This window comes from Curvibacter sp. Hmag1.1 (genome assembly GCF_059769165.1).
The window spans coordinates 113,672-226,289 of sequence record NZ_JBMBGX010000002.1 but is presented as its reverse complement, the minus strand read 5'-3'; the positions used below and the strand labels follow the sequence as shown (position 1 = coordinate 226,289).

Annotated in this window: 105 protein-coding genes, 1 tRNA gene, 2 pseudogenes and 2 riboswitches (2 of these 110 cut by a window edge); of the genes and pseudogenes, 69 read left to right on the top strand and 39 right to left on the bottom strand. The window is 59.8% G+C overall.

The features are described from left to right. The 3 genes in view from ACOAP0_RS01450 to osmF are tightly spaced (at most 8 nt apart) and all read right to left on the bottom strand, a layout consistent with a single transcriptional unit that may run on beyond the window. Positions 1–223, bottom strand: partial view of an ABC transporter ATP-binding protein gene (locus tag ACOAP0_RS01450; RefSeq protein ID WP_313877844.1) — the 5' end (the start) only. Its footprint begins 716 nt before the window's first position; 223 of the gene's 939 nt are visible here — the first part of the coding sequence; the start codon lies at positions 221–223; its stop codon lies beyond the left edge, outside the window. Continuing rightward, positions 220–1,389 carry an ABC transporter permease gene (locus ACOAP0_RS01445; RefSeq protein WP_498375902.1) on the bottom strand — a complete coding sequence of 390 codons (1,170 nt, stop codon included), beginning with the start codon at positions 1,387–1,389 and terminating at the stop codon, positions 220–222. Before ACOAP0_RS01445 ends, ACOAP0_RS01450 begins: the two co-directional genes overlap by 4 nt. An 8-nt stretch (positions 1,390–1,397) precedes the next feature. Further along, on the bottom strand, positions 1,398–2,327 hold the full coding sequence (gene osmF, locus ACOAP0_RS01440) for a glycine betaine ABC transporter substrate-binding protein OsmF (RefSeq protein ID WP_313866745.1): 930 nt from the start codon (positions 2,325–2,327) through the stop codon (positions 1,398–1,400). A 114-nt stretch (positions 2,328–2,441) separates the two neighbouring features. On the opposite strand from osmF, the gene ACOAP0_RS01435 reads away from it, so the two are divergent. Further along, positions 2,442–2,723, top strand: coding sequence for a DUF427 domain-containing protein (locus ACOAP0_RS01435; RefSeq protein ID WP_087494170.1), 282 nt, complete (start codon positions 2,442–2,444; stop codon positions 2,721–2,723). A gap of 91 nt (positions 2,724–2,814) precedes the next feature. Here ACOAP0_RS01435 and ACOAP0_RS01430 read toward each other — a convergent pair whose 3' ends face one another. From ACOAP0_RS01430 to ACOAP0_RS01420, 3 genes are all read right to left on the bottom strand, one after another. After that, complete coding sequence (locus tag ACOAP0_RS01430) at positions 2,815–3,738, bottom strand: pyridoxal-phosphate dependent enzyme (RefSeq protein WP_498375904.1); 924 nt, start codon at positions 3,736–3,738, stop codon at positions 2,815–2,817. Between the two features lie 10 nt (positions 3,739–3,748). Beyond that, a complete protein-coding gene (locus tag ACOAP0_RS01425) occupies positions 3,749–4,240 on the bottom strand; it encodes a cupin domain-containing protein (RefSeq protein WP_498375905.1) in 492 nt (163 codons plus the stop codon). 63 nt (positions 4,241–4,303) lie between these two features. After that, positions 4,304–5,137 (bottom strand): AraC family transcriptional regulator, encoded by an 834-nt coding sequence (locus ACOAP0_RS01420; protein ID WP_498375906.1) that lies wholly within the window; start codon positions 5,135–5,137, stop codon positions 4,304–4,306. Positions 5,138–5,214: 77 nt separating this feature from the next. Here ACOAP0_RS01420 and ACOAP0_RS01415 point away from each other — a divergent pair, with 77 nt between their 5' ends. Further along, entirely contained in the window at positions 5,215–6,456 is a 1,242-nt protein-coding gene (locus tag ACOAP0_RS01415; protein WP_498375907.1) for an MFS transporter, read from the top strand. 12 nt (positions 6,457–6,468) lie between these two features. Here ACOAP0_RS01415 and ACOAP0_RS01410 read toward each other — a convergent pair whose 3' ends face one another. The 4 genes from ACOAP0_RS01410 to ACOAP0_RS01395 all read right to left on the bottom strand — a co-directional run bounded on the left by ACOAP0_RS01410 (position 6,469) and on the right by ACOAP0_RS01395 (position 9,187). Continuing rightward, a complete protein-coding gene (locus tag ACOAP0_RS01410) occupies positions 6,469–6,954 on the bottom strand; it encodes a DUF2059 domain-containing protein (RefSeq protein ID WP_498375908.1) in 486 nt (161 codons plus the stop codon). A gap of 82 nt (positions 6,955–7,036) precedes the next feature. Then, complete coding sequence (locus ACOAP0_RS01405; RefSeq protein ID WP_498375909.1) at positions 7,037–7,780, bottom strand: diguanylate cyclase domain-containing protein; 744 nt, start codon at positions 7,778–7,780, stop codon at positions 7,037–7,039. A 61-nt stretch (positions 7,781–7,841) separates the two neighbouring features. Continuing rightward, on the bottom strand, positions 7,842–8,561 hold the full coding sequence (locus ACOAP0_RS01400) for a Crp/Fnr family transcriptional regulator (RefSeq protein WP_313866738.1): 720 nt from the start codon (positions 8,559–8,561) through the stop codon (positions 7,842–7,844). 128 nt (positions 8,562–8,689) lie between these two features. After that, positions 8,690–9,187 (bottom strand): Lrp/AsnC family transcriptional regulator, encoded by a 498-nt coding sequence (locus tag ACOAP0_RS01395; RefSeq protein ID WP_498375910.1) that lies wholly within the window; start codon positions 9,185–9,187, stop codon positions 8,690–8,692. A 108-nt stretch (positions 9,188–9,295) separates the two neighbouring features. On the opposite strand from ACOAP0_RS01395, the gene hppD reads away from it, so the two are divergent. The 4 genes from hppD to phhA are packed head-to-tail and all read left to right on the top strand — an operon-like array spanning position 9,296 to position 13,104. After that, positions 9,296–10,384, top strand: coding sequence for a 4-hydroxyphenylpyruvate dioxygenase (gene hppD / locus ACOAP0_RS01390; protein ID WP_498375911.1), 1,089 nt, complete (start codon positions 9,296–9,298; stop codon positions 10,382–10,384). Between the two features lie 30 nt (positions 10,385–10,414). Next, positions 10,415–10,960, top strand: coding sequence for a VOC family protein (locus tag ACOAP0_RS01385; protein ID WP_498375912.1), 546 nt, complete (start codon positions 10,415–10,417; stop codon positions 10,958–10,960). Then, complete coding sequence (fahA, locus tag ACOAP0_RS01380) at positions 10,957–12,237, top strand: fumarylacetoacetase (protein WP_498375913.1); 1,281 nt, start codon at positions 10,957–10,959, stop codon at positions 12,235–12,237. The genes ACOAP0_RS01385 and fahA overlap by 4 nt, the downstream gene beginning before the upstream one ends. 12 nt (positions 12,238–12,249) lie before the next feature. Next, positions 12,250–13,104, top strand: coding sequence for a phenylalanine 4-monooxygenase (gene phhA, locus ACOAP0_RS01375; protein ID WP_498375914.1), 855 nt, complete (start codon positions 12,250–12,252; stop codon positions 13,102–13,104). Positions 13,105–13,156: 52 nt separating this feature from the next. Here the strand turns inward: phhA and ACOAP0_RS01370 are convergent, their stop codons facing one another. After that, positions 13,157–13,624: an Lrp/AsnC family transcriptional regulator gene (locus tag ACOAP0_RS01370; RefSeq protein ID WP_087494145.1), complete on the bottom strand. Its 468-nt coding sequence runs from the start codon at positions 13,622–13,624 to the stop codon at positions 13,157–13,159. Between the two features lie 128 nt (positions 13,625–13,752). Between ACOAP0_RS01370 and ACOAP0_RS01365 the strand changes: the two genes are divergently transcribed. Genes ACOAP0_RS01365 through gloA2 form a run of 3 tightly spaced genes read left to right on the top strand, consistent with a single transcriptional unit; the run spans position 13,753 to position 17,585 of the window. Then, positions 13,753–15,339, top strand: coding sequence for an aminotransferase class V-fold PLP-dependent enzyme (locus ACOAP0_RS01365; protein ID WP_498375915.1), 1,587 nt, complete (start codon positions 13,753–13,755; stop codon positions 15,337–15,339). A gap of 57 nt (positions 15,340–15,396) precedes the next feature. Beyond that, positions 15,397–17,187, top strand: coding sequence for a thiamine pyrophosphate-binding protein (locus ACOAP0_RS01360; protein ID WP_498375916.1), 1,791 nt, complete (start codon positions 15,397–15,399; stop codon positions 17,185–17,187). Then, positions 17,184–17,585, top strand: a complete 402-nt coding sequence (gloA2, locus tag ACOAP0_RS01355; RefSeq protein WP_498375917.1) for an SMU1112c/YaeR family gloxylase I-like metalloprotein — start codon at positions 17,184–17,186, stop codon at positions 17,583–17,585. Before ACOAP0_RS01360 ends, gloA2 begins: the two co-directional genes overlap by 4 nt. Positions 17,586–17,647: 62 nt before the next feature. Here the strand turns inward: gloA2 and ACOAP0_RS01350 are convergent, their stop codons facing one another. After that, positions 17,648–18,253 carry an SdiA-regulated/phytase-like domain-containing protein gene (locus tag ACOAP0_RS01350; protein WP_481873198.1) on the bottom strand — a complete coding sequence of 202 codons (606 nt, stop codon included), beginning with the start codon at positions 18,251–18,253 and terminating at the stop codon, positions 17,648–17,650. 137 nt (positions 18,254–18,390) lie between these two features. On the opposite strand from ACOAP0_RS01350, the gene ACOAP0_RS01345 reads away from it, so the two are divergent. After that, a complete protein-coding gene (locus ACOAP0_RS01345) occupies positions 18,391–19,971 on the top strand; it encodes a winged helix-turn-helix domain-containing protein (RefSeq protein ID WP_498375918.1) in 1,581 nt (526 codons plus the stop codon). A gap of 60 nt (positions 19,972–20,031) precedes the next feature. After that, positions 20,032–22,173, top strand: a complete 2,142-nt coding sequence (locus ACOAP0_RS01340; protein ID WP_498391291.1) for an NAD(P)-binding protein — start codon at positions 20,032–20,034, stop codon at positions 22,171–22,173. A gap of 123 nt (positions 22,174–22,296) precedes the next feature. On the opposite strand, the gene ACOAP0_RS01335 is transcribed toward ACOAP0_RS01340, so the two are convergent. The 6 genes from ACOAP0_RS01335 to ACOAP0_RS01310 form a co-directional block, all read right to left on the bottom strand. Further along, positions 22,297–23,925 (bottom strand): ABC transporter substrate-binding protein, encoded by a 1,629-nt coding sequence (locus ACOAP0_RS01335; protein ID WP_498375920.1) that lies wholly within the window; start codon positions 23,923–23,925, stop codon positions 22,297–22,299. 30 nt (positions 23,926–23,955) lie between these two features. After that, a complete protein-coding gene (locus ACOAP0_RS01330) occupies positions 23,956–24,957 on the bottom strand; it encodes a peptide ABC transporter ATP-binding protein (protein ID WP_313866725.1) in 1,002 nt (333 codons plus the stop codon). Continuing rightward, a complete protein-coding gene (locus ACOAP0_RS01325; protein WP_498375922.1) occupies positions 24,954–25,931 on the bottom strand; it encodes an ABC transporter ATP-binding protein in 978 nt (325 codons plus the stop codon). Before ACOAP0_RS01325 ends, ACOAP0_RS01330 begins: the two co-directional genes overlap by 4 nt. 18 nt (positions 25,932–25,949) lie before the next feature. Next, positions 25,950–26,849, bottom strand: coding sequence for an ABC transporter permease subunit (locus ACOAP0_RS01320; protein ID WP_498375923.1), 900 nt, complete (start codon positions 26,847–26,849; stop codon positions 25,950–25,952). Beyond that, on the bottom strand, positions 26,849–27,859 hold the full coding sequence (locus ACOAP0_RS01315) for an ABC transporter permease subunit (RefSeq protein ID WP_087494136.1): 1,011 nt from the start codon (positions 27,857–27,859) through the stop codon (positions 26,849–26,851). The genes ACOAP0_RS01320 and ACOAP0_RS01315 overlap by 1 nt, the downstream gene beginning before the upstream one ends. Positions 27,860–28,029: 170 nt before the next feature. Further along, positions 28,030–28,473 carry an SWIB/MDM2 domain-containing protein gene (locus ACOAP0_RS01310; protein WP_087494135.1) on the bottom strand — a complete coding sequence of 148 codons (444 nt, stop codon included), beginning with the start codon at positions 28,471–28,473 and terminating at the stop codon, positions 28,030–28,032. 177 nt (positions 28,474–28,650) lie between these two features. Here ACOAP0_RS01310 and rraA point away from each other — a divergent pair, with 177 nt between their 5' ends. After that, a complete protein-coding gene (rraA, locus tag ACOAP0_RS01305; protein WP_498375924.1) occupies positions 28,651–29,184 on the top strand; it encodes a ribonuclease E activity regulator RraA in 534 nt (177 codons plus the stop codon). On the opposite strand, the gene ACOAP0_RS01300 is transcribed toward rraA, so the two are convergent. Continuing rightward, the gene (locus ACOAP0_RS01300; protein ID WP_498375925.1) at positions 29,176–30,123 is read right to left on the bottom strand and encodes a DMT family transporter; all 948 of its coding nucleotides are present in this window, start codon (positions 30,121–30,123) and stop codon (positions 29,176–29,178) included. The two genes, rraA and ACOAP0_RS01300, sit on opposite strands and share 9 nt — an antisense overlap. 138 nt (positions 30,124–30,261) lie before the next feature. Here ACOAP0_RS01300 and speB point away from each other — a divergent pair, with 138 nt between their 5' ends. Next, complete coding sequence (gene speB, locus ACOAP0_RS01295; protein ID WP_498391290.1) at positions 30,262–31,185, top strand: agmatinase; 924 nt, start codon at positions 30,262–30,264, stop codon at positions 31,183–31,185. Between the two features lie 11 nt (positions 31,186–31,196). Next, positions 31,197–32,501, top strand: a complete 1,305-nt coding sequence (locus tag ACOAP0_RS01290) for an NAD(P)/FAD-dependent oxidoreductase (RefSeq protein ID WP_498375927.1) — start codon at positions 31,197–31,199, stop codon at positions 32,499–32,501. Here ACOAP0_RS01290 and pdxR read toward each other — a convergent pair. Further along, positions 32,485–33,945 carry a MocR-like pyridoxine biosynthesis transcription factor PdxR gene (gene pdxR, locus ACOAP0_RS01285; protein WP_498375928.1) on the bottom strand — a complete coding sequence of 487 codons (1,461 nt, stop codon included), beginning with the start codon at positions 33,943–33,945 and terminating at the stop codon, positions 32,485–32,487. The two genes, ACOAP0_RS01290 and pdxR, sit on opposite strands and share 17 nt — an antisense overlap. A 141-nt stretch (positions 33,946–34,086) precedes the next feature. On the opposite strand from pdxR, the gene ACOAP0_RS01280 reads away from it, so the two are divergent. From ACOAP0_RS01280 to ACOAP0_RS01200, 17 genes are all read left to right on the top strand, one after another. After that, positions 34,087–35,454 (top strand): glutamine synthetase family protein, encoded by a 1,368-nt coding sequence (locus ACOAP0_RS01280; RefSeq protein ID WP_087494129.1) that lies wholly within the window; start codon positions 34,087–34,089, stop codon positions 35,452–35,454. A 28-nt stretch (positions 35,455–35,482) separates the two neighbouring features. Beyond that, complete coding sequence (locus tag ACOAP0_RS01275; protein WP_498375929.1) at positions 35,483–36,877, top strand: aspartate aminotransferase family protein; 1,395 nt, start codon at positions 35,483–35,485, stop codon at positions 36,875–36,877. Positions 36,878–36,969: 92 nt separating this feature from the next. Continuing rightward, entirely contained in the window at positions 36,970–38,130 is a 1,161-nt protein-coding gene (locus tag ACOAP0_RS01270; protein ID WP_498375930.1) for an extracellular solute-binding protein, read from the top strand. An 88-nt stretch (positions 38,131–38,218) separates the two neighbouring features. After that, positions 38,219–39,319 (top strand): ABC transporter ATP-binding protein, encoded by a 1,101-nt coding sequence (locus ACOAP0_RS01265; protein ID WP_498375932.1) that lies wholly within the window; start codon positions 38,219–38,221, stop codon positions 39,317–39,319. Positions 39,320–39,327: 8 nt separating this feature from the next. Then, the gene (locus ACOAP0_RS01260) at positions 39,328–40,245 is read left to right on the top strand and encodes an ABC transporter permease (protein WP_087494125.1); all 918 of its coding nucleotides are present in this window, start codon (positions 39,328–39,330) and stop codon (positions 40,243–40,245) included. Positions 40,246–40,253: 8 nt separating this feature from the next. Further along, positions 40,254–41,114: an ABC transporter permease gene (locus ACOAP0_RS01255; protein ID WP_498375933.1), complete on the top strand. Its 861-nt coding sequence runs from the start codon at positions 40,254–40,256 to the stop codon at positions 41,112–41,114. 76 nt (positions 41,115–41,190) lie between these two features. Further along, the gene (gene glnT, locus ACOAP0_RS01250) at positions 41,191–42,519 is read left to right on the top strand and encodes a type III glutamate--ammonia ligase (protein WP_498375934.1); all 1,329 of its coding nucleotides are present in this window, start codon (positions 41,191–41,193) and stop codon (positions 42,517–42,519) included. Positions 42,520–42,766: 247 nt separating this feature from the next. Next, entirely contained in the window at positions 42,767–44,098 is a 1,332-nt protein-coding gene (gene aceA, locus ACOAP0_RS01245) for an isocitrate lyase (RefSeq protein WP_087494122.1), read from the top strand. Positions 44,099–44,368: 270 nt separating this feature from the next. Then, on the top strand, positions 44,369–46,303 hold the full coding sequence (gene thrS, locus ACOAP0_RS01240) for a threonine--tRNA ligase (protein ID WP_498375935.1): 1,935 nt from the start codon (positions 44,369–44,371) through the stop codon (positions 46,301–46,303). A gap of 88 nt (positions 46,304–46,391) precedes the next feature. Continuing rightward, a complete protein-coding gene (infC, locus tag ACOAP0_RS01235) occupies positions 46,392–46,982 on the top strand; it encodes a translation initiation factor IF-3 (protein WP_087494120.1) in 591 nt (196 codons plus the stop codon). Between the two features lie 165 nt (positions 46,983–47,147). After that, complete coding sequence (gene rpmI / locus ACOAP0_RS01230; protein ID WP_087497166.1) at positions 47,148–47,351, top strand: 50S ribosomal protein L35; 204 nt, start codon at positions 47,148–47,150, stop codon at positions 47,349–47,351. A gap of 25 nt (positions 47,352–47,376) precedes the next feature. Further along, positions 47,377–47,736: a 50S ribosomal protein L20 gene (gene rplT / locus ACOAP0_RS01225; RefSeq protein WP_087494119.1), complete on the top strand. Its 360-nt coding sequence runs from the start codon at positions 47,377–47,379 to the stop codon at positions 47,734–47,736. A gap of 113 nt (positions 47,737–47,849) precedes the next feature. Next, the gene (gene pheS / locus ACOAP0_RS01220) at positions 47,850–48,920 is read left to right on the top strand and encodes a phenylalanine--tRNA ligase subunit alpha (protein ID WP_498375936.1); all 1,071 of its coding nucleotides are present in this window, start codon (positions 47,850–47,852) and stop codon (positions 48,918–48,920) included. A gap of 33 nt (positions 48,921–48,953) precedes the next feature. Next, a complete protein-coding gene (gene pheT / locus ACOAP0_RS01215) occupies positions 48,954–51,389 on the top strand; it encodes a phenylalanine--tRNA ligase subunit beta (RefSeq protein ID WP_498375937.1) in 2,436 nt (811 codons plus the stop codon). Positions 51,390–51,415: 26 nt separating this feature from the next. After that, complete coding sequence (locus tag ACOAP0_RS01210) at positions 51,416–51,745, top strand: integration host factor subunit alpha (RefSeq protein WP_087497165.1); 330 nt, start codon at positions 51,416–51,418, stop codon at positions 51,743–51,745. Between the two features lie 109 nt (positions 51,746–51,854). Next, positions 51,855–52,304: a MerR family transcriptional regulator gene (locus ACOAP0_RS01205; RefSeq protein ID WP_481873217.1), complete on the top strand. Its 450-nt coding sequence runs from the start codon at positions 51,855–51,857 to the stop codon at positions 52,302–52,304. A 37-nt stretch (positions 52,305–52,341) separates the two neighbouring features. Further along, a tRNA-Pro gene (locus tag ACOAP0_RS01200) sits at positions 52,342–52,418 on the top strand. A 77-nt stretch (positions 52,419–52,495) separates the two neighbouring features. Here ACOAP0_RS01200 and ACOAP0_RS01195 read toward each other — a convergent pair. Genes ACOAP0_RS01195 through ACOAP0_RS01170 form a run of 6 tightly spaced genes read right to left on the bottom strand, consistent with a single transcriptional unit; the run spans position 52,496 to position 56,653 of the window. Continuing rightward, positions 52,496–53,068, bottom strand: coding sequence for a thymidine kinase (locus tag ACOAP0_RS01195; protein WP_498375938.1), 573 nt, complete (start codon positions 53,066–53,068; stop codon positions 52,496–52,498). Between the two features lie 34 nt (positions 53,069–53,102). Beyond that, positions 53,103–53,678: a hypothetical protein gene (locus tag ACOAP0_RS01190; RefSeq protein WP_498375939.1), complete on the bottom strand. Its 576-nt coding sequence runs from the start codon at positions 53,676–53,678 to the stop codon at positions 53,103–53,105. Beyond that, a complete protein-coding gene (locus ACOAP0_RS01185) occupies positions 53,662–55,095 on the bottom strand; it encodes an exonuclease domain-containing protein (protein ID WP_498375940.1) in 1,434 nt (477 codons plus the stop codon). Before ACOAP0_RS01185 ends, ACOAP0_RS01190 begins: the two co-directional genes overlap by 17 nt. After that, positions 55,092–55,637 carry an NUDIX hydrolase gene (locus ACOAP0_RS01180; RefSeq protein ID WP_498375941.1) on the bottom strand — a complete coding sequence of 182 codons (546 nt, stop codon included), beginning with the start codon at positions 55,635–55,637 and terminating at the stop codon, positions 55,092–55,094. The genes ACOAP0_RS01185 and ACOAP0_RS01180 overlap by 4 nt, the downstream gene beginning before the upstream one ends. A gap of 3 nt (positions 55,638–55,640) precedes the next feature. Beyond that, positions 55,641–56,336: a fumarylacetoacetate hydrolase family protein gene (locus ACOAP0_RS01175; RefSeq protein ID WP_498375942.1), complete on the bottom strand. Its 696-nt coding sequence runs from the start codon at positions 56,334–56,336 to the stop codon at positions 55,641–55,643. Between the two features lie 14 nt (positions 56,337–56,350). After that, complete coding sequence (locus ACOAP0_RS01170) at positions 56,351–56,653, bottom strand: antibiotic biosynthesis monooxygenase family protein (protein ID WP_498375943.1); 303 nt, start codon at positions 56,651–56,653, stop codon at positions 56,351–56,353. A gap of 60 nt (positions 56,654–56,713) precedes the next feature. On the opposite strand from ACOAP0_RS01170, the gene maiA reads away from it, so the two are divergent. Together maiA and pgeF are read left to right on the top strand one after the other, a co-directional pair. Then, complete coding sequence (gene maiA, locus ACOAP0_RS01165; protein ID WP_498375944.1) at positions 56,714–57,382, top strand: maleylacetoacetate isomerase; 669 nt, start codon at positions 56,714–56,716, stop codon at positions 57,380–57,382. A gap of 1 nt (position 57,383) precedes the next feature. Continuing rightward, complete coding sequence (gene pgeF / locus ACOAP0_RS01160) at positions 57,384–58,172, top strand: peptidoglycan editing factor PgeF (RefSeq protein ID WP_498375945.1); 789 nt, start codon at positions 57,384–57,386, stop codon at positions 58,170–58,172. Here pgeF and ACOAP0_RS01155 read toward each other — a convergent pair. Further along, positions 58,104–58,415, bottom strand: coding sequence for a hypothetical protein (locus tag ACOAP0_RS01155; RefSeq protein ID WP_498375946.1), 312 nt, complete (start codon positions 58,413–58,415; stop codon positions 58,104–58,106). The genes pgeF and ACOAP0_RS01155 overlap by 69 nt on opposite strands. Positions 58,416–58,534: 119 nt before the next feature. On the opposite strand from ACOAP0_RS01155, the gene ACOAP0_RS01150 reads away from it, so the two are divergent. From ACOAP0_RS01150 to ACOAP0_RS01135, 4 genes are all read left to right on the top strand, one after another. Then, a complete protein-coding gene (locus tag ACOAP0_RS01150; RefSeq protein ID WP_498376111.1) occupies positions 58,535–60,235 on the top strand; it encodes a PHA/PHB synthase family protein in 1,701 nt (566 codons plus the stop codon). A gap of 30 nt (positions 60,236–60,265) precedes the next feature. Next, positions 60,266–61,444, top strand: a complete 1,179-nt coding sequence (locus ACOAP0_RS01145; protein WP_498375947.1) for an acetyl-CoA C-acetyltransferase — start codon at positions 60,266–60,268, stop codon at positions 61,442–61,444. 89 nt (positions 61,445–61,533) lie between these two features. Next, positions 61,534–62,271, top strand: a complete 738-nt coding sequence (gene phbB, locus ACOAP0_RS01140; protein WP_087494043.1) for an acetoacetyl-CoA reductase — start codon at positions 61,534–61,536, stop codon at positions 62,269–62,271. Positions 62,272–62,482: 211 nt separating this feature from the next. Beyond that, a complete protein-coding gene (locus tag ACOAP0_RS01135) occupies positions 62,483–63,784 on the top strand; it encodes an HD-GYP domain-containing protein (protein ID WP_498375948.1) in 1,302 nt (433 codons plus the stop codon). A gap of 12 nt (positions 63,785–63,796) precedes the next feature. On the opposite strand, the gene ACOAP0_RS01130 is transcribed toward ACOAP0_RS01135, so the two are convergent. From ACOAP0_RS01130 to ACOAP0_RS01120, 3 genes are all read right to left on the bottom strand, one after another. Continuing rightward, complete coding sequence (locus ACOAP0_RS01130; RefSeq protein ID WP_498375949.1) at positions 63,797–64,612, bottom strand: sulfite exporter TauE/SafE family protein; 816 nt, start codon at positions 64,610–64,612, stop codon at positions 63,797–63,799. Between the two features lie 261 nt (positions 64,613–64,873). Continuing rightward, positions 64,874–65,209 (bottom strand): cell division protein ZapA, encoded by a 336-nt coding sequence (locus tag ACOAP0_RS01125; protein ID WP_498375950.1) that lies wholly within the window; start codon positions 65,207–65,209, stop codon positions 64,874–64,876. Beyond that, on the bottom strand, positions 65,206–65,430 hold the full coding sequence (locus ACOAP0_RS01120) for a DUF904 domain-containing protein (protein ID WP_087494039.1): 225 nt from the start codon (positions 65,428–65,430) through the stop codon (positions 65,206–65,208). Before ACOAP0_RS01120 ends, ACOAP0_RS01125 begins: the two co-directional genes overlap by 4 nt. A 37-nt stretch (positions 65,431–65,467) precedes the next feature. After that, positions 65,468–65,705, top strand: a riboswitch (cobalamin riboswitch). Positions 65,706–65,775: 70 nt separating this feature from the next. Between ACOAP0_RS01120 and ACOAP0_RS01115 the strand changes: the two genes are divergently transcribed. The 21 genes and pseudogenes from ACOAP0_RS01115 (at position 65,776) to ACOAP0_RS01015 (ending at position 89,011) form a co-directional block, all read left to right on the top strand. Continuing rightward, positions 65,776–67,620, top strand: coding sequence for a TonB-dependent receptor domain-containing protein (locus ACOAP0_RS01115; protein ID WP_498375951.1), 1,845 nt, complete (start codon positions 65,776–65,778; stop codon positions 67,618–67,620). Between the two features lie 4 nt (positions 67,621–67,624). Further along, on the top strand, positions 67,625–69,046 hold the full coding sequence (locus tag ACOAP0_RS01110) for a cobyrinic acid a,c-diamide synthase CobB (RefSeq protein ID WP_498375952.1): 1,422 nt from the start codon (positions 67,625–67,627) through the stop codon (positions 69,044–69,046). Next, complete coding sequence (locus ACOAP0_RS01105) at positions 69,043–69,894, top strand: ABC transporter substrate-binding protein (protein WP_498375954.1); 852 nt, start codon at positions 69,043–69,045, stop codon at positions 69,892–69,894. Before ACOAP0_RS01110 ends, ACOAP0_RS01105 begins: the two co-directional genes overlap by 4 nt. 5 nt (positions 69,895–69,899) lie before the next feature. Further along, positions 69,900–70,475 carry a bifunctional adenosylcobinamide kinase/adenosylcobinamide-phosphate guanylyltransferase gene (gene cobU / locus ACOAP0_RS01100; protein ID WP_498375955.1) on the top strand — a complete coding sequence of 192 codons (576 nt, stop codon included), beginning with the start codon at positions 69,900–69,902 and terminating at the stop codon, positions 70,473–70,475. 167 nt (positions 70,476–70,642) lie between these two features. Continuing rightward, a complete protein-coding gene (locus tag ACOAP0_RS01095; protein ID WP_498375956.1) occupies positions 70,643–71,584 on the top strand; it encodes an ABC transporter substrate-binding protein in 942 nt (313 codons plus the stop codon). Then, the gene (locus ACOAP0_RS01090; protein WP_498375957.1) at positions 71,581–72,669 is read left to right on the top strand and encodes a FecCD family ABC transporter permease; all 1,089 of its coding nucleotides are present in this window, start codon (positions 71,581–71,583) and stop codon (positions 72,667–72,669) included. The genes ACOAP0_RS01095 and ACOAP0_RS01090 overlap by 4 nt, the downstream gene beginning before the upstream one ends. After that, positions 72,666–73,499 (top strand): ABC transporter ATP-binding protein, encoded by an 834-nt coding sequence (locus ACOAP0_RS01085; protein WP_498375958.1) that lies wholly within the window; start codon positions 72,666–72,668, stop codon positions 73,497–73,499. Before ACOAP0_RS01090 ends, ACOAP0_RS01085 begins: the two co-directional genes overlap by 4 nt. 210 nt (positions 73,500–73,709) lie before the next feature. Beyond that, complete coding sequence (cobO, locus tag ACOAP0_RS01080) at positions 73,710–74,279, top strand: cob(I)yrinic acid a,c-diamide adenosyltransferase (protein ID WP_498375959.1); 570 nt, start codon at positions 73,710–73,712, stop codon at positions 74,277–74,279. Positions 74,280–74,285: 6 nt separating this feature from the next. Next, complete coding sequence (gene cbiB, locus ACOAP0_RS01075; protein WP_498375960.1) at positions 74,286–75,257, top strand: adenosylcobinamide-phosphate synthase CbiB; 972 nt, start codon at positions 74,286–74,288, stop codon at positions 75,255–75,257. Continuing rightward, positions 75,258–76,241 (top strand): aminotransferase class I/II-fold pyridoxal phosphate-dependent enzyme, encoded by a 984-nt coding sequence (locus ACOAP0_RS01070; RefSeq protein ID WP_498375961.1) that lies wholly within the window; start codon positions 75,258–75,260, stop codon positions 76,239–76,241. A gap of 2 nt (positions 76,242–76,243) precedes the next feature. Beyond that, the gene (locus ACOAP0_RS01065; protein WP_498375962.1) at positions 76,244–77,041 is read left to right on the top strand and encodes an alpha/beta hydrolase; all 798 of its coding nucleotides are present in this window, start codon (positions 76,244–76,246) and stop codon (positions 77,039–77,041) included. Then, positions 77,038–78,639, top strand: coding sequence for a cobyric acid synthase (locus ACOAP0_RS01060; protein WP_498375963.1), 1,602 nt, complete (start codon positions 77,038–77,040; stop codon positions 78,637–78,639). Before ACOAP0_RS01065 ends, ACOAP0_RS01060 begins: the two co-directional genes overlap by 4 nt. Positions 78,640–78,677: 38 nt before the next feature. After that, a riboswitch (cobalamin riboswitch) is annotated at positions 78,678–78,867 on the top strand. 45 nt (positions 78,868–78,912) lie between these two features. Then, positions 78,913–80,085 (top strand): nicotinate-nucleotide--dimethylbenzimidazole phosphoribosyltransferase, encoded by a 1,173-nt coding sequence (gene cobT, locus ACOAP0_RS01055; RefSeq protein WP_498375964.1) that lies wholly within the window; start codon positions 78,913–78,915, stop codon positions 80,083–80,085. Positions 80,086–80,103: 18 nt separating this feature from the next. Further along, a pseudogene (locus ACOAP0_RS01050) lies at positions 80,104–80,960 on the top strand (adenosylcobinamide-GDP ribazoletransferase). Then, complete coding sequence (locus ACOAP0_RS01045) at positions 80,957–81,499, top strand: histidine phosphatase family protein (RefSeq protein ID WP_498375966.1); 543 nt, start codon at positions 80,957–80,959, stop codon at positions 81,497–81,499. The pseudogene ACOAP0_RS01050 and the gene ACOAP0_RS01045 overlap by 4 nt, the downstream one beginning before the upstream one ends. 202 nt (positions 81,500–81,701) lie before the next feature. After that, a complete protein-coding gene (locus ACOAP0_RS01040; RefSeq protein ID WP_498391289.1) occupies positions 81,702–82,721 on the top strand; it encodes a substrate-binding domain-containing protein in 1,020 nt (339 codons plus the stop codon). A 105-nt stretch (positions 82,722–82,826) separates the two neighbouring features. Further along, entirely contained in the window at positions 82,827–84,017 is a 1,191-nt protein-coding gene (locus tag ACOAP0_RS01035) for a sugar ABC transporter permease (RefSeq protein WP_498375969.1), read from the top strand. An 8-nt stretch (positions 84,018–84,025) separates the two neighbouring features. Then, entirely contained in the window at positions 84,026–84,829 is an 804-nt protein-coding gene (locus tag ACOAP0_RS01030; protein WP_498375970.1) for an ATP-binding cassette domain-containing protein, read from the top strand. 41 nt (positions 84,830–84,870) lie between these two features. After that, a complete protein-coding gene (locus ACOAP0_RS01025) occupies positions 84,871–86,001 on the top strand; it encodes an ROK family protein (protein ID WP_498375971.1) in 1,131 nt (376 codons plus the stop codon). A 44-nt stretch (positions 86,002–86,045) separates the two neighbouring features. Then, positions 86,046–87,656: a CRTAC1 family protein gene (locus ACOAP0_RS01020; protein WP_498375973.1), complete on the top strand. Its 1,611-nt coding sequence runs from the start codon at positions 86,046–86,048 to the stop codon at positions 87,654–87,656. Then, complete coding sequence (locus ACOAP0_RS01015) at positions 87,653–89,011, top strand: vanadium-dependent haloperoxidase (RefSeq protein WP_498375974.1); 1,359 nt, start codon at positions 87,653–87,655, stop codon at positions 89,009–89,011. Before ACOAP0_RS01020 ends, ACOAP0_RS01015 begins: the two co-directional genes overlap by 4 nt. Before the next feature lie 83 nt (positions 89,012–89,094). Here ACOAP0_RS01015 and ACOAP0_RS01010 read toward each other — a convergent pair whose 3' ends face one another. The 3 genes from ACOAP0_RS01010 to ACOAP0_RS01000 are packed head-to-tail and all read right to left on the bottom strand — an operon-like array spanning position 89,095 to position 91,393. After that, positions 89,095–89,919 carry an HDOD domain-containing protein gene (locus ACOAP0_RS01010; protein ID WP_481873246.1) on the bottom strand — a complete coding sequence of 275 codons (825 nt, stop codon included), beginning with the start codon at positions 89,917–89,919 and terminating at the stop codon, positions 89,095–89,097. Positions 89,920–89,945: 26 nt separating this feature from the next. Next, positions 89,946–90,590 carry an endonuclease III gene (gene nth, locus ACOAP0_RS01005; RefSeq protein WP_498375975.1) on the bottom strand — a complete coding sequence of 215 codons (645 nt, stop codon included), beginning with the start codon at positions 90,588–90,590 and terminating at the stop codon, positions 89,946–89,948. Then, complete coding sequence (locus ACOAP0_RS01000) at positions 90,587–91,393, bottom strand: HDOD domain-containing protein (protein WP_481873248.1); 807 nt, start codon at positions 91,391–91,393, stop codon at positions 90,587–90,589. Before ACOAP0_RS01000 ends, nth begins: the two co-directional genes overlap by 4 nt. A 121-nt stretch (positions 91,394–91,514) precedes the next feature. Between ACOAP0_RS01000 and ACOAP0_RS00995 the strand changes: the two genes are divergently transcribed. Continuing rightward, positions 91,515–92,702 (top strand): aminotransferase-like domain-containing protein, encoded by a 1,188-nt coding sequence (locus ACOAP0_RS00995; RefSeq protein WP_498375976.1) that lies wholly within the window; start codon positions 91,515–91,517, stop codon positions 92,700–92,702. Positions 92,703–92,744: 42 nt separating this feature from the next. Here ACOAP0_RS00995 and ACOAP0_RS00990 read toward each other — a convergent pair whose 3' ends face one another. Beyond that, complete coding sequence (locus ACOAP0_RS00990) at positions 92,745–93,353, bottom strand: response regulator (protein ID WP_498375978.1); 609 nt, start codon at positions 93,351–93,353, stop codon at positions 92,745–92,747. A 103-nt stretch (positions 93,354–93,456) separates the two neighbouring features. Between ACOAP0_RS00990 and ACOAP0_RS00985 the strand changes: the two genes are divergently transcribed. From ACOAP0_RS00985 to ACOAP0_RS00975, 3 genes and pseudogenes are all read left to right on the top strand, one after another. Beyond that, entirely contained in the window at positions 93,457–94,101 is a 645-nt protein-coding gene (locus ACOAP0_RS00985; RefSeq protein ID WP_498375980.1) for a DsbA family oxidoreductase, read from the top strand. An 18-nt stretch (positions 94,102–94,119) separates the two neighbouring features. After that, positions 94,120–94,533: pseudogene (locus ACOAP0_RS00980) on the top strand (PhoD-like phosphatase N-terminal domain-containing protein); the annotation flags it as partial. Next, positions 94,522–95,715: an alkaline phosphatase D family protein gene (locus ACOAP0_RS00975; RefSeq protein ID WP_498376112.1), complete on the top strand. Its 1,194-nt coding sequence runs from the start codon at positions 94,522–94,524 to the stop codon at positions 95,713–95,715. The pseudogene ACOAP0_RS00980 and the gene ACOAP0_RS00975, both read left to right, overlap by 12 nt. Positions 95,716–95,765: 50 nt before the next feature. Here ACOAP0_RS00975 and serB read toward each other — a convergent pair whose 3' ends face one another. Further along, on the bottom strand, positions 95,766–96,479 hold the full coding sequence (gene serB, locus ACOAP0_RS00970) for a phosphoserine phosphatase SerB (RefSeq protein ID WP_498375981.1): 714 nt from the start codon (positions 96,477–96,479) through the stop codon (positions 95,766–95,768). Positions 96,480–96,547: 68 nt separating this feature from the next. Next, positions 96,548–100,027, bottom strand: a complete 3,480-nt coding sequence (gene mfd, locus ACOAP0_RS00965; protein WP_498375982.1) for a transcription-repair coupling factor — start codon at positions 100,025–100,027, stop codon at positions 96,548–96,550. A gap of 141 nt (positions 100,028–100,168) precedes the next feature. Here mfd and ispD point away from each other — a divergent pair, with 141 nt between their 5' ends. Together ispD and ispF are read left to right on the top strand one after the other, a co-directional pair. Continuing rightward, a complete protein-coding gene (gene ispD / locus ACOAP0_RS00960; protein ID WP_498375983.1) occupies positions 100,169–100,927 on the top strand; it encodes a 2-C-methyl-D-erythritol 4-phosphate cytidylyltransferase in 759 nt (252 codons plus the stop codon). Between the two features lie 91 nt (positions 100,928–101,018). Next, positions 101,019–101,498 (top strand): 2-C-methyl-D-erythritol 2,4-cyclodiphosphate synthase, encoded by a 480-nt coding sequence (gene ispF, locus ACOAP0_RS00955; protein WP_498375984.1) that lies wholly within the window; start codon positions 101,019–101,021, stop codon positions 101,496–101,498. A gap of 24 nt (positions 101,499–101,522) precedes the next feature. Here the strand turns inward: ispF and ACOAP0_RS00950 are convergent, their stop codons facing one another. Further along, positions 101,523–102,932 carry an ATP-binding protein gene (locus tag ACOAP0_RS00950; RefSeq protein ID WP_498375986.1) on the bottom strand — a complete coding sequence of 470 codons (1,410 nt, stop codon included), beginning with the start codon at positions 102,930–102,932 and terminating at the stop codon, positions 101,523–101,525. 17 nt (positions 102,933–102,949) lie between these two features. Beyond that, entirely contained in the window at positions 102,950–103,684 is a 735-nt protein-coding gene (ompR, locus tag ACOAP0_RS00945) for an osmolarity response regulator transcription factor OmpR (protein WP_087494014.1), read from the bottom strand. A 161-nt stretch (positions 103,685–103,845) separates the two neighbouring features. On the opposite strand from ompR, the gene ACOAP0_RS00940 reads away from it, so the two are divergent. The 4 genes from ACOAP0_RS00940 (at position 103,846) to ACOAP0_RS00925 (ending at position 111,114) form a co-directional block, all read left to right on the top strand. Further along, positions 103,846–104,097 carry a hypothetical protein gene (locus ACOAP0_RS00940; protein WP_498375988.1) on the top strand — a complete coding sequence of 84 codons (252 nt, stop codon included), beginning with the start codon at positions 103,846–103,848 and terminating at the stop codon, positions 104,095–104,097. A gap of 150 nt (positions 104,098–104,247) precedes the next feature. Further along, positions 104,248–107,274 (top strand): sensor domain-containing protein, encoded by a 3,027-nt coding sequence (locus tag ACOAP0_RS00935; protein WP_498375989.1) that lies wholly within the window; start codon positions 104,248–104,250, stop codon positions 107,272–107,274. Beyond that, positions 107,271–108,602, top strand: coding sequence for a putative bifunctional diguanylate cyclase/phosphodiesterase (locus ACOAP0_RS00930; RefSeq protein WP_498375990.1), 1,332 nt, complete (start codon positions 107,271–107,273; stop codon positions 108,600–108,602). The genes ACOAP0_RS00935 and ACOAP0_RS00930 overlap by 4 nt, the downstream gene beginning before the upstream one ends. 52 nt (positions 108,603–108,654) lie before the next feature. Further along, a complete protein-coding gene (locus ACOAP0_RS00925; RefSeq protein ID WP_498375991.1) occupies positions 108,655–111,114 on the top strand; it encodes a protein kinase domain-containing protein in 2,460 nt (819 codons plus the stop codon). A 115-nt stretch (positions 111,115–111,229) separates the two neighbouring features. Here the strand turns inward: ACOAP0_RS00925 and ACOAP0_RS00920 are convergent, their stop codons facing one another. After that, complete coding sequence (locus tag ACOAP0_RS00920) at positions 111,230–112,000, bottom strand: 3-hydroxybutyrate dehydrogenase (protein WP_498375992.1); 771 nt, start codon at positions 111,998–112,000, stop codon at positions 111,230–111,232. A 70-nt stretch (positions 112,001–112,070) separates the two neighbouring features. Between ACOAP0_RS00920 and ACOAP0_RS00915 the strand changes: the two genes are divergently transcribed. Next, positions 112,071–112,618, top strand: the 5' portion of a protein-coding gene (locus tag ACOAP0_RS00915) for an alpha/beta fold hydrolase (protein WP_498375993.1). It continues 340 nt past the right edge of the window; the window shows 548 of its 888 coding nt (coding positions 1–548); it begins with the start codon at positions 112,071–112,073; its stop codon lies beyond the right edge, outside the window.

Here is a 112,618-nt window from a genome sequence, read left to right as displayed (position 1 = left end):
GGCGCAAGTCCTGCACATTGAAGCTGTAAATTTCTTCACCATTGAGCAGAATGCGGCCGCCATCGTGATCGACCATGCGGTTGATCATCTTGAGGGCGGTGGATTTGCCAGAGCCCGAAGGCCCGAGCAACACCACCAGTTCGCCTTGGGCGATGTGCAGGTTCAGGTCGGTGATAGCGGGTGTGCCGTCATACGACTTGCAGGTGTGGTCAAAGGTGATCATGCGGCGGGCTTCTCCAGCAAGGTGCCAAGCATCTTGAAAAAACTGTCTGCCAGCACCGCCAACAGCACGATAGGAATCACACCCAGCATCACCAGCTCGTTGGCTGCGCTGAACAAGCCATCAAACATGATGCTGCCCAAACCACCTGCCCCAACCAGCGCTGTCACTGCGGCCAGGCCCGTGGTTTGCACGACCGCGGTGCGCAGCCCGATCAGCAGCACCGGCAAGGCCAGCGGTAGCTCGACATGCCACAGCACTTGCCGCGGCGTCATGCCCATGGCGCGCGCTGCGGTGACAGTAGCCTCCGGCACCTGCCCCAGCCCGGCCAACGCTGAGCGCACGATGGGCAGCAGTGCATACAGCAGCAGCGCCAGCACCGCAGGCGCCAGGCCCACCCCGCTAATGCCGAGCCGGCCCAGCGCAGGGGCTTGGGCCGCTAGCCACCCGAGCGGCGCCATCAGCAAGCCGAACAAGGCGATGGAGGGAATGGTTTGAATCACATTGAGCACCGGGAACAAGGTCTCACGCAGCCCCCGCGCGCGGCTCATGCGCCAGGCCAGCGGCACGCCGATGGTCACGGCCGGCGCAATAGCCAACAGCACGATTTGCAGGTGGCGCATGATGGCGGGGCCGAACACATCGCTGTGGTTGGCGTATTCCTTGGCGATGGACAAGTCCTGCCCCGCGCCCAGTGACAGCAACAGGGGCACGAACAAGGCACCTTGCATCACCAAGCGTGGCAGGGTGGCCAGTTGCAAACGGGTGACCGCGTCCAGCGCCGCCAACCAAGCCAGCGCTGCCAGCGTCCAGAAGCCCGCACCCAGCGCGGTACGGGTCAGAGGGTTATCGCCTTGGCTGGCCGTGCTGGCGTGCTGGCCAGCCAGCAGCCACAGGCCGGCCAGGCTCATGGCCATCAGCAGCGCAACGCTGGCCTGGGTGAACCGTTTGTGCGGCCGCGCGATGGCGAGGCACAGCCAAGCCACAAACAGCGCTGCGCCGGCCCAGCTCGTGTGGGTTGTGAGCAAGTCCGTGAGGAAAACCGGCTCGCCAGACAGCAGCCGGTTCGGTGCGACCCGTACAAAGGGCAGGGCCCACGCGGCCCCCAGCGCCAGCGCTACACACAGCGCCAGCACCGGGTTCCAGCGGTGGGCAGGCGCTTCTTCCACTCAGCGGCTTACTTCAAAAAGCCCTTGCTTTGCAGGTAGGCAGTAGCCACCTTGCGAGGGTCTTGGCCTTCCAGTTGAATGCGGGCATTCAGGGTTTGCAGGGTGGGGCCATCCAGCGACTTGAAGATGGGCGCCAGCACGGTGGCAATGGCGGGGTAGCGCTTGAGCACTTCTTCACGCACCAGCGGCGCCGGGGCATAGACCGGCTGCACGCCCTTGGGGTCTTCCATCACTACCAGGCCCAGCGCGGCCACCGGGCCGTCGGTGCCGTAGGCCATGGCAGCGTTCACGCCCGATGTTTTCTCGGCAGCTGCCTTGATGGTGGCAGCGGTGTCGCCACCGGCGAGCACCAATGCCTGGTCCGCACGCAGCTTGAATCCGTAGGCGGCCTGGAAGGCGGGCATGGCGTCAGCACGTTCCATGAACTCGGCGGAGGCGGCCAGCTTGAAGGCACCGCCCTTGGCGATGTACTGGCCCATGTCGTCCAGGGTGCGCAGCTTGTTGGCGGTGGCGATGTCTTTGCGTACCGCAATCGCCCAGGTGTTGTTGGCATTGGCGGGTTCCAGCCAGACGATTTTGTTTTTCTCAAAATCCATCTTCTTGGCCAGCTCGTAGCCAGCGCGCAGGTCTTTCCAGGCTTTGCTGTTTTCGTCGCCCAGCATGAAAGCGCCGTTGCCGGTGTACTCGGGGTAGAGATCAATTTCACCGGCCAGCAGGGCGGTGCGTACCACCTTGGTGTTGCCCAGCGAGACCTTGTTTTCCGTCTTGATGCCGTTGGCCTCCAAGGCCAGCACCACGATGTTGCCCAGCAACTTGCCCTCGGTGTCGATCTTGGAGCCCACCCGCACGGCGTTTTGGGCATGGGTAGACCCTATCGCGAAAAGGCCGGTGGCCAGCACCAGCAGTGTGCGGCGGAGGAGGGGAGTGGACAGTCGCATAAGAGGCCTTTCAAGTAGTGGCACAGGATAAGCGAAACCGATTGCCCCCGTGTGGCGCTCATGGCGGCCGCCTGTGTTGCAATGGCAAGCTCATTAGCCCCACCGGAGACCGCCATGAAAGCCATTTGGAACGGCACCGTGATTGCCCAGAGCGACGACACCGTGCTCGTCGAAGGCAACCACTACTTTCCCGCCAGCAGCCTGAACCGCGACTACGTGCAGTTCAGCAACCACAAAACCAGCTGCGCCTGGAAAGGCCAAGCCAGCTACTACTCGCTGATGGTGAACGGCGAAATGAACATCGACGCCGTCTGGTACTACGCAGACCCCAAGCCCGAAGCCGCCATGGTCCGCGACCGCGTAGCGTTCTGGAAAGGTGTGCAGGTCACTGCCTGAAGATATTCAGAGAAAGTTGGCTGCTAGCGCCCGTGGAATATCCGCGAGCAGCTACTGATTCGATAGCACATGCCTCTGGAGGCCTAAGGAATCAGACCTTCCGCCACTGGCGAATTTGGTCCACCGTGGCCGTGGCGCCGCCGCACACCACGAACAGCACATTGCGGTAGGGCGCCAGTACCGGGTGCGCTTCATAGGCCAGCGCAAGGCTCGCCCCACAGGCAGGCTCGACCAGCACACGGTGGTCATTCAAAAAGCGCTCGCAGGCTTCCAGCGCGCTCGCGTCGGATACCAACACGCTTTGCACCGGGCGCTGCTGCGTGTACTGCATCGCCTGCTCGCACACGCGCTTGGCACCCAGCGAGCTGGCAATGCTGGTGATGGCGTCCAGGGCCACGGTGTGCCCCGCCTGCATGGCGGCATGCAGCGAGGCGGCACCTTCTGTTTCCACCGCGATGATGGGCACGTGCCCCCAGCCATTGCGCGCCATGCCCTCCGCCACGCCTGACAGTAAACCGCCACCGCCTACCGACAACACCACCGCATCGGGCACCACGCCAGCGCGGGCCACTTCATCGATCATGCTGGCGTGGCCCGTCCACAGCAGCGGGTCGTCAAACGGGTGTAAAAACGCATCGTCCGGCCCCACCATGGAGAGCGCCTGTTCATTAGCCTCTTGCCATGACGCGCCATGCACGATCACTTGGGCGTTCTCCAGTCGCAGCAGTTCTTGCGCCCGGGCTGTGGTGGTCTGCGGTACCACCACCGTCACCGGAATGTTCAGCACCCGCCCGGCATAAGCCACGGCCATGCCCGCGTTGCCGCCGGACGACGACACAAAACGCTTGGCCCCGCGCTGCGCATGGATCTGGCAGGCATGGCCAATGCCACGAATCTTGAAGCTGCCGGGCGGCTGCAGCGCCTCCATCTTGAGCCAGACAGTGCGCTGTGCGGCGAGGCCGAGGGCGCGGGATTCGAGGAGCGGGGTTTGCAGGTGGAGCGGGGTAGCGTTCATCGCTGAAATATTACGGCGTTTTTGTGGATGGATATGGCGTTCCATCCTTGTGCATGAATACCCAAGCCCCGTCCCGCATCACGGCTTGCAGGTCGTCGTCGGGGTAGTGGCCTTCGTCACCGGGTGTTCGGTCGCCTACCTCCAGGTACACCACGTCATCCTCTGTCTGGTTCATTAGCTGGTGGCCGTTGCCGCTGCCGGCGACAAAGCCGGCGCACATGCCGGGCGCAAGTGCTGTGGCGCCTTCGTCGGTCAGCAGGGTGGGGTGGCCTTGCAGGATGTAGATGAACTCGTCCTGCTTGGTGTGGTGGTGGCGTAGGGCCGAGATGGCGCCGGGTGCTAGGCGGGTCTGGTTCACGCCGAAGTTGCGCAGCCCGAACACATCGCCTAGCGCGCGCTTTTCGCGCCCCGTCATGCGGGAGGCAAAGGGCTCGGGGTAGTTGGACGGCTTGGTGCGGGGCGCTGCGTCAGCTGCGCGGATGGCGATGGGGGGCTTGGACATGTGTTGGCTCCGGTTGTATATAAAAAGTGACTCTGGCGCTCATGGAATATGCGCAGGCAGCTCCTACTTTGATAGCGACTTGCTCTGGAAATAGCTGGGTGCCTGGCCCATGGCCTGTTTGAACATGGCAGAAAACGCGCTGTCGCTGGCGTAGCCGCTGGCCGCAGCGACCTGGGCAATGGGCATGCCGCGGGCGAGCTGGGGCAGGGCGTGCGCCAGCACCGCCTGGGTGCGCCACTGCTGGTAGCTGGTGCCCAGCTCTTCGCGGAACAGGCGGGCCACCGTGCGCTCGCTGGCGCCCACCTCGGCCACCCATTCGCGCAGCTGGTTTTTCTCGGCCGGGTCGCGCAGCACAGCTTCGCACAGGGCGCGCAGCCGCTTGTCGCCATGCACCGGGTGGGGCATGGGCACGCCAAGGTCCTGAATATCAGCGCGGCGGATTTCGTCCAGCGTGAGGGCCATGAGCGCGTTCTCCCGCTCACCGGCTTGGCTGCCCTGTAGCGCGCCAATCAGCTCACGCAGCAGGGTGCTCACCACCAGCACACGGCAATCGGTCCAGTCCGGCGGCAGAGCCCCGGGGGCGATGTCCACGGTACGCAGTTCGGCGCTCTCCAGCACCACCACGTTGTGTTGCACCTGCGGCGCGATCCACACCGCGCGGCTGGGCGGCACGATGAAGGTGGTTTCGCGCTCGCCCTGCGTCACGGTGACTTGCATCAGGCCGCTGGCGCAGTAGGTGAACTGCGACCACGCGTGTTGGTGCGGCTCGATGTGCGCGTGCATGGCCAGCGCGCGCCCGCGGCTGCGCACCGGTCGATCGCGCGTGGGTGGTCGGCTGGGCGATGCATCGCTGGGGACCGGTTGCAAGGCGTGGGGTGTGCGGTGGGGACGTCTCATGGCGGCTTGGCGGGTTTTCGATGATTATTGTCTTTTTGTCGCATTCCAGAAAACCCGTACGGTCGTACGATGGCTGCATGACCACCACCACCCTCCAAGCCCCAGCCGCTGTCGCAGCGCCTTTCAAACAAGATGCCACCGTGATCGGTCTGGTCGGCCTGGCCCATGCCAGCTCGCACTTCGGGCACTTGTTGTTGCCGTTGCTTTTTCCGGTATTCATGCAGGAGTTCGGCCTGAGCTATTCGCAGCTGGGCTTGCTGATGACGGTGTTTTTTGTGGTGTCCGGTGTGGGGCAGGCTTGTGCCGGCTTTGTGGTGGACCGGCTGGGTGCGCGGCCTTTGCTCTTTGTGGCGCTGGCCCTGTTTGCTGCCGCCTGCGTGGCGGCTTCCATGGTGACCGGCTATGCAGGCCTGTTCGCCGTGGCGGCTCTGGCCGGCCTGGGCAATGCCACCTTCCACCCTGTGGACTTCACCATCCTGAACCAGCGGGTGTCGGCCCCGCGTTTGGGCTATGCCTTCAGTGCCCATGGTTTGACCGGCAATCTGGGTTGGGCCCTGGCCCCGGTGTTTTTTGCGGGCTTGGGCGCACTCATTGGCTGGCGGCAGGCGTATCTGGCGGCAGCGGTGATGTACGTTGGAGTGATTGCCCTGTTGTTTGTTCAGCGTGCGCATTTGCACACTACGGTCGCCCGCAAGCCGGAGCAGGTGGCCGGTGCGGCTAAAGCCGAGCACGACATGGCCTTTATGAAACTGCCGGTGGTGTGGTGGTGCTTCGGTTTCTTTTTGCTCTCCACCATGACCCTGGCCGTGGTGCAGAGCTATGCGGTGTCCATCCTCAAAGCCATGCACGGGGTGAGTTTTGAGGCGGCCACGCTCACCATTTCGTCTTACATGCTGTGCGGCGCGGTGGGCATGTTCATTGGCGGGTTTGTGGCGGCCAAGTCGCGCCACTCTGACCGTGTGGTGGCGCTGGCCATGGCGGCTGGTGCGGTGCTGCTGGCACTGTGCGGCACCGGCCTGTTGGGGGCGACCGGCACCATGGTGGTGTTGGCCATTACCGGTTTTGCAGTGGGCATAGGCGGCCCCTCGCGCGACATGATGATCAAGAAGGCCACGCCCAAGGGCGCAACCGGCCGGGTCTACGGCTTGGTGTACTCGGGGCTAGACACAGGCTTTGCCATTTCTCCGCTGGTGTTCGGCATGTTCATGGACCGGGGCTGGTATGGCTCCACGCTGCTGGGCGCGGCACTGGTGTTGTTGCTGAGTGTGGGCGCGGCACTGGGCGTGGGCAAGCGCACGGGAGCGACTGCGTCGGCATAAGCCCTTGGCTGTTCAGCGGAACTGGCTGCAGGCTGCATCCAGTCCCGCCGTGTTCATGCCGACATTGAGCGCCCGCGCTCTGGCGCGACTACAAGCATCCAGAAAAATGGGCATCAAGTTGCGCGGTTCTTTCATTGACTGGCTCACGACGCGGAATTTCTTGCCGACAGGTGAGTTGGTGAACTCCAAGGCTTGCTGTAGTTCTTCGCGCGTCATATCGCGAGCCCATACCTCGGCAATCGCTTTGATGAAGTTTTCGCGATTGAAGGCGTTTTTCATTTCCTCAATGAAAATTTCCAGCGACCGGTCAGATTTGCCACTGCTGGCAGCATTGCGTTGGAGATTGTCGAAGGCGCCGTCCAGTACAGGTTTGAGACTCTTGAAGGAGTCATCCATCGATGTCTCCGCCAATTGGTAGGCCAGCTCGCGCGTGGTCTGTGCGGCCACAGGGCCAATGGCGGTAACGGTGAAAGCAATAGCCAGAATCCAATGGCGCATGGTACGAATTAAAGGTGGCGGGCGCTCCAGTGTAGGCCATGCATGGCAGGTCAACGGGCCTGACCTGAAGGGTGGAATCCACTCAAGCACAGGGTCCGCGAAGCTCGGCAAAGGCATAACCGGAGTTTGACCGCTTGGCCACGTACATTGCCTCGTCCGCCATGGCAAGTAAGTTGAGACTTTTTTTATGGTTCGGATGTGATACCGCAATACCAATGCTGATATGTACGTCAACCATTACTCCGTTCAAATTGCATGGCGTTGCAATGGAGGCAAGCAACTTGCGCGCAAGACGCGCGAGCTGCGACTTGTCCGACACACCAGGAAGCAGGCAAGCGAATTCGTCACCACCCAAGCGGCAGACCATGTCGTCCTTGCGCATGGCGCGGTGAAGACGGGTGGCCACAACTCTCAACAATGCGTCGCCTGCCGCGTGTCCGTAACGGTCGTTCACTTCTTTGAAGTGGTCAACATCCATAAAAAAGACTGCTAGTCGGTCGTCTTTGAGGCTCTGCTGCTTTATTCCGTCCTCCAGGCACGCTGCGAAGTGAGCGCGGTTGGGAAGTCCTGTGAGCTCGTCATGTCGAGCGGAATGTCGGATAACAGCCTCCTCTTCACGCAGACTGGCGATTTCTCTCTTTAGTGACTCGAGCTCTGCCCGCAGTCTGTCTGTCTCACCAGCCAGACGCTGGCCCTCCAGCATGGTGGGGCAGTGCGCAAACAGGAAATCGCTGCAGGTTTTGGTCACCGGTTTTTCGTCATGAATCAACGCAAGGTTTATACGTATCGCCATACGAGCCCTTTGATTCAAAGTAAAGTTGCCCACGCTTGGCCTGATGCTGTGTTTGTAAGCGCGATCTACTATCTCCGTCTGTACTTCAGCGCACTTAGCTGGCTATGGAGTGGGGGAGCAAGCGTTCGTACTCCTTTTTCACGACGTCATAGCATTCGCAGGTGCGTTGTTCCAGTCCGGGTCGGTTGAGCACACTGATATGGCCGCGTGCATAGCTGATTAACCCTGCCCGTTGAAGCTTGAGTGCTGCATCGGTGACTCCCTCACGCCGGACGCCAAGCATGTTGGCGATCAGTTCCTGCGTCATGACCAGTTCGCTGCCACTCAAGCGATCCAGGCTCAAAAGCAGCCAACGGCAGAGCTGTTGATCCAAGCTGTGGTGGCGGTTGCACACGGCTGTTTGGGACATTTGGGTTATCAACGCTTGGGTGTAGCGCAGCATCAGGTGCATCACAGGCCCAGACCGGTCAAATTCAGACTTCATGAACTCCGAACTCACTTGAAAGCCTTTGCCCGCGCTTTGCACCACTGCGCGACTAGGGGTGGAGCCGCCACCCATGAAGAGGGATATTCCCACAATACCCTCTTTGCCCACTACAGCAATTTCCGCAGACGCACCGTCTCCGAGCACATACAAAAGTGAGACGATGGCATTTGTGGGGAAATAGACCTGCTGCTGAATCACGCCAGACTCGTACAAGACTTTGCCCAGTGGCAGATCTATCAGCGTCAAGCAGGGTTGCCATCGTTTCCACTCCTGCTCGGGTAGGGAGGCTAGTAGCCCGTTCTCGCGCGGATCTAGTTCTGTCTTCATGGGGTTCCCTGAGTGAAAGGCCAGCCGCTTATGTGTTGTGACTTCGTCCTCTCAGTGTGTGGATGAGGGCACACGGCAGTCTGTGCGCTATCGCACATAGTGGACCGCCATGTCCAGCGGGCACGGACTTATCGCCCCAAGTGCCCCAGCGGCAATTCGGTGCTGCTCTTGATGCAGTTGAGCACGATGTTGGACCGTATGCTGCCCACACCCTGAATGCGGGTGATGCGGCGCAATACCTGCTCGGACAACACACTCAAATCTGCACAGACGATGTGCAGGATGTAGTCCGATTCTCCGGCCACCGAATAGCACTCCAGCACTTCGGGGATGGAGCCGATTTCGGTCTCGAATGCGGCGCCCTCATCACCCCCGTGGCGGGTCAGCGTGACATAGCTCATGGCACGCACGCCCAGGCCCAGTGCTTGGGGCTCCAGCAGGGCGACATAGCGCCGCACAAAGCCACCAGCCTGCAGGCGCTGCACCCGCCGGCTCACCTGTGAGGCCGACAGATGCACCTGCTCACCGATCTGTTGGTGGGTGGCATAGGCATCACGCTGCAGTGCAGCAAGAAGACTGATGTCATAGCTATCAAGCAGTGAATCTTCGGTATTTTTCAAATTCATGCATAAATTATGCATAAGGCGAGTGTTCGGTGCCAAACTTGCATACCCATTGCAGCGCCATGTGCCCACAATCAAGCTTTTCAAAACACGCTTTCGAGGAGCCTTGCCATGCGCACCACCACTACCGATTTGTTTGAGAACCCCATGGGCCTGATGGGTTTCGAGTTTGTGGAGTTTGCGTCGCCCATCGCGGGCGTGATCGAGCCCGTGTTTGAGCGCATGGGCTTCACGCTGGTGGCCAAGCACCGTTCCAAAGATGTGGTGTTGTACCGCCAGGGCGATATCAATTTCATCGTCAACCGCGAACCCAAGAGCGTGGCCGGCTATTTCGCCGCTGAGCACGGCCCCAGCGCCTGCGGCATGGCGTTCCGCGTGAAAGACTCCCACCACGCCTACAAGCGCGCGCTAGAACTGGGTGCCCAGCCTGTAGAGCTGCGCCCCGGCCCCATGGAGCTGAACCTGCCCGCCGTCAAAGGCATTGGCGGCGCGCCGCTGTATTTGATTGACCGTTATGAAGACGGCAAGTCGATTTACGACATCGACTTTGAATTCATCGAGGGTGTGGACCGCCACCCTGTGGGCCATGGCTTGAAGCTCATCGACCACTTGACCCACAACGTCTACCGTGGCCGCATGGCCTTTTGGGCCGACTTTTACGAGCGCTTGTTCAACTTCCGCGAAATCCGTTACTTCGACATCAAGGGCGAGTACACCGGTTTGACCTCAAAGGCCATGACCGCGCCGGACGGCAAGATCCGCATCCCCTTGAACGAAGAGTCCCGCCAGGGCGGAGGCCAGATCGAGGAATACCTGATGCAATTCAACGGCGAGGGCATTCAGCACATTGCCCTGATTTGTGACGACCTGGTGAGCACCGTGGACAAGCTGGCCATGGCGGGTGTGCCCTTGATGACCGCGCCCAACGACGTGTACTACGAAATGCTGGAAGGCCGACTGCCCGGGCACGGCCAGCCCGTGGCGGAGTTACAGAGCCGCGGCATCTTGCTGGATGGCAGCACAGAAGGCGGCCAGCCGCGCCTGCTGCTGCAAATCTTTTCGCAAACCCAGCTCGGCCCGGTTTTTTTTGAGTTCATCCAGCGCCGGGGCGATGAGGGCTTTGGTGAGGGTAACTTCAAGGCTCTGTTCGAATCGCTGGAGCGCGACCAGATGCGCCGTGGCGCACTCGAAGTGGCATAAGTTCGACAGCACGCGACCCGAGGAGACACCATGAAAATAGAACGCATCCACCACGTGGCCTACCGCTGCAAAGACGCCAAAGAAACCGTGCTCTGGTACCAGAAGATGCTGCACATGGACTTTGTGCTGGCCATTGCCGAAGACCTGGTGCCCAGTACCAAAGCGCCTGACCCGTACATGCACGTCTTTTTGGATGCAGGGCAGGGCAACGTACTGGCCTTCTTTGAGTTGCCCACCCAGCCGCCCATGGGGCGCGACCCCAACACGCCTGCTTGGGTGCAGCACATCGCCTTCAAGGTGAAAGACCGGGCGGAGCTGCTGGAGTTCAAAGCGCACCTCGAAGCGCAAGGTGTGGACGTGTTGGGCGTAACCGACCACGGCATGTTCCATAGCATTTACTTCTTTGACCCCAACGGCCACCGGCTGGAGTTGTCGTGCCCGGACCCCGACGAACAGGCCAAGCTGGCGCAAATGGATCAGGTGAAATGGGCCATGCTCGAAGAATGGAGCGTGACCAAGCGCGCGCCCAAACACGCCGCCTTTTTGCACGCCAACGAATTCGGAACGAAAGCATGAGCACAGTGCCCAACATCTTGGATGCCACCCACGCGCCCGACACGCAAAGCTGGGTCGAGTCCGCCAACGCGCCGGACACCGACTTCCCGATCCAGAACCTGCCCTTTGGCCGCTTCCGCCACAACGTGTTGGAGCCCTGGCACATCGGCGTGGCCATTGGCGACCGCGTGTTGGACTTGCACGCCACCGGCCTGATTGACCACAACGACATGCACCGTCTGATGGCCGCACCTGTGGCCCAGCGCCGCGCTTTGCGGCTGGCGATTTGGGAAGGTTTGCGCGAGGGCTCCGCCCTGCAAAAAGTCTGGGCCGATGCGTTGTTGCGCCAGACCGAAGTGGAGCTGGGCCTGCCCTGCGAAGTGGGGGACTACACCGACTTCTACACCGGCATCCACCACGCCACCACGGTGGGCAAGCTGTTCCGCCCGGACAACCCGCTGCTGCCCAACTACAAGTGGGTACCCATCGGCTACCACGGCCGGGCCAGCAGCATAGGCGCCAGTGGCCAGCAGTTTCACAGGCCTAAGGGGCAAACGCTCAAGCCGGGTGCCATGGTGCCGGATTTCGGGCCCAGTGCGCGGATCGACTATGAGCTCGAACTCGGTGCCTGGGTAGCAAGTGGCAATCGCATGGGCGAGCCTGTGGCGCTTGCCGACGCGGAAGATGCCATCTTCGGACTCACGCTGCTCAACGACTGGAGCGCACGCGATGTGCAGGCCTGGGAATACCAACCCCTGGGTCCGTTTTTGGCGAAAAACTTTGCCACCACGGTGTCCCCCTGGTTGGTGACCATGGAGGCACTGGCCCCGTTTCGCGCGCCCTTTGTGCGCGACGCCGCCGACCCGCAGCCCTTGCCTTACTTAGCCAGTGAGGCCAACCGTACGCGGGGTGCGCTGGATGTGCAGCTCGAAGTCTGGCTGCAAACGCCCGCCATGCGCGCTGCAGGCGATGGCGGCGTGCGCCTGTCGCGGTCCAACATGCGGGACGCGTACTGGACGCTGGCGCAGCTGGTCGCCCACCACACGGTCAACGGTTGCAACCTGCGCGCGGGTGACCTGCTGGGCACCGGCACCTTGTCCGGCCCGGCGCCGGAGCAGGGCGGCTCGCTGCTGGAGCTGACCCAGGGCGGCAAGCAGCCCATCACCTTGGCCAACGGCGAAGTGCGCACCTTCCTCCAGGATGGCGACACCATCATTCTGCGGGGTGCTTGCACAGCAGCGGGCGCGCGCCGCATCGGCTTTGGCGATTGCCGGGGCACGGTGCTGGCCGCACGTTGAGGGAGTGGCGCGGTGGACGACTACACCATCCCCCAGCACTGGGCGCACTACAGCGCCGCAGACCACGCTGTCTGGAAGACGCTGTTTGAGCGCCAAACCGCCCTGCTACCGCAACTGGCCTGCCGCGAGTTTGTGGAAGGCATGCACGCCTTGCCCTTGAGTGCAGACGCCATCCCCGACTTCGCCGCCCTGAACGATGTGTTAATGCCCCGCACCGGCTGGCAGTTAGTAGCCGTGCCGGGCCTGGTGCCGGATGAGGTGTTTTTTAATCACTTGGCCAACCGGCGCTTCCCCAGTGGCAACTTCATTCGCGGTGCGGACCAGCTGGACTACCTGCAAGAGCCCGACGTGTTTCACGACGTGTTCGGCCATGTTCCCATGCTGATGCACCCGGTGATGGCGGACTTCATCCAGCTCTATGGCCAGGCCGGCCTGCGCGCCCAGCGCATCGGCAAACTGACCGAGTTGGCACGGGTGTACTGGTACACGGTGGAGTTCGGTTTGGTCAAAGAACAGGTGCAGGGCGCAAGCGGCGCTGAGGAGGCTCTACGCATCTACGGCGCAGGCATTGCCTCGTCATTCACCGAGAGTGGCTTTGCGGTGCACAGCGCATCGCCCCACCGCATCGGCTTTGACTTGGAGCGGGTCATGCGCACCCGCTATCGGATTGACGATTTTCAGGAGTGCTACTTCGTGCTCGACAGCCTGAGCGACCTTCTGGAACTGGCCCGCATCGACTTTGACCCGGTCTACGAACGGCTGAACAGCGGGCCCTCGTTTGCGCCGGGGGATGTGTTGCCTTCAGACCGGGTGTTCCAACATGGGGATGGCAGCTACGCACGCAGTCGCGTTCCGCAACTGGCCTAGCTATTTGAACCCAATGCGCCCCTGGCGCCCGTGCAATATGCGCGAGGCGCTATCACAATGGTAGCGCTGTGGTGCTTTTGATCTGCTCCATCGAGAAGGCGGAAGACACACCCGCCAGCTGGGCCAGCTGGATCAGGCGTTTGTAGAAACGGTCGTAGCCCGCGATGTCGGCGGCCACGACCTTGAGCAGGTAGTCCACATCGCCGCTCATGCGGTGGAATTCCATCACTTCCGGCATGCCGGCCACGGCGGCGGCGAATTCGCGCAGCCACGCTTCGTCGTGCCGGTTGGTGCGCAGGCTCACGAACACAGTCACTGGCAGGCCGGCCTGTTCGCGATTGACGATGGCAACGCGCTTTTCGATCAGGCCCGACTCTTCCATGCTCTTCACCCGCTTCCAGCATGGAGTGGTGGACAGGCCCACCTTTTCACTGAGTTGGGCGACTGACAAGCTGCCGTCCTGTTGCAGCTCGCTCAGGATGGCGCGATCGGTTCGGTCCAGTTCTTTATAGGCTGCCATTGCTGTGTTCGTCTATTTAATGGAATGAATATTCTATGTTCTGACTAAATGCAGTAGGAAATGGAATGTTCGTTTGTGGCGAGGTGCCTACCATCGAGTGCTTCATTGCCACCTTTTTTGAGCCTGCCATGCACGCACCTGCCCACGAGATTTACCTGGACTGCAATGCCACCACCCCCGTGCTGCCAGCCGCTGCGGATGCGGCCCTGCGCATGCTCATGGGCCAGTTCGGCAACCCCAGCAGTAGCCACAGCACAGGTTTGCGCGCCAAGGCTTTGCTGGACGGCGTACGCGCCCGAGCCGCACGGGTGCTGGGCACGGGCAACGGGCAACTGCTGTTTGTGAGCGGCGCGACGGAAGGCATTCAAACCGCGGTGCTGTCCGCCCTGTGTGAGGTGCGGGCCCGACGCGATGCAGGCGAAGCGGTGGATGGGCCTATTCTGCTGGGCGCGACCGAACACAAGGCCGTGCCCCAAGCCGTGGCGCATTGGAACCGCCTGCTAGGGCTAAACCTGCCGGTGCTGACCGTGCCAGTCAACACGCAGGGCTTGCACGATCTTGCATATCTGCAACAGCACCTGCCGGGCGCGACCCTGCTGTGCACCATGGCGGCCAATAACGAAACGGGCGTGGTGTCGGACATCGCTGGCATTGAGGCCGTGTTGCAGACCAGCGCATCCCGCGCGCTGTGGCTGGTGGACTGTGTGCAGGCGCTGGGCAAGCTTAATTTGAACCTGGCGGCCACCCGCATTGACTACGCGCCGTTCTCCGGCCACAAGCTGTATGCGCCCAAGGGCATAGGCATGCTGTATGTGCGCGCTGGCAGCCCTTACACGGCGCTCATGGCCGGTGGCGGCCAAGAAGGCGGCAGCCGCGCCGGCACTGAAAACATGCCTGGCATTGCCGCGCTGGGTGCTGTGCTGGAAGTGCTGGAGCAGGGCGGGGAAGGGGTCTTCCGCTCCCACGAACAACTGGCCCGCGACCGGGCCCGCCTGGCGGATGCATTGCAAGCCGCCTTTCCTAACGTGGTGTTCAACATGCCCTTCGATGGCAGCTTGCCCACCACACTCAACTTTTCCGTTCCGGGCCTGTCCAGCAAGACCCTGCTCAACGTGTTTGATGCTGCAGGCATGCGCATCAGCGCGGGCAGCGCCTGCAGCGCGGCTAAGGCCGAGCCCAGCTATGTGTTGCAGGCCATGGGCTTGACTGAGTGGCAGACCCTGGGCGCGGTGCGCTTGTCCATAGGCGCGATCGTGGATGACGCTTTCATTGAAGAAACCTGCGCCCGCATCGCCCGCTGTGGTCAGGTATTGCGCGCCACGCCAGCGCAAGAGGTCGCGCAGATGAACTCTCCCGTTGGCCACAGCCTGACCGACGAAGCCGGTGAAGACGGCGCGCTGTCTTGCGAGGCGCTGTCGGCCTTTTTGCAGTTGTACCCGGATGCCCGGCTGGTCGATGTGCGTGATGTGGCAGAACATGAGGCCGGTCGCCATTTGCTGCCCGCATCGCTGTCGGCGAAAACTGCCACGCTCAACATGCCGCTCGAAACCCTGCGCCAGACCATGCCTGCAGAGATGTCTCAGGCCCTGGGGCCTTTGGTGATGTTCTGCCGCAGTGGTGCACGCAGCCGGCAGGCGGCGGCCTTGCTGCGGGAGCGTGGGCACACCCAAGTGTGGCATCTGGAAGGCGGCTTGGCGCTGGCCGAAATGGCATGAGAAAACCGGGGTAGGGCATGCGGGAAGCGCATGCCTTGGCGCGGCACAATGGCGGGCATGCAGACACCTCCTTCCCTCCCTGATTTGCCTTCCCCTGAACTCGCCGGCCACCTTCTGGTGCAGTGCCTGATCGCCCAAGGCGTGACCCATGCATTCGGCGTGCCCGGCGAGAGCTATCTCGCGGTGCTGGATGGGTTTCACCGCTATGGCGAGCACATCCGCTTCATTGTGAACCGGCAGGAGGGCGGCGCTGCCTTCATGGCTGAGGCCCATGGTAAGCTCACCGGGCGCCCCGGTATTTGCTTTGTGACCCGGGGACCGGGTGCGACGAATGCCAGCATCGGCGTGCACACGGCGTTTCAAGATTCCACCCCCATGGTGCTGTTTGTGGGCGATGTGGCCAGCGACCAGCGCGACCGCGAAGCCTTTCAGGAGATGGACTACCGCGTCATGTTCGGCCCCAGTGCTCTGGGCATGGCCAAGCGCGTGGAGCGGATAGACGATGCCGCGCGCATCCCTGAATACGTGGCCCGCGCATTTGCCACCGCCATGAATGGCCGCCCTGGCCCGGTGGTGCTGGTGTTGCCTGAGGACATGCTGACCCAGGCACTGGTGCCGGCGGCCAATGGAAAACTGCTACAGCCGCTGGCCCGCGTGGAGCCGGTAGAGGCTTGGAGTGACCCCGGCGCCTTGCGGGATCTGCGCCAGCTGCTCCTGAAAGCAGAGCGTCCCTTTGTTATCGCTGGTGGTGGCGGCTGGACGCCACGAGCCGCCCAGGCCCTGCAACGCTTTGCTGAAAACTGGCGCCTGCCGGTGGGCAATGCATTCCGATTCCAGGACACGTTTGACAACCATCATCCGCAGTACGCGGGCGATGTAGGCATAGGTATCAATCCCGCACTGGCCAAGCGTGTGCGAGAGAGTGACCTGATCATTGCCATCGGCCCGCGCTTGGGCGAGATGACGACCGGCGGCTACACGCTTCTGCAAGCGCCCAAGACGGCGCAAACGCTGGTGCACATCCACGCCAGCGCCGAGGAGCTCAATCGCGTGTACCAGGCCGACCTGGCCATCCATGCCAGCATGCGCGCCGCCGCCCGTTCGCTGGAGGTACTGACCGCTCCGGTGAATGTGCCGTGGGAAGCTTGGACGCAAGGCTGCAACGCTGACTATCAGGCCAATCTGGTGCCCAGCGTGATCAAAGACTTGCCCGCTGACAACGAGCGCGGTCTGGTGGATATGCCCTCGGTGATCGCGACCTTGCAAAAGCACTTGCCGGCAGATGCTGTGCTGACCAATGGCGCCGGCAACTTTGCCAGCTGGCTGCACCGCTTTTATCGCTACACCGGCCTTGCTGCGGGCTTCAAGACGCAACTGGCACCGACCAACGGCGCCATGGGCTATGGCGTGCCGGCGGGCATTGCCGCTGCCATCGTCAGCCAAGGTGCCGCAGGTCAAGCCGGCGCGGGCCGAGTGGCGTTCACCATTGCGGGTGATGGCGACTTTTTGATGAACGGGCAGGAGTTGGCCACAGCGGTGCAGTACGGCGCCAAGAGCATCATTCTGCTGCTTAACAATGGCATGTACGGCACCATCCGCATGCACCAAGAGCGCGAATACCCGCAACATGTGGCAGGCACGGCACTCGCCAACCCCGACTTTGCCGCATTGGCCCGTGCCTACGGCTATGCAGGTGTGACTATCCGAAAGAGCGCTGACTTCGAGGCCGAGTTGCTGGCGGCGCTTGCGCGGCCCAACGGCACAGTAATAGAGGTGGTGCTGGAGCCCGAGCTCATCAGCACCCGCGGCACCCTGAACGCCATGACCCAAGCTGCCCTCAAGCGATGAACCCGGCTGCCCTGGAGCTACGGGCAGTCCATCACGTGGCCATCATCGCCTCGGACTATGCGCGCTCCAAACATTTCTATGTGGAGTTGTTAGGCCTGAAAGTGCTAGCAGAAAACTACCGTGCCGCGCGGGACTCCTGGAAGCTGGACCTGGCGTTGCCAGACGGCACGCAACTGGAGTTGTTTTCTTTTCCACAGCCACCAGCACGGCCCTCCCGCCCGGAAGCCTGTGGCTTGCGACACCTGTGTTTCGCTGTGGCCGATGTGGAGCAAGCCAAGGTTGCGCTCGAAGCAAAGGGGGTAGCTGTGGAGCCTGTCCGGGTGGATGAGTACACCGGCAAGACTTTCACGTTCTTTGCCGATCCGGACGGCCTGCCCCTGGAGCTGTATCAGGCTTGAGGGTACTTTCTGCTACAAAATCAGGAGCTGCTGGCGCACATCTGACGAGCGCCAGCGCACTTTCAGGCTGCTTGAGCCGTACGAAACATGCGCACGCCCTGCGCCGGGGCGGGTTGCACAGGCGTTGCCTTTTTGGCACCCAGAGGCGGAAGCAGGATGAAAGGGCCCGGGCCGTTCTCAGTCCATTGGGAGCATGCCATGACGTAACTGGAGCCGTGTTCGGCGGTTTCGGTATCCACGATCAGGGCAATGCGCATGCCGCTGAAATCGTTCTGGGTGTACAAACGGCGTACACCCACTGCGCCAGCAATCACTGGCAATTGGACAGGTTTGGCGGGTGTCCAGCGGTGGCTGAGTCCGTCTGCCATGTCCAATGCGGTCAACGGGGTCTCCGTGCGGTACTGAAGGTGCAAGCCCTTGGCTGCGATGACGACCAAGGCACCTGCTGCATTGCGGCCGACCGTGACGAAATCGGCAGGCATACCGAGGTTTTCCAGGCGCTGGCCGGAGGCGTCAAAGCGACTGTCGCCGCTGTCTGCGATGAAGCTCCAGACATTTCCGTCAGGGCCGACACTGATGGCTTCTTCCTGGCCTTGCGCATTGCGCAGGACGGTGGTTTGTTTCCAAAGGCTGGTGTTGGTGTCGGCGGGGTGGAGGGGGTTAGGCATGATGTATGGTTTTGTAACAACGACTGGGACTGAGTTTGAAGACCTCCTCCCCAAAAGTCTTAAAGGACTCCTTAAAATTCCTGAATTCGCTGGCGCAACTCCTTGTCTGCCATCCTTAAAAACCAGAAAGCGCACCTTTGACCGTAAACACTATTTCCGCCGAATCAGACTCTGGAATCAGTGCGTTTGGTAATTTCGTTTTGCAAAGGCATGAGCGTCGCTTACTGTGCGATGGCCAGACGGTCATGGTGGGGGCCCGAGCCTTTGACGTGCTGTGTGTATTGGTCGATCACGCGGGCGAGCTGGTTACCAAGAAAAAGCTGTTTGATTTGGTGTGGCCCGGTCTGGTGGTCGAGGAAAACAACCTGCAGGTGCACGTATCCAGTTTGCGCCGCATCCTGGGTGCCGATGCCATCGCCACGGTCCCGGGGCGTGGCTATCGCTTTACCCTGCGCCTCGCTGCTGTTCCATCCGCTGTGGAGACAGCCCAGGCTTCCAAGGGCAAAGGACGCGCGTCCGACCAGCAGGCCTACCGGCGCACCATTGCTGTGTTGCCTTTTGTGAATCTGAATGCAGACCCGGAGCAGGAGTACTTCTCGGACGGTCTGGCTGAAGACATCATTAGTCACCTGACCAAATCCCCATGGTTGTTGGTTGTGTCCCGGAACTCGTCATTTGCCTACCGGAACACCAAAGAGAGCAACCAGGCGGTTGGGTCGGCGCTCAGGGCCCGCTATCTGGTGCTGGGTAGCGTGCGGCGTGCCGGAACCATGCTGCGCATGACGGCGGAGCTGGTCGACACATCCACAGGTGAGACCCTCTGGGCTGACCGCTTTGATCGACCCTTGAGTGACATGTTTGCGGTGCAGGCAGAGATATCCGGTCAGATCGTGAGTGCGATAGAGCCGGTTTACCTGCACAGTGAGGAGCGGGTTGCCAGTGAAGTGCCGAATCAGAATATGGAGCACTGGGATCTGCTCATGCGGGCGCGTTGGCATTTCTGGCGCACCACGCCCGAGCATGTGATGCAAGCGCAGTCACTGTTGACTCGCGCCTTGGAGATCAAACCCGGCGACTCGGCCAGTTTGTCCCTGATGTCTTTCACCCATATGGCCAAGCTGTGGGGCGCATGGGCGGAAGACCCACGGGCCGCTGTCGCCGAAGCCAACCGGTTGGCCCTGGTGGCCGTGCGCAATGATGAGCGTGATGCCTTTGCCCACTTCACCCTGGGCACGGCGTTGTCCTGTGCCGGACAGATGCAAGCGGCCATTGCAGAGCTGGAGTGCGCCCTCGGCCTGTACCCCCAGGCTGCGGCTGCGGCCGGAGAGCTGGGGCGCTTGCTGGTGTTTTCGGGCCGCACGGAAGAAGCGGAAGAGTTCATCCTGCAGGCGGTGGACGCCAGTCCGCATGACCCGCACCTGAGTCTCTGGATCCGTAGCCGTGCGATCGGTTGTTTCATTGACGGTCGCCATGCGGATGCTGTTCGTTATGCCCGTGAGGCAACTGCCAAGCGGGCGGACTGGTACTTCAATCACCTGTTGCTCGCGGCGTGCCTGTCGGCGGCCGGCGACATGGAGGCGGCACAAGCCAGCTTGCAACAAGCCATGAGCGGTCGGGGCTACAACATGCAGGCCATCATGTTCGGCCATCCGTTCGTCCATGAGCAGCATCGCAACAAGTTTTTGGACGTTCTCAAAGCGGCTGGCTGGCAGGCATAAACTTCGCGGTCGGTGGCCGCGCGGTGCGGTCACACTTACCTTGAAAGTCTGTCATGTCCGATGTGCTTGAACTCCGGGGCGGTGCGCCGGTCACCCGCAAAAAGGTTGCCATTCTGGGGGGGCGGTATTTCCGCTCTCACCACCGCATTCGAGTTGAGCAGCCAGCCGGACTGGCGGCAATCCATGGACATCACCATCTACCAGATGGGTTGGCGTCTGGGTGGCAAGTGCGCCACGGCACGTGGCGAGCACATGCGCATTGAGGAGCATGGCATTCATGGCTTTCTCGGTAGCTACTACAACGCACTGCCGATCATGCGTCAGTGCTACGAGGCACTGGGCCGCCAGCCCGGTCAGCCGCTGGCCACGTTTGAGGAGGCCTTCAAGCCCGAGAGCTTTGTGCTCATGTGGGAATACATCGATGGCAAGATGTCACGCTGGCCATTTACTTCCCCCCGCAATGACTTGATTCCCGGCGATCTGGAGTCACTAGCCAAGCTGCAAAAAGTGGAGCATTGGGTGGCGGCGACAGCTGATGTGCTGGACGCCTTGCTGGATCACCATGCAAGCAGCCACGACGAACTCAGCCTCGTGCAGACAGCAGAGTGGGCTTTGGGCCGTGGATTGGTGAAAGCCGTGGTGGCAGTGCTGCAGGCTGAGTCCGTGGTGCTGCATGGTGTGGACTCTGTGCTGTGGAAGGCGTTGGACGCCGCTTGGGATTGGGTGCGCAACGCAGCTGAGCGATTGGTGGAAGGCAACACCGAATTGCGGCGCCTGCTGATCGTTGCCGAGTTTCTGCTGGCCATTCTGCGTGGTTGCATCAAGGACGAAGTGGCCACGAAAGGATTTGACCAGCTGGACGACGAGAACTTCAGCGACTGGCTGATCCGGCATGGTGCATCGGTCATGGTGGCTTCCAGCCCGATGGCGTTGAACACGGTCAACCTGTCTTACCAATACCCCAAAGGCGACACGGCACGCACCGCCCTGATGGGGGCCGGCTGCTATCTGCACTGGACCCTGCGCAGCTTTGCCTATGCGGGGGCATTCGCCTGGTTGTTTGAAGCGGGTACGGGGGAAACCGTGATTGCGCCTTTATTCGAAGTGCTGAAAAAGCGTGGCGTGAAGTTCGAGTTCTTCCACAAGGTGGAGAGCCTGCACCTCAACGCAGAGGGCACTGCAGTGGAGTCGGTACGCTTCGGTGTGCAGGCCAAGCTCAAGAACCCTGCACGCGGCTATGACCCCCTCATCGACGTCAAGGGGCTGCCGGCCTGGCCCGGTCAACCCAAGTTTGATCAATTGGTGGAAGGTGATGCATTGCGCGAGGGCAAGGTCGATCTGGAGTCCTACTGGAATGGCTGGAAGCCAGTGGCGCAACGCGAGCTCCGGGCAGGGCGCGATTTCGACCATCTGGTGTTCGCCATCTCCATCGGTGCCGTACCGTACTTGTGCAAAGAGCTGTTGGAGGCGAATCCGGCTTGGAAGCACATGGTGGAGAAGGTCACAACCGTCCAGACCCAGACCATGCAACTTTGGATGAATCGCAGCACCACCGACATGGGTTGGGATATTGAGTTCAAGAACCCGACAGATACCGTGATCGGTGCCACTTATCTGAACCCCTTGGATGGGCAGGTGGACTTTACCCACCTGCTGAAGTGGGAGGATTGGCCGGCCGATTCGGCACCCCAATCTCTGTGGTACTTCAGCGGGGCAATGGCCGAGTACGAAGCGCCACCGCCCTTTGAGGACACGGCTTACCCGGCCCGTGCCTATGCGCGTGTGCAAGCCCAGTGTGTGCAGTATTTGCAGGCCAGCATGGGGCCTTTGCTGCCCAAGGCAACCACCAATGTCATCAGCCCACCCGGCGACCCCATGGGCCTGGATTTCAGCTTGCTGCGCACCGACCCCGCCCGGCCCGCCGAGGGCGTGCAGCGCTTCAACCAGCAGTTCTGGCGCGCCAATATCGATCCCACCGAGAGCTACGTGACCTCGCCCCCCGGCAGCACTGCCGCGCGCCTGAAGGCTTGGGGCACCGGTTTTGCGAACCTGTCGATTGCAGGGGATTGGATCTATACAGGGCTGAACGTTGGCAGTGTCGAGGGTGCGGTCATGGGCGGGCGGCTGGCGTCGTTCGCGGTCAGCGGCTATCCGGCCTTGACGGATATTGTGGGCTTCCCCGTCTCCCAAGGGCCTGTTTGACGGAGTTTGTGTTGCTCTGATATTGATAGCTGCTCGCGCATATTTGACGGGCGCTATCATTTGATTTGACATAAAAAAAGGGCCGGTGGATTCCGGCCCTTTTTGATGGCTGCAACTGCAGTCTTACTTCATGTCCACGCCGTAGAAGGTGTGGCGACCGAAGGGGCTCAGCTTGAAGTCCACCACTTCTTTGCGCACGGGCTTCAACTGCACTGCGTGGGCAATGGTGAACCAGGGAGCCTGTTCTTTGAAGATCACCTGGGCTTTTTCGTACAACTTGGTACGCTCTGCAGGGTTGGACACGACCTTGGCCTTCTGCACCAGGTCTTCAAACGGCTGGTAGCAGAACTTGGCCACGTTGGAGCCGTTTTGCTTGGCCGAGCTGCAACCCAACAAGGTGTTCAGGAAGTTGTCCGGGTCTCCGTTGTCACCGGTCCAACCCAGCATGCCCATCTGGTGTTCACCGGCTTGCATGCGCTTGCGGTACTCACCCCACTCGAAGCTCTTGATCTCGGCGGTCACACCTACCTTGGCCAGGTCGGCTTGCATCAACTCTGCAATGCGTTTGGCATTGGGGTTGTAGGGACGCTGCACGGGCATGGCCCACAGGTCGGTGGTGAAGCCGTTGGGGTAGCCGGCGGCTGCCAACAATTTCTTGGCCTGCTCAGGGTTGTACAGGTCGTCTTTCAGAGCCTTGTTGTAAGACCACTGGCCCGGAGGAATCGGGTTCACAGCGGCAACACCGGTGCTCAGGTACACGGCGGACACGATGGCTTTCTTGTCGATAGCCATGTTCAGCGCCTTGCGCACGCGCACGTCGTCAAAAGGCTTCTTGGTGGTGTTGTAGGCGAGGTATCCGATATTCAGGCCGGGCTGTTCCATCACGGTGACGTTGGGGTCCTTGCGGATAGCGTCGAGGTCAGCAGGGTTGGGGTAGGGCATGACATGGCACTCACCCTTTTGCAGCTTGGCCCAGCGCACGGAGGCGTCCGGGGTGATGGAGAAGATCAGGTCATCGATCTTGGCTTTGCCGGCCCAGTACTGGGGGTTGGCCTTGAAGCGGATGATGGAATCCTTCTGGTACTGCACCACCTGGTAGGGACCTGTGCCCAGCGGGTCCTGGTCGATCTTCTCGGGGCTGCCGGCTTTCAGCATGGCAATCGCGTATTCCTTGGACTGGATACCGGCGAATTGCATGGCCAGGTTGGCCAGGAAAGGTGCTTCAGGTTGATTCAGGGTGATCTTGACGGTGTACTCGTCTACCTTGTCCACGGACTTGAGCAGCTTGGGCATGCCCATGTCGCCGAAGTAAGCATGGTTGGGGCTGGTGACACGGAAGTACGGGTCGTTTTCTTTCCACTGGCGCTCGAACATGAACAACACGTCATCCGCGTTGAAATCGCGGCTTGGCTTGAAGTTTTTGTTGGACTGGAACTTCACGCCCTTGCGCAGCTTGAAGGTGTACTCCAGGCCGTCTTTGGAAATGGTCCAGCTCTCCGCCAGAGAGGGTTCAACCTTGGTGCCGCCACGCTCGAAGTGCACCAGGTTGTCGTAAATCTGTTCAGTCACGTCGAAGGACGTGCCGGTAGTGTTCACACCGGGGTAGAAGTTCTCAGGGCTGCCTTCCGAGCAGTACACCAGGGTCTTGGCGGCTACCGGCGAAAGTGCCAGAGCAGCGGGCAGGGCCAGAGCACACAACAATGCACTTTTGGTGCGTCGTGCAGCCGTGGCTTTCTTCAGGGTCAGGGTCATTGGAGATACTCCTCTGGGGGTTGATGCTGCCTATGCAGCGGGTTGGCTAAATGCAGAAGCTTCATGACAAGCAACTTGCCTGCCAGCCAAGGGCTGCAGGACAGGTCGCTCGGCGTGACAACGCTCGGTAGCGTGGGGGCAGCGCGTGGAAAACACGCAGCCCTTGGGCGGATTCAGTGGGGAGGGCAGCTCGCCCTTCAGTACGATGCGCTGGCTCTTGCCACCGGGTGCGTGCATGCCCGGTGTGGAGGCCATGAGTGCGCGCGTGTAAGGATGCAAGGGTTGCTCAAAAATGGTGGTCTTGTCGCCTTGCTCCACCACTTGCCCGAGGTACATCACCATCACGTCGTGGGCGATATGGCGGACCACACCCAGGTCGTGCGAGATGAAGAGATAGGCCAGGCCCAGCTCCTCCTGCAGGTCTGCCAGAAGGTTCAGCACCTGGGCCTGAATGGACACATCCAGGGCAGACACGGGTTCATCTGCCACCACCAGGGCCGGGTCCAGCATCAAGGCGCGGGCAATCGCTATACGCTGACGCTGCCCGCCGGAAAACATGTGCGGATAGCGGTCGTAGTGCTCGGGGCGCAAGCCCACTTTGGCCAGCATGGCGCGGGCTTTTTCCTGCCGCTGGGCAGCATTCAGGTCCGTGTTGATTTCCAGTGGGGCTTCCAGTATCTGGCCGATCCGCTTGCGCGGGTTCAATGATCCGTAGGGATTTTGAAATACCAGCTGCACCTTTTTGCGCAAGGCCGCTTTGGCGCTGCTATCTGCGCTGGTGGCGTCCACGCCTCCGAGTTGCAAGGTGCCTTCGGTGGGCGATTCGATGAGGGAGACCATGCGGGCCAGGGTGGACTTGCCACACCCGGACTCTCCCACCACCGCCAGTGTCCGTCCGGGCATGACCTGGAATGACACGCCGGCCACCGCTTGCAGATGATCAGGCGCGCGCAGGAAGCCGCGACGGATGGTGTAGACCTGCCGCAGACCACGGGCTTCGACAACCGGTGTCAAGGTGTTAGGGGTGCTCATGCCACCACCTCCTGTGCGCCCAACGCAAAGTGGCAACGCACACTACCGCCGCTCCACGGGGTGAGTGCCGGGCGCTGGTCGCACGCACCTTGGCGCGCATGGCTGCAGCGCGGTGCGAACAGGCAACCTTCCGGACGGTCGTACAGACCCGGCACCATGCCGGGAATCGTGTTCAAGCGGCTCTGGTGCATGCTGCGTTCGGGCATGGCAGAGAGCAATGCCTCGGTATAGGGGTGGGCGGGTGCGGCAAACAGGGCGTCTGCCTGGCGTTGCTCCATGACCTGACCCGCGTACATCACAGCCACGCGTTGGGCCATGTCGGACACTACCCCCATGTTGTGGGTGATCAGCACCAAGGCCATGCCACGGTCTTTTTGCAGGCTCTTGAGCAGGTCCAGAATCTGCGCCTGAATGGTTACATCCAATGCCGTTGTGGGTTCATCGGCAATCAACAGCTTGGGGTTGCAGGCAATCGCCATGGCAATCATCACGCGCTGGCTCATGCCACCGGAGAGCTGGTGCGGGTACACCTTGAGACGGCTCTCGGGGGCCGGAATGCCGACTTGCTCCAGCAGCTCGATGGAGCGCTTGTGCGCGGCTTTTTTGTCCAGGCCCAGATGCAGTTTCAGGGTTTCAGCCAGCTGGAAGCCCACGGTGAAGCAGGGGTTCAGGCTGGTGGTGGGGTCCTGAAAAATCATGGACATGTCTTTGCCGGTGAAGCGACGGCGTTCGCGGTCGCTCAGGCCCAGGAGGTCATTCCCATCGAAGCGCAGCTTTTTGGCTTGTACGCGACCGGGAAAAGCCACCAAGCCCATGAGCGCCATCATGGTGACGCTTTTGCCGGAGCCGGACTCGCCGACCACACCCAGTACTTCACCGGCCTCGAGTGAGAGGCTCACGTCCTGCACCGCATGCATCACGCCGTTGTGCGACGGGAACTCTACGGAGAGGTTTTCAATTTCTAGCAATGCCATATTGTTTTTCTCTTGGGCTTAGCGTTTGAGTTTGGGGTCCAGCGCGTCGCGCAGGCCATCGCCCAACAGGTTGAACGCCAAAACCGTGATCAGAATCGCCAGGCCGGGGAAGGTCACCACCCACCAGGCGCGCAGCACGAACTCACGCGCATCGGCCAGCATGGTTCCCCACTCCGGTGAGGGAGGTTGTGCGCCCAGGCCCAGAAAGCCCAGTGCGGCGGCATCCAGAATGGCGGTGGAGATACCCAGAGACGCTTGCACGATGAGCGGTGCGGTGCAGTTGGGTAGCACCTCGCTGAACATCAGACGGATATGACCGGCACCTGTCATGCGGGCAGCAGTCACATAGTCGCGCGAGGTCTCGGCAATCACGGCTGCACGGGTAATGCGCACATAGTGTGGAAGCACCACAATCGCTACCGCCAACATGGCGTTCACCAGGCCCGGGCCGAGGATGGCCACAATCACGATAGCCAGCAGAAGACTGGGCAGCGTGAGGATGATGTCCATCATCCTCATGATGGCGATTTCCAGAATGCCTTTGAAATACCCTGCGACCAGTCCCAACACAGTGCCGACCACGACCGACAAGGTCACCACGGCAATGCCGATGACCAGTGAGAGACGTGCGCCGTGCATGAGACGCGACAGAATGTCGCGGCCGATGGCATCGGTTCCCAGCAAGTAGGCGCGAGAGCCGCCTTCCTGCCATGCGGGAGGCTTTAAAAATGCCGCATTGTTGGTGAGGTCGGGCGGGTAAGGTGCAATCCAGGGCGCAAATAAGGCCATGAGTAGAACCAAGACCACAATTGCCAAGCCGGCCAGAGCGCCCTTGTTGCCTTTGAAATAGCGCCAGAATTCCTGGAAGGGATGCGTCGGTTGTGACGCCACCGCAGCGTTCATCGTGGAAGTGCTCATTATTTCTGGTGGCGGATGCGTGGGTTGATGATGCCGTAGGTGATATCCACCAACAGGTTGACCGTCATGACCATGAGGCCCAGCAGCAGCATGCCGCCTTGCAGGACCGGGTAGTCACGCCGGCTGATGGCTTCGATCAGCCATTTCCCCACACCCGGCCACGAGAAGATGGTTTCGGTCAGGATGGCCCCGGTGAACAACACGCCCACCTGAAGTCCGATCACCGTAATCACGGGAATCATGGCATTGCGCAGCGCATGGACTGCGACCACCCGCAGCCCGGTCAGGCCTTTGGCTCTTGCGGTGCGGATGTAGTCTTCCCCCATCACCTCCAGCATGGCCGAGCGTGTCATGCGCGCGATCACAGCCAGCGGGTTGGTGCCCAAAACGATGGTGGGCAATATCAGGTGAGAGGCTGCGGACCAGAAGGCGGCAGTCTCGCCTGCCAACAAGGTATCAATGAGCAGGAAGCCGGTGACCGGTTCAATGAAGTGCTGCACCGCGATCCGGCCGGACACCGGCGTCAGATCCAGCTGCACGGAAAACAGAAGAATCAGCAGCAAGCCCCACCAGAAAATCGGCATGGAGTAGCCGGTGAGCGATACGCCCATCACGCCATGGTCCAGGAACGAATTGCGCTTAACAGCCGCAATGATGCCGGCGGGTATGCCGATCAACAAGGCAAAAATGATTGCGCACACTGCCAACTCGATGGTGGCAGGGAACAGGGTGGCGAATTCACTCAGGACGGGTTCCTGGGTGATGATCGATTTGCCCAAGTCGCCTTTGAGTACTTTGGCAATGTAGATGCCGTACTGCACCATGACAGGCTGGTCCAGACCGTACTCCTTGAGGAGCACTGCATGGCGTGCCGCGTCAATGCCGCGTTCGCCGGCCAGGGTTTCGATGGGATCACCGGGGACCAACCGGATCAGGAAGAATGCGAGCAATGTCATGCCGAAGAATGTCGGAATGATCAGGCTCAGTCGTGTGAAGATGAATCGCAGCATGAGGGGGTGGATTCTAGGCACGCAGTAGGGCGCAGATTCGTTATCTGCACCAATAACGACTAGCGACTTTCCCTTATGAGGATTGGCACCAGTCACCCATGTGACAAATGGATAGAAACAAAAAAAGGCCGGGTCACTCCGGCCTCTTTTGGGATGTGCGCTTGCGCGTCTTACTTCAGGTGCTTGCCGATCAAGCCAGCCAACTCAAACATGGTCACTTGGGCCTTGCCGAAGATTTCCTTGAGCTTGGCATCAGCGTTGATGTTGCGCTTGTTGACTGCGTCTTGCAGGCCATTCTTCTTGATGTAAGCCCACAGCTTGCTGACGACTTCAGTACGTGGCAGAGCAGCTGCACCCACCACAGCAGCCAATGCGGCGCTAGGTGTCAAAGCCTTCATGAATGCAGCGTTCACGGTGCGCTTCTTGGCAGGAGCCTTCTTCGCAGCTACTTTCTTCGCAGGGGCTGCAGCTTTCTTGGCTGGAGCCGCGGCCTTCTTGGCGGGGGCTGCCTTAGCGGCTACTTTCTTTGCGGGAGCTGCAGCTTTGGTAGCGGGAGCAGCCTTCTTTGCTGGAGCAGCGGCTTTCTTTGCCGGTGCTTTTTTCGCAGTTGCCATGATTGATTGTCCTTTTAGAAGTTGATTTACCGCCAGCAAAAAACAGCTTCTTCACTGGTAGCGCACATGCTAATGGCAAAAAAGCGTGAATCCAAGGGCGCTACGTCAATTTTCCTAGGGGAATGTTGTTTTTTTCATTGGAGAATTGCCTGAAACCACACACCAAGGAGTCCCCACGTGTCTACCCCGGCCCATGCACCATTTTCGACCTGTGATTTTTGCGATGTTCACAAGAACGATCAGAGTGGCGATTTCCGTGTCCTTCCGCCCGTATTCAAGGACTTCGGCGGATTGAAAACCTTCATGGGGCCGGTCTATACGGTTCAATGTTTTGAAGACAACACCTTCGTCAAGCAGGCGGTGGACTCGCAGGGCTGGATCGATACGCCCATCGGCCGGGTTGCGCAGGTTCTGGTCGTGGACGGTGGTGCTTCTCTGCGCCGCGCCTTATTGGGTGGCAATCTGGCCGCAGCGGCAGCCCGCAATGGTTGGGCCGGTGTGTTGATTGACGGTTGTGTACGGGATCTGGCTGAGCTGGAGCAACAACAGGTGGGTATCCTTGCGCTGGCCCCCATGCCATTGCCCACAGAAAAACGTCAGCAGGGATTGGTGCAGCTGCCTGTGCGCATTCAGGGCGTGTGGGTGCGCCCCGGTGAGTGGCTCTATGCGGACCGCGACGGAGTGGTGGTCAGCAGCAAGCCATTAATGTGAGCCTGTGCTGTCCTTGCCAGGCAGGGTAGCCAGCACCACGCTGAGCAGCGCTATGCCGAAAGCAAGAAGCTGCAAGCCGCCTAGTGGCTCGCCCAAGACCACCACGCCGACAACGGCGGCAGAGATCGGCAACATTACGGTGAAAACACCTGCCCGGGATGCGGGTACGTTTTTGAGTCCGCTCATCCACAGCCATACTGTCCACACGCTGGCGGCCAACGCGTAAAACACCAGCAATAGCCACGACCCCGGCGATACAGCAGCGAAGTTGAACGACCACGCCATGTAGAGGCCGAAGGGGGTCATCAGCGCAAAGCCCCACAAGTTGATCAAGGCGGTAATCCGTCGGGGGCTGAGGGCGCCCGTCAGCTTCTTGGCGATCACGGCATACGCAGCTTCACACAACACGGCAGCAAAGACCAGCGCGTTCCCGAGCAAAGGGTTATGCAAGGTTGAATTGGCCTCTGGCGCCGATGGAGTATGCGCGTGCAGCTCATTTTTTGATAGCGCAAGCAAACCGATGCCCAACGCACTGCAGACAACTGCAGCCCAGGTGCGGGTGTTGATTTTTTCTTTCAGAAATACCCAGCTCATCAGCGCCACCACCGCCGGGATGGCCGCCATGATCACGCCTGCAGAGACTGCCGTGGTCATGCTGACACCGAAAAGCATGCAGATCGAGAAAAGGAAATTGCCGAAAAAAGATTCCAGAAAGAGATATTTCCGGGTGGCGGGTGACATGGGCAACTCATCTGCCGGGCGCTTGAGCCAATGCAAGGTGGCCAAGCCTCCGATGCCGAACCGCAACCACGCCAACAAAAATACCGGCAGCACCAGCACCAAGGGCTTGGACAGTGCTACATAGCTACCCACCAGAGCCATGCTCATGGCCAGAAGGGCGTAGGAAAACAAGCGGGGGCGGGCGTTGTTGGAATGCATGGGGCGTTATATCGCGCGGCGGATGCCGCAAAGTGCGGGAGCCTACACCAATCAGCGCGCGCGAAGTGGCACCAGTCCGCAAGAGGCGATCAGTTAACTTCGTTCTTCAATCAAATAACTCTTTCTTGGATAACGACCATGGGTATCGGCCAATTCGCTTACGCCAGCAACAGCAACCGTTTTCTCGCCAGTCAGGCGCTCGCCGGACAGGCCTATGCCCTGGCGGGCATTCCATTTGACGGTGCGGTTACCAACCGGCCGGGCGCCCGCTTCGGTCCCCAGGAGATCCGTCGCGCGTCCTTAATGCTGTGTGACGGACTGCATCCCGTGTTTGAAGTGTCTCCATTGGCTCACCTGGGTGACGCCGGTGATATGGCGTTGCCGAACGCCTCTCCACTGACGGTGGTGCGTGAGGCTATCGAGACACAAGCGGCGCTATTGATGGACAAGCACCATTGCGTTTTTCTGGGGGGCGACCATTCGGTGACATTGCCTTTGCTGCGTGCCCTCAAGCGCCGGCATGGCCAGGTGGCATTGATTCATTTTGATGCACATTGCGACACATGGGAAGACCATTTTGGTGAACCCTCGGGCCACGGCACCTGGACGTATGAGGCCATTCAGGAAGGACTGGTCGTTCCTGAGAAAACAGTTCAAATCGGACTGCGTTCCAGCGGTGAGCGTGCTGCCCGCGAATATGTGAAAGATCAAGGCGGTCTGATATTCACTGCACGAGATTTGCGTGGGCGAGATGGTGCTGGGTTAGCGGGTGTGATCACCCAGATTCGGGAGCGCTTGGGTGATACCCCTTGTTATCTGACTCTGGATATCGATTGCCTGGACCCTGCCTTTGCGCCCGGGACCGGCACTCCAGAGCCGGGCGGAATGACCAGTTCCCAAGTTTTGACTCTGCTCGAAGAACTGGCCCCACTGCATTTCGTCGGGATGGACTGTGTGGAGGTTGCACCCGCCTATGACCACGCCGAACTCACCAGTAACGCAGCTGCCACTTTCGTCTGGACCTATTTGAGCGGTCAAATCGCCAAAGCTTCCAAGGCGTAAGGCCGCGCACCATGTCCTTGCTCCAGTCCGACACCCAGCTCAACCGCCATAGCTACTACGAGGCCAGTGTGCAGCGTCCGCAGCCCTGTGCGCCCTTGCAGGGAGACGTGACCGTAGATGTGGTCGTGGTCGGGGGCGGTTTTGCGGGCTTGTGTGCTGCCTTGGACTTGCGGGCTGCGGGCTACACGGTGGCGCTGCTGGAGGCCGACCGCATTTGCAGTGGCGCTTCGGGTCGCAATGGTGGACAGTTCATCGTCGGGCTGGCCAGCGGACAGGGGCCCTACGAGGAGCAGGCCGGTGCATCGGCGGCGAGGCAGGTCTGGGACATGTCGCTGGAGGCGGTTGCATTGTTGCAAGAGCGCGTGGCCCAGCATGGCATTGAATGCGACTTGGTCAAAGGCTACCTGACGGTGGCCGACAGCCCGCGCAAAGCGAAAGCCCTGCGTGAAGACGCGGAGACGCTGGAGCGCGACTACGGATTCGCGACCGAGTGGCTGACCGGCGATGCACTTGAGCAGCACATTCGCAGCCCACGATACTGCGCAGCAACGTGGGAAGGGCAGTCAGGACATCTGCATCCCCTGAAATACGGTTTGGGCTTGGCACGTGCCGCTCTGGCCGCAGGCGTTCAGGTTTTTGAATACTCAGCAGTGACCGGGCTGCACAGAGGCCCCACGGTTCGGGCGTCGACTGCATGCGGTTCTGTAAGTGCCCAATTTGCGGTGCTAGCCGGTAACTGTGCCCTGCCGGAAATCGGCCCCGATCTGGCTCCGGAAATCAGTGCACGCATCATGCCCGTCGGCACTTACGTCATCGGCACAGAGCCCTTGGGGGAATCTGCCGCTCGGGCCTTGCTGCCGGGCAATGCCGCTGTTTGCGACAACAATTTTGCGGTCGACTATTTCCGTTTCAGTGCAGACCACCGCATGCTGTTCGGTGGTGGCGTTAGCTATTCCACAGCTACCCCCGCCAATCTCAAAGCAAAAATGGCCAAGCGAATGGCGGCTGCTTTTCCGGAGCTGAAAGACGTTGCGGTGGACCATGTGTGGGGCGGTTTCGTCGACATCAGCATGAGCAGAGCACCGGATTTCGGCCGGCTGGACTCCAACATCTATTACCTGCAGGGTTTCAGTGGCCATGGGGTCGCGCTCACGGGTTTGGCTGGCCGCTTGGTGGCACAAGCAATCGACGGTCAGGCAAAACGCCTGGATGTGTTTGCCCGCATCCAGCACCGTCGCTTCCCCGGCGGGCGTTTGCTGCGCATGCCCAGCTTGGTGCTGGGCATGGCGTATCACCAGCTCAAAGACCTTCTATAGCGTTGGAGACCAGCCGCGCCAATACTGGGCCCCAATGAGCGATGTCACCCAGTGTGGCGTAGCCGTAGCCGATGACCAGCCCCTTGGCGTCTTGGCGCTGCAGGCAATAAGCAGATAGCGGTCGCACCACCATCCCCGCCTGACCGATGCGCCGCGCCAGGGCTTCATCGTCCACTTCTGTAGGCAGTTGCAGGCAAAGATGCAGGCCTTGCTCCGCACCACTGATGCTTGCGCGGTTGCCCAATACCGGTTGCAACGCATCCAGCAGGCATTTGCGCCGCTGGGCGTAGCTCTGGCGGGCTTTGCGCAGTGCCGCGGCGAAGTGTCCCAGCTCGATGAACTCTGCCAGGGCCGCTTGCAAAGGGAGTTGTCCCGGCCGGTTCAGGTCATAGTGCGCTTGTTTGAATGCAGCAGCCAGACTCTTGGGTACGACGAGGTAGCCCAGCTTCAAGCCCGGATACAGCACCTTGGAAAATGACCCGAGGTACAAAACCCTGCTGTCGGTATCCAACCCTGCCAGCGATGACAGGGGAGGCCCGCTGAAACGGAATTCGCTGTCGTAGTCATCCTCCAGAATCCACGCGTTGTGCTGTTGCCCCAGCGCCAACAGCTGCTGACGCCTTGCCAGGGACATGACAGCACCCGTGGGATATTGGTGAGAAGGGGTTGTGTAAATCAGCCGCGGCGGGTGCTTTTCATCGACGGCAGAAGGCGCCATGCCCTGGGGGTCCACCGCCACAGCGTGGAGCTTCAAGCCTGCTGCCGTGAATGCCTTGACTGCGCCCCAGTACGCAGGGTCTTCCATCCAGACAGTATCGCCATAGTCTGCCAACATGTGCGCGCACAGGTCCAGCGATTGTTGGGTACCGTTGGTGATGATGACTTGTTCTACTTCCACTGGAACACTGCGTGAGACCCGCAGGTAATCCGCGACTGCACGGCGCAAGGGGGTGTGGCCCCCGCCATAGGAGTAGTCCAGCATGTCCGGGTAGGTCATGCGCCAGTGTTTGTTCTGGAGGCGCTGCCACAGGGAGACCGGGAAGGCGCTGAAATCCGCAACGCCGGGGGTGAACGGTTGGACCTCCAATTGCGCAGATGTGAACTGGGTGGATACAGCCACACCCCGGTTAGACAGTCCGGTGTGGGTGTGTGCACGTGCCGGTCGAAGTCGTGTGATGGGGCGCGTTTGGTCGTTGACGTAGGTGCCGCTGCCTACACGGCTGACCAGATAGCCCTCCGTCACCAACTGGTTGACGGCGGCCACCACCGTGTTCCGGGAGAGGTCCAGATCTTGGGTGAGTTCCCGGCTGGAAGGAAGCTTGTCGCCGGCATGGAGCTTGCCTTCGAGGATGGCGCGCCTCATGGCCTCGTAAAGCTGGCGGTGCAGCGGCATGCCTTTGTCGGCCAGCTGGTGCATTTCACTCAGGATAAGTTCTGACAGCAATTCGGTTTTGTCCGGTTAAAGTGGCACCATGGAGGCCGTTTAAATGGCTCCGGTTTGAAGCCAATTCTGCACCAGAATGAATTTGTTGCAAGCGTTGTGCCAAGGACTTTCAAGGCCGGCAACGTTTCAAGGAGATGAAAAATGACTGAAAACAAAACGATGAATTTCAACGATCTGGAGCAATGGCTCAACGAGCGGCGTGTCACCGAAGTCGAATGTCTGGTGCCTGACTTGACGGGTGTGGCTCGCGGGAAAATTTTGCCCCGTGCCAAGTTCACAGAAGACCGTGGAATGCGTTTGCCCCAAGCCATTGTGGCCATGGGCGTGACGGGTGAGTTCCCCGAAAGCGGCCCCTACTATGACGTGATCGACCCCACCGACAAAGACATGCAATTGCGGCCGGACCCCTCGTCCGTGCGTATCGTTCCTTGGGCGGCTGATCCCACAGCCCAGGTGATTCACGATTGCTTTGACCATGAAGGAAAGCTGGTGCCCTTCGCCCCTCGAAGCGTACTGCGCCGCGTGTGCGACCTGTACGAGGCCGAAGGTCTGCAGCCCATCGTGGCGCCTGAGCTGGAGTTCTACCTGACAGCGCGCAACACCGATCCCAACACCTTGCTAAGGGCACCGGTAGGGCGCAGCGGCCGCGCTGAAACCTCCCGTCAGGCCTACAGCATTGATGCGGTGAACGAGTTCGATCCCTTGTTTGAAGAGATCTACGAGTATTCCGACAAGATGGAGCTGAACGTCGACACCTTGATCCACGAAGTGGGGGCAGGGCAGATGGAAATCAACTTCTTCCATAACAAGCCCCTGGGCCTGGCGGATGAAGTTTTCTTCTTCAAGCGGACCGTCCGTGAAGCAGCCATGCGGCACGACATGTATGCCACGTTCATGGCCAAGCCGATTGCCGGCGAGCCCGGCAGTGCCATGCACGTACACCAAAGCCTCGTGGACATTGCCTCCGGCAAGAACGTGTTCAGCAATGAGGACGGCACGCCGTCCGAAGCATTTATGCATTACATCGGCGGCTTGCAGCGCTATATCCCTGCAGCCATGGTGCTGGTGGCGCCCTACGTCAACAGCTACCGCCGTCTATCCCGCAACACGGCGGCGCCTATCAACATCGAGTGGGGTTATGACAACCGCACGGTAGGTATCCGTTCACCCATTTCTTCACCTGCGGCCCGCCGTGTGGAAAACCGCGTAATCGGTGCAGATGCCAACCCTTACGTGGCCATGGCCATGACGCTGGCTTGCGGATACCTGGGGCTCAAAAACAAGATCAAACCCAAGCCCGAAATGCGGGGTGATGCGTACCTGTCCCCCTATGCCTTGCCGCGTAGCCTGGGCGAAGCGCTGGACTGGCTGCGCAAGGAGTCCGATCTTCACGAGGTGCTGGGCAAAGAGTTCATTACGGTCTACTCTGAAATCAAGGAGCTGGAGTTTGATGAGTTCATGAAAGTCATCTCTCCGTGGGAACGTGAGCACCTCTTGCTCCACGTCTAAATTTGTTTTGCTTATTCACGAGCCTGCCATGAACACAGTCGTCGATACCGCCCTGATCCAGTCTTTGGACAGCGCCCATTTCCTTCATCCGTTTACTGATTTCAAGGACCTTAACGGCCGTGGTGCGCGGGTGATTACCCGTGCGGAAGGTGTGTACGTTTGGGACTCCGAAGGCCATCGCATTCTGGATTGCATGAGCGGATTATGGTGTGTCAACGCCGGCTACGGCCGCAAAGAGCTGGCAGATGCCGCCCATCAGCAAATGATGACGCTGCCTTACTACAACAGCTTTTTCCAAACTACCAATGTGCCGGCGGTTCAACTTGCTGCCAAATTGGCATCGCTGGCACCTGACGTGGGTGACCGCAGCTTCCAGCATGTGTTCTATTCCTCCAGCGGTAGCGAAAGCAACGATTCCAACGTGCGCATGGTGCGCCGCTACTGGGACTTGCTCGGGCAGCCGCAACGCAAGGTCATCATCAGCCGGAACAACGCCTACCACGGCAGCACCATGGCAGGTGCCTCGCTGGGGGGAATGAGTGGCATGCACGCACAGGGCGACCTGCCGATTCCCAATATCACCCATATTGAGCAACCTTACTATTTCGAGAATGGTTTGCCGGGCGAGACCGCCGACGAATTCGGTGTTCGCGCTGCAGGTTGGCTGGAGGAAAAAATCCTGGCAGTCGGGCCAGACAAGGTTGCGGCATTTATTGCTGAACCAGTGCAGGGCGCGGGGGGCGTGATTATCCCTCCTTCCACCTACTGGCCTGAAATCCAGCGCATCGTTGACAAGTACGGCATCTTGTTGATCAGTGATGAAGTCATTTGTGCCTTTGGTCGTCTGGGTCACTGGTTTGGCTATGAGAAGTTCGGCTACAAGCCCGACCTTGTGACCTTTGCCAAGGCAATCACCAGCGGCTACATCCCCTTGGGCGGCGTCATGGTGGGAAACCGCGTGGCGAAGGTGCTGATAGAGCAGGGCGGTGAGTTCAACCACGGCTATACCTACAGCGGTCACCCGGTCGCATGTGCGGTGGGCTTGGCCAATCTCGAGATCATGGAGCGTGAGCAGCTCCCTCAAAAGGTGCATGGCGAAATCGGTGCGTACTTTGCCCAGCGCTATGCCGAGCTGAACGACCACCCGCTGGTCGGCGTGGCGGAGACCTGTGGTTTCGTGGGTGGCTTGGTGTTGGTGAAAGACAAAGCCCGCAAGACACGTTTTCACGGCGATGACGGCGTCGGCATGATTTGTCGCGGCCATTGCTTTCAAAACGGCCTGATCATGCGTGCAGTCGGCGATCGGATGATCATTGCCCCCCCGTTGATCATGACGCGAGCTGACATCGACGAGATGATGCGCCTGATTTATCTGGCATTGGACCTCACTCAGTCCGAGTTGAAGGCCCGGGGCCTGCTATAGCACTTCTATAATCTTTTTTGGTCTGAATATTGCTTGAGTCAGGCTTGTAGTTCGTAGTCCCCCGAATCCATTTCTACGGAGATTTGCTCACCATGAATAAGTACCTTTGCACGTTTGCGCTCTCAGCGCTGGTCTTGGCCGCTTGCGGCAAAAAAGAAGAGGCGCCTGCAGCCGCAGCTGCGCCGGCAGCAGTTGCCAGCGCACCTGCAGCACCTGCCAATACCGAAGAGAAGGTACTGAACATCTACAACTGGCCTGACTACATTCCCGAAGGCATGATCGCCGCCTTCGAGAAAGAAACCGGCATCAAGGTCAATTACGACACGTTTGAAACCAACGAGGCTTTGCACGCCAAGCTGGTTGCCGGCAACACCGGTTACGACCTGGTGGTTCCCGGTACGGTGTTTGCCAAACCGCAAATCGAAGGCGGTCTGCTGCAGCCTCTGGACAAAGCCAAGATCAAGAATCTGGCGAATTTGGATCCAGCATTGATGGCCACCATGACCAAGGCGGACCCCGAAAACAAGCATCTGGTCCCATGGGCATGGAGCTTCACCACAGTAGGCATCAACAAGACCAAGGTTGAGAAGGCTTTGGGTGGCATGCCCATGCCTGAAAACGCTTGGGACCTGGTGTTCAACCCCAAGTACACCGCCAAGCTGAAGTCTTGCGGCATCGCTTACCTGGATTCCCCGACTGAAATTCTGCCCGTGGCTCTGCACTACATCGGCAAGGACGCTTACTCCAACAGCAGCGACGACTACAAGGAAGCCGCAGCCATGTTGGCCAAGGTTCGCAAGGATGTCCGTTTGTTCAGCTCCACCATGATCGATGACATCGCTGGCGGCAAAGCCTGCGCGGCTATCGGTTGGGCAGGTGATATCAACATTGCAGCCGGTCGTGCCAAAGAAAACGGCTCCAAGGATGTGATCGAGGCCTTGTTGCCCAGCACCGGTGCTCTGATCTTCATTGACTCCATTGGTCTGACCAAGGACGCCAAGCACCCCAACAACGCGCACGCGTTCATCGACTTCTATCTGCGCCCAGACAACGCAGCGCTGATGACCAATGAAATGAACTACAACACCGGCAACAAGGCCGCTGTGGACAAGATCAAGCCTGAAATCGCCAGCAACAAGAGCATCTTTGTGGATGCTGAGTACTTCGGCAAGATGATTCCTCCCAGCAGCTTCACCAACGAAGCGCGCGAGTCCATGGCTAACGCCTACAACGCATTCAAAAAAGGCAAGTAATTTCCTGATTTGAGTGCTTTCAAGGGCTGTTTGTACGCCGGTATGAACAGCCCTTTTTGCTTCTAGAGACATCATCAAAGGTCATCACATGGCAGTGCAACCCGACAAAATGGGATATCTGGTAACCGAAAAGCTGGTCAAGCGGTTTGACGAGGCCGTCGCCGTGGACGAGGTTTCACTGTCGATCGGGCAGGGCGAGATCTTTGCCTTGCTGGGCAGCTCTGGTTGTGGCAAATCCACTTTGCTGCGCATGTTGGCGGGCTTTGAGTCGCCGACCTCCGGTCGTATTTTGTTAGGTGGCCAGGACGTCGCCAAGCTGGCGCCGTATGACCGCCCCATCAACATGATGTTCCAGAGCTATGCGCTTTTCCCTCATCTGGACATTTGGGAAAACGTGGCATTCGGACTGAAGCGGGAAGGCCTGCCCAAAGACGAAATCAAGCAGCGTGTCGGTGAGATGCTGGATCTCGTGCAGCTTGGCGCCTATGCCAAACGCAAACCCCACCAATTGTCGGGCGGGCAACAGCAGCGTGTTGCGCTGGCCCGCAGTCTTGCTAAACGCCCCAAGTTGCTGCTGTTGGATGAACCTCTGGGTGCTTTGGACAAAAAGCTGCGTGAACAAACCCAGTTCGAGCTGGTGAACATCATTGAAAAGGTCGGCGTGACCTGTGTCATGGTGACCCACGACCAGGAAGAAGCCATGACGATGGCGAGCCGAATTGCGGTCATGAGCAAGGGCCGCGTGTTGCAGGTTGGCAGCCCCGAAGAGGTGTATGAGCACCCGGCCAACCGGTTCGTGGCGGACTTTATCGGGAATGTGAACATCTTCGAAGGCCGCCTCAGCGTGGACGAGGTAGACCGCTGTGCAGCGGTCACCGGTATCGGCGAAATTCAGGTGGGCCATGGCGTGAGTGGCACGCTTAATATGCCGGTCGGCATTGCAGTGCGCCCCGAGAAGATCGAAATCAGCAAGACGCGACCTGCAGCGGCGGTGAATGTCTTTACGGGCAAAGTCAAAGAGATTGCGTATTTCGGCTCTTACAACACCTACATCGTGGTGGCGACCGACGGCACCAAAGTAAAGATCACCGAGGCCAACACCTCCCGACAGGATTTGAGTGACATCACCTGGGAAGACAATGTGTTTTTCTGGTGGGGTGACCGCTCCGGCATCGTGCTGCGCGATTAAGGACTGCCATGGCCTCCACAAATCTATCGATGCCGGGTCGCCGTTTTGTGATCGGCGTGCCCTACGGTTGGCTGTTGATCTTTTTCCTGCTGCCTTTTTTGATCCTGCTCTACATCAGTTTTGTAGACATGGGCAACGACATCAACCCGTTCAAGCCGATCTGGGATGCGAGCACCGGTTTGCTCAAGTTGAAGTACGAAAACTATTGGTCCATCTTCCGCACCGGTGAAGGCGGCCCGCTGTTTCAGACCCTCTACATCGAAGCCTATCTGCGCTCCATCTGGTACGCCTTGTGCACGGCCGTTTTGTGTCTGCTGATCGGCTATCCCTTCGCCTATTTCATTGCCAGGTCCAAACCTAGCGTGCGGCCGGCATTGCTGATGATGGTGATGTTGCCGTTCTGGACCTCGTTTCTGCTGCGCGTCTATGCATGGAAAGGCATTCTGGCGGACCAGGGTGTGATCAATCAGTTCATGATGGCTGTCGGCCTCACCTCCGAGCCCGTACAAATGCTTTACACCAATGTGTCCATGCTGGTGGGCATGACCTATGTGTATTTGCCCTTCATGATTCTTCCCTTGTACGCCAACCTGGTGAAGATGGACTTCCGTTTGCTGGAAGCGGCTTACGACCTGGGTACTTCGCCATTCAAGGCCTTCTGGCTGATTACGGTGCCACTGTCCAAAGCGGGCATCGTCGCGGGTTTCATGCTGGTGTTTATTCCATCGGTCGGTGAATTCGTCATTCCCTCCCTGTTGGGTGGACCCGAAAACATCATGATCGGCCGCGTTGTCTGGGACGAAATGTTCACCAGCAACAACTGGCCCCGGGCGAGCGCCTTGGCGGTTGTCATGATCGGACTGATTGTGGTGCCCTTGGCCTTTTATTACCGCTACACCGGCGAAGCCGCTGAAGCCAAGCATTGAGGTGAATCATGAAAGCCTGGTTTGAAAAGCACTTCGGCAAGGCCTGGTTGGCCGTGGTGTACGCCTTCCTCTACATGCCACTTTTGTTCATGGTGGTGTTCTCGTTCAACAGCACCCGTCAGGATGCCAACTTCACCGGGTTTTCATTCCGTTGGTACGAGGCACTGACCAAAGACACCAAAATCGTGGAAGGCTTCTGGCTGTCAGTTCAGGTGGCCTTGGTTACAGGCGTGCTGTCTGCCGTGCTGGGTACCTTTGCGGCCTTTGTGCTGGTGCGCTACCGGCGCTTCCTCGGGCGTACTGCGTTTTCCGGCATGGTGAACGCACCCTTGGTGATGCCAGAGGTGGTGATTGGTCTGTCCCTTCTGCTGCTCATGGTAGGTGCTCAAAACGTGTTCGGTTGGCCTGAACGCGGCATGTTCACCATCATTCTGGGGCATACCTTGTTGGGCATGGCGTACGGTATGGTCGTTGTGCAATCCCGTCTTCTGGAGATGAACCGCTCCATCGAGGAGGCCGCGATGGACTTGGGCGCCCGCCCGCATGAGGTGTTCTTCCTGATTACCTTGCCGAACATTGCGCAGGGCATCCTGGCTGCGTTTCTCTTGAGTTTCACGCTGTCGTTTGACGATGTGGTGATCTCGGAGTTTCTGTCCGGCCCTGGCGTGAACACCTTGCCGCAAGTCATTTTTGGCTACGCGCGCCGTGGTATCAATCCGACCATCTATGCCGCTGCCACTTTGCTCATTTTGACGGTGACCATTGTGATCATCAGCTATAGCGTGTGGGTTGCCCGTCAGACACGCAAGAGGGAACGCGAAATTGCCGCCGCCACTCGCGCGGGTACGGCCGCCATCCAACCGGCCTGATCGTCCGGCAATGCTTGCTCCGCTATTGATTTCATAGCTCGTCGCGCAGGTGCGGCGGGCGCCATAGGCTATTTTTATGCATAACTATCCCGCCCTCATAGCCGCGCTCAAAGCGCAAGGTATTCATTCGCTGTTGCCGCAGTTCACCGATATCCACGGTGTGGCCAAGGGCAAATTGGTCCCCGTTGAGAACTTGCGCGAATGGGTGGAGGCAGGCGCTGGATTTGCCGGTCCCAGTATCTGGGGTACTGGCCTGCCGCGTTACGGGGCCCGCAGTGAGTATTACGGGCGTGTGGTGCCGGAAACCATTCGTGCGCTGCCCTTTATGCCGGGCGTGGCGCTTGCGGTCTGCGACGGATTTGCCGGAGGGGAGCCTCTGGAAACCTGCTCGCGCCAGTTGCTGCAAAAAGCGATTCAGAAATTGAAAGAGCGGGGCTGGACGTTGTGGGTGGGTATCGAGCCGGAATACTTTCTGCTCAACAAGCGCGACGGCCGTTGGCAAGTGGCGGACGTGCAAGATGGTTTGGATAAGCCTTCGTACGATTTGAAGTCCATCCATCGCAATGCGGCTTACCTGGACGACATGCGGCAGACGCTCACCAGTCTGGGCTTTGAATTGCAGCAGATGGACCATGAAGATGCCACCGGTCAGTACGAGATCAACTATCGCTTTGACCATGCATTGGCCGCGGCAGATCGCTTCATGCTGTTCAAACTGGCAGCACACGCAGTGGCTGAACGTCACGGCATGGTGTTTAGCTGCATGCCAAAGCCACTGGCGCAGGCTCCCGGCAGCGGGCTGCATTTCCATTTAAGCATCACGGATGCCGAAGGTGTGCCGGTGTTTTCTGATGTGTCCGGCAGCTTGGGTTTGAGCCGAGTAGGGCACGCATTTGCAGCTGGCCTATTGGCGCACGCGGATGCATTGGCTGCCATTTGTGCTCCCACAGTGAACAGCTACAAGCGTTTGGCCAGCAGTGCCAGTGCGTCTGGTACTACGTGGTCGCCTGTGTGGAAGGCCTACGGAGATAACAACCGGACTTGTGTGGTGCGCACGGTGGCAGGTCGCATGGAATGGCGTTTGCCAGACCCGTCATGTAACGTGTACGCCGCTTTGGCCGGCACCTTGCTCGCGGGCCTCGATGGCGTAGACCGTGGCATGGTTCCACCTCAGCCTTGTGAGCAAGACCTCTATGCGGTAGCGGCAGCTGGTGAGGCCTTGCCTGCTCAACTGCCCCGGAGCTTGCAGGAGGCATTGGACGCTTTGGCAGCGGATGGTGCTTTGACTGCGTCCATGGGGCAAGCTTTTGTGGACCAGTTTTTGGCTATCAAGCGTGCTGAGTGGGACGCTTTTCACCAGCAGGTCAGTGCGTGGGAGATGGAGCGTTACGCTGCGTTCTATTGATTTTTTACTAGGCGCTTTTTCATTTCGTATTGTGAATTAAGTGGGTCTGGATTTCGCGGCCGCCATATCGTATGGAGTTTATTGATTTTGCATTGAGAAATAGATTCTCTAAGTGCTTGATTTGATTGATGAAAATTTATGTCTTATATAAGACATAAGATTGAACATGTGTCTTATATAAGACTTAGAATTCAGTCATCGGCAATCGAAATTGGCCGAATCAATCAACCAACCTAGGAGTGTTCTCATGCCGCAATCCATCAAAGAGCAATTGAGCCGCGAACAACAAATCGCAGCCTTGGAAAAAGACTGGGCGACCAACCCCCGTTGGAAGCTGGTCAAGCGTGGTTACAGCGCCGCCGACGTCGTGCGTCTGCGCGGTAGCCTGCAGCCTGAGTACACCCTGGCACAGCGCGGTGCTGAGAAGCTGTGGGAAAAAGTGAACGGCGGCGCCAAGAAGGGTTACGTCAACGCATTCGGTGCGATCTCTGCAGGCCAAGCCATGCAGCAAGCCAAGGCTGGCTTGGAAGCGGTGTACCTGTCCGGCTGGCAAGTGGCTGCAGACGGCAACACCTCTGAGACCATGTACCCCGACCAGTCTTTGTACGCCTACGACTCGGTGCCCACCATGGTTCGCCGCATCAACAACACGTTCAAGCGTGCTGACGAAATCCAGTGGTCCCGCGGTATCAACCCGGGCGATAAAGAATTCATCGACTACTTCCTGCCCATCGTGGCTGACGCAGAAGCCGGCTTCGGCGGCGTGCTGAATGCGTTTGAACTGATGAAGAACATGATTCAAAGCGGCGCTGCAGGTGTTCACTTTGAAGACCAGTTGGCAGCCGTGAAAAAGTGCGGCCACATGGGTGGCAAGGTTCTCGTTCCTACCCAGGAAGCTGTTGAAAAGCTGATCTCTGCGCGCTTTGCTGCTGACGTCATGGGCGTGCCCACCATCGTGCTGGCCCGTACCGATGCAGAAGCTGCCAACCTCATCACTTCCGACCACGATGCCAACGACAAACCTTTCTTGACTGGCGAGCGCACACAAGAAGGCTTCTACCGTGTCAAAAACGGTCTGGAACAAGCCATCAGCCGCGGTGTGGCATACGCACCTTATGCGGACTTAGTGTGGTGCGAAACAGGCGTGCCGGATATCGGCTTTGCCCGTGAGTTCGCCCAAGCGGTGCACGCTGCTTGTCCCGGCAAGTTGCTGTCCTACAACTGCTCACCTTCCTTCAACTGGAAGAAGAACCTCAACGACAGCCAGATCGCATCCTTCCAGGAAGACCTGTCTGCGCTGGGTTACAAATACCAGTTCATCACCTTGGCAGGTATCCACATCAACTGGTTCAACACCTTCCAGTTCGCACACGCATACGCCCAAGGCGAAGGCATGAAGCACTACACCAACATGGTGCAGGAGCCCGAATTCGCAGCCCGCGAAAAGGGTTACACCTTCGTGTCCCACCAGCAGGAAGTCGGCGCGGGTTACTTCGACGATGTGACTACCGTGATCCAGGGCGGTTCCTCCTCTGTGAAGGCACTGACCGGTTCTACTGAAGAAGAGCAATTCCACTAAGCCAACCGCTGTGGAGTCAAGGCCGGGTCGCTCACAAGGCGCCCGGCCTTTTTTCATCCATGCAGACTGCGGTTAAAATACAGGTATCAACTTTGTATAAGAGCGAGAAAGGCAGTTTGGTTATGACACCGCGAACTACACCGGCAACATTCTTCAGCGAATAAGGCCGTAGTCCGCGCGCCTTTTGCGCAGTCAGCTACCAAATTCATAGTAAAGCGCGGACCCCTCCGCGCTTTTTGCTTTTCAAGACCCTCTTTCCTCGACATCACCATGATCCACATCACACTCCCTGACGGTTCCAAACGTGAATTCCCCGGCCCGGTTACCGTGGCCGAAGTGGCTGCCTCTATCGGCACCGGCTTGGCCAAAGCAGCTTTGGCCGGCAAGGTCCGAGCCGAAGGCGAGTCTGCTGATGCTGCAAAAGTGGTGGACACCAGTTTCCAGATGACCGCCGATAGCGCGCTGTCCATCATCACAGCCAAAGATGCCGATGGTTTGGAAGTCATTCGCCACTCCACGGCCCACTTGTTGGCCTATGCCGTCAAGGAGCTGTTCCCCGATGCGCAAGTGACCATCGGGCCCGTGATCGAGCACGGTTTCTTTTATGACTTTTCCTACAAGCGGCCGTTCACTCCAGAGGATTTGGCCGCAATTGAAAAGAAGATGACCGAACTCGCCAACAAGGATGAGCCTGTTGTGCGTCGGGTGTTGCCGCGTGACGACGCGGTGGAATACTTCAAGAGTTTGGGCGAGCAATACAAGGCAGAAATCATTGCCAGCATTCCTGCGAATGAAGACGTGTCGCTGTACCGCGAAGGCAATTTTGAAGATCTGTGCCGAGGCCCCCACGTGCCCAGCACCGGCAAACTCAAACATTTCAAACTCATGAAAGTGGCAGGGGCCTACTGGCGTGGAGACCATCGCAATGAAATGCTGCAGCGCATTTACGGCACGGCTTGGGCCACCAAGGACGAATTGCAGCAGCACTTGACCATGCTCGAAGAGGCCGAGAAGCGTGACCACCGCAAGCTGGGTCGCGAACTCGATCTGTTCCACATCGACGAGCATTCCCCCGGTACAGTCTTCTGGCACCCCAAGGGCTGGACACTCTGGCAAGGCGTCGAGCAGTACATGCGCAAGGTGTACCAGGACAACGGTTACCTTGAGGTCAAGGGCCCTCAAATTATTGACAAGAGCCTCTGGGAGAAAACCGGCCACTGGGACAAGTACCGCGAAAACATGTTCACCACCGAGAGTGAAAAGCGCGACTACGCCCTGAAGCCCATGAACTGCCCGGGCCACATCCTGATCTACAAGCAGGGCATCAAGAGCTACCGCGATCTGCCTTTACGCTTCGGCGAATTCGGCCAGTGCCACCGCAACGAGCCCTCGGGCGGACTGCACGGCATCATGCGCGTGCGTGCCTTTACGCAAGACGATGGTCACATCTTCTGTACTGAAGACCAGATTCAGGATGAGGTGAAAGCCTTTACAACCTTGCTCCAGAAGGTCTACAAAGACTTCGGCTTCACCAACATCATCTACAAACTGTCCACCCGGCCCGAAAAACGTATCGGCACCGAAGAGGGTTGGGACCGTGCAGAAAACGCCTTGGCTGAAGGTCTGCGCGCTTCAGGCTGCGATTTTGAATACTTGCCGGGCGAGGGTGCTTTCTACGGCCCCAAGATCGAATACACGCTCAAGGACGCCTTGGGCCGTCCATGGCAGTGCGGCACGATCCAAGTGGATCCTAACTTGCCCGAGCGCCTGGATGCAGAATTTGTCGGGGAAGACGGTAGCCGCCATCGTCCCGTCATGCTGCACCGCGCGATCGTCGGCAGCCTGGAGCGCTTCATCGGCATCTTGATTGAAGAGAGCGCTGGTGCCTTGCCTGCCTGGCTCGCTCCCGTGCAGGTAGCGGTGCTCAATATCACCGATGCACAGGCCGATTACGCCCGAAGCGTCGCTAAAACGCTGCAAAATCAAGGGCTTAGGGTTCATTTAGATCTGCGCAACGAGAAAATAACCTATAAAATACGGGAGCATTCGATGCAGAAGCTGCCTTATCTGGTTGTTATTGGTGACAAAGAGATGGCAGCAGGCGCTGTCGCAGTGCGTGCCCGGGGTGGTCAAGACCTCGGCGCAATGCCCTTGGAGTCGTTCATTGAGCGCATTACCGCGGACATTGCCAACAAATCATCCTGAGGTCTCCCCAAGGAAACACCGGTTTGACGGCGCGTGCTGTGCGGCAACCGCTACAGTTTTTGTAGCAGATATTGTGAAGGATTGAGCCATCGCTACTGAATTTCGTGACCGCCGCCAGCGCGAAGAACGTAAACACCGTTTGAACCGTGAAATCATGGCCCCTGAGGTTCGCCTCTCCGGCCCTGAAAACGAGCCTCTGGGTGTCGTCAGCCTGATGGAAGCCCTCCGCATGGCGGGTGACCTCGACGTTGACTTGGTTGAAATTGCTGCCACTGCCAACCCGCCCGTGTGCCGGTTGATGGACTACGGCAAGTTCAAGTATCAAGAGCAAAAGAAGGCAGCGGAAGCGAAAGCCAAGCAGACGGTCATTGAGATCAAGGAAATCAAGTTCCGTCCGGGTACCGATGACGGCGACTACAACATCAAGATGCGCAACATCAAGCGCTTCTTGGCGGATGGCGACAAGTGCAAGATCACTTTGCGTTTCCGTGGTCGTGAAATCACCCACCAGGAAATTGGTTTGGCCATGCTCCAGCGCATGCGCGACGAGTTGGGTGACACCATCATCGTTGAGCAGTTCCCCAAGCTGGAAGGCCGCCAGATGATCATGATGATCGCGCCGGGCCGTAAAAAGCCGGGTGGTGGCTCTCCAAAGCCTGCAGCGGAAGCTGCAGCGTAAGTATTCCGGGCAGGTCTGGTCACCTGCCAGGGGTTAGCAAGTCGCTGAAAAGCGACGTGCAAAAAGCAAACCCGGCAACGGGTTTTGCACAAGTGGCTCGGGGCCAACAAGGCTGGAAGTCGTTTTCCAGACGCCTCACGAGCACAAATGAAAAGGAGCATGAACATGCCCAAAATGAAGACCAAGAGCGCGGCGAAGAAACGCTTCCGCGTACGTCCAGGTGGTACCGTCAAGCGCGGTCAAGCCTTCAAACGTCACATCTTGACCAAGAAGACCACTAAAAATAAACGCCACCTGCGCGGTTCCGCAGCTGTACATGAGACCAACATGGGTCACATGGCACAGATGCTGCCCGGTCGTGGTATTTAATTAACGACGTACAAGGAGTAATCACATGCCTCGCGTCAAACGTGGTGTAACGGCTCGCGCCCGCCATAAAAAAGTTCTGGCCCTTGCTAAGGGTTTCCGCGGTCGCCGCGGTAATGTCTTCCGTATCGCCAAAGAAGCGGTAATGAAGGCTGGGCAATATGCCTACCGTGACCGTCGTACCAAGAAACGTGTGTTCCGTCAGTTGTGGATTGCCCGTATCAACGCGGCAGCCCGTCAATGCGGTCTGACGTACAGCCAGTTTGCCAATGGTCTGAAGAAAGCCAACATCGAGATCGACCGTAAGGTTCTGTCCGATATCGCTATCCACGACATGGCTGCTTTTGCTGGCATTGTGGAACAAGTAAAAGCCAAACTGGCTGCTTGAGTCCGCAGCAGAGTGCTATTGATTCAGTAGCACTCCGCGCACCAGAAACAAGGGCTAGCGCTTGAAAAAGCACTAGCCCTTTTTCATTGATCTGAATCGTCAAGTACCTATTTATGACCGAGTTGAACGACATCGTTGACACCGCCAAAGCTGCATTTTTGCAAGCTGCCACGCCCGCTGATCTGGAGAATGCCAAGGCCCTTTTCTTGGGCAAATCCGGCAAGATCACCGAGCTCATGAAGGGCATGGCCGCCCTCAGCGTGGAAGAGAAAAAATCCCGCGGTGCCGCCATCAACTTGGCCAAGCAGGCCATCGAGGCTGCGCTCACCGAGCGTCGCCAGGCTTTGGCCGATGCCGAACTGCAAACCCAGCTCCAAGCGGAAGCGCTGGACGTCACTTTGCCCGGCCGTCAGCGCGGACAGGGTGGTTTGCACCCGGTTTCCTTGACGCTGGAGCGCATTGAAGCCATCTTCGGCTCCATGGGCTTTGAAGTGGCTCAAGGGCCGGAAATCGAATCCGATTGGTTCAACTTCACCGCCCTCAATACGCCCGAAGACCATCCTGCCCGTTCCATGCATGACACCTTCTATGTGGAAGGTGGCTCCGAGGCCGCGCCCAACCTGCTGCGCACCCATACCAGCCCCATGCAAATCCGTTACGCAGTGCAGCATGTCAAGGCCCACCGCGCCGCTGCGGGTGCTTCTTCGGAAGGCCTCTATGCCGGTGACATGCCGGAGATCCGCGTCATTGCCCCGGGGCGCACGTACCGCGTCGATAGCGATGCCACCCATTCACCCATGTTCCACCAGTGCGAAGGCCTGTGGGTGGGTGAAAACGTGAGCTTCAAAGACCTGAAGTTCGTTTTTACCGATTTCTGCCGAACCTTTTTCGAGTCGGACGACTTGGTGCTACGTTTCCGCCCCAGTTTTTTCCCGTTCACCGAGCCCAGCGCCGAAATCGACATCCAGTTCCAAACCGGCCCGCTTGCAGGCCGATGGCTTGAAGTCGCCGGCTCCGGCCAAGTGCACCCCAATGTGATCCGCAATATGGGCTTGGACCCTGAAAAGTTCATCGGCTTTGCCTTTGGCATGGGGCCGGATCGTTTGACCATGTTGCGTTATGGCGTGAACGACCTGCGCCTGTTCTTCGACGGTGATGTCCGCTTCCTGTCGCAATTCCAGTAAACCACAAGAACAACAACCTCGCCGGTCCCGAACATGCAATTCTCAGAATCCTGGTTGCGCACTTTCTGCAACCCCGCCATCTCTACCGACCAACTCGCCGAAACCTTGACCATGGCTGGTCTGGAGGTCGAAGATCTCAAGCCTGTCGCTCCTCCCTTTACCCACATCGTAGTGGGTGAGATCAAGGAGGCCGAGCAACACCCCAATGCGGATCGCTTGCGCGTCTGCAAGGTCGATGTGGGCCAATCCGAGCTGCTCAACATCGTCTGTGGCGCCCCCAATGCACGCGTGGGTATCCGAATTCCATGCGCCTTGGTGGGTGCGGAGTTACCTCCGGGCGAGGATGGCAAACCCTTCCTGATCAAAGTCGGCAAGCTCCGTGGCGTGGAAAGCCAGGGCATGTTGTGCTCCGCACGCGAGCTCAAGTTGTCTGAAGACCATGGCGGCCTGATGGAGCTGCCCCTGGACGCGCCTCTGGGCAAAAACATCCGTGAGTATCTGGATCTGGACGACACCCTGTTCACCCTCAAACTGACGCCCAACCTGGCACATTGCTTAAGCGTGTATGGAGTAGCGCGTGAAGTGTCCGCCCTGACCGGCGCGCCTTTGTTGGCCCCCGAGTTCCCATCAGCCGCGGTCGCAATCCAGGACAAAGTGGCTGTCAAAATCAGCGCTCCAGGTTTGTGTGGCCGTTTCTCCGGGCGCATCATCCGCAACGTCAATACCAAAGCCAAAACGCCTCAGTGGATGGTGGACCGACTGGCTCGTTGTGGCCAGCGCAGCGTCAGCCCCTTGGTAGACATTTCGAACTATGTGATGTTCGAGCTGGGTCGCCCCAGCCACATATTCGATCTCGAGAAAATCCATGGCGGACTCGATGTGCGCTGGGGCAAGCAGGGCGAGCAACTCAAGCTTCTCAACGGCAATACCGTGACTTTGGACGAAAAAGTGGGTGTCATTGCCGATGCGCAGCAAGTCGAATCCTTGGCCGGCATCATGGGCGGTGATGCCACCGCCGTGTCTGACGATACCCGCCACATCTATGTGGAAGCCGCCTTCTGGTGGCCCAAGTCCATCGCAGGCCGTTCGCGCCGATTCAACTTTTCGACGGATGCCGGTCACCGTTTCGAGCGTGGCGTGGATCCGCAGCAAACGGTGGAACACATTGAGCGCATCACGCAACTGATCATCGATATCTGCGGCACCTCTGAAACCCAGTGCGGCCCTGTAGATGATTTGGTAGCCAATGTTCCTGCGGCTGCACCTGTTTCTCTGCGTGTTGCGCGTGCAGTCAAGGTCATCGGTATGCCGCTGACCCAAGCTCAGTGTGCGGATGCACTGCGTCGCTTGAGTTTGCCGGTGCAGGAGTCTGAGGGTGTGATCACGGTAACCCCTCCGTCCTTCCGCTTCGATCTGCAGATCGAAGAAGACCTGATTGAAGAAGTCGCTCGCATGGTGGGCTACAACAATTTGCCGCACACACCGCCGCAAGCGCCCATCACGGCCAAGATTCGCCAAGAAGATCAGCGCAGTGCATTTGCAGTGCGCCGTTCACTTGCCGCGCTGGGCTACCAGGAAACCATCAACTTCAGTTTCGTGGAAGAGCGCTGGGAGCACGAGCTTGCCGGTAATCCGAACCCCATCAAACTGTTGAATCCGATTGCCAGCCAGATGAGCGTCATGCGTTCCTCCCTGATCGGATCCTTGCTGCAAGTGCTGCGCTTCAATCTGGCCCGCAAGGCACCACGGGTGCGGGTATTTGAGTTGGGTCGTGTGTTCCTGCGCAATGCCTCAATCAAGAGTACCGACTCCACGGTTGAAGGCTTTGACCAGCCTATGCGCGTATCCGGCTTGGCCAGTGGCGGTGCTGATGCATTGCAATGGGGCCGCAAAGAGCAGGGCGTAGACTTCTTTGACGTGAAGGGGGATGTCGAGGCCTTGCTCGCGCCCCTGAAGCCTGAGTTTGTACCCGGCCAGCATCCCGCATTGCACCCAGGCCGCACAGCAGAAATCAAACTCAACGGTCGCTCCGTCGGGTTCGTAGGCGAGTTGCACCCCAAGTGGCGCCAGTCCTATGAGCTGACCACCGCGCCCATCGTGTTTGAATTGGAACTGGATGCCGTCCTTGCACGCCAAGTGCCCGTCTTCCAGAGTGTCGCCAAGTTCCAAGCCGTACAGCGCGACGTGGCCGTTGTGGTGGGTGACCAGGTCACCCATGCCGACCTGGTGGCAGCAGTGCGCGCCGCACCAACGCAAGGGCTGCTGCGTGACGTCCAGCTATTCGACGTATACCGGCCTAAGGTAACTAAAGACGTTGAAGCCGCTGCCGGTAATGCCGACCGCAGCTTGGCATTGCGTCTGACCCTGAACAGTGACGAAGCTACGCTGACGGAAGAACAAATTGAATCTGCCATGAAAGCCGTGGTGGACCAGTTGGTGACGTCGGTGGGCGCCCGTCAGCGTGCGTAATGCTTGAACCGCAGAAGGGCGCAGTCATGGAATTTTCTGTTGAAAGTCTGGAAACCCCGGCATTGACCAAGGCGCAACTGTCCGATTTGCTGTTTGAGCAAATCGGACTGAACAAGCGCGAGTCAAAAGACATGATTGACGCGTTCTTTGACCTCATCGCGAGTAGCCTGGTCGATGGCACGGACGTGAAGATTTCCGGGTTCGGCAACTTTCAGATCCGCACCAAAGCCCCCCGTCCCGGTCGCAATCCGCGCACGGGTGAGGCCATTCCCATCCAAGCGCGCAGAGTGGTGACCTTTCATGCTAGCCACAAGCTCAAAGAGCAAATTCAAGACGAAGGCAAGACCGAGTCGTGAACTAAAGCACAGCTGCTGATTTATTTGTAGCCGCTGTGTAAAGGAATCTTTGCGTACAGACAAAACTTAGAGTAACCTCTACGCTTTGTCTCGTACAGCATTGATTTCAATGGAGAAAACGCTTCCTCCCATCCCCGCCAAACGCTATTTCACCATCGGTGAGGTGGGCGATTTGTGTGGCGTCAAGCCGCATGTGCTACGTTATTGGGAGCAGGAATTCACGCAGCTGCGGCCGATGAAGCGCCGTGGCAACCGCCGCTACTACCAGCACCATGAAGTTCTGATGATCCGGAAAATCCGTGATCTTCTCTATGACCAAGGCTTCACCATCAGCGGTGCCCGCAACAAGATGCAGGAGTTGCTTCAGGCCGAGCGTGACAAGAAGCGCAATGGCGAAGTTCAGCTGGACGGTATGGAGGTGCTTGAGCTGGATGAGGTCGAGATCGATGACTTTGAAGACCTCACGGAATCCGCACCTGATGAGATTGCAGGCATTGAGATGCAGGCCATCAAAAGGGAATTGATGGATATTCGTGAACTTCTTCTGGCTCCAGCCTAAAGACACCTGAATATCTGGTTATAATTTGAGGCTCGATCGGTGTGTGGCGCAGCCTGGTAGCGCACTTGCATGGGGTGCAAGGGGTCGAAGGTTCGAATCCTTTCACACCGACCAAAAAATGATAAAGCCGTTAAGCAGAAATGCTTAACGGCTTTTCTCATTGGGCTGCAGTTTCGCGCCTTATTTCCGTTTCAATGGTCAGTGGCGCCCTCATAAAAGCAGCGGGCACAAGCCTGTTGGTATCGGTTGTTTCCACCTATGACTACTTGCTCGCCTTCACTTACGCGATTGCCTTCGTCGTCAACCCGTACATTCATCGTGGCCTTGCGACCACAAGCACAGATGGTCTTGATCTCTTCAATGTCATCGGCCAGCGTCAGCAAATGGGCTGCCCCGGCGAAGGGCTTGCCCTGAAAGTCGGAGCGCAGGCCAAAGCAAATCGCAGGGATGTTGGCCATGTGCGCTATGCGGTGCAGCTGGCGCACCTGTTCCGGTTGCAGGAACTGGGCTTCATCGATGAGAACGCAAGCCAAGCCGGCTTGCGCGCTTAGCAGGGCTTCGAAGTCCGTGTGTTCATCAAACGTGTCAGCTTGACGCTGAATGCCGAGTCGGGATGCGATGCTGCCTACGCCACTGCGGTCGTCAATGCGGGCGGTATAGAGCCGCACCCGCTGACCCTGTTCTTCGTAGTTGTAGGCGATTTGAAGCAGGGAGGTGGACTTGCCGGCATTCATGGCCGAGTAGCGGAAAAAGAGTTTGGCCATGGAGGAGGCAATCAACAGAAATCGAAAAAGAGGCTTATTGTGGATCAGCAGCAAAGAGCTGATGGGCGTTCTTGGCCACCTGGAGCGTGTCGTAGTACGCATAGGCACCGACCCCCACCGCACCGGCCAGGGGTATCCAGCGAGAGGCGCCTTTTTTCAGCGCAGAGCCCAGCAGCTTGCCGCTGATTTGCAGTGCAAGAGCTTCCAAGGCTTTCATGGTGCTCGAACGCACCACCACCCGCTCACCGGCGCGCACCGCGAAATCGCGGAACAGCTGTGCTGATACATGTTTGAACAAGCAGTACAACATTTGCTCCTTGCCCAGGCTGCTGCGCCGGCCATGCAGCGCGGCAATGTCCGCCACCATCTGCGCCTGAATCTTCCAGACCCCCACCATTTCCGGCAGTACGGTGAGCCAACCCATCCAGCCCGGCGGCAGGGACAGCGTAGCCGCAATCATGCTGGCTTGCCTGGCTGCTTTGCGGGCAATAGCGTGGGCGCGAGCGGCGGTGTCTGCCCGGGCAGTTTCGCCACTCTCTGGCACTTGCACTACCAAGTCCAGCAAGGCACTTGCTAACTGAACCCGCAGGTTCTTAACCGGCGTGGACATGTTGAGATCCGAGGTGCAGCACTTCGCGCGAACGCAGTCCGCTGCCGGTCAGCCGTTTGAGCAGCAAGCGATAGGTATCCAGATCAAACGCCAGGGGCTGACGGGCAGAGATGGCGTCTCGTAGCGCATCGTCGTCATGCACCGTAGCCACATGGCACCACTGATCAAAGACGTGGATGTCGGTTCTACCGGTGAGCGGGTTGTGCTCCCGGATGCCCATGCGACCGGTGTGGGGCCAGGCTTGCAGGCGATGCTCAGCCAATGCCATTTGCAAGCGAACACGGTGCAAGGCCGGCACTTCGCGGCCCGCGCACACGCCCTTGCAGCGTCCGATCTGGCTGGCAAAGCATGCGCCTTTGCCGGATTCCAGCCCGAGTGCGTTGGGGCAGAGCTGGTGCGTCTCGCACAAAGTCCGCAGGGCGTCCATGGCTTGGCGCTTGGAGCGATAGGCGCCGTAAAGTTGTCCCATGTCAGCCGCGTTCACCTGGTCCAGTCGGACCAATTGCAGCAAGGGCCGTGCGGCCGGGTCATCGTGAAGCTTCCAGGAAGTGAGTTGCTTTTCACGCCGCAGCAGCCGGTTATGAATGGGTTGTAGCTCTTTAATCAGCCGGGATTCCAGTAGCAAGGCGCCAAGCTCGCCTGCCGTTTCGCGCCATTCGATACGGCGGATTTCCTGCAGGATGCGCATCTCGCGCGCCACTTTGGTGGAGGCCTGAAAGTGCGACATCACACGGGTGCGCAAGGTCACGCTTTTGCCCACATAGAGCGGAATGCTGCCTTCCCCGTAAAACAGGTACACACCCGGCGTATCCGGAATATCCGACACAGGAGTTTCAAGTTGCGGGGGCAGGGCGGCGCTGCCCTGCAGTAGTCCCAAGGCTTCAGTTTGCAGGGCTTCGGCACCCAGTTCGCGCGCGGCCACATCCAGCCAGGCCAGAACCACTTCCACGTCGCCCATGGCCCTGTGGCGTGCTTGAGTTTGCAGACCATGCCGCTGCAGGATGGCGTCCAGCCCATGGCCTTTGTGCTGGGGGTACAGCCGGCGCGAGAGGCGAACGGTGCACAGCGTCTTGGCTTTGAGTGTTACATCCAATCGCGCCAGTTCGTTGGCGACGAAGCCGTGGTCAAACCGCACGTTGTGGGCTACGAATACGGCGCCTTCCAGCAACTCCAGCAGTTGCTTGGAAACCTGGGCAAAGGTGGGCGCATCTTCCACCATGGCGTCGGTAATGCCGGTCAGGCTCTGGATAAAGGGTGGAATGCGCACGCCCGGGTTCACCAGGGTAGACCAGCGTGCGGTTTCGACTCCGTTGTCAATGCGTACCGCAGCGATCTCGGTAATCCGGTCTTGGGTTGCGTTGCCACCCGTGGTCTCCAGGTCCAGCACCACATAGCTGGGCAGCATGGCGGTGCTCACGCGATGTCGATGGTGTGAATGCCGTAGTGCCCGGAGCGGCGGTCGGCGAAATAGTGTTCCAAAGTTTCCTTGACGGTGCGAAACGCAATCTCGTCCCAGGGGATTTCTTCCTCGCTGAAGAGGCGCGCCTCGATGGTCTCGGTACCGGGGTTGAACTGGTCACTCGTGAGCCGGGCGCGATAGAACATGTGGACTTGGCCTACGCGTGCCACATTTAGCAGGCTGAAAAGGCCCTCCAGCTCAAACTGGGCGCCTGCTTCTTCGTCAGTCTCCCTCGCTGCACCTTCCGCTGTAGTCTCGTTGAGCTCCATGAAGCCTGCGGGCAAGGTCCATTTGCCGAAGCGCGGCTCGATGTTGCGCTTGCACAGCAAAATCTTGTCTCCCCAATGCGGCACGGTACCCACCACATTCAACGGGTTTTCGTAGTGAATGGTGTGGCAGGCAGGGCAGACAGCACGGGGCTTGGTGTCCCCGTCGTCCGGCACGCGGTACTCGACGGCAGAGCCGCATTCTTTGCAATGTTTGATGGGGGAGCGTTGCATGGGTCAGACTATACGCACGGTGAGGGATTCCAGTCCGTCCACAGTGGCATGCAATACATCACCACGCACCACGGCGCTGACGCCTTCGGGGGTGCCGGTATAAATCAGGTCGCCGGGTTGCAGCGCCCAAGCTGCAGACAGTTGCTCAATGGTTTCGGCAATGTTCCAGATGAGCTTTGCCACCGTGCTGCGCTGGCGGTCTGTGCCGTTGATTTGCAACGCAATGGTGGCGGACTCTACATCCGGCACCAGAGCCCCAGGGGTGATGGGGCCTATGGGGGCAGAGTGTTCAAAGCCTTTGCCGATGCACCATGGGCGGCCTTGCTTCTTCATGTCGTTTTGCAGGTCCCGGCGCGTCATGTCTAGGCCCACGGCGTAACCGTAAATGTGGCGGTGTGCGTCGGCGGCCAGAATGTTGCTCCCTCCGGTGCCTATGGCTACCACCAGTTCCACCTCGTGGTGCAGGTTGGCGGTGAGAGTGGGGTAGGGCATATCCACCGTCTGGCCCGCTTCTGCGGCCAGCACGGCATCAGCAGGCTTCATGAAGAAAAACGGGGGCTCACGACCTGTGTGGCCCATTTCTTTGGCATGGTCTTCGTAGTTCCGGCCTACACAGTAGATGCGGTGCACCGGAAACCGGGCAGGCTGGCCGGCAACTGCCACGCTGGCGACGGCTGGCGGGTTGAACACAAAGCTCATGGGAATCTCCAGCGTTAAACGGATTTCACCACCAGATCAAAGTGCTCCACCACGGGTGGTTGGGCAAAGAAAGGGCCGACGATGGCACGCCATTGGGGGAAGAGTTCGCCTTCCCGGAAGTCGACCGTGTGGTTTTCCAGGGTGTCCCAGAAAATCTGCAGGATGTAGCGTTCGGGGCTCTCAATGCCTTTGTTGACCTTGAATCCCTGGCAACCCTTGGCTTTGGAGATCACGTCACGCAAGCCGCGGGCAATGGCTTCATCAAAGGCGGCATTCTGGCCGGGATGGATGCGGATGTCGGCAAGCTCAAGAATCATGGTGTCTCCAAATCGGGGTGAATGGTGGAATGGTAACGGCATCGGTTTATCCTCGGTGGCATGAAGTTGTTCAGCTACTTTCGATCGTCGGCCGCTTTCAGGGTGCGCATTGCCTTGGCCCTCAAGGGCCTTCCCTATGACTACGCTGCAGTGCACTTGGTGCGCGGCGAGCAATTGCAGCCCGCGTACCGAGAGCTGCATCCCGATGGCTTGGTGCCCACATTGGAGGATGCTGGCGAGGTGCTGACGCAGTCCATGGCCATCATGGAGTATCTGGATGAAGTCCACCCTGAGCGCCCGCTGCTGCCAGCTGATGCATTGGGCCGCGCGAAGGTGCGGGCTTTGGCCCAGTCGATTGCCTGTGAAATCCACCCTTTGAACAACTTGCGGGTACTGAAATACCTTAAAGGCCCCATGCAGTTGGATGATGCTTCCAAAGACCAGTGGTACCACCACTGGACCCGCAGCGGACTGGAGGCGTTCGAGCAACAGGTGTCAACCTTGGACACGTGGCAGCAGAAACGCGGCTTGCCTGCGCCACATACCTTTTGTTTTGGAGAGTCACCCACATTGGCCGACTGTTGCCTGGTGCCGCTGATCTTTAATGCCAAACGATTTGCGGTGTCCTTGGACGGATTGCCCCGCACCATGGCTGCGTTTGATGCGTGCATGGCATTGGAGGCCTTCCAAAGCGCAAGTCCCGACGCCTGCCCGGATGGAACGTCTTAATATGGCTGCAACGCACGAGGGTTGGATCATCCCAGCCTGGCCGGCCCCGCCCCGGGTTCGGGCCTTGTGTACCACTCGCCAAGGGGGAGTTTCCAGTGCCCCGTATGACAGCCTGAATCTGGGCCTGCATGTGGCTGACGATGGGGCCGCAGTAGAGGTCAACCGGCAACGCTTGGCCCAGGCCGTAGGCGGTAGACCTGTGTTTTTGGATCAGGTGCACGGCAACACCTGCTTGCACGTGGAGGCCAGTACGCCAGACGGGACTGAAGCCGATGCCTGCTACGCCACACAGGCAGGTACGGTCTGCACCATCATGGTGGCGGACTGCCTGCCTGTGCTTTTCGCGGCAGCGGATGGCAGCCGGGTGGCGGCCGCACACGCGGGCTGGCGTGGTTTGGCGGGTGTTGGCGGGCAGGGCGTGCTGGAGGAGACTTTAAAGTGTTTTGGCGCTCCACCGCCCGTGGATAGTGCGCGAGCAGCTCCTGAAATCATAGCGTGGCTAGGCCCCTGCATAGGGCCGCAAGCGTTTGAGGTGGGCCACGAAGTGCGCGCCGCATTCGTTGAGGCTTTGCCGGCTGCTGCAGCCTGCTTTGCCCCCTTGTCTGCCGGCAAATGGCTGGCGGATTTGCCGGCGCTCGCGCGTCAGCGCTTGCACCTTGCGGGCGTCAACAGCATCTGGGGAAATGACGGCAGCGCGGCGTGGTGCACCGTCAGCAACCCCTTACGGTTTTTCAGCCACCGGCGGGACCGCGTCAGCGGGCGGCTGGCCGCCTGCATCTGGCTGGAGTGACGTCGTCGCCTGTGCCGCCGCTTGATGCGCGTCAATTGCGGCTTGGCGCTCGGCCATTTCTTGAGCCCTCAAAGCCCGTTTGCGGCCCGGGGTGCCCATGAAATACATCATCAGAGCTACCGGCAGCACGCCGTACAGCAAAAAAGTGAAGATGGCGCCCAGCACCGAACCTGTGGTGTTGGTGGCCTCGGCCACACTCATCATCAGGGCAACGTAGATCCAGGCGATGGGAATGATGTACATCAGGGTTTCGGAGAGGTAGTCCTGTCAGGATATCGCAGCTTAAGCCTGCCATACTTGGCAGTTAGACTAGACCCACTAAATTTCAAGGTGATGGCGTGACGCAACCCTCTTCTGACTTTATGGCCCAGGCGGCCGAGCAGTTTCAACAGGCTTTCACCCAAAGCTTTTCCAAGGCGCTGGAATCCTTCAAGGGTCTCGATGCCGGTGCCGCAGGCGCTGGGTTCCCGGCGATGCCCGAGGCACTCCCTGAAATCCGCTTCGCGCCGGAGCGCCTGGAGGCGCTGCAGAAGTCTTACACCGAAGAGGCTCTGAAACTGTTCACCCAAGGCATGACGCAGTCGCCCGCTTTGCCGGACCGCCGGTTTGCTGCCCCGGCCTGGCATGACAACCCTGTGGCCGCTTACGCCGCAGCCGCCTATCTGTTGAATGCCCGCACCATGATGGGTTTGGCCGAAGCAGTGGAAACCGATGCCAAAACCAAAAACCGCATCCGCTTTGCGGTCGAGCAATGGATGGCGGCTGCTTCCCCCAGCAACTTTTTGGCCCTGAACGCCGAAGCTCAAAAAAAGGCCATTGAAACCAAAGGTGAGAGCATCGCCTTGGGTGTGAAGAATCTGGTGCATGACTTGCAGCAAGGCCATGTGTCCATGACGGACGAGAGCCTGTTCGAAGTTGGAAAGAACGTGGCCACCACCGAAGGCGCCGTAGTGTTTGAGAACGAGTTGTTCCAACTCATCGAATACAAACCGTTGACCGCCAAGGTCTACGAAAAGCCCTTTCTGCTGGTGCCACCATGCATCAACAAGTTCTACATTCTGGATTTGCAGCCGGACAATTCTCTGATTCGCTACGCGGTAGAGCAGGGCCACCGCACTTTCGTGGTGAGTTGGCGCAACCCGGACCAGTCGCTAGCCCACAAAACCTGGGACGATTACATCGATGGCGCCGTGATCAAGGCCATCGGCGTCACCCAAGAGATCAGCGGATCGCCCACCATCAACGCGCTGGGCTTTTGCGTGGGCGGCACCATGCTGGGCACAGCGCTGGGTGTTTTGGCCGCCCGTGGCGAAAAGCCGGTGGACAGTGCCACCTTCCTCACCACTTTCCTCGACTTTTCGGACACCGGCATCCTGGACGTGTTTATCGACGAGGGCATGGTCAAGTACCGCGAGGCCGAGTTGGGCAAGGGCGGTTTGATGAAGGGCCAGGATTTGGCCAGTACCTTCAGTTTCTTGCGCCCGAACGACCTGGTCTGGAACTACGTAGTGGGCAACTACCTCAAGGGTGAAACTCCGCCGCCGTTTGACCTCTTGTATTGGAACAGCGACAGCACCAATTTGCCCGGCCCGTATTACGCCTGGTACTTGCGCAACACCTACCTGGAAAACAACCTCAAGAAGCCCGGCAAGCTCACCGTGTGTGGCGAGAAGCTGGACTTGAGCGCGCTGGACATTCCGGTCTACATCTACGGCTCGCGGGAAGACCACATCGTGCCCATTGGCGGTGCCTATGCCTCTACGCAGCTGCTACCCGGCAAGAAGCGCTTTGTGCAGGGCGCATCGGGTCACATTGCGGGGGTTATCAACCCGCCATCGAAAAACAAACGCAGCCACTGGATCCGTGCTGATGGCAAGTTGCCCAAGACGCATGCACAGTGGTTGGAGGGTGCTGTCGAACATCCCGGCAGCTGGTGGACCGACTGGTCCCAGTGGCTCAAGGGCCACGCTGGCAAGCAAATTGCTGCACCCAAGAGCTATGGCAAGGGCAAGTACAAAGTCATAGAGGCGGCTCCAGGGCGCTATGTACAGGCGAAAGCCTGAGTTTTTGATTCATTAAGAAGGAGACACCTGATGGAAGATATCGTGATCGTTGCTGCGGCCCGTACTGCAGTTGGAAAATTCGGTGGCTCTTTGGCCAAAACCCCCGCAACCGAGCTGGGAAGCATTGTGATTAAAAGCCTGCTCGAGCGCAGCGGGCTGCCTGTAGACGCTGTGGGCGAAGTCATCCTGGGTCAGGTGCTGGCCGCTGGCGCAGGCCAGAACCCTGCACGCCAGGCCGTGATGAAAGCCGGCTTGGCCAAGGAAACTCCCGCATTGACTATCAATGCCGTCTGCGGCTCCGGCCTTAAGGCCGTGATGCTGGCCGCACAGGCAGTGGCCTGGGGCGACAGCGATATCGTGATTGCCGGCGGCCAGGAAAACATGAGCGCATCTCCCCACGTGCTGCTGGGTAGCCGTGACGGCCAGCGCATGGGCGACTGGAAGATGGCCGATACCATGATCACCGACGGCCTGTGGGATGTGTACAACCAGTACCACATGGGTATTACCGCCGAGAACGTGGCCAAGGCGCAGGGCATTACCCGTGAGCAGCAGGATGCGCTAGCTCTGGGCAGCCAGCAAAAAGCAGCTGCTGCGCAAGAGGCCGGCAAATTCAAAGCCGAAATCGTGCCGGTGGTCATCCCCCAGCGCAAGGGTGACCCCGTGGTGTTTGACGCTGACGAGTTCATCAACAAGAAGACCAACGCCGAAGCCCTGGCCGGCCTGCGCCCCGCCTTTGACAAGGCGGGCAGCGTGACCGCCGGTAACGCCTCCGGCATCAACGATGGCGCTGCTGGTGTGGTGGTCATGACCGCCAAGAAGGCTGCAGCCCTGGGCTTGACGCCATTGGCACGCATTGCCAGCTTCGGCACCACCGGCCTGGACCCCGCCCTCATGGGCCTAGGCCCGGTGTCTGCCACCCAGCGCGCGCTGGCACGCGCAGGCTGGAAGGCATCCGACGTTGATTTGTTTGAGCTGAACGAAGCGTTCGCCGCCCAGGCCTGCGCGGTGAACAAGCTGCTGGACATCGATCCCGCCAAGGTCAACGTCAACGGTGGCGCCATCGCCATCGGCCACCCCATCGGCGCGTCTGGCGCCCGTATCCTGGTAACCCTGCTGCACGAAATGCAGCGCAGCGGCGCCAAGAAGGGGGTTGCGTCCCTGTGTATTGGCGGCGGCATGGGCGTGGCCCTGGCGGTCGAGCGTTGATTTGAGGTGTTTTGGGCTGCTAGCGCCCAAGGAATGTGCGCTGGCAGCTACTGAATTGATAGCAATGTGATTTAAAAAGAGGAAACAAAATGAGTCAAAAAGTAGCGTACGTCACCGGCGGCATGGGTGGCATCGGAACCGCCATCTGCCAACGCCTGCACAAGGAAGGCTTCAAAGTCATCGCCGGTTGCGGCCCTACGCGCGACCATGCCAAGTGGCTGGCCGAGCAAAAGGAACTGGGCTATACCTTCTACGCCTCTGTGGGCAACGTGGGTGATTGGGATTCCACCGTCGAAGCCTTCAGCAAGACCAAGGCTGAGCACGGCAGCATCGACGTGCTGGTGAACAACGCCGGTATCACCCGTGACCGTATGTTCCTGAAGATGAGCCGCGAAGACTGGCAAGCGGTGATGAGCACCAACCTGGACTCCATGTTCAACGTCACCAAGCAAGTGGTGCCTGACATGGTGGAAAAAGGCTGGGGCCGTATCATCAATATTTCCAGCGTGAACGGTGAAAAAGGCCAGGCCGGCCAGACCAACTACTCGGCTGCCAAGGCCGGTATGCATGGCTTCTCCATGGCTTTGGCCCAGGAACTGGCCACCAAGGGTGTGACCGTCAACACCGTGAGCCCCGGCTACATCGGCACCGACATGGTCAAGGCCATCCGTGAGGATGTGCTGGCCAAGATCGTGGCGACGGTGCCCGTCAAACGCCTTGGCGAGCCTTCGGAAATTGCATCCATCATTGCCTGGCTGGCGTCGGAAGAGGGCGGATACGCCACTGGCGCTGACTTCTCGGTGAATGGCGGCTTGCACATGGGTTAAAACCCGGCTGCATGCCCCGCAAAAAGCCCGCTTTGAGCGGGCTTTTTTTATGTCGCTGCGTGTGGCGGATTTGCAGAAATGTCTCCTATCCGGCTGAGGAGCCCTAAACGCTGGGGTATGCTCATTTGGGAATGAAGGGACTTGCGCTGAAGTTTGACGTGTTGATGTCGAATTCCGAGAAAAGAACGCTGCGCAAGCGAACAACGAGCTTATGAAATCTGAAGAGTCTGTGTGGATTGATGTCGCGCTTTTGCGCGTGGGGCATTACATCGAGTTGGATGTAGGTTGGATGGCGCATCCATTTCCCACCGGCAGTTTCAAGATCAGTTCCCAGAAACAGATTGATGTAATTCGCGGGCTGGGCAAGCCCCAGGTCCGCTATGTGCCCGCCAAGAGTGATGTGCTGCCTGAGGTTGCAGATCAGGGTGCAACGTCCGGAGCACTCAGTGAGGCCGCCACCGCAGAGTTGGCACGCCAGGAGGCCGCTGCCCGTGAGCGGGAGCAGCGTCAACTGCGTGCCGCCATGCTGGCGGCGCAAGAGCGAAGTCTGGTCGTGTGTGAGCGGCGATTTGCAGAATCAGTGCGGCTTTACCGCAAGACCCTGGACATTGTGCAGTCCAACCCCAAGGAAGCAGCAGCCCCCTGTATGGAAATGGTGACGACCTACGTCAATGACATGCTGGACAAGGGCGAGGCTTCCATCCGCCTGCTTTCCGAGACTGCAGGAGACAAGTCATCCATGCATTCGGTCAATGTGACCATCATCGCTCTGCTGCTGGGCAAGGCCATGGGCCTCTCGCGTGGCGAGCTGATGGATTTGGGCATGGCGGCCTATCTGCACGACATAGGCAAAGTCAAGTTACCGGACCGCGTGCGCTGGCTGGAAGACAACTTTTCCAGCGCCGAATACCGTCTGTACCAGGAGCATGTGGCCCAGGGCATCTCGATAGGCCGTGCCATGGAGTTGAACCCGCCGGCGCTGCTGGCCATGCTGCATCACCACGAAATGGTGGATGGCAGCGGGTTCCCGTCTCGCTTGCGCGGCGACGCCATGGGAACTTCCGGCCGCATTCTTGCGCTGGTGAACCGCTATGACAACCTGTGCAACCCCAGCCGCCCGGGCGCTGCCTTGACGCCGCATGAAGCCTTGTCACTGATTTTCGCGCAGTTCAAATCCCGCTTCGATTCAGCGGCTTTGAGCGCATTCATCCGGATGATGGGTGTGTATCCCCCGGGCTCGGTGGTGCAATTGATTGACGACCGGTACGGCATCGTGGTGTCCGTGAATTCGTCCCGCCCGCTCAAGCCACGTGTGGTGTTGCATGAGCCCGGAGTGCCCAAGCACGAGGCCCTGATCCTAGATCTGGAAAAAGCCCCGCAGCTGGGTATACGTCGTAGCTTGAAGCCCGGTAATCTGCCACCGGCAGCGCTGGACTATCTGGCTCCCCGGCAGCGCATTGCCTACTTTTTCGAGCAAGCGGTAGAGCCCGAAAAACCGGCTGCACCGGTGTGATGCGGGCGCCGTTCAGGCGCTCAAGCCTTTCCAAAGCATGTAGGCCGCCAAGAGGTACAACACGCAGGCAAACACCCGCTTGAGTTTGGCAACCGGCAGCCTGTGCGCTGTACGTGCCCCCAGCGGTGCTGTCCATACGCTGCACGCAGCGATTACTGCCAAGCCCGGCAGCCAGACATAGCCCAATGACCAGGCGGGCAAGCCAGGTAGTGTCAGGCCAGCGAGTACATAGCCGCTGGTGTTGGCTAGCGCAATCGGGAATCCCAGTGCCGCACTGGTCGCCACCGCATTGATGATGAGGATGTTGTGCGCCACCATGAAGGGCACGCTCACAAAGCCACCGCCAGCTCCCACCAGTCCGGACAAGAAGCCAATGACGCTGCCCGCCGCCCACTGGCCTGCAGTGCCGGGCATCTGGCGGTTCGGTTTGGGTTTCTTGTCCAGAAACATTTGCGTGGCCGAGTAGCCGATGAACAAGGCGAACAGCAATGCCAGCGTGGTCCCTTTGAGCAGGGCGAACACGCCAAGGCTCGCCAGTGCACCACCCAACACAATGCCGGGGGCCAGGCGTTTCACCACGTCCCACCGCACGGCTCCCCGCTGATGGTGGGCGCGTACGCTCGAAATGCTGGTGAACATGATGGTCGCCATGGACGTGGCAATCGCCATCTTTACGGCAATGTCCGCCGGCACCCCGCGGGAGGTCAATATCCAGGTGAGAAAAGGGCCGATCAACATGCCGCCGCCAATGCCCAACAGGCCGGCGACAAAACCGGTGGCTAACCCCAGTGTTGCCAGTTCGAGAATCAGGAGGGGTTCAAACGGCATGGAGGGGGCGCCTGAAGGTTGGAATGAGGTGCCTGCGAAGATCCACCGGACCGGCATCCTGAACCGGGGTTCAGGTGGGCGAGGTCAGCGTCAACTTTGGGTTCATCTGACGCGAGATGATCACGCTAGTCGAGCAATATTCCAAGCCCTGGCTCAATGAGCATTGGTTCAAGGAAATATAAAGCCCGGCGGGTTCGCAGACGTCTCTATTGTAGGTCGCAACCCTCAACTTGCGCCGGGGGAAGGGCTTATTTCGTTGCCCTACAACAGGCGCCCGTCGTCGCCCAGTGCTGCGTCCAGTCGCTCCAGCAAGGAGTTCAGCAATAGGGCACCATCGCCTTCGATAGGTGCTGTGGTGGCGGCAGGGGCCGACACGGGTGCCGTTTCGTTGGTGGGAGCTTTGTCGGCCAGGTCGAAAGCGAGATTGAGCGCTGCCAGTACGGCAATGCGGTCACGGGCACGCACCTTGCCGGCATCGCGGATTTTGCACATGGCAGTGTCTACACGCTCCACGGCTTCCAGCAAGCGTGCATCACCACCGTCGGGGCAACCCAGCAGGTAGCTTTGCCCCATGATTTGAACTTCCAGCTGTTTCATGTCGGGTCTTTGTGGGTCGCCAAGTTGTCAGGGATGCGTTCCAGCAGCGCATCCACACGGGCACGTGCTGCACCCAGACGGGACTTCAGCGCATCACGCTCATGGGTGAGTGTTTCCACCTGGCTGGTGAGCAGGGCGTTGGTGCGCTGCAATTCTTCATAGCGAAGCAGCAGGCGTTCCACACGCTCAGCGATTTGGTCGATGGGAGTCTGATTCGACATAAGGCATTTATTGTAGGCGTGGCGCAAGCATTAGCTGCGTAAAATGCGCCCTGTTGGTGCTCGCGGTGTGGTTCGCATGCCGCAGTTCAACGGGAAGCAGGAGGGGTCTGCCGTACGCGGCGGTCCCTAACCTGCGCTGCCCCCGCAACGGTAAGTGGACGTGTCACTTCGACACCGCTTTCATCACAGTCACTGAGCGTTTTGAACACGCGCTTGGGAAGACGATGAAGGTTGTTTCCACCAGCCCGGATACCGGCCAACAAGGTGGAGCTGCGCCAGGCGCAACTCCTTAACGCTCATGCCCTGGCGGGGAAGCCGGGGAGAGTTTCTAGTCGGGTTTTTTTCATGTCTTTTTTGTTTTCCCGGACACCTATCGGCGTGTCTGTTGCTTTGTTGTGCATCCATGGTGTCTGTGCAGCGCAATCTGATGAGCCTGTCAGGTCGCTCAAGGAGGTAGTCGTCACAGCCACCCGCGTGGAGCAATCAGTGACGGACCTGGTGGCTGATGTATCCATACTGGATCGCACCGATCTGGATCGCAATGGCGCGGCAAGCTTGGCGGAAGTCTTGTCCCGGGTGCCGGGTTTTGAGTTGGCCCGCAATGGTGGCCCCGGGTCCACCACTAGCGTCTATGTGCGGGGTGCGGAATCTCGCTTTATGGCGGTTTATGTTGATGGCGTGCGGATGGATTCGCAATCCACAGGTGGCGCAAGTTGGGAAGCACTTCCCGTCGCCCAGATTGACCGCATCGAAATTCTGCGCGGTCCGGCCACGGCGGTGTACGGGTCTGATGCCATCGGCGGAGTACTGCAGATTTTTACCCGCAAAGGTGAGGGTGCACCGGCCCCATACGTATCGATCGGTGCCGCGACCTATGGCACCCATCAACTCGCGGCCGGTGTGAGCGGCGGGAATGCACAGTGGGACTACGCCATCAATGCCGCCAATGACTATTCCAAGGGTTTTAATGCACGCTCCCCCAATACCGTGAATGGGGATGACGACGGCTACCGCTTGGAGTCGTACACCGGGCGTCTGGGCCTGCAATTGAATGAAGCACACCGCCTGGAACTTACGGCTCTGAGCAGTCTGCTGGATTCCGGCTATGACAGTACCGCCAAGGACGATCGCAACCTCAAGGTACTCCAAGCGGGTGGCTTGAGCTGGAAAGGTGAATGGACAGACGCGTACCGAACTACGGTGAGCATGAGCAACTCGCAGGAAAAGTACGAAACCACGCCTACCGTCTACCTGACCAAGACCGTACTGAACAACTACCTCTGGCTCAATGAATACAAGGCAGGTGCTGGCACCGCCACGCTCGCTCTGGAGCGGCGCGAAGACCAGCTCAACAACGCCAGTACCACGCCAAAAGACACCGAGCATTTCCAAAATTCTGCGGCTGTGGGTTACGGCTGGTCCAAGGGCGGGCACAGCGTGCAATTCAATGCCCGGCACGATGCAGACAGCGTTTTCGGTGGCGTCAACACCGGTGCAGTAGGTTACGGCCTCGCCCTGTCTGAGCAATGGCGTGCCACGGCTTCGGTAGGAACCTCTTTCCGGGCGCCCACTTTGTTTCAGCGTTTCAGCATCTATGGCTCTGCAGATTTGAGTGCAGAAACCAGCCGCAACACCGAACTGGGCCTGCACCGCCAGAGCGGCCCTCACTCGCTGGACGTGACCGTCTATCACAACGACGTGAACAACCTGATCAGTTTTGTGGCAAACACCGGGACTTGCCCCAGCAATCTTGGCACTGGAAGCGGCAAGGGCTGCTACTTCAACACCGCACAAGCGCGCTACAAAGGCATCACCATTGCGGCCAAGCAGGTGTTTGAGGGCTTCACGTTGCGGGGATCTTTGGACCTGGAAGACCCTAGAGATGTGCAAACCGGCAAGCTGCTGGGGCGCCGCTCTACCCATCACGGCTTGCTGGCGCTAGACACCCATGTTGCTGGCTGGCTGTGGGGAACAGAGATTCAGGCTTACTCGCAACGCTATAACGAAAACGCCAACACCAACTACCTGCCAGGCTATGTGCTGTTGAATCTGACTGCCGAGAAAAAGCTGACCAAGGATTGGAAGTTGCTGACCCGGGTAGACAATGCCACGGACACCCAGTACCAGACCGCTACGGGCTATGCGACCGCGGGCCGCTCTTTGTATGTTGGTCTGAAATGGGCACTTTGAACTCATGAATACTGCGTGCCCCGCGATTTTGATTGCCGCGCCCGCTTCCGGGCAGGGTAAGACCACCATCACCTCGGCGTTGGCGCGTTTGCACACCCGTCAGGGGCGCAAGGTCAGGGTGTTCAAGTGCGGACCGGATTTTCTGGACCCGTACTGGCATACGCTGGCCAGCGGCGCGCCGGTCTACCAGATGGACTTGTGGATGACGGGCGAGGAGGACTGCCGCGCGCGCTTGCACGCGGCGGCGCAAGAGGCCGATCTGATCCTCGTGGAAGGAGTGATGGGTTTGTTTGACGGAGACCCCAGCGCTGCCGATCTGGCGGGGAAGTTCGGTCTGCCGGTGTTGGCGGTGGTAGATGCCTCTGCCATGGCGGGCACTTTCGGGGCATTGGCCTACGGCCTTCAGCATTACCTTCCGAATCTGCCTTGGGCTGGCGTGTTGGCGAACCGTGTGGCCAGCGAGCGCCATGCCACGATGCTGCAAGGCAGCGTACGTGAGCCCGAACATTTCATGGGCGCGGTGATGCGCAATGCCGCGATGACGCTTCCGGAGCGCCATTTGGGTCTGACGGTGGCCAGTGAAGTCACGGATGCAATGGAGAGGCTGGATGCGGCGGCGGATGCGTTGGCTGAGACGCCGTTGGGGAGGATGACACTGAAGGATTTGCAGCGGTGGTCGGTGAGCTTCAGCTCTGCTGACGTGCTGCCGGAAGCTGGGGCGACAGGCCGCTCTGCTCCGTGTCCCCCGCCCGCTTTGCGGGCTCCTCCTTTACCTACGCAGAACAGCCTGTCACCCCAGCCTCCTTCCTTGTTGCACAAACGCATTGCAGTAGCCCGCGACGCAGCCTTTTGCTTTATCTATGCGGCGAACCTGGACACCCTGCGCGCACTTGGCGCTGAGCTGGTGTTTTTCTCGCCATTGGGCGATGGCACATTGCCGTCCTGTGATGCCGTGTGGATTCCCGGTGGCTACCCGGAGTTGCATGCGCAGGCGATTGCCGACAACATCTCTTTGCGCGAAAGCCTGGCTGCGCACATCGCTACGGGCAAGCCGGTGTGGGCCGAGTGTGGCGGCATGATGGCTTTGTTTGACACCTTGGTCACCACTGACGGCGCCCGCCATGCACAGTGGGGCTTGTTGCCCGGTGAGGTCACCATGCACAAGCGTTTGGCGGCCTTGGGGCCGCAGCAACTCCAGTTGCAAAGCGGCACCCTGCGCGGTCACACATTCCATTACTCCACCACCAGCACCACGCTGCAGTCCGCCACCCGCACGGCCAAACCGGACCACGACCCGCTGCCCGATGCCGGCGAGGCGGTGTGGCAGCACGGTGCTGTCCGTGCAAGTTACTTTCATGCGTGGTTTCCTTCCTGCCCGGCTGCTGTGGTCGAGCTGTTGACAGCGCCTGATGGAGTCTCTGCATGACGCACGATCTGCTGCACTTTGAGCGCGGCCCGCAACGCATTGTCTGCCTGACAGAAGAAACCACCGAGTGGCTGTATCTGCTGGGGCAGGAGCATCGCATTGTGGGTATCTCGGGCTATACCGTGCGGCCGCGCCGCGCCCGGGAAGAGAAACCCAAAGTCAGCGCGTTCTTGAGCGCCAAGACCGACAAGATCATGGACTTGCAACCAGACTGCGTGCTGGGTTTTTCTGATCTGCAGGCGGATATCGCGTCCGACCTTGTCAAGCGCGGCGTGCAAGTCACCATCTTCAACCAGCGCAGCGTGGCCGAGATTTTTTCCATGCTGTACCAGCTCGCCGCCATGGTGGGCGAGGTGGAGCAGGGCGCACAACGCATTGCGGACATGCAAGCGGATCTGCGTGCCATGCAAGCCGCGGTGGCGGCCAAGGTCGCCGCAGGTGCCCGGCGTCCCAGGGTGTTTTTTGAGGAATGGGACACGCCCCACATCAGCGCTATTCGTTGGGTCTCGGAGCTGATGGGCATCGCCGGAGGTGACGATTGCTTCCCCGAGTTGGCGCAAGAGCCCATGGGCAAGCAGCGCATCATTGCCGATGGCGCAGAGATCTTCCGCCGTAACCCCGACATCATTCTGGGCTCCTGGTGCGGCAAGAAATTCCGCCCCGAGAACGTGGCTGCGCGAGAAGGCTGGGCCGAAGTGAACGCAGTACGGCACCAGCAGCTGTTTGAGATCAAATCGCCCGACATCCTGCAACCGGGCCCGGCCGCTTTGACCGACGGTGTGCACAAGATGCATGCGCTGTTTTTGCAGTGGATGGACGCGGACCTCGCGGGAGCATTCAAGCCATGAGGACAATGACCATATCCCCCACTGAGCTGATTCTGGGTGGCCAGAAGAGTGGCAAATCCCGCCGGGCCGAACTGCTAGCCCGGCAGTGGCTGGATGCCTCGCCCGACCATGAGGCTGTGTTGATTGCCACCGCCCAACCCTGGGATGAAGAAATGCGCCAGCGCATTGCCCGCCACCAGGCTGACCGCGCCGAGCGCGTGCCCGGCATGCGCACGGTGGAAGAACCGCTTGCCTTGGCCGAAGCCATTCGCCAGCACAGCGATGCCCGCACGCTGGTGGTGGTGGACTGCCTGACGCTGTGGCTCACCAACCTGCTGATGCCAGCAGAGAATGAGTCAAACAAGGCTCCCGCGCCCATGGATACTGCGCGAGCAGCTTCTCTTTTGATTGCAATTCAGGATTCCAAGGGGCCAGTGGTCTTGGTGGGCAACGAGATCGGTCTGGGCGTGATCCCCATGGGGCGCGAGGTGCGCGCGTTTGTGGATGCGTTGGGGCGTTTGAACCAGGACGTTGCGGCCGCATGTGAGCGAGTGACCTTGATGGCAGCCGGGCTGCCTTTGACTTTGAAGGGTGCTGCCTGATGTCGTGGTGTGCAGGGATTTTTCACCGAGCATGTTTGTGGGCCGCAAGCGCAGTGGCCAAGGACTTTGCTGCGTGTCCCCCGCCCGCGTTGCGGGCTCCTCCTTTACCTTCGCAAAGCCCTTGGCCACTGCGCCTGCTCAGGTGCTGGCGGGAAGGTGGGGCGCCCATGCGTTTTGCGGAGGTCAAGGAGGAGCCTGCGCAGCAGGCGGGGGACACGCAGCAAAACGTATGGGTGCCTCGCCTGACGGTGGTGATCGCGCTGGTATTTGGCTATGCGGGTGCCACCCACGCCCTGCAAGTCACCGACGACCGCGGAGTAACCATCACCTTGCCAGCCGCGCCGCAACGCATCGTCAGCCTGCTTCCCTCATTGGCAGAAACAGTCTGTGAGCTGGGCCGCTGCGATCGCATCGTGGGGGTGGACCGCTATTCCACCTATCCGGCCAGCTTGCAAAAGCTGCCCCAGGTCGGTGGTGGGCTGGACCCGAATATCGAGATGATCGTCGCCCTCAAACCCGATGTGGTGCTCATGGCCAAGTCGTCCCGCGCAGGCGAGCGGCTGGAGTCTTTGGGCATCAAAGTGTTCGCCTTGGAGCCCAAAACCCATGCGGATGTGCAGCGTGTATTGCTCAAACTGGGCCAATTGCTGGAGGTGCAGGACGCCCAGCGCATCTGGCGCGCGATAGATGCGGGCGTGTCGGCTGCGGCCCAGTCCCTGCCCGCCAAAGCACGCGGCGCCAAGGTGTACTTTGAGGTGAACGAAGGGCCGTATGCGGCAGGTGAATCGTCCTTCATCGGCGAAACGCTGACCCGGCTGGGTGCCAAAAATATCGTGCCCGGCAAGTTGGGCCCTTTCCCCAAACTCAATCCCGAGTTCATTGTGCGGGCCAATCCGGACGTGATCCTGATCGGTCAGCGCAGCGCAGGTGCCTTGATGGCGCGGCCCGGTTGGCAGTCCATACGCGCGTTGCGTGAAAACCGGGTGTGCATTTTCCCCACGGAAGAGTCCAACGTGTTGGTGCGGCCCGGCCCGCGCATGGCCGAGGCCGCGCGCATCATGGCCAAGTGCCTGGAGACCAAGTCCCCCGTGAATGGAGGCAAGTCGTGAACAACCCCTTGGTGCGCTGGCTGGCTCTGGCAGGGGTGCTTGCAGCCCTGTTGCTGCTGGCCGTCGGCATCTGTGTGGGCAGCACCGGGTTTGAGAACTTGCTGACGCCCTTGCTGAATCCCGACCAGGATCCGGGCCAGACGGCCATGGCACAGCAGATCGTCTGGCAGATCCGGCTGCCGCGCACGGCGGGCGCTTGGGCGGCTGGTGCGCTGTTGGGCTTGGCCGGTGCGGTAGCGCAAGGCTTGTTCCGCAACCCGCTGGCGGACCCTTATCTGTTGGGCAGCGCCTCGGGCGCTTCGCTGGGCGTGGCTTTGGCTCTGGCGGCCTTGGGCGGTGGCGCAGGCATGCTGGGTGGCGGCAGCGCCGGCAGCATGATGAATGGCGCGGTTGCGGTCAGCGTGTTTTCCAGCAGCGTTTGGGTGCGCATCGGCTTGACCGGAGCGGCTTTCGTGGGCGCGGTGGCCGCAGTGATCTTGACCCTGTTGCTCAGCCGAGGTGTGGGCCACACCCTGCGCCTGTTGCTTGCGGGTGTGGTGGTGGGAGTGGTGCTGGGTGCCACTACACACCTGGTGTTGCTATTCACCCCCGATTCACTGCAAGCCATGCAGGCTTTCATGCTGGGATCTACGGCCTTTGTAGGATGGACTTCGTTCAGCCTGATGGCCGGTGTGTGGCTGGTGTGTGTGCTGGCCGCCTGGCTGTTGGCACGGGTGCTCGACGGCCTGAGCCTGGGGGATGCAACTGCACTCAGCCTGGGTCTGCCGGTGGCGCCCATGCGCGCCGCTTTGGTGGCTGTGCTGGCGCTGGCCACCGGTACGGCGGTGGCGCAAACAGGGCTGATCGCTTTTGTTGGCCTGGCAGCGCCGCACCTGGTGCGTTCTATGGTCAAAACCACCCATGCCCACCTGATGTTGCTTTCCAGCTTGGTGGGTGGTGTGCTGCTTATGTCGGCCGACACGCTGGCGCGTGGCCTGCTGGCACCGCAAGAGCTGCCAGTGGGCGTACTTACCGCAGTGCTGGGCGGTGGCTACCTTCTGTGGTTGATGCACCGTGGTGGCCGGCATAGCGGAGGTGCCGCATGACGCATGAAAATGCTAGGAAAAACATAGCTATCCGCGCAGATTCCATAAGCGCCAGCCTCGGAAATGGCATCGCAAAGCAGCAGGTGCTGCACGGTGTGTCATTAGACATAGCGGCTGGCCAATGGACCAGCATCGTCGGCCCCAATGGAGCGGGCAAGTCCACCTTGCTGCGCTGTCTGGCCGGAGTGCTGCCCCATAGCGGTACGGTGCATCTGTTGGGAAAACCCATGCAGTCACTGCCGCAGCGCGAGCGCGCCCGCCAGTTGGCCTGGCTGGGTCAGAACGAAACCTCTGCCGATGATTTGACGGTGTGGGACGTGGCCTTGCTGGGCCGCCTGCCGCACCAAGCCTGGTTGGCGCCGGCCAGCCCGGCAGACCTAGCGGCCGTAGAGCAAGCGCTTCGTGCGACCCAGTCCTGGGACTGGCGCTGCCGCCCGCTGGGCCACCTGAGCGGCGGCGAGCGTCAGCGGGTGCTACTGGCACGGGCGCTGGCGGTGCAGACCCAAGTGCTGCTTATGGACGAGCCCCTGGCCAACCTGGACCCGCCGCACCAAGCCGACTGGCTGGATGTAGTGCGCGCTTTGGTGGCGCAAGGCACCACGGTAGTGAGCGTTTTGCATGAAATCAGCATGGCCCTGCATGCCGACCAAGTGGTCGTGATGGCGCAAGGACGTATCACCCACCATGGAGGGAGCAATGATGCAAGCACCCATGCTGCGCTGGTTGACGTGTTCGACCACCGTATCGCCATCCATGCCATTGAAGGGCAGTGGGTGGCGTTGCCGAAGACCAGGCCATCGAGGGAGGACCGGAATGGTTGCTCTGCGTAGGTTAAGGAGGAGCCCGCAGGGCGGGGGACACGGAGCAGGGCATTCGTTCCGGTTCTTCCGGCGCGCTATTGGCACTTGCTGGGGAAGCCCGGGGCAGGCTTTCCGCTCCGTGTCCCCCGCCCGCGTTGCGGGCTCCTCCTTAACCTGCGCGGAAAGCCCGCCCCGGCTTCCCCTGAGCCGATTCACACTCGTAGTTTTGTCAGAGAACCCATGCACATCGAAACCCCACCCACCGAAAAGCCCTATGAAAAAGCCGAGGGCGAACGCCGCGGCATCGTCATCGTCAACACGGGCGACGGCAAAGGCAAAAGCACGGCTGCTTTCGGCCTGGCCCTGCGCGCGCATGGCCGTGGCAAGAAGGTCAAGATCTTCCAGTTCATGAAGGTGCCCACCGCCCGCTTTGGTGAACACCGCATGTTCGAGCAGATCGGCATCCCCATCGAGGGCTTGGGCGACGGCTTCAGCTGGAAAAGCCAGGACCTGGAGCACAGCGCCCAGCTGGCGCGCGACGGCTGGGCCAAGGCCAAAGCAGCCATCCTGAGCGGCGATTACTTCATGGTCACGCTGGACGAAATCACCTACCCGCTGATCTACGGCTGGATGCCGCTGGACGATGTGCTGGAAACTCTCAAGTCCCGCCCCGGTCATGTGCATGTGGTGCTGACCGGACGCCGTTGCCCACTCGAAATCATTGAGTTGGCGGATACGGTGAGCGAGATCCAGATGGTCAAACACGCGTTCAAGGCGGGCATTCCGGCCCAGCGTGGCATTGAGGACTGACAGCCCATGATCAGCACTTGGGTCCTCTGCAACGCGTTGGCGCTGCTGGTGGCATTTGCCGTGGACCACGTTTGGGGCGAACCGCCTGCGCGCCTGCACCCGGTGGTCTGGATGGGGAACTATCTGGAGCGCACCGGGGCCTGGTTGCAGCGTCGCGCGCGCCAGGACCCAGCTGTGCGGGATGTTGCAGGTTTTGTGCTGGGGGCGCTCATCTGGTGTGCGGGAGCTGCTCTGTTTTTGATCGCGTCTTTGCTCTTGCTAGGAGCTGCCTTGGAGCTGCCTTGGTGGGCCGCCGGTGTGGCTATGGGCTTGTTGCTCAAACCCATGCTGGCGTGGGCAATGCTGAAAAGTGAAGTGCAAGCCGTCGAAGCAGCCTTGGCGCAAGGGTTGGATGCAGGGCGTGAGCGACTGGCCTGGTTGGTGAGCAGGGATGTAACCCGGCTCACCGGCGTGCAGGTACGTGAGAGTGCCATTGAGACGCTGGCAGAAAACCTGAATGACTCCGTGGTCGCACCCGTGTTCTGGTTCGTGGTGCTGGGTCTGCCGGGTGCAGTGCTCTACCGATTTGCCAATACGTCAGATGCCATGTGGGGCTACCCCGGCATCTACAAGGGCCGCAATTGGGCTTGGGCCGGCAAATGGGCGGCGCGTTCCGACGATGTACTGAGCTGGGTGCCTGCCCGAGTCACGGCCGTGTTGCTCTTGCTGGTTGCAGGCCGGCGTGCATGGGCATTGCGCAGTCGATTGCCCGTCGAAGCACGAAAAACACCTTCGCCCAACAGCGGCTGGCCCATGGCGGCCATGGCTTTGGTGCTGGGTGTGGTTCTTCGAAAACCAGCGGTGTATGTGCTGAACCCTGATGGCCGGGAAGCACAGGGGGACGATATGGAAACCGCGCAGGTTTATGCCTCCAAAGCGGTGCTGGCGCTCGTGGGCTCTGCGCTGGCAGCTCTTCTTTTGATAGCGATAGGGGCTTGAGTGAAACCCGCACTTCGACTCCACGGCGGGCCTGATGCGGCAGGCGCGGCGCAGTTCGATTTCTCCACCAACTCCAACGCCTGCGGGCCGTGCCCCATGGCTTGGGCTGCGGTGCAGGCGGCTGATGCGACCCGCTACCCCGACCCCCAGTACACCGCCTTGAAGTCAGCTTTGGCAAGGCATCACAGAGTCGATCCGTGGCGGGTCGTGCTGGCGGGCAGCGCCAGCGAGTTCATCTTCCGCATCAGTGCCTGGGTGCGCCAAGCGGGTGGTAGCCGGGTGCATCTGCCGCAGCACGCATATGGCGACTACGGGCATGCCGCGCAGGCTTGGGGGCTGACACAGGCGAGCGACCCGGATGCTGCGGACTTGGTTTGGGCCTGCGACCCTGCCAGTCCCACCGGTCAAAACCACTTGGGTTGGCCCATGAATCTGGAGCGCAGCACCGTGGTGCTGGATGGCGCGTATGCGCCACTGCGTCTGAGCGGCGAGCCGGCCTTGTCTTCAAGCCGGAGCGAGAGCGTGTGGCAAATGTTCTCCCCGAACAAGGCGCTGGGACTCACGGGCGTGCGCGCCGCCTATGCCATTGCGCCGCTCCATGCACAGACTGCCGTTGCCGCTCTGGATGCCATGGCCCCGTCGTGGGTGCTGGGGGCCCACGGTGTAGCGTTGTTGCACAGCTGGACGGCACCAGACACGCAGGCGTGGGTAATGCAGAGTCTGGGTACTTTGCGTGAGTGGAAGCGCAATCAAGTCAGCGCACTTGAAAAAGCGGGTTGGACCGTGAAGTCCAGCGACGCCAATTTCTTTTGCGCCCGACCGCCCGAGGGGCGTAACCTTTCAGTCCTGCTGCCCACCTTGCGCGCTCGTGGCATCAAACTCCGTGACACCACATCCTTTGGATTGCCCGGTTGGGCACGGCTCGGCGTTCTGCCGCCTGATGCCGTCGATGCCCTTGTTGCCAACCTGAAATCTGGAAACTGACCATGCGACATTCTTCAAGTAGCCGGCGAGTGTGGATGCTTGCTTTGGCCTTAAAGGGCCTGGCACTGTGGGCGCCCGCCGCCATCGCCCAGCCCAAGCCCTGCGCCATATTGCTGATGCATGGTAAGTGGGGCCACCCGAACAACCTCGCTGGTTTCGGCCGGCAGATGGAGCCCGCCTGCGACACGCAGAGCATCGAAATGCCCTGGTCCCGCAGACGCAATTACGACCAACCGTATCCCGTCGCCATCTCCGAGATCGCAGCCCAAGTCAAAGCGCTGCGCGACAAGGGCTACGCGCGGGTGCTGTTGGCAGGACACAGTTTTGGGGCGAATGCGGCCTTGGCCTACATGGCGACCCAAGGCGATGCGGATGGGGTGATTGCCTTGGCACCAGGGCATTCGCCGGCTTTCACCTATGGCCGGGGTATCGGCAAGGCGTCTGTGGATCAAGCGCGCCAGATGGTGCTTGAGGGCAAGGGCGCTGACATGCTGGACATGGAAGACCTTAACCAGGGCAAGTCGCGCCCCGTGCGCATGCGGGCGGATGTGCTGCTGAGCTACTTTGACCCTGAAGGCTTGGGGCACATGCCCTTGAGCGCGTCCAGGTTCAAGAAAGCAGTGCCCTTTATCTGGGTGATCGGCACCAAGGACCCGCTGTATTCCGGCGGCCCCTCCTACGCATTCGAGAAAGCGCCAGCACACCCTGCCAGCAAGTACCTCGTGGTGGACGCAGACCACATGGGCACGCCGGAGGTGGCAGCCACGCAAGTGTTGGAATGGGTGAGGGCGCTGCCATGACTGCCCAATGCATCATGGTGCTGGGCACCACCAGTGGCGCTGGCAAAAGCTGGCTGACGACGGCGCTATGCCGCTACTACGCGCGGCAAGGACTCAAAGTGGCGCCTTTTAAAGCGCAGAACATGAGCAATAACGCAAGAGTGGTTGCGTCTGAGAATGGGCAGGGTGAGATAGGTTCAGCCCAGTACTTCCAATCACTCGCCGCGAACGCAGTTCCCGATGTGCGCATGAACCCCCTGCTGTTGAAGCCTGAGCGCGACACTCACAGCCAGGTGGTGTTGATGGGGCAGGTAAGCCCCGAACTCACGGCCTTGCCATGGCGCGGTCGCAGCCTCAAGGTGTGGCCCCAGATCGCGGCGGCATTGGACGAACTGCGCGCTGAAAACGATGTGGTGGTGATCGAGGGAGCGGGCTCACCCGCCGAGATCAACCTCTCCAGCAGTGACATTGTGAATATGCGGGTGGCCAAGCATTGCAACGCAGCCTGCTTGCTGGTGACCGACATCGACCGCGGTGGTGCGTTTGCGCACCTCTATGGCACCTGGGCCTTGCTGCCCGAGGATGAGCGGGCCTTGATCAAGGGCTTTGTACTCAACAAGTTCCGCGGTGATGCTTCGCTGTTGTCGCCGGCCCCTGAGATGCTGCAGGAAATGACTGGCGTACCTACGGTGGCCGTGCTACCCATGTGGTGGCAGCACGGCCTGCCGGAGGAAGACGGCGTGTTTGACGACCGCAGTGTGGCGCGCGGTTCGGTCAATCTGACTGTGGCGGTGATTGCCTACCCGCGTATCAGCAATCTGGACGAGTTCCAGCCGCTCAAGAATATTCCGGGGCTCAGGTTGCAGTGGGTGCGAAGCCCCAGCGAGTTGGCGGGCTTGAAACCTGGCGACTGGATCATCCTGCCCGGGTCCAAGCACACCTGCGGTGACTTGGCATGGTTGCGGGAACAGGGGCTGGATGCTGCGGTGGCGCAGCATGCGGAGCGGGGTGGGGCGGTGTTGGGGGTTTGTGGTGGTTTGCAGATGTTGGGCGAGGCGTTGATTGACCCGCACGGAATCGATGGCAATGCGCCCGGACTGGGCTTGTTGCCGCTGGTGACGGTGTTTGCGGAGGACAAGACGGTTCGGCATACATCCACGCGATTTACTTCTTCTTGGCAGGCGCAAGCCGAAGGAGGCATGGCCGGGGGCCTCATGCTGCCAAACGCGCAGAAATCGGCCCCCGGCCATGCCCCCTCCGGCTCGGTTGTTGGCAGAGGTGATGCCGGAACAGCTTCTCCTTGGGCTTCACTCGCTGGCGTGCCTGTGTCCGGCTATGAAATTCACCATGGCCTAACGGCCCAGCATGTAGCTATGGCTGTGGCAGGCAACTTGGCTCAAGCCGTCTTGCCCGACGACCTCGGCTGGTGCAATGCCGCCGGCAACGTGATGGGCGTTTATTTGCACGGCATATTGGAAGATGCCGCTGTCTTGCAGGCCTTGTTCGGTGCGCGTTTGCGGGGTGATGTGCCTACTTTGGACAAGGTGTTTGATGGTTTGGCGGACTACATCGGGAACCACTTTGACGCGGGCGTGTTGGACGCAATGGTGGCGCGTTAGCAGAGCCTTGTGAGGTGCGGTTGTTCACTAGAGCACTGCTATCATCGATGCCTTCAGGTGCCCCTTGCCACGGTTTGGGGAGAATCGGGAAGACGGTGCAAATCCGTCGCGTGCCCAACGCTGTAAGGATGATGACTCGCGCTCAATGCCACTGGCTGCCAAGGCCGGGAGGGCGCGTCGGGTCAGGTGATTCCAAGCCAGAAGACCGGCCTGATGTTGTTCATGCACAGCAAGGCCGGGCTGTGCTTCTTTGATTCAGCACAGGGGAATGCCATGAATTCATCGTCGGCGCACGCCGCATCGGGCCCGCACGCCCAATCTACCGAAACTCAAAACGACACCGCAGCCGCTTGGGACCTTGCTCTGGGGCGGACTGTCCTGGCCGATATTGCCGATCCGGCATTGACGCAAGCGCTACAAGACACGCTCAATAACAAAACCAAACCGCTGGGTTCACTCGGGCGCCTGGAAGATGCGGCGCTCAAAATCGGCCAAATTCTTGGTAGCACTGCACCGGCGCTGGAGCATCCGCAAATGGTGGTGTTTGCGGGTGATCATGGGCTCACGGCTCGCGGCATTTCGGCATTTCCGAGTGATGTGACCTGGCAGATGGTAGAGAACTTTCTGGCCGGTGGCGCGGCAGTGAGCGTGCTCTCCAAACAGAATGGCATTGCCTTGACGGTGGTGGATTGCGGTGTGAAGCACGACTTTCTGGCTGGCTTACCCGCGGGTGCTACGAGGGCCGGCTTGCAGGTGCGCAAGGCGCCCGGTGCAGAGCGGGGTACTGCGGATTCTTCTGCGCAGCCCGCAATGACGGCTGCCCAGCGTGACCAAGCCTTGCAACATGGCATGGAACTCGTAAGGGGCTTGCCAGGTAATGCTTTGCTGTTGGGAGAGATGGGCATAGGCAACACATCGGCCGCTTCCATGTTGCTGTCGCGCTTGGGCGGCTTGGACATCGCGGTGTGTACCGGAGCCGGTACTGGCTTGGATGCTCCGGCGGTCCAGCGCAAAACCGATGTGCTGCGCGAGGTGCTGTCCTTGCATGCCGGTGCGAAAGCGCCCCTAGATGCGTTGGCGGCGTTCGGTGGCTTTGAAATCGCCACCATGGTGGGCGCCGTGTTGCAGGCGGCCCATGAGCGGCGGGTGATTGTGGTGGACGGCTTTATTGCCACCAGCGCCATCGTGGTGGCGCATGCCTTGCAGCCATTGGTCTTGCAACGTTGCGTGTTTGCGCATCGCTCCGGGGAGCGCGGTCATGAGTTCATGCTGCAACACCTGGGCGTGCAGGTGCTGCTGGATTTGGGCTTGCGCTTGGGCGAAGGCTCTGGTGCGGCGCTGGCCTGGCCGCTGCTGCAGTCTGCCTGCGCCATCTTGCGCGACATGGCGAGCTTTGCTACGGCGGGCGTGTCTGAAAAGGCAGACGGCCACGTGGCGGTGGTCTGAACTCTGCATTTCACAACAATGCGCAGTTTCATTCGCCATTACTTGCTGGCTCTGCAGTTTTTCAGCCGTGTGCCGGTGACCGGTCGCTTGGCGGATTGGGTGGGCTTCAGCCCGGCTATGCTGCGCGCCAGTGCGGCGCACTTCCCCGGCGTGGGCTGGCTGGTGGGGGGGGGGCGGTAGCGCTGCTCACCTGGGGCTTGTGGGCCCTGCTGCCGCCCAGCCCTTATTCACCTCTGGTGGCGGCTGCCTTGGGTACGGTCTTGAGCGTGGTGATGACCGGCGCCTTCCATGAAGATGGTTTGGCCGATGTGGCAGATGGACTCGGCGGCAGCCTGAACCGGGAACGTGCTCTGGACATCATGAAAGACTCCCGCGTCGGAGCCTTCGGTGCCATTGCCGTCATGCTGGCGCTGCTGTGCAAAGTGGCCTTGCTGGCGCTTTTGGGCTCTGTGGGCCTGAGTGTGATGGTGGGGGCGGTGTTCGCCGGGCATGTGGTGTCGCGCACGTGGCCGCTTTTGACCATCCGCCTGCTGCCGCATGTGGGCGATACCGCGCAGTCCAAGTCCAAACCACTGGCAGACCAGATTTCTTTGACCGCTTTGCTCGTGGCTGCTGTGTGGTGTTTTGGGGCCTTGGCGCTCACCGCTGCTGCGCCGGCAGCTATAGAAATGGTAGCAATGCCATTCTCTCCCTCGGACTGGCGCCGGGCATTGCTCGTTGGCATGTTGGCTGCAGCAGTGGCATGGCTTTGGATGTACCGCTGGTTTTCACGGCGTTTGCAGGGCTTCACCGGTGACTGCCTGGGTGCCACACAGCAGGTGTGCGAAATAGCCTTCTACCTCGGAATGGCCTGTGCGCTTGGGGGCCCTGCGTGACGCTGTGGCTGGCCCGGCACGCCAAGGTCATGGCGGAGCCCGGCCTGTGTTACGGCGCGTTGGAGCTGGGTAGTGAGCCAGCCGCCACACAGGTGGCCGCCAGCGCCCTTGCGCAGGAATTGCCGCTTGGCATTGCCTTGCGGTGCTCGCCACGTGTGCGCTGTCGCGAGTTGGCGGCGGCGTTGCGCAGTGTGCGGGCAGACTTGCCTGAAGTAGTGATCGACGCCCGGTTGGCAGAGATGGACTTCGGCCACTGGGAGGGCAAGCGCTGGAGCGACATAGGCAAGGATGCGGTGGACGCATGGACGGCGGACTTCTGGGCCCATCGATTCGGCGGGAAGCAGAGCGTGGCGGAGTTCATGGCAGGAGTTTCCGAGGCGTGGAAGGAGCACTTGCAACGTCAGCAGGATGAGGTATGGATCACGCACGCCGGTGTGATACGGGGCTGCGATCTCCTGCGGCGGGGCTTTCGGGGCCCTGTTCAGTCACACGAGTGGGTCGGTCCAGAAGTGCCCACGGGAGCCTGGTTGCGTTTGTAAGGGTCTATTAACGATAAAAAATCGTTAATGAACTTGTAACGATGTTCGTGCGGCTCTCGGTATTTCCCCTAGTGTAGAACGCAAGAAATCTGGTGGACACTTCGTCTACTGTCCGAACTAACTCATGCAGTCCATGGGCGGCGGTAGGAAAAAGTTGATTCAACACAGACGCCCATACCGGGTAATTATTCTGGAGACATACATGAAATTTCAACGTCAATTGACCGCTTTGGCACTGGCCATGGCAGCCGGTTCCTCTTTTGCTCAGCTGACCGTCGGCGTGAGCTTCGACGCGTACCAGGAAGAACGCTGGAAGACTGACGAAGCAGCTATCAAGGCCGAGTTGGCCAAGAGCGGCGCCAAGTACATCATGTCTGACGCTGGTTCCTCTACCGAAAAGCAATTGACTGACATCGACAGCTTGATCGCCAAGGGCGCCAAGGTCCTGATCATTCTGGCCCGCGACAAGGACGCCATCCTGCCTGCCGTGAACAAGGCTGCCCAGCTGAAGATCCCAGTGATCGCTTATGACCGTTTGTTCGAAGCTCCCGGCACCACCTACATCACTTTCGACAACAAGGAAGTGGGCCGTATGACTGCACGTGCGATTTTGGCTGTCAAGCCAAAGGGCAACTACGCGATCATCAAGGGTGACCCAGGCGACAACAACGCCAACTTCCTGCGTGAAGGCCAAGGCGAAGTTCTGGAAGCCGCAATCAAGAGCGGTGACGTGAAGATCGTTGGTGAAGAGTTCACTGCCGGTTGGAACCCACAGAACGCCCAGAAGAACATGGAACAGATCCTGACCAAGAACGGCAACAAGGTTGACGCCGTTGTGGCTCAGAACGACGGTATGGCCGGTGGCGTAGTGGCTGCTTTGACTGCCAAGGGCTTGCAAGGTATTCCAGTGTCCGGTCAAGACGGCGACCACGCTGCTCTGAACCGCGTGGCTCTGGGTACCCAGACTGTGTCCGTGTGGAAGAACTCTGCTGACCTCGGTACCGCTGCAGCCAAGGCTGCTGTGGAGCTGGGTTCCGGCAAGCCTGTGACCGGTGCTGGTGACTGGGCTGGCGGCCCCAAGAAGGTGACTCTGAAGTCCATCTTCCTGAAGCCTATCCCTGTGACCCAAGCCAACCTGGATGTGGTCTTGAAGGCTGGCTACATCAAGAAAGACGTTCTGTGCAAGGGCGTGGATGTGTCCAAAGTGGCAGCTTGCAAGTAAGCGTTTCTTCTAACTTTAGTTAGCCATTCACCGCGGGCCGGGCTTGTGCTTGGTGCCCGCGGTGTCGTTTTAGAACTCCGTTTTCGGTTTCGTTTGGGGAAGTCAATGAATCAAGCTCTAAAAAACTTGAAGCATTCGGCCATCGATTGGCGCATGGTGCTGATGACCGCAGTGTTGGTGGTCACCACCGTTGTTTTTAATGTTCTGTCTGGCGGTATCTTTTTCTCTGCCGAAAACCTCTACAACATTGCACAGCAGACTGCGGTGGTCGGCATTCTTGCGACCGTCATGGTGCTCATTATTGTGGCCCGTCACATCGACCTCTCCGTGGGTTCGGTGATGGGCTTTGTAGGTGTGCTCATTGCGTTCTTGATGTACACCTTGGATTGGTCTTGGCCGACAGCTTGTTTGGCTGGACTTGCGGCTGCCATAGTCGTTGCGGTCTACCAGGGCTTGTTGACGGCCTATGTGGGTGTGCCGTCTTTTGTGGTGACCCTGGGGGGCTTGATGTCCTTCCGCGGCGCAGCTTATCTGGTGGCTGATGGCAAGACCCAGCCATTGTCCGATCCCTTCTTTCTGAAGCTCGGTGGTGGCTTCAATGGCGGCATAGGCACCACAGCCAGCTGGATTCTGGGTGGCGTGATTTCCTTGTGCATTTTCTTGTCCATGCTCGCCAAGCGCCGCTCCAAGCAGCGTTATGACGTGCCGACCAACCCTTTGGGTCTGGACATCGCACTGTCTTTGATTCCCATCGTTCTGGTAATGGGATTCGTTGCGGTGATGAATGCATATCAAATCCCCGGCAAGGATGACGCTCAGGGCGTACCCATCCCCGTGTTGATCTGGGGTGCCGTGGCCGTGATCATGGCGTTCATCGTGCACCGTACGCGCTTCGGCCGTTACGTGTTTGCCATGGGCGGCAACCCTGATGCTGCAGCCTTGGTGGGTATTCCGGTCAAGCGCGTCACCATGATGCTGTTTCTGCTGTTGGCGGTGCTCACAACCATCGCCGCGATTGTGGCGATTTCCCGTCTGAATGCCGGTACCAACTCCCTGGGTAACAACCTTGAGTTGCTGGTGATTGCCGCAACGGTGATCGGCGGCACAGCGCTGGCGGGCGGTAGCGGGACAATTCTGGGCTCCGTGTTGGGTGCCCTGATCATGCAATGTATTGACAGTGGCATGTTGCTGCTGGATGTGTCCATCGGTACCCGCTATGTGATCATCGGCCAGGTGCTCATTGCAGCTGTGGTCTTTGATGTGGCTTATCGCAAATGGACGGGAGATGTGCTGTGAGCGCCAACATGGAAACTACTAAAACCAAAGCCGCCGTGGACACCAGCAAATGCCTGGTGGAAATGCGCAACATCAACAAGGCGTTCGGTGGTGTGCATGCGGTGGAAAACGTGAGCATCAACCTCTACCCCGGTGAAGTTGTGGCCGTGCTGGGTCACAACGGTGCGGGCAAGTCCACCCTGATGAAGATGCTGGCCGGCGCGTATCCCATCGATAGCGGCGACGTCATCATCAACGGCACCAAGGCCCACATCCGCACACCTGCGGACGCGCAGGCCGCCGGCATTGAATCCATCTACCAGACCTTGGCACTGGCCGACAACCTGAATTCGGTGGCCAACCTTTTCCTCGGACGTGAGCTGCTCACTCCCTGGAGGACATTGGACGACCATCGGATGGACGCCGATGCCCGCAAGGTCTTTCAACGCCTGAACAAGAACTTCAAGAACTACCACACGCCTGTGCGTCGCCTGTCCGGTGGTCAACGTCAGGTGGTGGCGATTTCGCGAGCCATTTACTTCAATGCCCAGATTCTCATCATGGACGAACCCACAGCGGCTCTGGGCCCTGAGGAAACGGCAATGGTGGCCAAGCTCATTGAGCAGCTCAAAGCGGAAGGCGTAGGCATTTTCCTGATCAGCCATGACATGCACGACGTGTTTGCGCTGAGCGACCGTCTGGCTGTCATGAAAAACGGCAAGGTGGTGGGTACCTACCGCACCCAGGACGTGACCGAAGATGAAGTGTTGGGCATGATCATTCTGGGCAAGAAGCCGGAAGGCAAATCGGAGTGTGAGCGCAATCCGCAGTAAACCGGTTTTCTGTGCTGTTCCTTGAGTGTTGAGCACATTGCATGAAAACCACGGGTGATTTGCAGTTGCTCAAGCGGATCAATCGCAGTGTTTTGCTGCGACTGATCCGCAGCCAGCCCGGACTTTCAAGGGCCCGTTTGGCCACTCTGAGCGGCTTGACCAAGTCCACAGTGAGCGGTTTGGTGCGTGAACTGCTGGACGAACACTGGCTCACCGAACCTGAAGCGCCTGTGGCGGGGCAGGGCATGGGCAGGCCTTCCACCCCGCTCCATATCGATGCCAACAAACGCGTGTTGGTGGGGATCGAGATCGCGGTCGATTGCGTGCGCATTGTCTCCGTTTCGCTGACCGGACAGGTGCTCAGCCACAAAGAAGCGGTGCTGGACGACCCACGGCCGGCCAGTGCCTGCAAGCTGGCAACTCAACTTCTCCGTGTTCTTACCAAACAGTTGGATCTCAACCAGATGTTGTTGTCCGGTGTAGGCGTGTGTCTCCCCGGCGCTATCGATGACGCTGGCGGCATTGTCCGATTGGCGCCGAATCTCGGTTGGCGCAATGTGCCATTTTTGGAGATGGTGGCGCAAGAGTTCGGCAAACTCGGTATTCCAGCGGCCCATATTCACTTACAGAATGATGGCGATACCGCTGCCCTGGGTGAGTACGAATTCGGGGGCGGAGGCAATGAAGATCCGCTTATTTTTTTGAATTGCGATGTCGGTGTGGGTGCCGGTGTGGTGCTTAACGACAGGCTTTTTACCGGTGCGAGGGGTACGGCCGGTGAAATAGGACACAGTATTTTGCAGGTCAACGGCCCGCTGTGCTCCTGCGGGCGCCGGGGTTGTGCAGAGGCTTTTGTGGGTGCACGTGCTCTCAAAGAGCAAACGAGCTTGGAACACGCCGCGCAGTATCTTGGAATGATGCTGCAAAACCTGGATGCCATGTTCAACCCACGGGTGATCGTGGTTGGCGGGCGCTCCACAGTCGATTATCCGGGTCTCGTGGAGGCTGCCCGCAACATCCAATGCGCCTACGCGCAGTCTGCAGGGATGCAAGCGCCTGAAGTGCGGCCTGCACGCTATGGCTTGCATGCCGCCGCTGTGGGGGCCGCTGCAATGGTTTTGCACCAGTTTTTGCGTCCGCTTTTGAAGGAAGCGAATCATGTGTCCGGGTAATGATTCACGTAACTTTTCGGAAATTTGATGAGGGAGTCTCGGTAATGATGTTCAGAAAGATGGGGTACGTGCTGGTTGCGACCTTGATGCAGCAAGCGTTTGCGCAGGGAGGGGCGTTGCCCGCAACGCCCAAGTTTGTGGAGGAAACAGAAACTTCAGGCCTGCAGATCCGATTTGAAGGGCAGGATGAGTTTATGGTCGGCGGTGGTGTTGCCGTGTTTGATTGCGATAACGATGGCCTGCCCGAGATGTATGTCACCGGCGGTGTGAACAAAGCCAAGTTCTATCGCAACAAGAGCACCCGCGGAGGACCGATCAAGTTGCAAGAGCAGCGCTCGAATATGGAGCTGACCAATGCGACCGGTGCTTACCCGATAGACATTGATGCGGACGGGAATGTTGATCTGGTGGTTCTACGTGTTGGCGAGTTGGCGGTTTTCCGGGGCTTGGGGCAATGCAAATTTGAGAATGCCAACGCGCGTTGGAACATTCCGCCCAGCAATGATTGGCACACCGCGTTTTCTGCTACCTGGGAAAAAGGGCAGACTTTGCCGACCATGGCCTTTGGCAGTTACTACGACCGCAGTCGTCCAGATTTTCCATGGGGTACCTGCACTCCCGGCTTCTTGATGCGGCCGGACGAAACCGGCAAGTCCTATGGTGCACCCGAAAAACTCGCACCGGGTTACTGCGCACTCAGCATGTTGTTCTCTGATTGGAACCGCAGCGGACAAGCGAGTCTGAGGGTATCTAACGACCGCGAGTATTACCAGGGCGGGCAAGAGCAATTGTGGAAGGTGGCACCGGGTGCACCGGCAAAGCTGTACACCGAGCAGGACGGTTGGAAGCAACTCCAAGTCTGGGGTATGGGAATCGCTGGCCATGACATTGATGGTGATGGCTACCCTGAATACTTCATTACCAGCATGGCGGACAACAAATTCCAGAAGCTGGAAGCAGGGCCCGGCAAACCAAGCTATATCGATCAGGCCTACAAGCGCGGTATCACGGCACACCGTCCTTATGTGGGTGGTGATTTTCACCCCAGCACAGCTTGGCATGCCCAGTTTGCGGACGCCAACAATGATGGCTGGGCCGACCTTTTTATTGTCAAAGGCAACGTCTCATCGATGCCCGACTTCGCCATTCTGGATCCCAACAACCTGCTGCTCCAGCAGCCTGACGGGCACTTCACGGAGGTGGGGCAGCAGGCGGGTGTCGCCAGTTTCAAGCGCGGGCGGGGCGGCATGATGGCGGATTTGAACGGTGACGGTCTGCTCGATATGGTGGTGGTGAACCGCCAGGACAAAGCACAACTGTGGCGGCACGTAGGTGCGGGAACAGCAGAGAAACCTGCGTCCATGGGCCATTGGATGCAACTTCGTTTGCAGCAAGGCGGTGGCAACCGGGACGCCATAGGCGCCTGGGTGGAGGTGGATTTGGGCGGCCGCATTGAACGCCAGGAACTCACCATTGGTGGTGGCCATGCAAGCGGCCATCTCGGTTGGATGCACTTCGGCCTTGGTAACGCAAAAGATGTGAAGGTTCGCGTGCAGTGGCCACACGAAGACTGGGGCCCATGGACTAATGTGGCATCTGATGCGTTCTATGTCGTCAACCGGGAGACAGGTGTTCAAGCCTGGAAAGCACAATGAAAATTCGAGCACTCGCATTGGCCATTGCGGCTTCCTTTGCGACCCTGTTAAGTCCTCTCAGCATGGCGCAGCCCGCCCAAGTGGCGGTGGCCAAACCAGCTAATGCCTATAGCTCAGGGGTGGTGTACGACTGGTTCTTTCTAGCTTTTCAGCTCATCCAGCAAACACCCGGCTTTAGCCCGCCGGTAGCTTCACGGGCCCTCGGCTACATGGGTCTCACTCTTTACGAATCTGTGGTGCCGGGCATGCCCGGGTACCAGAGTCTTGCCGGTCAACTCAACGAGCTTAGCTCGCTGCCATGGGCGCAACCTGATGAGCCTTTGCATTGGCCCACGGTAGCCAATGCAGCAATGGCCACCATGACTCGCATGATGTTCAGTAACGCCAGTGCCGAAAACAAGGCGCGCATTGACACTCTGGAGCGTAGCCTCCCCCTGAAATACACACAGGACTTTGACCCCAACAGCGTTACGGCGGAAATCACCAACCGGTCCGAGACTTTCGGCAAATTGATGGCCATGGCGATCATGACTTGGGCACGTACGGATGGCGGCCATGAAGCTTGGGGGCCAATCCGCAGGCATCAGCAGAACTATGTTCCGCCCAGTGGAACCGGTAAATGGTCTGCCACACCTCCAGCCTTTGCAGCGCCGCTATTGCCTTATTGGGGCAAGAACCGCCCCTTTGTGATGAAGACAGCAGATGATTGCCCTGCACCCTTGCCGCCCGCTTATTCTGAGGAACCGGGCTCTGCGTTCTACAAGGATGGCATGGAGGTCTACCAGATCAGCAACGCAGCCACGCAAGAGCAGCGCCAGTTCGCGCTTTACTGGGCAGATGACGCGGGTAAGACGCCCACGCCCGCAGGCCATTGGGCTTATGTTGCCAACGATTTGCTTCGCGCAAAGAAGGCGGATTTGGGCTCTGCGGCAGAAGTGTTTGCCCGCCTGAATATGGCCATGTCCGATGCCTTTGTGGCAGCGTGGAATACGAAGTACAAGCTCAATGTGCTGCGTCCGGTGACTTATGTGCAGCTGGTCATCGACAGCAATTGGACTCCCAGTTTGATGCCAACACCCCCGTTTCCTGACTATCCGTCGGGTCACTCAGTGCAAAGCAGTGCGGCTGCCGCGGTGCTGGGCAAAGAGTTTGGTGCCAACACCTCCTTTGTCGATAACACCCATAACGATCGTGGCTGGGGGCCCCGAACTTTCAAGAGCTTCAAGGCTGCGGCCGATGAAGCTGCCGCATCCCGCATTTACGCCGGCATTCACTATCGCTTCGCCAGCGATGGCGGAAAGCCGCAAGGCCAGTGTGCAGCAGACAAGGTTTTGGCATTGAAATTCAAGCGCTGATTCGGAAACAGAAAAGGGACCCGAGGGTCCCTTTTCTTATTGTGTCGTAGTCGCGCTAGGCAAAGTCGACATCGCCGGGTTTGTCAGCTAGACAGGAGTGCGGAAATATCGCTGAACACCTCTGGATCCGGAACGCTGTTTACCAACTCCTCAGCGTTCAAACCCAGGTAGCCCATGATTTGCGGAGACGAATTCGTTACCGCTTCTTTAATGGCTGCATGGTCATAACTTTGGTCTGCCCATAGGGCCGCCAAATGCACGACTGCACACAAGCGGGACTGATTCACGGCGGCCAATGCATCTGCGCAATGACCCAGGGCCAAGACCACTTCCTCAGGGAAATCCCAGCGACGGGCTACCTCGCCGGTAATCTGGCCCTCATCAAAGCCGATCAGCTCGCGCTCACGCTTCCATCGCTCTCCGGCGGCACGTGGCAGTTGTTCAATGGGGGCAATGATGTCCGGGCTGTGCATTGACAACACCAATTCACCCAAGCGCAGCATCATGGCAGTGAGCCATGCCTGCTGCTCATCCAGACCGGTTTTGTGAGCCAGAAACTTCGCGTAGCCCGCACACACCATGCTGTAGCGCCAGAACTCCAAGCGGTTGATGCTTTCAGGCAACTTGAAAACTTGCGACATGCAAATCCCCAGCGCCCGGGCACGGATCTGCGCCATGCCCACCACGCTGACGGCGTTGTCCAAGGTCGTGACAGAGCGGGATAAGCCGAACAGGGCACTGTTGGCCATGCGTAGCAGGGTCGTGGTCAGGGCCGGGTCTTTGGCGATGATGTCACGCACGGTCACCACGTCCGCATCTTCATCATTCAGAGTGCGAATCAGCGCGTGGGCCGCCTCCGGCATCACAGGCAATTTGACCGTTTGGATGAATGTATTGATATCCGCCATGAAGCTTTGCTGGTTTCAGTGTTCTCTCAGCCCGCGGGTGCGGGAGTCTTGAGTTTATATCCGCAAGCTTGATTTACGCTGCATTGCCAACACAAAGGTTTGCGGGCCTGGCAGACATAACGCCCATGCAGGATAAGCCAATGGTGTGCGTCAACCATATAGCGGGCAGGTATGCGCTTGAGCAACTTCAGCTCAACCTCCAGCGGTGTCTTGCCGGGGGCCAGTCCCGTGCGATTGCCCAAGCGGAAAAGGTGCGTGTCCACTGCCATGGTCGGTTGACCGAAAGCCACATTCAACACCACATTGGCGGTTTTGCGACCGACGCCGGGCAGCGCTTCCAGGGATTCCCGGTCAGCAGGTACCCGCCCTCCATGCAGATCCACCAGCATGCGGCAGGTTTCCATCAAGTGCTTGGCTTTGCTGCGGAAAAGGCCAATGGTTTTGATGTGCTGTTCCAAGCCTGACAAGCCGAGGTCCAGAATCCTTTGCGGTGTGTTGGCAACTGCAAACAGCTTGCGGGTGGCTTTATTGACCCCCACATCGGTCGCTTGCGCCGACAACAAAACGGCCGCCAGCAACTCGAAAACAGAGCTGAACTCCAGCTCGGTTTGCGGGTTGGGGTTGGCGGCCTGCAGGGTTGCGAAAAAGTCTTCTATCTGGGCAGGTTTCACAATGCAGTGATATTTACAAAAGATTCTTCTTTGGGGAATTTCGCGTGCAACCAGTCCATATCCAGCATGAGCGCAGAAATCACGTCGGTCGGCAGAGTATCGATGACATCGGGACCGTTGTGATCCGTCTCTGCCATTAACCCCGCCAGATGGACTACACCGGCCAGTCGGGAGAATCCATGGGTAGTGACTGGCTCGGCCGATTGGGCCAGCGCCTGCACCATCTGGGGCGGGAAATTCCAGCGACGTGCCAGCTCTGAAGTGATTTGGCCTTCTGTAAAGCCGGTGAGCCGGGCCTCACGTTGCCAGCGCACTCCGGGAATGTGCGGCAGCTTTTCAATTTCCTGCAGCACGTCCGGCTCTGCTTGCACGATCAGCAGCTCGCCCAAGCGCAGCATCATGCCGGTGAGCCACGCTTGCTGCCCGTCCATGCCCAGGCCAGTGGCAAGCCACTGGGCATAGCCCGCACAGGCCATGCTCGTACGCCAGAATTCTTTACGGTCAAGCCCCGGAATCGTCGGAAAAGATTCGCTCAAACAAGCGCCCAGCGCTAAAGTACGCACCTTCGACATGCCCACCATGGTGATAGCATCATCTAGACTGCTGACGCCACGGGGCAAGCCGAACTGGGCGCTATTGGCCAAGCGCAATAGCTTGGCTGAAAGTGCCGGGTCTTTGGCAATGAGGTCACGTATTTCGGGGATGCCCGCACTGTCGTCATTCAGGGATTGAATGAGAGCGTGGGCCACCTCGGACATGGATGGCAATTTCACGGTTTCAAAGAACGCTGCGAGCTGGGTCATGTCGTCTCCTGGTTAATCAAAGTGACCGGTGTCGATGACAATTTACCTGAAGTAGAGCGACTTGAGAATCTGGTTTTGCTCGGGTTATTAATATTTTTTTGTTTGAATTGTGAAATTAAATATGCAATTTGCAGATCGTTTGAACAACGTCGAAACCTCAGCCATCCGTGAGCTGTTCAAGCTGCTCGGCAAGCCCGGCATCATCAGTTTTGCCGGCGGCTTCCCTGACCCCGCCTTGTTTGACGTCGAAGGCATCCGCGAATCAACTGACGCAGTTCTCAAGAACAATCCCGGCCCGGTGCTGCAGTACGGCGCTACCGAGGGCTATCAACCGCTGCGCGAAGGCATCAGTCAACACATGGCCGGTAAAGGCGCTACGGTGGCGCCCGATGGCTTGATCGTGACTACAGGTAGCCAGCAAGCATTGGACCTCATCGGCAAAACCATGATCTCCCCCGGTGACAAGGTCATCATGGAGGCGCCCACGTTTCTGGCCACCATCCAGTGTTTCCGCCTTTATGGCGCGCATGTGATCGGTGCCCCTATTGACGCGAACGGGGTGGATGTGGACAAACTCGAAGCCTTGATCGAAGAGCACAAACCCAAGCTGGTATACCTGATTCCCTCGTTTGGTAACCCCAGTGGCGCCATGCTGAGTCTTGAGCGCCGCAAACGCATTCTGGAGATCGCCGTCCGCACTCAGACACTGTTGGTGGAGGATGACCCCTACGGTGAGTTGTTTTTTGACCAGGCGCCACCGCCCAGCCTGCTGGCCTTGAGCGACGAAGTACCCGGCAGCCGCGAGTGGCTGGCGCATTGCGGCTCGTTCAGCAAGGTGCTGAGCCCGGGTTTGCGTGTGGGCTGGTTGATTGCGCCGCCGGCCTTGCTAGGCCGTGCCACCATGTGCAAACAATTCAGTGACGCGCACACCAGCAACCTGACCCAAGCGACGGCTGCGCACTATCTCACGCTCAACCGTTTGCCGACTGCTTTAGCGGCGGTGCGTGCTACCTATGCCGAACGCGCCCGTGTGATGGCTGCGCGTTTGCATGCGGAACTGGGCGATGCCATTGCGTTTGATGCACCCCAGGGCGGCATGTTTTTCTGGGCACGCCTGACGGGTGCCAACGGAAAACCAACCCACGCAGGCGATTTTGCGAAGCGGGCTATCGACAAACTGGTGGCCTTCGTCCCTGGCGCGCCGTTCTATGCACACGATCCGGATCAGACTACATTGCGCCTGAGTTTCGCCACGGCGGATGTGGCCAAGATTGAAGAAGGCATTGCGCGGCTCGGTCAGGCGCTGTGAGGTTGCCTTACGGCCTTTGAATTTGCAGCGGTCGCTGCAAATTCAAAGTTTGCGGAGTTTGGTTGCAGGCACCATGCCGCTCACGTTGGACAACTGAACGACCAACTCCCCGCGGCGGAAAATGACGTGTCTCACGGTGTCCCGCACACCTTGGTACTCCACGTAATCGCCTGCCTTGTAGGCTGGCACATCAGGCACTACCGGTACGACGGGTACCGCGCGCGGGCGCCTGTAGCCCGGCATGCGCCGTCCGACCTCATGGTTGTCCTGTCCCCATTGCTCCAATGCTTTGCCCATGGCGGTCTTGATGTCTGCCGCCGCAAAGGGCTTGGCCAGCTGAAACATGGCGCCGGCGTTGCGGGCCAAGGTGTCCAGCTCTTCATCCATCCGGGCGCTCATCAGGGCCCAGCGCAAATCAGGTGCATTTTTTTTCAACTCCGCAGCCAACAGCAATCCTGTGGTCTGTTCTTTGGAAAAGCAATCGGTGAGCAAAAAGTGGGGCGCCTGCTCCCGCGCCGATGCGAGAGCCGCCTCCGGGGTAGAGGCCACCGCCACCCAGGCCGGCTCAAAGCCATAGCCGGTGATCAGGTTTCTGGCAAAAGTTTGTAATGCAGGGCTGCTGTCAGCAACCAGAAAACGCACGGCAGACATACGGTAAGGTGTAGGGGAAAACGCTGCCCAGATTTTAGGTGGCAGCGCACCATTTATTGTGAAAACCAACACACCGGTGCCGGAAATAGGCGACCGGCCTCATATGACCACTACGCTCAAAATTGATTTCGTCTCCGATGTGTCCTGCCCCTGGTGCGCCATCGGTTTGCAATCCCTGGAAATTGCACTTTCCCGCCTTCAAGGCGAGGTCGAAGTACAGATGCAATTCCAACCCTTCGAGCTCAACCCGCAGATGGTGCCCGAAGGGGAGGAGATCACGGAGCACCTGAGCAAGAAGTACGGATCCACCCCGGAGCAAGCCGCTGCCGCCCGCGAGAACATCCGCGCCCGCGGTGAGGCGCTGGGCTTTACCTTCAACATGGACAAGCGCGCCCGTATCTACAACACCTTCGATGCGCACCGGCTGTTGCACTGGGCCGAAGACACCGGCTTGCAGACAGCCCTTAAAAAAGCGCTGTTCAAGGCCTATTTCACCGACGGCAAGGACCCGAGTCAGCATGCAGTGTTGATAGAGGCGGCCGAATCGGTGGGTTTGTCGGGAGACGAGGCACGTGCAGTGCTGGCAGGTGATGAGTTTGCCGACGCGGTGCGGGAGCAAGAGCAGTTCTATTTGAATGCCGGCATTCACTCGGTGCCGGCGGTGGTGATCAATGACCGGCACTTGATCTCTGGTGGGCAGCCGCCGGAGGTGTTTGAACAAGCTTTGCGCCAGATCGCTGCGGAATAGGCGCACCGCGTATTGACCATGGCTGCGGACATTCCACCGTTCTTCGACCGGCGCCGTGTGTTGGCGATGGCCGGTGCCATTGCCGGGGGCTTGTGGCTGCCGGACGGTGCCCGCGCTCAGCCCCGATTGGTCAGTGACCCTTTTGCAATGGGCGTCGCCAGTGGCTCACCCAGACACGATTCGGTGGTGTTGTGGACACGTTTGGTACAGCTTCAAGCGGCTGACACGGCCGCATGGGGTTCCTCCCCAGTAGCTGTGCGATGGGAAGTCGCCCATGACGAAGGCTTCCAACGCATGGTGCAAACCGGCTCGGTGAATGCAGTTCCGGAGCTGGCGCACTCGGTACACGTAGAAGTGTAGGGCCTGGAGCCGGACCGCTGGTATTTCTATCGCTTCCAAGTCGGCACGGCGGTGAGCGCTATGGGGCGCACCCGCACCTTCCCCGCGCCCGGCGCCGCCGCGCAGAAGCTGCGTCTGGCCTATGCGTCCTGCCAGCATTGGGAGCATGGCTTTTACAGTGCCTACCGGCACATGCGCGCTGAAAACCTCGATGCCGTAATGTTTCTGGGCGACTATATCTACGAGTACGGGGGCAGCAGCAAATCTGTGCGCCGCGTTCCCACGGGTGCCGTCATGAACCTCGATGACTACCGCGCCCGCTATGCGCTGTACAAAAGTGATGGTGATCTGCAGGCCATGCACGCTGCCTGCCCTTGGATCATGACCTGGGATGACCATGAGGTGCAGAACGACTATGCCGGCTCCGTGCAAGGTACCTTCGGGCCCGAGGTGCCGGACTTTGCCGCACGCCGTCTGGCAGCCTACCAGGCCTATTACGAACACATGCCCTTGCGCGCCTCGGTGCTGCGCAAAGCGGTGGCGGGTGTGATGCAAACCGGCAGCGAACTACGGCTGTATGACCGTGTAGCCTTCGGTCGTTTGGCGGTGCTGCACACGGTGGATGACCGCCAGTACCGCGACCGGCAGGCCTGTACCAAAGGCGGGGCATTCGGCTCCAGCGGGGTGAACCCCGCCGCCTGTGCGAGTTGGAATGACCCTGCCCGAACCTTGCTGGGCATGGAGCAGGAGCGGTGGTTGGAACAGTCCTTGGCCACCGGCGGTGGGACCTGGAGTGTGATCGCCCAGCAAACCGTGTTCGGGCAGCGGGATTTCAAGCCCGGCGACGGCCTGGTGCTCCACAACGACGGATGGGATGGCTATGCGCCTGCACGGTCCCGTCTCACCCAGGCCTTGCAGCGCCACAAGGTTAGCAACCCGGTGTTTCTGGGGGGCGATGTGCACTCCAACTGGGTCGGCCATGTGAAAGCCGATTACGCGCGTCCAGATAGTAAAGCGGTGGGCGTGGAGTTTTGCGGCACCAGTATCACTTCCCGTGGAGGGGATAACAAAGGTCTGGCGGAGGTACTTGCGGAGAACCCGCACTTCGTCATGGCCGACCGTGAGCGGCGCGGTTATGGGGTGGCGGAGTTCACCCCGCAACAGCTCAGCGTGAGCTTGCGGGTGGTGGATGACGCGACCCGCGCAGACAGCGGTGTCAGCACGCTGGCCGCATTTGTCGTGGAACAGGGGCAGCCCAAGGTCAACAGCGCCTGAGGGCGGCCGGCGAGCGCCCCCACCGGCACCCCAAGGTCTTTAGCAGACCATCAGGCCTTCAATACGTCCAACAGGCGGTCCAAGCCGCCCTCGTTGATGGCGACCTGCGCTTGCTCGCGCACGGCAGGCTTGGCGTGGAATGCCACCGAGAGTCCCGCAGCGCCCATCATGGGCAGGTCGTTGGCGCCGTCGCCGACTGCAATGCACTGATCGGGGCGGATGTTCAGCAGGGACGCAACTTCCAGCAGGGTGCGGCGTTTCTCGGCTCCGTCACAAATGTCCCCCCAGGCCTGTTGCACCAGAGCGCCGGTGAGGGCGCCGTTTTCGATTTGCAAGGCGTTGGAGCGCATAAAGTCTATGTCCAGCAGCTCGCACACATGCGAGGCAAAGTAGGTAAAACCGCCGCTCACCAGCAGCACTTTGAGTCCGGCCTGTTTACAGGCAGCTACCAGCGCAGCCGCGCCGGGGTTCAAACGCAGTCGCTCGGTTTTGACGGCGTGCAGGTCGGCCTCGGTCACGCCCTGCAGCAGGGCCAAACGGCGGCGCAGGCTGTCTTTGAAGTCGGTGATCTCGCCGCGCATGGCGGCTTCGGTGATGGCGGCCACCTGGGCCTTGCGACCCACTGCATCTGCAATTTCGTCAATGCACTCGATGTTGATGAGGGTCGAGTCCATGTCGAAGGCGATGAGCTTGTAGTCGCTCAAGCGCAGCGCATCGGGCAGGTTTTGGACGACGAGGCCGGGGGAGATTTCGTTGCTGGGCATGGTGTGGTTTTGCTATAAGTTTGGTAGCTGCTCGCGCAGGTGCGATGTGCGCCGGGGGCTGATTTGGTTTATGCGGAGGTCTTCTCGGCGACGGGTTGACCCAAAGAGCGGAGGATGTCGCGCACCATCTGGGCCCGGTCTTTGACTTCGGGCAGCTCGCGTTCGACGCGAAGCTTCTCGTTGCCGGCCAGCTTGATGTGCTTGTTCTTCTGGATCAGCTCGATGAGCTTGATCATCTCCACCGGCGGGTTCTTCTTGAAGGTGATGTGGATCACGCCCGGTGCAGCGTCGACCTTGATCACCCCATAAGGCTTGGCGATCACGCGCAGGCGGTGCACATCGATCAGCGTTTGGGCTTGGGCCGGCAGCTTGCCGAAGCGGTCCACAATTTCCTCCAGCAGCCCGTCCACTTGGTCGGTGGTTTTGGCGGTCGCCAGCTTTTTGTAGAACGACAGGCGCAAGTGCACGTCGCCGCAGTAGTCGTCCGGTAGCAGGGCGGGGGCGTGCAGGTTGATCTCGGTGGTGACGTTGAGCGGGCTCAGCAAGTCCGGCTCCTGGCCGTTTTTGAGGCAGCGCACGGCTTCCGACAGCATTTCGTTGTACAGCTGAAAGCCCACTTCCAGCATGTTGCCGCTCTGGTTTTCGCCCAGCACTTCGCCGGCCCCCCGGATTTCCAGGTCGTGCATGGCCAGGTAAAAGCCGCTGCCCAGCTCTTCCATCTGCTGGATGGCGTCCAAGCGTTGTTGGGCGTGTTTGGTCAGGCCCTCGATGTCGGGCACCATCAGGTAGGCATAGGCTTGGTGGTGGCTTCGCCCCACGCGGCCGCGCAGCTGGTGCAGCTGGGCGAGGCCGAACTTGTCGGCTCGGCTCATGACAATGGTGTTGGCGCTCGGCACGTCAATGCCGGTCTCGATGATGGTGGAGCACAGCAGCAGGTTGTAGCGCTGGGCCACAAAGTCGCGCATGACGGCCTCTAACTGGCGCTCGGGCATCTGGCCATGGGCCACGGCTATACGGGCCTCCGGCAGCAGCTCTTCGAGTTTCTGGCGGCGGTTCTCGATGGTCTCCACCTCGTTGTGCAGGAAGTAGACCTGCCCGCCGCGCTTGAGCTCGCGCAGCACTGCTTCGCGGATCACGCCGTTGCCCTCGGTGCGCACAAAGGTCTTGATGGCCAGGCGGCGCTGGGGGGCGGTCGCAATTACGCTCAGGTCGCGCAGGCCTTCCAGTGCCATGCCCAGCGTACGCGGGATAGGGGTCGCGGTGAGCGTCAGCACATCCACCTCGGCCCGCAGCGCCTTCATTTGCTCTTTGTGGCGCACGCCGAAACGGTGCTCTTCGTCGATGATCAAGAGCCCCAGGTTTTTGAACTGGGTGGACTCAGACAAGAGCTTGTGCGTGCCCACCACGATGTCCACGGTGCCATCGGCCACGCCCTTGAGGGCCGCGGTAATTTCCTTGGCGCTGCGAAAGCGGCTCATCTCGGCAATCTTCACCGGCCACTTGCTGAAGCGGTCCACCAGGGTCTGGAAATGCTGCTCAGCCAAGAGGGTCGTAGGCGCCAGAAACGCCACCTGCTTGCCGCCGGTCACAGCGATGAAGGCCGCCCGCAAGGCCACCTCGGTCTTGCCGAAACCCACATCGCCGCAGACCAGGCGGTCCATGGGGCGGGGCGAAATCATGTCCTGGATCACGCAGTGGATGGCCGCTTTCTGGTCAGCGGTTTCTTCAAAGCCGAAGTCGTTGGCAAAGGTCTCGTAATCGCCCGGGCTGTAGCGGAAAGGATGCCCCTCGCGGGCGGCGCGGCGGGCGTAGATGTTGAGCAGTTCGGCCGCACTGTCGCGCACCTGCTCGGCGGCCTTGCGCTTGGCTTTTTCCCACTGGCCGCTGCCCAGGCGGTGCAAGGGCGCTTCGTCGGCGCTCACGCCGGTGTAGCGGCTAATCAACTGCAGCTGGCTGACCGGCACATAGAGCGTAGCCTTGTCGGCGTATTCAAGATGCAAGAACTCTTGCAACTCAGGCTCACCGGCAGCGTTTTTGTTGCCCATGTCCATGTGCATCAGCCCACGGTAGCGGCCGATGCCGTGGGAGCTGTGCACCACCGGGTCGCCCACGTTGAGCTCAGAGAGGTCTTTGATCAGCGCTTCCACATCGCTGACCTGCTCTTGCTTCTTGCGGCGGCGTGTTGTGGGGCCGGCGGCAAACAGCTCGGTCTCGGTGATGAGGTCGATACCGGCTTCCAGCCAGCTGAAGCCCTTGGTCAGACCCGAAGTGGCAATGCCTATGGGCTCTTTGCTGTCCAGAAACTCCTGCAGGCTGTCAAAGGCGGGCGGGCTGAACTGCGAGGCGCGCAAAAAGTCCAGCAGGCTTTCGCGCCGGCCATCGCTCTCGGCCAGCACCAGCAGGCGCTGCTGGGTGTTGCGGGCGTGCTGTTTGAGCAAGGCCAGCGGCTCTTCGGTGCCGCGCACCACACCCAGCTCGGGCAGCGGGCTGACCTCAGAAAACTCGGTGCCTTCGGACTGGGCGCGAATGGCCAGTTGGGCATGCTCGTTGGCCTTGGCGTAAAACTGCTCCGTGCCGAGAAACAGGCTTTCGGGCGGCAGCACCGGGCGGTCCGGGTCGCCCTGCACCAGGCGGTAGCGGTCTTTGGTGTCTTGCCAGAAACGCTGGAAGGCCGGCTCCAAGTCGCCATGCAGCACTACCGTGGCGTCTGCGCCCACGTAGTCGAACACGGTGGCGGTATCTTCAAAAAAGAGCGGCAGGTAGTACTCGATGCCGGCGGTGGCTACGCCGTTGCCGATGTCTTTGTAGATGCGGCTCTTGGTCGGGTCGCCGTCCAGCAATTCGCGCCAGCGGCTGCGGAACTTGGCGCGGGCGTCGTCGTCCATGGGGAACTCGCGGCCGGGCAACAGACGCACTTCGGGCACCGGGTAGAGGCTGCGCTGGCTGTCGGGGTCAAAGGTGCGGATGCTGTCGATCTCGTCGTCAAACAAGTCCACCCGGTAAGGCACCAGGCTACCCATGGGGAAGAGGTCGATCAGCCCGCCGCGCACCGCGTATTCGCCGGGGCTCACCACCTGCGTGACATGGCTGTAGCCCGCCAGCGTGAGCTGGCTTTTGAGGCGCGCCTCATCCAGCTTTTGTTTGACCTTGAACTCGAAGGTGTAGCCCGCCAGAAAGCTGGGGGGGGCCAAGCGGTACAGCGCGGTGGTGGCGGGCACGATGACCACGTCGGCCCCATTTTCCTTGTCGCGCTGGCTGATGCGCCACAGAGTGGCCAGACGCTCACTGATTAAATCCTGGTGAGGTGAAAAGGTGTCGTAAGGCAGGGTTTCCCAGTCGGGGAACAGTGCACAACGCAGGTCAGGTGCGAAAAAGGCAATTTCGTCCAGCAAGCGCTGTGCGTCGCTGGCGTCTGCTGTTACCACCGTCATGGGCTTGCCCGCTGCTTTCTCCCGGGTGCCCAGGCGTGCCAGCAACATGGCGTCGGCAGAGCCGGTGGGGCGGGGCAGGGTGAAACGTTTACCGGGGGTGAGCTTGGGAAGATCCATGAATCGGTGGGGTGCAGTCTGGGCGGCCAAAATAGGTGCAGCCGCCTGAAAGGGCGGCTGGCGTGCAAATAGCCCCACTCCAGAAAAACCGGGTGTGGGGCTGGATTGCGCTAGGGTGATTTTAGAATGGTCGCTCCCTCTATGACCCAAACACCTCCCATATCCCCTTTGTCGCCCGCAGAAGCGCGCCCGGTCCCGTCACACTCCGCTGTGAGTCCTCGACTTTGGGGTCTGGTGCCTTGCGCAGGCACTGGCAGCCGCTCAGGTGCTGCCGGGCCCAAGCAATACGCCGTGTTGGGCGGCCGGGCCATGGTGCTGCACACCCTGCAGGCCTTGGCTGCGGTGGAGCGATTGGCGGGTATTCAGGTGGTGGTATCGGCTGGGGATACGTTTTTTGAATCTGCTGTCCCGCCTCGTGGTGCTCCTGTTTTTGTAGCTTCCTGCGGAGGTGCCACGCGCGCTGGCAGTGTGTTGAATGGACTTTCTGCTTTGCTTGAGCAGGGTGCTCAAGCGCAGGATTGGGTGCTGGTGCACGATGCCGCGCGCTGTCTGCTCACAGCCGCCGATGTGGACCGCCTGATTGACGCGTGCCAGCACGATGCCGTCGGTGGTCTGCTGGCCTTGAAGCTGCCCGACACCCTGAAGCAGGAACAAGGCGGCCGCGTAGCCGCGACGGTAGACCGCAGTGACAAGTGGCTGGCCCAAACTCCGCAGATGTTCCGCATCGGTGCCCTGCAAACTGCCTTGCGGGCGGCCGGTGATGCGGTGACGGATGAGGCCAGCGCGCTGGAGTTCGTGGGGCAAAGCCCTAAGCTCGTCGAAGGCAGCGCGCAGAATTTCAAGGTCACTTACCCGCAAGACTTTGCGCTGGCTGCCGCGGTGCTGGCAGCGCGAGTCTGATGGTTGGCGGAAATACTATCTTTTTCATAGCTGCTAGCGCGTATTCCATGGGCGCGAGAGGCAAATTTGAACCAAAAACCGGAATCCATACATGAACATCCGCATCGGTGAAGGCTGGGACACCCACCAACTGGTCGAAGGCCGCAAGCTCATTCTGGGTGGGGTGGAAATCCCGCATACCAAAGGTCTGCTGGGCCATTCGGACGCCGACGCCTTGCTGCACGCCATTACCGACGCCCTACTGGGTGCCGCAGCGCTGGGCGACATCGGCAAGCACTTTCCTGACACCGACCCGCAGTACAAAGGTGCGGACTCCACCGTGCTGCTGGCCAAAGTAGCGGCTGATGTGCGGGCGCTGGGGTACCACATCGTCAACCTCGATAGCACCGTGATCGCCCAGGCGCCCAAGCTGGCACCGCATATTCAGGCTATGCGGGAACGCGTTGCGTTTGTGCTGGATCTGGATATCGGCTGCGTGAACGTCAAGGCCAAAACAGCGGAGAAGATGGGCCCGGTAGGGGAAGGTCGCGCCATGGAAGCGCGCGCGGTGGTTCTGCTCAGCAAACCCTGAGCGTTGCCCTTCCCCGGGGCGGGCCTAGAAGCGCGTGGCCCTTTGCAGTCGCAGGTTCGCGGACAGGCCGCCAGAGCTGGAGTTGGCAATGTGGAAAGTGCCGCCCATGCGCTGCATGGTTTTTTCGACGATGGCCAGGCCCAAACCGGCTCCGTTGGCGGCGGTGCGCGCGGCCTCCCCGCGAAAGAAGGGCTGGGTGAGCTGGTAGAGCTGTTCGGGTGCAACACCGATGCCGTGGTCACGGACCTTCACCAGCACCCACTTGTCTTTGGCTACTGCCGAAATGTGGATGTCCGCAATGCCGGTATGCACAGATTTGCCATAGCGCCGGGCGTTCTCCAGCAGGTTGGTAATGACGCGTCCGAGCTCGACCTCGTCAGCGTAAACCAGCATGTCATCTTCCATGTCCACCCGCACTTGGACGTCCGGCAGTTTGCGCATGGAGTAGATGCAGGTGTCCACCACATCACCCAGTACCACCGGCGTGAGGCTCACCCGGTCAGGTCGGGCGTAGTCGAGAAACTTGTCGATGATGGCGTCGAGCTGGCTGATATCCGCCGCCATGTGGGCGCGGGCCTCTTCGTTGTTGACGCTCATCTCGGTTTCCAGGCGCAGGCGGGCCAGAGGGGTGCGCAGGTCATGTGAAATGCCGGCCAACATCAGCGCGCGGTCTTGCTCCACTTTGGCCAGTTTCTGGGCCATGCGGTTGAAGCCGATGTTGACTTCGCGGATTTCGCTGGTGTTGACATGTTCATCGAGCTGACTGGCGCTGAAGTTGCCTTCACGCATGCGGCTGGCCGCAAACGAAAGCTCTTTGAGCGGGCGATTGATCAGGCCCGCAATCAGGGCCGCACCGGCTAGGGACATGACAGTGGCTACCAAGAGCCAGATCAGCCAGGTCGTGCCACCTGCAGGGTTGAACTTGGCTTGGTCGGTTTGTAGCCAGTAGTCATCCCCGTCGATCACAAAGCTGACCCACAGGCCCGGCTGGCCATTCATGCTGCTGGCCACCACGGTGCCCTTGCCCAAGCGGGTGCCCAGCTCAGCCACGACCCGGCGGCTGAAGGCGTCATTGTCCTTGGACTCAAAGGTGTCGCCAGGCTCGCGCGGCACGATGCGCAGACCTTCCTCATCCTTCATGGTCTTGATGAGTGAAATGCGGGCAATGCCGTCGGCATAGACCAACGCCGCCCGGCTCAGATTGACCTGGGAGGCCAGCAACTGGGCGGTCTGCACGGCACGGGGTTCAAATTCCAGGGCTCGCAGAGTCTGTAGCCACGCCAAGATGCTGCCGATCAGCAGAATGGCGATCAGGAAAAAGGTGCGCCAAAACAGACTGACCCGGGAGAACGGCTTGCGCCATCCACTGGGTTCATCCTCCGCCAGGTCGGCCGGAGCGCTGGCGTCAAAGTCGGGAATTTGGGTAGCTTGCAATCGGTGAAACCTGTGGCTCAGGCGGATGCTTCGTCTGGAACAAATACGTAGCCTACTCCCCAGACCGTCTGGATAAAGCGGGGGGTGGTGGGGTCGGTTTCCAACAGCTTACGCAGTCGGGAAACCTGAACGTCCAGACTGCGGTCGAAAGGCTCGAACTCGCGGCCACGGGACAATTGCGCCAGCTTTTCGCGGGAGAGGGGAATGCGGGGGTGGCGCACCAGTGCCTTGAGCATGGCGAATTCACCGGTGGTGAGGGTGATTTCCTGATCGGCTTTTTTCAGGGTGCGCAGCCCGAGATCAAACACAAAAGTGCCGAACCTGACGATTTCGTTGTCGCTGGATGGCGCGCCCGGGGCTTCCTGGGTAGGCCGGCGGCGTAGCACAGCGTGGATGCGTGCCAGCAATTCACGGGGGTTAAAGGGTTTGCCCAGATAATCGTCCGCCCCGACTTCCAGGCCCACGATGCGATCAATGTCTTCGCCCTTGGCGGTCAGCATGATGACGGGGGTCACATCGTTGGCAGCACGCAGGCGGCGGCAGATGGAGAGGCCGTCTTCGCCCGGCATCATCAAATCCAGCACGATGAGGTCGGCCGTCTCCCGGAGCATGATGCGGGTCAGGGACTTGCCGTCTTCCGCCAACAACACTTCAAAGCCTTCTTGAGTGAGGTAGCGGCGCAGCAGGTCACGGATGCGTGCGTCATCATCCACCACAAGGATTTTGTTGGGTCGGTTGGATTGGGCTTGCATGTCGTCCTCAAATATGTAACAGGCCGGATTTTGCGCGGATGGAGCCACAAACCACCGGCGTAAGGCCCAGCTTTGACACTATGTTACAAATCTGGGGCGCGCTTTACAGCGTTGCGCCGGCCGAAATGCCACCATCAAGGTTCGCTATTTGACTGTCGATCATGCACCTAATCCGGATCATTGTCCCGTCCCTGCTGGCTTGCACCACCGTGTGGGCGCAGCCCGCTGCGCCCCGCCCGGGCCTGGGTGCGGAAGCATCCCGTCCTGCCCCGACCGACGGGGCCAAGCGCCGGAGTGAGCTGAAGGCGGTGCTGCGATCCAACGGGGAGCAAGCCGCCGGAGGCAATGCGGGCTTGGATGCAAGCCAGCGACAGGAATTGCGCCGGCAGTTGCGCGAGCAAAGCAGCCAGTGAATGGCTTCGGGCCCATAAGCCCGCAAAAGCTAGCGAAATCCCTATAAAAGACGCTGCTCAAAAAACAGGCTGCGCGCCATAATCTCCCGAATAACTATTCAGGGAGAGACGTTTGGTTTTCCATAACGATCTTGGCTGCGGGAGCGCCCCTTGGCATTAGACCTTGTCAAAAGCGTCGCCTTGTTGCTGGCGCTCAGCCTCACTTACAGCTTCACCATCCGCTCCTTGCGCAGAAGAGGGGTGCTGAGCGAGGTTGCTACCGGTTTTTTGTTCGCGGCCATTTGCATGGTGGCCGTTTTGAATCCGGTGTCGTTGTCCCCCGGCTTGCAGGTCAATGGAAGCACCGTCGTGCTGAGCATGGCGGCGGCAATAGGCGGGCCGGTGACAGCTTGCTTGGCAGCTGCGCTGGCGCTGCTCTTTTTTCTCGATGTGGGCGACTTTGCCGGCTGGAGCGGGGTGATGGCCATGGTGGTGAGCACGGCTGCGGGATTGGCGTATCACCAGTGGGGTCGCACCGCGGTTCGCGAGCAGTGGCTGGGGTGGATGCCGTTGTTCAGTTTGGTCAGCCAGCTGCTGACCTTGGCCTGCCTGTTGTTCTTTCAACCGGGTGTCGCGGACCCGGATTTCTCCCGGATGTTGTCCGCCTGGTTGATTTATGCCTCGGCAGCCTGGGGCCTGGGCCGCATTCTGGACGATGCACGCCAACGCTTGCAGGGTGAAGATGCCCTTCGTGCCCACGAGGCCCGCTTGCGTGCCACCGTCCATGCCATACCGGACCTGCTGTGCCTCCTGGACAAAGACGGCAAATTGGTGGAGGTGCTCAGTCAGGTCGACCCGGGTTCGGGCATGAATGTTTCCGGCATGGTCGGCCACACACTGCATGACGTTTTTCCGGCATCTGAAGCAGACCGGGTGCTGAGTCAGATCCGGGCCACGCTGCAGACCAGTACCACGCTCACGTTTGAAGTCGACTTGCCCACCCTTCAGGGACCCCGTCGCCTGGAGGGGCGCACCCACGCACTCGGTGCGGAGGAAGGTGACCACAACCTGGTCGTGCTGCTCGCACGGGATGTGACCAACCGTCATGCTGCTGCCGAGGCCCTTCGTGCGTCGGAAATGCGATTTCGCAGCCTGTTGCAAAACATCAGTGCAGTGGCCGTGCAAGGGTTCACGCCTGACGGCACGATTACTTACTGGAATCATGCCTCCGAACTGTTTTATGGCTATAGCGAGGAGGAAGTTTTGGGGCGCAATCTGGTCGAGGTGTTGGTGCCGCCGGAGGCGCGATCAGAATTCAGGAGTTTGATTGCCGGCATGCTGGAATCGGGCCGGGCGCCGGAAGCTCGCGAAATGTTGTTGCTGCACAGAACGGGTCGGGAAGTGCCGGTTCTGACGGGCCATGCCGCGGTGACCGGGCACCGCAACGACAAGGAGCTGTTCCGGTTTGATATTGACCTCAGCGAACGCAAACAAACTGAAGCAGAGTTGCGGGTGGCGGCGACCGCATTCGAAGCCCAGGAGGGCATGATGGTCACCGATGCGCATCGGCGGATTTTGCGGGTTAATGAGGCGTTTACCCGGATCTCGGGCTATGAGGATGTGGAAGTCATCGGCAACACCCCGACCATGTTCAGCTCAGGCTGGCATGACAATGCCTTTTACGAGGAGCTAAATGCCTCGTTGGCCAGTACCGGTACGTGGCAAGGCGAGATGTGGAACCGCCGTAAAAATGGCGAGATCCATCCCCAGTGGCTGCACATCACGGCGGTCAATGATGAAACCGGAGCAGTCAGCCATTTTGTTGCGACAGTGACCGACATCACGCAACGCAAGGCGGCCGAAGACCAGATTCGTCAGCTCGCGTTTTACGACCCGCTGACCGGCTTGCCGAACCGCCGCATGCTGATCGACCGTTTGCGGCACGCCCTGGCCAGCAGTGCGCGCAGTGCCCATTGCGGCGCACTGTTGTTCATTGACCTGGACCACTTCAAGAACCTGAACGACACCTTGGGGCATGACAAAGGGGACTTACTGCTGCAGCAGGTTGCGCAACGCTTGCTCGATACCGTGCGGGAAGAAGACACGGTTGCCCGTCTGGGTGGCGACGAATATGTGGTGATGCTTGAAGGCCTGGACGAATTCCATGACATTGCAGCCTCACAGGCGACGGCAGTCGGTGAAAAAATCATCGCCAAGTTGAACTGGCCCTATCAGCTCGCCGGCCATGAGTTCCACAGCACGCCCAGCATGGGCCTGACGCTTTTCAATGGCCATGAGGTCGAGGTGGAAGATCTCTTGAAGCAGGCGGACCTCGCGATGTACCAAGCCAAAGGCGCAGGTCGCAATGGCTTGCGCTTTTACGACCCGCAAATGCAGGCAGCAGTGACCAAGCGCGCTGAGCTGGAGGCCGACATACGCCAGGGCATTTTGTTCGGTCAGTTTGTGTTGTTCTTCCAGCCACAGGTAGACAAATCAGGTTGCGTCATGGGGGCCGAGGCCCTGTTGCGCTGGAACCATCCAACGCGTGGCATGGTATCGCCGGCGGAGTTCATCCCGGTGGCAGAAGACTCGGGCCAGATCCTGACCTTGGGCAGCTGGATTCTGGAGGCCGCATGCGCCCAGCTGGTCGCTTGGGCCGCGGACCCAGAGACTCGCGCGCTGACGCTGGCTGTCAACGTCAGCTCCCGGCAATTCCGGCAGCAGGATTTTGCGCAGCATATTCTGGACATGCTGGACTACACCGGTGCCAATCCGCACTGCCTCAAGTTGGAGCTCACTGAAAGTCTGTTGGCCGACAACCTGGACGATGTGATCGTCAAAATGTCTGCCCTGCGCGCCCGTGGTGTCGGCTTTTCGCTCGATGATTTCGGCACGGGCTATTCATCACTTTCCTACCTCAAGCGCTTGCCGCTGGATCAGCTCAAGATTGACCAGTCCTTTGTCCGGGATGTGTTGACCGACCCGAACGATGCCGCCATCGTTCAAACCATCTTGGCACTGGGCAAAACGCTGGGCCTGAAGGTCATCGCCGAAGGGGTTGAAACCGGTGAGCAACGCGACTTTTTGGTTGCAAACGGATGCAACAGTTACCAAGGCTATTTGTACAGCCGGCCGGTGCCTGCCGATGAGTTTTTGCGCTATGTCCATGCTGTCTCGGTGCGGAAAGACGCGGCATGAATTCGAATGAGCTCAGATCCGGCATCCACCGGCACCGCATCCGCCTGATTCTGTGGGTGAGTGCCGGGCTGTTGATGGGCTTGGGGGCAGGGTGGTCGGTGTTCTTCGGACTGACCGGCGAGTACGAGGTGGCCGTCGTTGAGTTCGGGTTGTTGTTGACCGGGGGTTGTGTTGCCTGGTTGACGCATTTGCGCCGGACGCGGGCGGCTTTCTTGTTGGTGTCGCTGGTGACGTATGTCGTGATCGGTCTGTTCTCCCTCTATTTTGATGTTCCGGATGCAGTGGCTCCTCGAACCTCCCACCTCTTTTTGCTGGTCTTGACCCTGGCGTCCTTGCTCGTGTTGCGCAATGAACCGCCGGTTCTGCGGTGGTCCCTGACAGCCGTGCTGATGGTGACGTTTGTGGTCTTCGCCAGCACGTCCTGGAGCATCCCTTCTGAATTCAACATACCTGCATCTGTGCGCAGGATCGGCGTGTGGATCAATGCCAGTACAGCGATGTTGGGGATGTTGGCGCTGGTGCACATTTTGCTGACGGAAACAGCCGAGGCGAATACCCTGGAGCGTGACATAGAGCGGGGCATTGCCCGCAACGAGTTCTTTCTGGTGTACCAGCCGCAGGTGCAGTCCGACGGGCGGGCCATGGGTGCTGAGGCGCTTCTGCGCTGGCGACATCCCCAACTGGGGCTGGTGTCACCCGGTGACTTCATTCCGGTGGCAGAGGAGTCCGGGCTCATACTTCCATTGGGAAGCTGGGTATTGCAAGAGGCTTGCCGAACCTTGCAGCGTTGGGCCAAGCTGCCTGTCATGGCAGGGCTGAGCCTGTCGGTCAATGTGAGTGCCAAGCAGTTTTTGCAGGCAGATTTTGTACTGCAGGTAGCAAGTGCAATGGAGCAACATGGTGTGGTGGCCGCCCGCCTGAAGCTGGAGTTGACGGAAAGCATGTTGGTCCATGACATGAACGACATCATCGCCAAGATGCACAGTCTCCATGCGCTGGGCGTGGGCTGCTCGCTGGATGACTTCGGCACCGGATTTTCTTCTCTCAGCTACCTGAAAAAACTTCCCCTGGACCAGATCAAAATCGACCAGGCCTTTGTGCGCGACGTGCTTACCGATCCCAGCGACGCAGCCATTGCCCGCACTGTGCTGCAACTGGGTGAGAGCCTGGGGTTTGCGGTGATTGCAGAGGGCGTCGAGACGGTAGGCCAGCGTGACTTCCTGCTTGCCAACCATTGCCGGCTGTTCCAGGGCTATCTGTACAGCCGTCCGCTGGCCGCCATTGATTTTGAAATGTATGTGGCCGATAAGTCAGTGGCGAAACTTTGATGACATACTGACACCGCCTTGAGCCACAGCAGCCCCTTCCACACGGATTTTCATGCCAGATAACCAGACAGCCCGAAGCGGCGATGACAGCCGCGGTCGACAAGTAGCCAAGAGCCTGTTGGGGCGGTTCGAGTTGATCCGCATTTTGGGTAAGGGCGCCCAAAGTACGGTGTGGCTGGCCTTCGACCCGCGCATGGAGCGCGAGGTGGCAGTCAAGGTGATGCGTCCGGGTGCCGGTGTCGACGGGCAGGCTGTGGCGCAATGGCTGCAAGAGGCCCGCAGCGTGGGGCGGGTGACTCACCCTAACATCGTGCCCGTCTATGAGGCTGACATCCACGAGGCGCAGCCTTACCTGGTGTTTGAGTACATAGCCGGCAACACGCTGGACCAGCACCTGAAACAGAATGGGGCGCTGCCAGCCAGCCAGGCAGTCGCCCTGATGATGGATGTGCTCGATGCCGTGGCGGTGGCCCATGCCGCCGGCGTGGTGCACAGGGACCTGAAGCCTTCCAATATCGTGATCGATGGAGCGGGCCGGGCGCGGGTCATGGATTTCGGCATTGCGGCCCGTATTCCCGATGCCAACAGCAAAGAGCCCAACCCCGGGAGCGGGGGCACTATCGGCTACATCTCCCCTGAGGCTGCAAATGGCGCTGCACCCAGCCCCGCCATGGACATTTTTTCGGCCGGCTTGGTGCTGGCGGAAATGCTGATGGGCCGGCAGCTGGTGATGGAGACCGATCCCTACCGGGCCATCTACCGCGTCACCAACGAGCAATTGGATCTCCCAAAGGTAATGCCTGCCGGGGTGGACGATCAGCTGCGTGCCATCGTGTTGCGGGCGCTGGCCAAGGACAATTCCAAGCGGTTTGTCAGCGCACGGGTATTTCAAAGCGAGCTGGAGCTGTGGGTGCAGTCCCTGCAAGGGCCCGCACAAGCCAGCGAAGCCTCCAACAACGCCACCCTGGAGTTTTTGCTGCGGCGTATGCGGCACAAGAGCGACTTTCCGGCGTTGTCGGATTCGGTGACCCGTATCCAGAGCATGGCGCGCTCTGACAAAGAGAGTGTGGGCAGTGTCACCAACGAAATCCTCAAGGACGTGGCACTGACCAACAAGCTGTTGCGCCTGGTGAACAGTGCGCACTACGCACGGGGTGGCAGCATCAGCACCGTGTCGCGGGCCGTGCACCTGGTGGGCTTCAACGGCATCCGCAATATGGCGCTCAGCCTGGTATTGCTGGAGCACATGCAGGACAAAGCCCATGCGGCCCAGCTCAAAGAAGAGTTTCTGCGTTCGCTGATGGCCGGCTCCATTGGGGGAGAGCTATGCCCGGTGGCGCGCGACAGCGAGGAGGCGTTTATCGGCTCCATGTTCCAGAATCTGGGCCGGTTGTTGGCGCAGTTCTATTTCCCGGAAGAGGCCAACAACATCCGTACCCTCACCCAGTCAGCCCGGGATCGCAAGACCGAAGAAGCTGCCTCCATCAGCGTGTTGGGCCTGAGCTATGAAGAGCTCGGTCTGGGCATCGCCAAAAGCTGGGGTTTGCCTCCGAGTATTCAGCGCTGTATGCGCAAGCCCACAGGCACGCCGCCGCCAACCGCACCGTCCGACGCAGCAGAGCGCATCCGGTGGATTGCACTCGCATCCAATGAAATCGCGGACGTGCTTCTGCGCAGCGATGCCAAAGATGTGGACGACCGTATTGCCGCTGTCACCAAGAAATATGCGAATGTGATGGGCAGCAGCATCAAGCTGGTCAACGAGGCCACCGCCAAGGCCCGCCTCAAGCTGGTGGACCTTGCCAATGCCATGGACATTCATGTGGCGCCGGGATCGGCTGCTGCCAAGTTGCTGCAGCTGCCGGTAGAGCTCACCAGCCGCGCCGCGCCCCTGCAGGCGGAAACAGACGGCAATCTGGGCAGCTTTGCGCTGCAAGCCACCCAAGCCGCCCCCTTGGATGAACCCGGTGCGCCGCTTTCTACCCGCCGCAGCAACCTGGTGGCCGAAACACTTTCCGCGGGGATCCAAGACATCACCAACGCCATGGTGGATGACTTCAAGCTCACCGATGTGCTGCGCATGATCCTGGAGACCATGCTGCGTGCCTTGGAGTTTGACCGCATCATTTTTTGCATGCGCGACGCCAAGACGGAAATGATGACCGGCCGCTTCGGTTTGGGGCAGGGCGTGGAGGCGCACATCAAAGGCTTCAAGACGCACCTCAAGGCTGCTTCGCCGGATTTGTTCGGGGTGGTGTGCGTCAAAGGCGCCGACACCATGATCAGTGACGCTGCCGAGTTGCGCATCGTGCAGCGTCTGCCCGCGTGGTACCGCAGCGGCCTGAATGCACCCGCATTTTTGCTCTTGCCCCTGCAGATCAAGGGCGCGCCTTTCGGCCTGATTTACGCCGACAAGCTCAAACATGGCGCACTGGAGCTGGACGAAAAAGAACTGGCCTTGCTGCGCACCTTGCGTAACCAGGCCGTGATGGCGTTCAAGCAGTCCAGCTGAGCGTGTGAGTCTGAATGAGAAAAGCCCCTGCAGGGTCCTGCAGGGGCTTTTTGCTATTGAATTCATAGCTTCTCGCGCATATCTATCGGGCGCCAGGGCCCGATTTTCTTCGAAATTACTGCGCTGTCCAGCCACCGTCCATATTCCATGCCACGCCGCGCACGTTGTCGCCAGCGGGGGAGCAGAAAAACACGGCCAAGGCACCCAGCTCCTCGGGTGTGGTGAATTGCATGGAGGGCTCCTTTTCGCCCAACAGCTGTTTGGTAGCGTCCGCGTTGCTGATGCCTTGCGCGGCAGCTTTGGCGTCCACCTGCTTTTGCACCAGCGGGGTCAGCACCCAGCCGGGGCAGATGGCGTTGCAGGTCACGCCGGTGGTAGCGTTTTCCAGCGCCGTCACCTTGGTCAGGCCCACCACGCCGTGTTTGGCCGCCACATAGGCCGACTTTTCGGCCGAGCCCACCAGTCCATGCACAGACGCCACGTTTATGATGCGGCCCCAGTTTTTGGCTTGCATGCCGGGCAGGGCCAGGCGCGTGGCGTGGAAGGCGCTGCTCATGTTGATGGCGATGATGGCGTCCCATTTCTCGATGGGGAAGTTTTCGACCCGCGCTACATGCTGGATGCCCGCGTTGTTGACCAGAATGTCCACGCCGCCGAAAGTGGCCTCGGCGTGCTCGATCATGGCTGCGATCTCGGCAGGCTTGCTCATGTCCGCACCGTGGTAGCTCACTTGCACGCCCAGAGCGGCCACTTCGGCCTTGGGGCCTTCCACGTCGCCAAAGCCGTTAAGCACGATGTTGGCGCCTTGTGCGGCCAGTGCCTTGGCGATACCCAAACCGATGCCGCTGGTGGAGCCGGTAACGAGGGCGGTTTTACCTTTCAACATGCGTCTTCCTTCACAAAGTGTTGGGGGGATTCCATTAGGATGTGGTCATTATCAAACGAGTGATTGCACCATGGCTGAACCTACGCTGAATTACGTACCCTGCGCTGACGCCAACGGCCCGCGCCGCATGGCGTATTGGCAGTGGGGCGCGGCAGACGCCGCTCACACTGTGGTGTGTGTGCATGGCCTCTCGCGCCAGGGGCGCGACTTTGACGTGCTGGCACAGGCCCTGGTAGCCCGCGCTTCCCAGTCCATCCGTGTGGTCTGCCCCGACGTCGCCGGACGCGGCCAGAGCGATTGGCTGAAAGACCCTGCCGGTTATGGCGTGCCGACGTATGCCGGCGACATGTTGGGTCTGTTGGCACATCTGAAACCGGCCACGCTGGATTGGGTGGGTACCAGCATGGGCGGCTTGATCGGTTTGGCGGTGACCGCGCATGCCGCTTCGGTGGGTGTGCAGGTGCGCAAGCTCGTGCTCAACGACGTGGGTCCGGTAATCCAGTGGTCGTCGCTGCAGCGGATCGGCACCTATCTGGGCCGTTCGGTGAGCTTTGACAATCTGCAACAGGCGGCTGACGCCATGTGGGCGATTTCGAGCAGTTTCGGGCCGCATACACC

Coding starts and splice junctions, on each gene's coding strand:
- osmF (WP_313866745.1), bottom strand. CDS start 2,327: ATGCGACTGTCCACTCCCCTCCTCCGCCGCACACTGCTGGTGCTGGCC.
- cbiB (WP_498375960.1), top strand. CDS start 74,286: ATGATCAGCACTTGGGTCCTCTGCAACGCGTTGGCGCTGCTGGTGGCA.
- ACOAP0_RS01130 (WP_498375949.1), bottom strand. CDS start 64,612: ATGCCGTTTGAACCCCTCCTGATTCTCGAACTGGCAACACTGGGGTTA.
- ACOAP0_RS01310 (WP_087494135.1), bottom strand. CDS start 28,473: ATGGCAACTGCGAAAAAAGCACCGGCAAAGAAAGCCGCTGCTCCAGCA.
- ACOAP0_RS01210 (WP_087497165.1), top strand. CDS start 51,416: ATGGAATTTTCTGTTGAAAGTCTGGAAACCCCGGCATTGACCAAGGCG.
- ACOAP0_RS01135 (WP_498375948.1), top strand. CDS start 62,483: ATGAAATCTGAAGAGTCTGTGTGGATTGATGTCGCGCTTTTGCGCGTG.
- ACOAP0_RS00940 (WP_498375988.1), top strand. CDS start 103,846: ATGCACCTAATCCGGATCATTGTCCCGTCCCTGCTGGCTTGCACCACC.
- rplT (WP_087494119.1), top strand. CDS start 47,377: ATGCCTCGCGTCAAACGTGGTGTAACGGCTCGCGCCCGCCATAAAAAA.
- ACOAP0_RS01040 (WP_498391289.1), top strand. CDS start 81,702: ATGAAATTTCAACGTCAATTGACCGCTTTGGCACTGGCCATGGCAGCC.
- ACOAP0_RS01270 (WP_498375930.1), top strand. CDS start 36,970: ATGAATAAGTACCTTTGCACGTTTGCGCTCTCAGCGCTGGTCTTGGCC.
- ACOAP0_RS01190 (WP_498375939.1), bottom strand. CDS start 53,678: ATGTCCACGCCGGTTAAGAACCTGCGGGTTCAGTTAGCAAGTGCCTTG.
- aceA (WP_087494122.1), top strand. CDS start 42,767: ATGCCGCAATCCATCAAAGAGCAATTGAGCCGCGAACAACAAATCGCA.
- ACOAP0_RS01395 (WP_498375910.1), bottom strand. CDS start 9,187: ATGAATTTGAAAAATACCGAAGATTCACTGCTTGATAGCTATGACATC.
- ACOAP0_RS01425 (WP_498375905.1), bottom strand. CDS start 4,240: ATGTCCAAGCCCCCCATCGCCATCCGCGCAGCTGACGCAGCGCCCCGC.
- ACOAP0_RS01410 (WP_498375908.1), bottom strand. CDS start 6,954: ATGCGCCATTGGATTCTGGCTATTGCTTTCACCGTTACCGCCATTGGC.
- ACOAP0_RS01420 (WP_498375906.1), bottom strand. CDS start 5,137: ATGAGACGTCCCCACCGCACACCCCACGCCTTGCAACCGGTCCCCAGC.
- speB (WP_498391290.1), top strand. CDS start 30,262: ATGGGTATCGGCCAATTCGCTTACGCCAGCAACAGCAACCGTTTTCTC.
- ACOAP0_RS01265 (WP_498375932.1), top strand. CDS start 38,219: ATGGCAGTGCAACCCGACAAAATGGGATATCTGGTAACCGAAAAGCTG.
- ACOAP0_RS00990 (WP_498375978.1), bottom strand. CDS start 93,353: ATGTCTGCCGTGCGTTTTCTGGTTGCTGACAGCAGCCCTGCATTACAA.
- ACOAP0_RS01330 (WP_313866725.1), bottom strand. CDS start 24,957: ATGAGCACCCCTAACACCTTGACACCGGTTGTCGAAGCCCGTGGTCTG.
- ACOAP0_RS01280 (WP_087494129.1), top strand. CDS start 34,087: ATGACTGAAAACAAAACGATGAATTTCAACGATCTGGAGCAATGGCTC.
- ompR (WP_087494014.1), bottom strand. CDS start 103,684: ATGCAAGCCCAATCCAACCGACCCAACAAAATCCTTGTGGTGGATGAT.
- ACOAP0_RS01205 (WP_481873217.1), top strand. CDS start 51,855: ATGGAGAAAACGCTTCCTCCCATCCCCGCCAAACGCTATTTCACCATC.
- serB (WP_498375981.1), bottom strand. CDS start 96,479: ATGCCCAGCAACGAAATCTCCCCCGGCCTCGTCGTCCAAAACCTGCCC.
- ACOAP0_RS00930 (WP_498375990.1), top strand. CDS start 107,271: ATGAATTCGAATGAGCTCAGATCCGGCATCCACCGGCACCGCATCCGC.
- ACOAP0_RS01370 (WP_087494145.1), bottom strand. CDS start 13,624: ATGGCAGCCTATAAAGAACTGGACCGAACCGATCGCGCCATCCTGAGC.
- ACOAP0_RS01035 (WP_498375969.1), top strand. CDS start 82,827: ATGAATCAAGCTCTAAAAAACTTGAAGCATTCGGCCATCGATTGGCGC.
- ACOAP0_RS00985 (WP_498375980.1), top strand. CDS start 93,457: ATGACCACTACGCTCAAAATTGATTTCGTCTCCGATGTGTCCTGCCCC.
- ACOAP0_RS01435 (WP_087494170.1), top strand. CDS start 2,442: ATGAAAGCCATTTGGAACGGCACCGTGATTGCCCAGAGCGACGACACC.
- fahA (WP_498375913.1), top strand. CDS start 10,957: ATGAGCACAGTGCCCAACATCTTGGATGCCACCCACGCGCCCGACACG.
- ACOAP0_RS01155 (WP_498375946.1), bottom strand. CDS start 58,415: ATGTACATCATTCCCATCGCCTGGATCTACGTTGCCCTGATGATGAGT.
- ACOAP0_RS00920 (WP_498375992.1), bottom strand. CDS start 112,000: ATGTTGAAAGGTAAAACCGCCCTCGTTACCGGCTCCACCAGCGGCATC.
- mfd (WP_498375982.1), bottom strand. CDS start 100,027: ATGGATCTTCCCAAGCTCACCCCCGGTAAACGTTTCACCCTGCCCCGC.
- ACOAP0_RS01315 (WP_087494136.1), bottom strand. CDS start 27,859: ATGCTGCGATTCATCTTCACACGACTGAGCCTGATCATTCCGACATTC.
- ACOAP0_RS01290 (WP_498375927.1), top strand. CDS start 31,197: ATGTCCTTGCTCCAGTCCGACACCCAGCTCAACCGCCATAGCTACTAC.
- ACOAP0_RS01340 (WP_498391291.1), top strand. CDS start 20,032: ATGTGCTTGAACTCCGGGGCGGTGCGCCGGTCACCCGCAAAAAGGTTG.
- ACOAP0_RS01105 (WP_498375954.1), top strand. CDS start 69,043: ATGACGCACGATCTGCTGCACTTTGAGCGCGGCCCGCAACGCATTGTC.
- ACOAP0_RS01030 (WP_498375970.1), top strand. CDS start 84,026: ATGGAAACTACTAAAACCAAAGCCGCCGTGGACACCAGCAAATGCCTG.
- ACOAP0_RS01150 (WP_498376111.1), top strand. CDS start 58,535: ATGGCCCAGGCGGCCGAGCAGTTTCAACAGGCTTTCACCCAAAGCTTT.
- ACOAP0_RS00925 (WP_498375991.1), top strand. CDS start 108,655: ATGCCAGATAACCAGACAGCCCGAAGCGGCGATGACAGCCGCGGTCGA.
- phbB (WP_087494043.1), top strand. CDS start 61,534: ATGAGTCAAAAAGTAGCGTACGTCACCGGCGGCATGGGTGGCATCGGA.
- cobU (WP_498375955.1), top strand. CDS start 69,900: ATGACCATATCCCCCACTGAGCTGATTCTGGGTGGCCAGAAGAGTGGC.
- ACOAP0_RS01360 (WP_498375916.1), top strand. CDS start 15,397: ATGCAGACACCTCCTTCCCTCCCTGATTTGCCTTCCCCTGAACTCGCC.
- ACOAP0_RS01180 (WP_498375941.1), bottom strand. CDS start 55,637: ATGCAACGCTCCCCCATCAAACATTGCAAAGAATGCGGCTCTGCCGTC.
- ACOAP0_RS01320 (WP_498375923.1), bottom strand. CDS start 26,849: ATGAGCACTTCCACGATGAACGCTGCGGTGGCGTCACAACCGACGCAT.
- ACOAP0_RS01385 (WP_498375912.1), top strand. CDS start 10,415: ATGAAAATAGAACGCATCCACCACGTGGCCTACCGCTGCAAAGACGCC.
- ACOAP0_RS01275 (WP_498375929.1), top strand. CDS start 35,483: ATGAACACAGTCGTCGATACCGCCCTGATCCAGTCTTTGGACAGCGCC.
- ACOAP0_RS00975 (WP_498376112.1), top strand. CDS start 94,522: ATGGGGCGCACCCGCACCTTCCCCGCGCCCGGCGCCGCCGCGCAGAAG.
- ACOAP0_RS01145 (WP_498375947.1), top strand. CDS start 60,266: ATGGAAGATATCGTGATCGTTGCTGCGGCCCGTACTGCAGTTGGAAAA.
- gloA2 (WP_498375917.1), top strand. CDS start 17,184: ATGAACCCGGCTGCCCTGGAGCTACGGGCAGTCCATCACGTGGCCATC.
- ACOAP0_RS01115 (WP_498375951.1), top strand. CDS start 65,776: ATGTCTTTTTTGTTTTCCCGGACACCTATCGGCGTGTCTGTTGCTTTG.
- pgeF (WP_498375945.1), top strand. CDS start 57,384: ATGGCTGCAACGCACGAGGGTTGGATCATCCCAGCCTGGCCGGCCCCG.
- cobT (WP_498375964.1), top strand. CDS start 78,913: ATGAATTCATCGTCGGCGCACGCCGCATCGGGCCCGCACGCCCAATCT.
- ACOAP0_RS01015 (WP_498375974.1), top strand. CDS start 87,653: ATGAAAATTCGAGCACTCGCATTGGCCATTGCGGCTTCCTTTGCGACC.
- ACOAP0_RS01025 (WP_498375971.1), top strand. CDS start 84,871: ATGAAAACCACGGGTGATTTGCAGTTGCTCAAGCGGATCAATCGCAGT.
- ACOAP0_RS01120 (WP_087494039.1), bottom strand. CDS start 65,430: ATGTCGAATCAGACTCCCATCGACCAAATCGCTGAGCGTGTGGAACGC.
- maiA (WP_498375944.1), top strand. CDS start 56,714: ATGAAGTTGTTCAGCTACTTTCGATCGTCGGCCGCTTTCAGGGTGCGC.
- ACOAP0_RS01170 (WP_498375943.1), bottom strand. CDS start 56,653: ATGATTCTTGAGCTTGCCGACATCCGCATCCATCCCGGCCAGAATGCC.
- hppD (WP_498375911.1), top strand. CDS start 9,296: ATGCGCACCACCACTACCGATTTGTTTGAGAACCCCATGGGCCTGATG.
- thrS (WP_498375935.1), top strand. CDS start 44,369: ATGATCCACATCACACTCCCTGACGGTTCCAAACGTGAATTCCCCGGC.
- pheT (WP_498375937.1), top strand. CDS start 48,954: ATGCAATTCTCAGAATCCTGGTTGCGCACTTTCTGCAACCCCGCCATC.
- rpmI (WP_087497166.1), top strand. CDS start 47,148: ATGCCCAAAATGAAGACCAAGAGCGCGGCGAAGAAACGCTTCCGCGTA.
- ACOAP0_RS01365 (WP_498375915.1), top strand. CDS start 13,753: ATGCACGCACCTGCCCACGAGATTTACCTGGACTGCAATGCCACCACC.
- ACOAP0_RS01060 (WP_498375963.1), top strand. CDS start 77,038: ATGACTGCCCAATGCATCATGGTGCTGGGCACCACCAGTGGCGCTGGC.
- ACOAP0_RS01110 (WP_498375952.1), top strand. CDS start 67,625: ATGAATACTGCGTGCCCCGCGATTTTGATTGCCGCGCCCGCTTCCGGG.
- ACOAP0_RS01095 (WP_498375956.1), top strand. CDS start 70,643: ATGCGTTTTGCGGAGGTCAAGGAGGAGCCTGCGCAGCAGGCGGGGGAC.
- ACOAP0_RS01065 (WP_498375962.1), top strand. CDS start 76,244: ATGCGACATTCTTCAAGTAGCCGGCGAGTGTGGATGCTTGCTTTGGCC.
- ACOAP0_RS01300 (WP_498375925.1), bottom strand. CDS start 30,123: ATGCATTCCAACAACGCCCGCCCCCGCTTGTTTTCCTACGCCCTTCTG.
- cobO (WP_498375959.1), top strand. CDS start 73,710: ATGCACATCGAAACCCCACCCACCGAAAAGCCCTATGAAAAAGCCGAG.
- ACOAP0_RS01020 (WP_498375973.1), top strand. CDS start 86,046: ATGATGTTCAGAAAGATGGGGTACGTGCTGGTTGCGACCTTGATGCAG.
- ispF (WP_498375984.1), top strand. CDS start 101,019: ATGAACATCCGCATCGGTGAAGGCTGGGACACCCACCAACTGGTCGAA.
- ACOAP0_RS01335 (WP_498375920.1), bottom strand. CDS start 23,925: ATGACCCTGACCCTGAAGAAAGCCACGGCTGCACGACGCACCAAAAGT.
- glnT (WP_498375934.1), top strand. CDS start 41,191: ATGCATAACTATCCCGCCCTCATAGCCGCGCTCAAAGCGCAAGGTATT.
- ACOAP0_RS01195 (WP_498375938.1), bottom strand. CDS start 53,068: ATGGCCAAACTCTTTTTCCGCTACTCGGCCATGAATGCCGGCAAGTCC.
- ACOAP0_RS01325 (WP_498375922.1), bottom strand. CDS start 25,931: ATGGCATTGCTAGAAATTGAAAACCTCTCCGTAGAGTTCCCGTCGCAC.
- ACOAP0_RS01175 (WP_498375942.1), bottom strand. CDS start 56,336: ATGAGCTTTGTGTTCAACCCGCCAGCCGTCGCCAGCGTGGCAGTTGCC.
- ACOAP0_RS01255 (WP_498375933.1), top strand. CDS start 40,254: ATGAAAGCCTGGTTTGAAAAGCACTTCGGCAAGGCCTGGTTGGCCGTG.
- ACOAP0_RS01125 (WP_498375950.1), bottom strand. CDS start 65,209: ATGAAACAGCTGGAAGTTCAAATCATGGGGCAAAGCTACCTGCTGGGT.
- ACOAP0_RS00995 (WP_498375976.1), top strand. CDS start 91,515: ATGCAATTTGCAGATCGTTTGAACAACGTCGAAACCTCAGCCATCCGT.
- ispD (WP_498375983.1), top strand. CDS start 100,169: ATGACCCAAACACCTCCCATATCCCCTTTGTCGCCCGCAGAAGCGCGC.
- ACOAP0_RS01085 (WP_498375958.1), top strand. CDS start 72,666: ATGACGCATGAAAATGCTAGGAAAAACATAGCTATCCGCGCAGATTCC.
- ACOAP0_RS01000 (WP_481873248.1), bottom strand. CDS start 91,393: ATGACCCAGCTCGCAGCGTTCTTTGAAACCGTGAAATTGCCATCCATG.
- ACOAP0_RS01430 (WP_498375904.1), bottom strand. CDS start 3,738: ATGAACGCTACCCCGCTCCACCTGCAAACCCCGCTCCTCGAATCCCGC.
- ACOAP0_RS01260 (WP_087494125.1), top strand. CDS start 39,328: ATGGCCTCCACAAATCTATCGATGCCGGGTCGCCGTTTTGTGATCGGC.
- pheS (WP_498375936.1), top strand. CDS start 47,850: ATGACCGAGTTGAACGACATCGTTGACACCGCCAAAGCTGCATTTTTG.
- ACOAP0_RS01350 (WP_481873198.1), bottom strand. CDS start 18,253: ATGCCTAACCCCCTCCACCCCGCCGACACCAACACCAGCCTTTGGAAA.
- ACOAP0_RS01010 (WP_481873246.1), bottom strand. CDS start 89,919: ATGGCGGATATCAATACATTCATCCAAACGGTCAAATTGCCTGTGATG.
- ACOAP0_RS01400 (WP_313866738.1), bottom strand. CDS start 8,561: ATGAAGACAGAACTAGATCCGCGCGAGAACGGGCTACTAGCCTCCCTA.
- ACOAP0_RS01415 (WP_498375907.1), top strand. CDS start 5,215: ATGACCACCACCACCCTCCAAGCCCCAGCCGCTGTCGCAGCGCCTTTC.